The organism is Streptomyces sp. NBC_01224, assembly GCF_036002945.1.
Lineage (GTDB): Bacteria > Actinomycetota > Actinomycetes > Streptomycetales > Streptomycetaceae > Streptomyces.
The window spans coordinates 4,071,799-4,183,017 of the sequence record NZ_CP108529.1 but is presented as its reverse complement, the minus strand read 5'-3'; the positions used below and the strand labels follow the sequence as shown (position 1 = coordinate 4,183,017).

Below are 111,219 nucleotides of genomic sequence, written 5' to 3'. Positions count from 1 at the left end.
GCTGCCCCTGCCGATGTCCCCGTCATCCACGCCATGGTCCGTGAGCTGGCCGACTACGAGAAGGCCCTGCACGAGGCGAACGCCACCGAGGAGCAGCTGCACGAGGCACTGTTCGGCGAGCGGCCCGCCGCGTACGCGCACATCGCCGAGTCGGACGACGACGGCGAGGTCGTCGGCTTCGCGCTGTGGTTCCTGAACTTCTCCACGTGGCGCGGGGTGCACGGCATCTACCTGGAGGACCTCTACGTACGTCCGGAGCGGCGCGGCGGCGGGCACGGGAAGGCGCTGCTGACGGAGCTGGCGCGGATCTGTGTGGAGCGCGGCTACGAGCGCCTGGAGTGGTCGGTGCTGAACTGGAACACCCCGTCCATCGCGTTCTACGAGTCGCTGGGCGCGCGGCCGCAGGACGAGTGGACGGTGTACCGGCTGACGGACGGGGCGTTGTCGAAGCTCGGGGAACAGCTCGGCGGCGAGTAACGACCTCGCCCACGATTGGCAGTGGGAGAAGGAGTAGCGTCCGAGGCCTTCGAATCCAAGGCGGAGGAGGGAGTCGACGCGGAGCGTCGGCGCCTGACGACAACGCCGGAGGCGGAGGCCCCAGACACCGCGATGCCGCTGACAATCGCGGGCGAGGTCGTAAGTCCTCGCCGGGTTAAGGAATCAGGACGACCTTGCCCATCGTGCCCCGGGTCTCCAGGGCGCGGTGGGCGGCGGCCGCTTCGGCGAGCGGGAAGCGCTGGACCGTGGGGCGGAGCCGGCCGGAGGCCGCCTCGGAGAGCGATCGGGTTTCGAGGGCGCGCAGGCCGCCCGCCTTCGCCATCATGGCGGGGCCGAGCACGCTCCCGGAGGTGATGCCGCGTTCGGCGAGTTCTTTGTCGGTGAAGGTGAGCGGTGCTCCGTCGTGGAGTCCGGCCCCGGACCAGCCGAACACGATGTGCTGTCCGCCCTTGCCGAGGAGGTCGACGGCGGCGCGGCCGGTGGTGCCCCCGACGGAGTCGTAGACGACGGTGGCGCGACGGCCGGTTTTGTCGAGGTGGGTGCGGACCTGCCGGGGCCAGTCGGGGAGCGTGTAGTCGACGGCGAGGTCGGCGCCGTTCGCCCGGACGGCGGCGACCTTGGCGGGGCCGCCGGCGAGGCCGATGACGGTGGCCCCGGCGTTCTTGGCGTACTGCACGATCAGGGTGCCGATGCCGCCCGCGGCTGCCGGGACGATGACGGTCGAGCCGGGGCCGAGGTCGGTGAACTGCAGGATGCCGAGTGCGGTGCGGCCGGTGCCGATCATGGCGACGGCTTCGGCTTCGTCGAGGCCGTCCGGGACGGTGTGCAGCTTCTCGGCGTCGACGACGGTGAGTTCGGCGTAGCCGCCCGGGACCATGCCGATATGGGCGACGACGCGCTTGCCGAGCCAGCCGGGGTCGGTGCCCTCGCCGAGCGACTCGACCCGGCCCGCGACCTCGCGGCCCGGGATGGTCGGCAGCTCGGCGGGGGCCGGGAACGGGCCCGTCATGCCTTCGCGCAGGGCCGTGTCGAGAAGGTGCACGCCCGCCGCGGCGACGGCGATACGGACCTGGCCGGGGCCGGGTACGGGGTCGGCGGTCTGCTCGTAGGTGAGGTTCTCGGCCGGGCCGAAGGTGTGGAGGCGGATGGCGTGCACGGTGGACTCCCCGGTGGTGTCGGTCGCTGTGGGCCTGTGGGCTTGTGGGGCCCGTGGCCCTGTGCAGCCACCCTCCGACCTCAAGTCTGCTTGAGGTCAAGCCCTGCCGTGGAGGTGCGGGCGGTGGTCCGGCTCTCGGAAGCCTTGAGGGCGAGCAGTGCCGCCTCGATTCCGCTGTTGAACGACACCTCGCTGAGCAGTCCGGGCGCGGCGACCTGGTCACCCGCGAGGTAGATGCCGTTGCCGCGGTCGATGGCGGGCCGGTCGCGCCAGGTGGTGCCGGGCCGGTCGACCGCGCCGGTGCGGCCGGAGGCGAGGGCCTCGCGCCGCCATACGGTGCGCTCGCGCCAGTTCGGGTAGCCGAGGTCGAGCAGCTCCTCGGCGCGGGCGATGCCGATGGCCCGGGACTCGCCGGGAGCGAGGGGGAACTGCCCCTGGACGAGCTGCTGTCCGGCGGGCGCGAGGGTGCGGTCCTGGGCACTGAAGCGTTCGATCCAGCCGGGGGCGTCGAGGTCGGAAACGGCGAAGGCGTCGCCGCGCCGGGTGCGCAGGGCCAGGTCGATGAGCGCGGTCCTGCCGCTGCCCCAGGTCAGTGAGGGGTCGCGGAGCAGGGAGCGGGCCGCGTCGAGGGAGGTGGCGACGATCACCTGACCCTGTCGGGTCAGGGTGTCGAGGGTGTCGGCGTCCACGCGCGCCGCCGTCTCGATCCGGACGCTGAGGTTCCAGGCGCGGGCCGCCATCCGGTCGATGACCTGTGCCCAGCCGCCGACGGGGTAGCGGGCCTCGGGCGGCAGCGCGGCGGCGCGGCGCAGCCGTTCCTGGACGAACGCGGCGGAGAGCGCACCGGGGTCGTGGTGGTAGAGCGCGACGGCGGCGTAGTGCGCGGCAGCGCGGGCGCCCGCCTCGCCGACCTGTCCGGTGGCCCAGGTGCGGAAGTCGGTGTCGACGGGGGCCTGTTCGGCGCGACGGCGGCTGAGGCGGAGGAGGGCGAGGGGCGGGGTACGGCGCAGGGTGCCGTCGAGGCGGAAGCGGAGCCGGGCGCCTTCGAGAGGCGGGAGGGTGGCGACGGGGCCCAGGAGGTTGCGCCGGTCGAGCCAGGTCCAGTGCGGTCCGCGGCGGTAGAGGGCGTGGGGTCCTTCGTTGGTGCGGTACGGGCCTTCGGCGGTCCTGGCCCGTCCGCCGAGGGTGTGGTGGGCCTCGTGGACGGTCACCAGGGCGCCGGACTCGGCGGCGGTGATCGCTGCGGTGAACCCGGCGAGGCCGCCGCCGATGATGTGGATGCGCTGCATGGTCCCGGTCTCCTTCGCTGAAGGGCGCTGTTGTGTACGGGACGGTTCGCGGCACCCGTTCGTGACATCGGCGAGGGGCGTTGTCAGTGGGGTGGGTCACGATGGGGGCATGGCGCGCAGCAGCAGGAAGACGGACACGATCGCAGCGGCACGGCGGCCGGAGGTGCGGCTGCCGCCGCTCGTTCCGTACGACGGGGGAGGGCTGGAGCCGGACGGGGACTACGACGGTGTGCGGTTCGACGGTACGGATCTTGCGGACGAGTCGGGTCCGGGGGCCCGTTTCATGGACTGTGCGCTGGACGGCTGCGCGCTGGACCGTACGGAGCTGGGCAGGGCCCGTTTCATCGACTCGGTGCTGACGGGCGTACGGGGTGTGGGCACCGATCTCGCGGGGGCGTCGCTGCGCGATGTGGAGGTGGTGGACGCACGGCTGGGCGGGGTGCAGCTGCACGGCGCGGTGCTGGAGCGGGTGCTGGTGCGCGGCGGGAAGATCGACTACCTGAATCTGCGGAAGGCGCGGCTGAAGGACGTGGTGTTCGAGGGCTGTGTGCTGTCCGAGCCGGATTTCGGGGATGCGCAGCTGGTGCGGGTGGAGTTCCGCGACTGTGTGCTGAAGCGGGCCGACTTCAGTTCCGTACGGATGGAGTCGGTGGATCTGCGGACGGTCGCGGAGCTGGACATCGCCCGCGGGGTGGAGCGGCTGGCGGGTGCGGTGATCAGCCCGTCACAGCTGATGGAGCTGGCCCCGGCGTTCGCGGCGCAGATCGGGGTGCGGGTGGAGACGTAGCCCGCCGGGGCCGGGTCAGATACGGGGGAAGCGGGCCTGCAGGTCCCAGATCACCGGGTTGTCGGCGAGCCCTTCGTGCATGTCGGCGAGGTCGGCGATCAGGTCGTGCAGGAAGTCGCGGGCCTCTCGGCGCAGCAGCGAGTGGCTGAAGGTGAGCGGGGGTTCGTCGCCGGGCATCCAGTCGGCCTCGACGTCGACCCAGCCGAAGCGGCGCTCGAAGAGCATCCGGTCGGACGACTCGGTGAAGTCCAGCTCCGCGAACTGACGCCGGTGCGAGCGGTTGCCGCGCGGGTCCTGGTCTATCTGCTCGACGATGTCGCACAGCGCCCACGCGAAGTCGAGCACCGGCACCCATCCCCAGGCTGTGGACACTTCGCGGTCCGCCTTGGTGTCCGCGAGGTAGACGTCCCCGGAGAACAGATCGTGCCGCAGCGCGTGCACGTCCGCGCGGCGGTAGTCGGTCTGCGGGGGATCGGGGAAGCGTCGGGAGAGGGAGTAGCCGATGTCGAGCACAGTTCGATGGTGTCATGCCCGGTGACGGGGGCCGACACGATCGGGTGGGGCCTGCGCCGCGGGGCCCCACGAGTCCGGCAGGACACGGATTAGCTAGGGCAGCAGCCGCTGCTCCTTCGCCACGGCTACGGCGCCCGCGCGGGTGTCGACGCCGAGTTTGTCGTAGATGCGTCCCAGGTGGGTCTTGACCGTGGCTTCGCTGATGAACAGGGCGCGGGCGATGTCCCGGTTGCCCAGGCCCTGGGAGAGCTGGGCCAGGATGTCGAGTTCGCGGTCGGTGAGGGTGGGCCCGGGCTTGCGCATCCGGGCCATGACACGGCTGGCCACGGGCGGGGAGAGCGTGGTGCGGCCCTGGGCGCCCGCGCGGATCGCGGCGAAGAGCTCCTCCGGGCGTTCGGCCTTCAGCAGGTAGCCGGTGGCGCCCGCCTCGATGGCGCGGGTGATGTCGGCGTCCGTGTCGTACGTGGTGAGGACCAGTACGTGGACGCCGGTGGCGGCGATGCGGCGGGTGGCCTCGACGCCGTCGATGCCCTCACCGAGCTGGAGGTCCATCAGGACGACGTCCGGGGTGAGCTTGGCTGCCAGGGCGACGGCCTCCTCGCCGCTGCCGGCCTCGCCGACGACCTCGATGTCCGGTTCGCTGCCGAGGAGGGCGAGCAGCCCTGCGCGTACGACGGCATGGTCGTCGCAGAGCAGGATGCGTACGGGCGGCGCGGTCATGCGGGGGCCTCCGGGGCGGTTGTCGGTGCGGGTGCGGGCGTGAGGGGGACGGCGGCGGACAGGACCGTACCCTCGCCCGGTGCAGACTCGATCGTCAGCGTGCCGCCGAGCTGGTGCAGCCTGGCGCGCATCGCGGGCAGCCCGTGGCCGCGTACGCCGCCGCTGGGTCCGGTGCGCTCGGCGGGTGCGAAGCCGTGCCCGTTGTCGGCGATGTCCAGGACGATCCGGTCGTCGAGATGGGTCAGCGTCAGCGCCGCCTCCGTCGCGTGTGCGTGTTCCTTCACATTGGCCAGTGCGCCCTGCGCGATGCGCAGGAGCGCCGACTGCACCCGGTCGGGCAGCGCGGTGTGCTGCTCTCCCTCCACATGGCAGCGGACGGTGAGCCGCCCCTGCGCCTGCGCCGTCTCGCGCGCGGCCAGTGCGTGCAGAGCCGCCTCCAGGCCGCCGCCCTCCGCGAGATCGGCCGGGGCCAGGTCGTGGACGAAGCGGCGGGCCTCGGCCAGATTGCGTTCTGCGATGCCCGTTGCCGTACGGACGTGGCGGCGGGCCGTCGCCGGGTCGGCGTCCCACGTGCGGTCGGCGGCCTGGAGCAGCATCTGCTGGCTGGACAGGCCCTGCGCGAGAGTGTCGTGGATCTCCATCGAGAGCCGCTGGCGTTCGGCAAGGGTTCCTTCGCGGCGCTCGGTTGCGGCCAGTTCGCGACGGGTGCGCAGCAGGTCGTCGATCAGTTCGCCCTGCCGCTCGGACAGTTCGCGCTGACGCACGGCCTGACGCTGCGTATGGACGAAGACCGCCGTCGCGACCGCCGCCACCGCGGGCGGGGCGAGCACCAGGTTCGGGTCGAAACCGTCGGCCAGCCGCAGCTGCGCGGCGACGACGAACACGGTGAGCAGAGCGACGAGCGCGAGTGCGGCGCGTGGCGGAAGGATCCGCAGTCCGGTGTAGAAGAGCGGGACCGCGCACCACGCGAAACTCGGCGCGAGGACGACCAGCACCATCCATACGGCGACCAGCACCCCCAGCCACACCACGCTGCGCGGCGTCGGACGCGAACCGAGCACCGGCCCGAGCACGTACAGCACGGCCAGGGCGACGGAGAGCGCGATGATCCACGGGGTGCGGGCCTCGCCCGGGTGCCGCAGCAGGAAGCGGGCGAGCGAGGCGCCGAGCAGCAGGAAGAACGCGGCGTGCATCAGGAGCGCGAGCCATCGGGCATCCGGGTCGCCGGTCCCGGTTGCGCCGTTCCCGCTCTCGCCAAAAGAGCCGGTCCGCCCTGTCACGGTGCCGTCAGTCCGCCCCGTGACCGTGCCGGGCGCCCGCCGGGTTCGGTGCTCCACCTCGTACCCCTCGCTCCTCACCATCGCTATCGACGCTGCTGACCTGCACAGATACGTCCATGGTCACCCCGGATGACCACCCACGCATCAACCGATCGGCCGATGGGGCCGTCGGCCGTACCGCGCGCGGCGTCGAGCCGGTTCGTCGACCGTACGGCGCCGGACGCGGCCGGAGGATCGATGACAGAGCCGAGCAGGCTCATCCGCTGACCCCGCTGCTGAAGGAGCCCACCATGAAGAAGCTGTCGCTGCGCACTCGCGTCCTGACCGGTGCCGTTGCCGCCGCCGCCCTCGGCGCCGGAACCTTCGGCGCGATGTCCGCCAATGCCTCCACCCCGGCCGCCGCACCCGTCGCCGCGGTCGACGCCGACACCGCGAACCGGAACCTCCAGCAGACCACCCACCTGACCGTGGCCGCCGCCACCAAGGCCGCGCAGGCCGCGCTCGACGCCGCGAAGAAGGAGAACCAGCGCGTCTCCGTCGCCGTCGTCGACCGCAATGGCAACACCGTCGTGACGTTGCGCGGTGACGGCGCAGGACCGCAGGCGTACGAGTCGGCCGTGAAGAAGGCGTACACCGCCGTCTCCTGGAACGCGCCCACCTCCGAGCTGGCCAAGCGCCTGGAGCAGGCCCCGAACCTCAAGGACATCCCCGGCACCCTGTTCCTCGCGGGCGGCGCCCCGGTGCAGGTCAAGGGTGCCCCGGTGGCGGGCATCGGAGTGGCCGGGGCCCCCAGCGGCGACCTCGACGAGAAGTTCGCGAAGGCCGGCGTCGCCACTCTCGCGAAGTAAGACCGACCGGCACATGGGGGGCAGTGCGGGGCTGGGCACGCACTCCCCCAAGGCCTTGAGGGCCAGGGGACCCCCTCCGGAGTTGTCGTCAGCCGACAACTCCCCCATAGCCCTTAAGGCATGGGGCCCCTCCGCGTCGACTCCCTCCTTTGCCTTGGATTCGAAGGCCCCGGACACCGCTCCTTCTCCCACTGCCAATCGTGGGCGAGGTCGTAAGCGGCCACCGTGCCTGCACAAGCGCATTCGGACATTTCGCGCCTAGGATCACTTGTGTGAATCAGCGAACATCTGTACGCCGAACGGCACGCGCTGCCCTCGCCCTGCTGGTTCTGACGACGTCGACAGCCTGCATCGGCGGTGTCGACGGCACCCCCGGCGCCGCCGGTCTGCGCGACCCGTACTTCCCGAAGCTCGGCAACGGCGGCTACGACGTCACGCACTACGACCTCGCCCTTGACGTCGACCCGGCCGCCCGGCATCTGAGCGGCACCGCCACGATCACCGCGCGCGCCACCCAGGACCTCAGCGCCTTCAACCTCGACCTCGCCGGGCTCACCGTGCGGTCCGCGACCGTCGAGGGCCGCCCTGCCGCAGTCAACCGGGCGGGGCACGAGCTGACGCTGCGCCCCGACGCCGAGATCGAGAGCCGGCTCCACAAGGGCAGGACGTTCCGTACGGTCGTCCGCTACTCCGGCTCCCCGCAGACCCTCACCGACCCCGACAAGTCGAAGGAGGGCTGGCTGAGGACCGCGGACGGATCGGTCGCGCTCGGTGAGCCGACCGGTTCCATGGCCTGGTTCCCCGGCAACAACCACCCGAGCGACAAGGCGTCGTACGACATCACCGTGACCGTTCCCAAGGGCCTGACGGCCGTCTCCAACGGAGAGCTGACATCCCGCAGCACCTCGGGTACCACCACCACGTACCACTGGCACACCGCCGAACCGATGGCGAGCTATCTCGCGACGGTCGCCATCGGCCGCTTCGACACGAAGACGTCGACCACTCCGGACGGCATCAAGGTGTTCACCGCCGCGGACACGAAGGTGACGGCGGACAGCGCGCGGATTCTCGCCCGGGTTCCCGAGATCGTGAAATGGGAGGCAGAACGTTTCGGCCCGTACCCCTTCTCCGCCACGGGCGCGATCGTCGAGCGTCCCGGGGACGCCGGATATGCGTTGGAGACCCAGAACCGGCCGTTCTTCCCGGGGCCGCCGGACGCCGGACTGCTCGTCCACGAGATGGCCCACCAGTGGTTCGGGGACTCCGTCACGCCCAAGAGCTGGCGGGACATGTGGCTCAACGAGGGCTTCGCGACCTACGCGGAGTGGCTGTGGGAGGACAACCAGGAGGGCAACCCGGTCCAGAAACGGTTCGACGCCGCCTTCGCCGACGACGACAACTGGGCCTTTCCGCCCGCCGATCCGCCGACCGCCGCGGACATCTCGCAGGCGCCGGTGTACGGGCGCGGGGCGATGGTCATCCACAAGATCCGGCAGGCTGTGGGCGACGACGAGCGTTTCTTCGCGCTCGTCAGGGGCTGGACGCAGGCCCACCGGCACGGCAACGCGTCGACCGCCGACTTCACCGCCTATGTGGAGAAGGCGACCGGTCAGGATCTGACGGCGCTCTGGAACACCTGGCTGTACGGCAGGAGCCGGCCCGCCTCGAAGGGCTGACCGGCTCCCGCGTACAGCAGTGGGGCTACTTCACATTGACGCCGCTCCAGGCGGCGTCGACTGCCGCGAGCTCGGCGCTGTCCGCCCCGTACAGGTCGGTCGCCGCCTTCTCGGTCGCCGTGCGGGCGGCCGCGTAGTCGGTGGTCGACGTCATGTACTCGGAGAGGGCCTTGTACCAGATCTGGACGGCCTTGTCCCGGCCGATGCCGGTGACCGTCGAGCCGTCGATGGTCGGGGAGTCGTAGTCGACGCCGTTGATCGTCTTCGCGCCGCTGCCCTCGGACAGCAGGTAGAAGAAGTGGTTGGCGACGCCGGAGGAGTAGTGCACGTCGAGGTCGCCGACGCTGCTGTCCCAGTAGTCCGCGGAGCCGCCGTCCTTGCTCGGCTTGTCCATGTAGCGCAGCGGCGTGCCGTCGCCGTTGATGTCGATCTTCTCGCCGATGAGGTAGTCGCCGACGTCCGTGCTGTTGTCGGCGGCGAACTCCACCGAGGTGCCGAGGATGTCGCTGGTCGCCTCGTTCAGACCGCCGGACTCCCCGAAGTAGTCGAGGTTGGCGGTGGACGCGGTCAGGCCGTGGCTCATCTCGTGACCCGCGACGTCGAGAGCGGTCAGCGCGCTCTTGTTGTCGGCGCCGTCGCCGTACGTCATGCAGAAGCAGCTGTCGTCCCAGAACGCGTTGACGTACCCGTCGCCGTAGTGGACCCGCGAGTACGCGGCCTTGCCGTCACCGGCGATGCCGTCGCGGCCGAACGCCGACTTGTAGAAGTCCCAGGTCTTCGCAGCACCGTAGGCGGCGTCGACGGCGGCGGTCTGGCGGTCGTCGCCGGTGCCGTCGCCCCAGGTGTCGTCGTCGTCCGTGACGAGGTCACCGGTGCCGCTCTCGCCCTGGTTGAGGTCGTACGTCTTGTGGCCGCCGCGGTCGCCGTCGGTCAGCTCGAAACCGGAGCCGGCCGCGGTGGTCGTCAGGTCGACCTGGCCGCTGTACTGGCTGTTGCCGACGCCGGTCTCGATCGCCTCGTAGCTCTGGAGCTTCTTGCCGGTGGTCGCGTCGGTGATGATGTGCAGCCTGCTCGGCGTGCCGTCCTTCTGCACCCCGGTCTTCACCGTCTCGAAGGCGAGGACGGGCTTGCCGCCGCCCGCCCAGATCACCTTGCGGCCACTCGCCGCGGTCTTGATCTTCGCCGTCGTCGAGGGCACGGATATCCGGGCCCCGGTCGCCTTGGTGACGCTCTTGAGCTTTCCGCTGCGGGTGGTGTGGGTGACGAGATCGCCGCCGATGACCGGGAGGCCGGCGTAGGTGCGCTCGTAGCGGGTGTGGACGGTGCCGTCGGCGTCCTTGACCACATCACGGGTGATCAGCTTCTCCTGGCTGCCGAGCCCGAGGGAGTCGGCGGTCGAAGAGGCGTCGGACTGCGCCGACTTGATGGCGGCGGTGCGCTGCGAGGCGCTGTTCGCGCCGAAGGGGGCGGCGCTGCGAGGGGCGGAGGGACCGTCATTGCCGTTGTCCGGCGCGGCGTTTGCCGCACCGGTCTGGACGCCGACGACGACCATCGCGGCCACGGCGGCCAGGGCTGCGGCGCGACGGGTGTTCATGTGGGGGGTCATGCGTTCTCCGTTGCTCGTTCCGTGGGGGGTTACGAGCCGAGAGCGTGCCACCGAATGACCGGCATTGACGGTGTACTAACAAATGCCTCACATTTTTTTGACCACTTCTTGTCCGAATGGGATGCGCTTGTGTTCGCTATTCGGCGGAGTCCGGCGGTGACGGCGGCCTGGAACTCCGCGCGCCGAAACGCCGCGCACAGCTCTGGCGGTGCGGGGCATGTGTGCGGCGTGTGAAGGGCCGCGAGTCCGGCTCCGACGAGTAGTGGACGTGGAGCCGGCCGACCGTCTTTGACCAGTGGTCGGCCGAGCCGCCGTCCTTGCTCGGCCCGCTCGATGTTCGCTATGCGGTCATCTGTGAGTGTTCGCAGAGTGCTTATGCATAACGGCCCTGGCTCAAGCCCGGCCGGTGCGCACGCAGAAGCCCCCGGCAGTGACGGCCGGGGGCTTCTGCGTGATGAGCTCTTGCGTCAGATGCTGACGCCGAAGTCCTGGGCGATGCCGCGCAGGCCCGAGGCGTAACCCTGGCCGACCGCGCGGAACTTCCACTCCGCGCCGTTGCGGTAGAGCTCGCCGAAGACCATGGCGGTCTCGGTGGCGGCGTCCTCGCTCAGGTCGTAACGGGCGATCTCCGTGCCGCCGGCCTGGTTGAGGATGCGGATGAATGCGTTGCGAACCTGGCCGAAGTTCTGGCTGCGGGTCTCGGCGTCGTAGATCGAGACCGGGAAGACGATCTTGTCGACGTCGGCCGGCAGGCCCGCCAGGTTGACGTTGATCTGCTCGTCGTCGCCCTCGCCCTGGCCCGTGACGTTGTCACCGGTGTGGACGATGGTCTGGTCCGGCGTCGACTTGTTGTTGAAGAAGACGAAGTGGCCGTCGGAGACGACCTTGCCGCCCGGGTTGACCGCGATCGCCGAGGCGTCGAGGTCGAAGTCGGTGCCGGTGGTGGTGCGGACGTCCCAGCCGAGGCCGACCGTGACGGCGGTCAGGCCCGGGGCCTCCTTGGTGAGCGAGACGTTGCCGCCCTTGGACAGGCTTACAGCCATGGGAAGTCCCTTTCATCTTCGATTGCGGGCTTCATGCCATCACGAAGCTACCGTCACAGGTCATAACGCGGGCAAGGGACCGGGAGGTTCCTGCTCCCTTTACTTTCTTTACCGAAGTCCCCCGGTCGGCCCGTACGGTCCGTACGGGCCGACCGGCAAAAGAAGGTGACGAACACCCTGTGGGCCGGGGAACATGGGTGCCATGTCCGGGCCCTATGTCATCCGCGGTTCGGTCTCCCTGCCGGAGGCCGAGCTCATGTGGCGTTTCTCGCGGTCCTCCGGGCCCGGCGGGCAGCACGTCAACACCAGCGACTCCCAGGTGGAGCTCCGCTTCGACCTCGCGGCGACCGAGTCGCTTCCCGAGGTATGGAAGGAGCGGGCGCTCCAGCGTCTGGAGAGCAGGCTCGTGGGCGGGGTGATCGCGGTACGGGCGTCCGAGCACCGCTCCCAGTGGCGCAATCGCGAGACGGCTCTCGTACGGCTCGCGTCCCTGCTGGCCGAGGCCACGGCGCCGCCCCCCAGACCACGCCGGAAGACCAGGATTCCGCGTGGCATCAACGAACGCCGCCTGCGGGAGAAGAAGCAGCGCGGCGACACGAAGCGCGGCCGCTCCGGCCGCGACTGGTAGCCGCGCCCGCGCGATGCCGCCCGCTCACCCCAGCTGCCGGTAGCGCCCCCGGAAGTACGTCAGCGGCGATCCGTCCCCGCTCGGCAGGGCCGCGCTCAGCACCCGGCCGATCACCAGCGTGTGGTCGCCCGCCAGGACCCGCTGCTCGGTGCGGCACTCCAGCGTGGCCAGTGCGCCTCCGACCAGAGGTGCATGGCTGATCTCCCCCCTTGTATAGGGGATGTCCTCGAACAGCAGCCGGTCGCTGATCCGGCCCTTCATCGCGAACCGGCCGGCGATGTGCCGCTGGCTCTCGGCGAGTACGGAGACCGCCCACAGCGGTTGCTCCGACAGCAGGTCGTCCATCCGTGAGTCGTTGCGCAGGCTGACCATGACCAGTGGCGGGTCCAGCGACACCGACATGAAAGCGGTCGCCGTCATCCCGACGTCCTCACCGCGCCCGTTCTCGTCGAGCGGCGGCTCCTCGGCGGTGATCAGCACGACTCCGGCGGCCAACCGGGCGAGGGCGCCTCGGAACTCATCGTTGCTCACCCCCTCAGCATGGGGGATGGGCCGGGAACGCGGGGCGGGGGGCTTTGTCTGCAACACACCGGGCACGCTAGCTGCGCACGGCCCGCCGTCGCATCGGGCCAGGGGACCAGCCTGGTCCTAGGACCCGCGGCGGCGGCCCGGCGCCGCAACGTACGGATTTGCGTTCAAGCAAAGGACGGACCGCAGTCGCACGGGACTCTGGCCTCTTTACCATCTCTTGTGACTTGAGTCACAGAGCGCAATATTTGCTGACCCTGTGTACCGACTGCACAGCTCACTGTGATTCAGTGGCCGTGACACTGAAGCCAGTACGTCGATATGAAACCTGGAGTGCTGTCGAGGTCTCGGGGAGTGCGAGCAATGGAGGCCGAGTCGGAGCCGTATGTCCGTCTTGCGACGATGCGGCAGCTGCATCAGGCCGTGGCCGATCTCAATACGGCGCGGAGCCTGGCCGACACACTGCAGACCGTGGCCGACGGAATCGTCGCCGGTCTCGGCTACGAGCTGGCCTGCGTGAACCTGGTCCGCCCCGACGGCGATCTCGTCGTCGCCGCCTTCGCCGGCAGCAGCGCCGCAGAAGCCCTGATCACCGGCCGCGTCGGCTCGCGCAGCTCCTGGGAGCGCAGGCTTTCGATGGGTGAGGCCTGGGACGAGCTCCGCTTCATACCGCACACCGACGGCTGGGTCCTCCTCGACGACGACGTACCGCAGTGGCACACCGAGGGCCCCGAACCCCGCTTCGAGGACGAGTGGCACCCCGAGGACCGGCTCTACGCTCCCATGTACGCGTCCGGCGGCGGCCTCGATCTCCTGGGCGTCATTTCCGTCGACCGCCCGCGCAACGGCCGCCGCCCCGGTGCCTGGGGCCGTGAGGCGCTCCAGATGTACGCGTCACAGGCCGCCATTGCGATCAGCAACGCCCGGCTGAGAGCGAACATGCAGCGCGCCCTGGTCCGTCTGGAGCGTGAACAGCAGGCGCTGCGGGCCAGTGAGGAATCCTTCCGGCAGGCCTTCGAGTACGCGCCCAGCGGCATGGCCATCGCCGAGATGGGCGGCGACCAGCACGGCCGGCTGCTGCGGACCAACGACGCCCTGTGCCGGCTGCTCGGCCGCCCCGCGTCCGTCCTGCGCCGCTACTCCTTCGCCGACCTCGTCCATCCCGAGGACATCGGCACCCTGCTGCGCACCTCCGCCGAGGGCGGCCGCGCCGAGCTGCGGCTCGGGCGGCGGGACGGCACCTACCTCTGGGTCTCGCTGCGCAACTCCGTCGTCGCCGACACCACGGACGGCCCGCGCTTCCTGCTCACCCATGTCGAGGACATAGAGGAGCGCAAGCGCCACGAGCTGCATCTCGCGCACCGCGCCTCGCACGATGCGCTCACCGGTCTGCCCAACAGCGCCGAGCTGCGCTCCCGGCTCGGCTCCCGGCTCTGCGAGCGCCCGCACTCGGTGGCCACCACCGCGGTGGAGGCGCTGGACGCGGCCTACGGCGACGTCGAGGATCCGGACGCGCGGACGCACGGCTACGACGTGGACTCGGTGCCCGGCGGCCCGTACGACCACCATGTGCATTCCGTCGCACCCGACACCGAGAACGACGACGGGGCGAAGGGCCTCGCAGTCCTCTTCTGTGACCTGGACGGCTTCAAGTCGATCAACGACCGCTTCGGCCACCACACCGGTGACGCGGTACTGATCGAGGTCGCCCGCCGTCTCACCACCTGTGTCCGTGACGGCGACACCGTCGCCCGGCTCGGGGGTGACGAATTCGTCGTTCTCGCCGACGGACTCGGCGCCGCGGACGCCGCGGACCTGGCCGTACGCCTCCGTAACGCCATCATTCCGCCCATTCGGGTCGATGGTCGGGCGGTGCGTGTCGGAGCGAGTTTCGGCATTGGCTGGGCGGCGTGCGGCATGACCGCCGAAGAGGTACTGCGCTCCGCCGACCAGCGGATGTACGTGGAGAAGCGGTCCCGGGCGAAGGTTCACCGCAGGGCCGGCTGACGTTCACGACGGTGCTGTTCCCGCATCCCGTGGCGGTTCCAGGACGTGCGACGGCAATTCTTGGTGCGGTCCGTTCGGGGTAGGCTCGGCCGGTCGGCCACGGCTGGCGAAATTCGGCGACGGCTGGCGACATGGTGAGGAGTGACCCAGGGATGACGGCCGGGAACAACGGCGCAAGCAAGCCCGAGGACGACGATCCGTTCGGCTACCTGTACGAGGACGGACAGGCAGCAGGCGCCCAGCCGCCACGGCAGGGCGGCTACGGCTACCCGGGTCCGGCGGCCCCGCAGCCCGGCGTGCCCCGGACCTCGTACAACCAGGTGCGGACAGTCGGCGAGCGCCAGTACGGGCAGCAGGTGCCGCACCAGCAGCCGTACGGCCAGCCGAACGCGCAGTACGCGGCCCCGGAGACGTACCCCGGCGGCGCCCCCACCGCGCAGGTCGTGCAGCAGGGCGGCCGCGGCCCCGGCAAGGGCGGCCCGAACACCAAGGGCCTGCTGATCGGCGCGGTCGCGGTGGTCCTGGTCGTGCTCATCGGCATCGGCGCCGCGCTGCTCGCGGACAACGGCAAGAAGGACAAGAAGAAGGACGAGGCCACCACCTCCGCCGGTCCCGGCAGCCAGGTCGAGGACTCCCCGAAGCCCCAGCAGTCCGCGAGCTCCGAGGCCCCGGCCGAGCTGCCCAAGCAGGACGCGGCGACGCTGAAGCTCGGCGGCACGGCCCAGCTGGACAACGCGACCAAGGGTGCCAAGAGCGCCAACGGCCAGTACATCAACCTCAACGAGGTCGGCAGGTCGGCGACCTGGTCGGTCGAGGTGCCGAAGGCCGGTCCGTACACGCTGTTCGTGACGTACGGCGTACCGGGCAAGGACGCCAAGACGTCCCTCACGGTCAACTCCGAGGCCCCCCGCGGCATCAACATGGAGAACTACGCGCACGCGCCGGAGGGTGACCTGGAGAAGGGCTGGACGACCACGTTCGCCTGGCTCAACCTCACCGAGGGTGCGAACACCCTGATGATCTCCTGCAACGAGGGCGATCAGTGTGATGCCAACCTGGACCAGCTGTCGCTGAAGGCCGGTCACGTGAAGCGCTGACCCGTACGCGAGCGGTCCGGCCCCCACGCCTTCGGGTGTGGGGGCCGGACCGCTTTTGCGTGCGGGCCGTCAGCCCATCAGGCTCAGGAACCCCGCCACCGTCGCGGCCATCGCCTCGCGCCCCGATGCGATGTACTTGCGCGGGTCCACGCCCGTGGTGTTCTCGGCCAGGTAGGCCCGTACCGCGCCGGTGAACGCCGTGTTCAGCGCCGTGCCCACGTTGATCTTGACCATGCCGGAGGAGGCGACGGCCCGGCGGATCTCGTCGTCCGGGACGCCGCTGGAGCCGTGCAGCACCAGTGGGACCGGGACCGCGTCGCGCAGCCGGCCGATCAGCTCGTGGTCCAGGGCGGCGGTGCGCTCGGTCATGGCGTGGGAGGAGCCGACCGCGACGGCCAGCGCGTCCACCCCGGTGTCGCGGACGTACGCGACGGCCTCGGCCGGGTCGGTACGGACGCCGGGGGCGTGGGCGTCGAGCGGGGCCTCGCCCTCCTTGCCGCCGACCTTGCCGAGCTCGGCCTCGATCCAGATGCCGCGCTCATGCCCCCACGCCACCGCCTCGGCCGTGGCCCGCACGTTCTCCTCGTACGGCAGCTTGGAGGCGTCGAACATCACCGAGCCGAAGCCCTCCGTGTGCGCCTGGTGCAGCAGGTCCACGGACTCGACATGGTCGAGGTGGAGCGCGAGGGGGGCACCGGAGGTGCGGGCGACGGTGGCGGCCGCGGCGGCGATGGCGGAGAGCCGTCCGCCGTGGAACTTCACGGCGTTCTCGGAGATCTGCAGGATGGCGGGCGCTCCGGCCCGCTCCGCTCCGGCCGCGATGGCCTCCGCGTGCTCCAGCGTGATGACATTGAAGGCGGCGATCCCGCGTCCCTCGGCCTGGGCGGCGGAGACGAGTTCACCGGTGCTGACGAGCGGCATGCTGACCTCTTGCTACTTCTTCGAACCAGCTGAACGCGGGTCCGGGACGGGCGCGGCCTCAGGCCGCCGTTGTGTGTTCCTCGATGCCGACGCGCGGCAGCAGCTCCTCGTACGCCGCGCGGTCGAACTCACCGGCCGTCGGGGAGAGCACGGTCGCCGTCGACAGTGCCACCGCCCGCCGCAGCCGGTCCGGCCAGCTCAGGCCCTCGACGAGGCCGGACAGCAGCCCGGCCACCGCGGAGTCGCCCGCACCGGTCGGATTGCCCAGGACCTTGGCCGGCGGGGACGCCTGCCAGACGCCGTCGGGGGTGACCGCCAGCATGCCGTCCGGGCCCAGTGACGCGACGACCCCGTGGGCGCCGCGGCGGCGGGCGTCGCGGGTGGCGCGCAGCGGTTCGCGGGAGCCGGTGAGCTGGGCGAGCTCGTCGGCGTTGGGCTTGATCAGGTCGGGGCGGGCGGCGATGCCTCGGCGCAGCGGTTCGCCGCTGGTGTCCAGGAGCACGGGGACGCCGGCGGTGCGGGCCAGGCGGACCAGTTCGGCGTAGGCGCCGACGTGAATGCCGGGCGGCAGGCTGCCGCAGAGGGCGACGGCGTCGGCCCCGGTGAGGAGCTCCTCGTACCGGCCGAGGAGGGCGGTCCATTCGTCGGCGGTGACGAGCGGGCCGGGTTCGTTGAGCTGGGTGGTGTCGCCGGTGGCCCGGTCGACGACGGCGATCGTGCGACGGGTGTTCCCGGCGACGGTGACGAGGGCGTCGGTGATCGGCGCGGCGGCGGGTGTGGCACCGTTTTCGGTCTTCGTGTCCGCGTCCTGCGGTGGCAGGCCGGCCAGCAGTTCGCGCAGCACGGCTCCGGTGGAGCCTCCGGCGAAGCCGGTGACTGCCGTTTCGTGGCCGAGGGCGGAGAGCACCCGGGCCACGTTGAGGCCCTTGCCGCCGGGCCGCTCGGACATGTCGCTGACGCGGTGGCTGGCGTGCGGGACGAGCTCCGGGACGCCGTACGTCAGGTCGAGTGCCGTATTCAGTGTGACCGTGAGGATCACCGCGGCCGCTCCCTCGATCCCTGCTCTGGAGCGCGAATCCTTGGACGGAATGCGCTTTCTCTGCCTGTTTCCCAGGCGATCATGTCAAAGAGGCGGCGGTCGGCCCAGACCCCCGGACCAACCGCCGTCTCTTCGTTACGTATTCGACTCGCCGTCAATAACGGGCCAAATCAGCCGATCTGGGGATCGACGATCCATTCGCCCTTGCGCATGACGCCCTTGAGCGTGAAGTCCGCGTCCAGGATCACCAGGTCCGCGTCCTTGCCCGGGTCCAGCGAGCCGACCTTGTCGTACACGCCGAGCAGCCGTGCCGGGTTGGCGGAGATGGACTGCACGACATCGCCGACCGGGATCCTGTCGATGGTCACGGCCCGGTGGAACGCGGTGTCCAGGGTGAGCGTGGAGCCCGCGATCGAGTCGCCCTCGACCAGCCGCGCGACGCCGTCCTTGACCTCGACCGCGAGCGGGCCGAGCTGGTACCGGCCGTCGCCGAAGCCGGCCGCGTCCATGGCGTCGGTGATCAGCGCGACGCGGTGGGCGCCCGCGTGGTGGTAGGCCAGCTCCAGGGCGGCGGGGTGCAGATGCGTACCGTCGTTGATCAGCTCGACGGTGATCCGCTCGTCCTCCAGCAGGGCCGCGATCGGGCCGGGCGCGCGGTGGCCGAGGCCGGGCATTGCGTTGTAGAGGTGGGTGGCGACGGTGGCGCCCGCGTCGATCGCCTCGACGGTCTGCTCGTACGTCGCGTCGGTGTGCCCGATCGCGGCGATCACCCCGTGCTCGGCGAGCAGCCGCACCGACTCGATGCCGCCCGGGAGTTCGGTGGCGAGCGTGAACATCTTCGCGGTGCCGCGCGCCGCGTCCATCAGTTTGCGGACTTCGGCCGGGTCCGGGTGGCGCAGCAGATCCTCGCTGTGCGCGCCCTTGCGGCACGGTGAGATGAACGGCCCTTCGAAGTGGATACCGGCCAGGTCGCCCTGCTCGACCAGCTCGGACAGGACACCGGCCCGCTGGGCGAGGAAGTCCATCTCGCCGGTGACGGTGGAGGCGACCAGCGTGGTGGTGCCGTGCTCGCGGTGGGTGCGGATGCCGGTGAGGACCTCGTCGACGGTGCCGGAGGTGAAGGACGCGCCGCCGCCGCCGTGGTTGTGCATGTCGACGAAGCCCGGGACCACCCAGTGCCCGCTCAGGTCGACGGTCCGGGCGCCCTCCGCCGCACCGCCGACGATCCGGGTGCCCTCGACGATCACCCGGCCGTCCTCGACGGTCCCGGTGGGAAGCACCACCCGGGCACCTGCGAGAACTGTGCTGTCTGCGCGTCCGGCCATCAGGCGGATACCTCCGTGGAGAGAAGATCCCAGGCGAGCAGCCCTGCGCCCAGGCATCCGGCGGTGTCCCCGAGGGCCGCCGGGACGATGTGGGGCAGCTTCTGGAACGTGACACGTTCCTCGACGGCCGCACGGAGTGGTGTGAACAAGGTTTCCCCGGCCTCGGCGAGACCGCCACCGATGATGAGCGTGCTGGGGTCGAGCAGTGTCAGTGCGGTGACCAGCCCGGCGGCGAGCGCGTCGACCGCGTTCCGCCAGACCTCCACGGCCGCCGGGTCGCCCGACTCCACGGCCTTCGCGCAGTCCGCGGCGTCCGCCGTCGGATCGCCGGACGCCGCGGCCCAGGCCCGGGTCACCGCGGAGGCGGACGCCAGGGTCTCCAGACAGCCGCGCTGGCCGCAGCCGCAGTCCGGGCCGTCCGGCCGGACCACGATGTGGCCGATCTCGCCCGCGTACCCGTGCGCGCCGGACTCGATGGTGCCCGTGATGCCGATGGCCCCGGCGATCCCGGTGCCCAGCGGTACGAAGAGGAAGCGGTCGGCGCCCTTGCCCGCGCCGATCCGGCCCTCGGCGAGTCCGCCGGTGCGCACATCGTGGCCGAGCGCGACGGGGACACCGCCGAGCCGTTCGCCGAGCAGTTCCCGCATGGGTACGTCGCGCCAGCCCAGGTTCGAGGCGTAGACCGCGATCCCGTTCTCGGCGTCGACGATGCCGGGCACGGCGACACCGGCCGCGACAGCGCTTTCGCCGAGGTGCTCCTCGCCGTACGCCCTCAGGTCCGCGGCGAAGGTGAGGATCGACTCCACTACGGCGTCGGGACCGCGTTCTCTGCCGGTCGCCCGCCGCGCCTCGTGCAGCAGGGCGCCGTCGGCCCCGACCAGTGCGGCCTTCATTCCGGTGCCGCCCACATCGAGGGCGATGACGTGTTTCACGGGAAACAGTTTCGCCCGACGGACCCCAAAAGGTCTAGTCCACTATCGCGGTTTGTTGCGCCTCCATACAAAATCGCGCCCACGACCCCGCAGCAGTGGACTCGGACAGCGGGCTCAGGACGAAAGGATCACGCTGCGCGAGAGATTGCGCGGGTGGTCCGGGTCGTAACCCTTCGACTCCGCGAGCTCGACTGCCAGCCGCTGCGCCCGGATCAGATCCGCCATCGGGTCCGCGGTGGCATGCGCGACCAGCGTGCCGCCCACCTGTGCCACATCGCCGGCGAGCCCCTCCGGCAGCGGACCGAACACCCACGCCACGCGGTGCGGTCCGGTGATCGAGATCGGGCCGTGCCGGTACTCCATCGCCGGGTACGACTCCGTCCAAGCGCCCGCCGCCTCACGCATCTTCAGCCCGGCCTCCTGGGCCAGGCCGTACGTCCAGCCGCGCCCCAGGAACGTCCACTGCTCGGCCGAGACCACCGCCTCGTCCAGCGGCTCCGTCACCGCGAGCTCCGCGTCGACCGCTGCGGCGGCGACCGTCTTCACCCCGGCCGGAAGCGGACCCGACGCCTCCAGACCGGCCCGCAGAAAGGCGAGTGCGGTGGTGGCGAAGCGGGTCTGGACGACCGACTCCTCGTCCGCCCAGTCCAGTACGGCCACCGCGTCGGCGGCGTCCATGACCGGCGTCTTCGGGTCGGCGGTCAGCGCGACGGTGGTGACCTTGCCGCGCAGCTCGCCGAGGAGCTCCAGCACCTCGGTCGTCGTACCGGAGCGGGTGATCGCCACGACCCGGTCGTAGGGACGCCCGGCCGGGAACTCGGACGAGGGATACGCGTCCGTCTCACCCTGACCGGCCGCCTCGCGCAGCGCCGCGTACGCGATAGCCATGAACCAGGAGGTGCCGCACCCGGTGACGGCGACCCGCTCACCCGGCCGCGGCAGCCCGTCGAACACTGCCCCCGCCTCTGCGGCACGCCGCCAGCAGTCGGGCTGGGTGGCAATTTCTGATGCGGTACGGGACATGGCTGGACGGCTCCTTGCGGCGTGGAACGGTGACGATGCGGGCGGTGCGGCACAGCGGCGGAGCAAAGGCCTGGACCATGAAGAGCCTTGCGCCGAAACCTACTTAGCAGTCGGCGCAGGTCAAGGGCAATGCCCTCAGGCGCCAACCGGACACGGTTCCGGGTGCGTCGCCAAAGCGATACACCGGTGGTGTAGACCTTCGACGATCGCTCGGGGAAGGATCGCAGCTCATCCGGAGGCCCCCACGAGGACGTGGCCGGCGCGGATGACGCAAATGGACGAGGACTGACTGGGCTGTGCAGCGGCGCTGCTTGGGACTGACGGCGGCCGGGAAGTTCCTGGCCGCGCTGCCGAACTCGGAGTCCTACCCGTTCGGCAAGACGTCCTGGGCGCGGGCCGGCGAGTCGATCAAGGAGAACATCGGCAACGCGGTCGCGCCGAACGGGAGCCCCGAGAGCGTGCCGGGGAAGATCGCACAGGACGCGAGGGCGGCGGAGGACGCGGAGTAACGGGCGGCGGCTCTCCGTCCGGGCGATATGTTGGCTGATATGACCGCCCCCCCGAATGGCCCCGACGACACGGACGGCCCCGTCGGCCTCTCCGCCAGGGACCGTGCCGTGCTCGCCGTCGAACGGCAGTCGTGGGCCGGGCCCGGGGCGAAGGAGCGCGCGATCCGCGAACAGCTCGGCATCTCGCCCACGCGCTACTACCAGCTGCTGAACGCGCTTCTCGACGACCGCCGCGCGCTGGAGGAGGACCCGGTGACGGTGAACCGCCTGCGCCGGGTCCGCGACGCGAAGCGAGGGCGTCGCTGAACCGGCACCCTCTCAGCGGGAGACGGTGATCATGACGGGTTCCGCGGTGCCGGTGACGCGCAGTGCCTCGACGAAGACCTCCGTGAGCCAGGCCGCCGCGTCCAGGGACCACACGGGCACCCGGCAGCGGAAGGCCAGGGCCCGGCGCATCCCTTCGGTCTGCATTTCGCCGGTCAGCGGCAGGGCCAGGCCCGGGAGGTCCACATCGGTGGTCGCCGGCTCGACGGTCACGCTTCCGTAGGTGCACGCCAGCGCCTCGTCGCGAACGCGCCCGGCACGGCCGGCCAGCTCCGCCTCGCGACCGGACACGGTCACGGTGATCTCCTTGACCGCTCCCGGATCGGCCAGCTCGTACCAACCGGCGGAGTACAGGAGGGCGGCGGCGGGGTCCGGCGCCAGGTGCACCGGTGCGACGGTGTGTATGCCGGTGACGCGGACGTCGCCCACCTGCCGCAGCACGTCGCCAAGGACCGTCGCCACGGGCAGGACGGGCAGTCGTTGCCGGTTCAGGCGGGAGGCCACGTCCACCTGGAGCCAGCCGATCTCCCGTACGCGCCCGTCCTGCCTCCAGTCCTCCCCCGCGTCGTTCGATGTTTCACGCTCGCGCGGCAGTCATTCGCTACGTGTCCGTCACACCGCAGACGCCGCCCATATGCCGCTTCGCCCATGGCTGTGCCCGGCGGTACGCCTATAGGCTCGGCCCCATGGGCAGCAATCCGCACGTACCCGCGCCGAGCGAGATCCCGTCCGAGCTCCCGACCCCCACCACCCCGCCCGGCCGAGAAGCCCTGGCCGCGATCCTCGCGCGCCCGGACCGTGCTGTCGTCGCACTCGATTTCGACGGGACCCTCGCCGACATCGTCCCGGACCCGGAACAGGCCCGCGCCCACCCCGACGCCGTCGACGCGCTCGTCGCGCTCGCCCCGAAAGTGGCCTCCATCGCTGTGATCACCGGCCGCCCGGCCGGCGTCGCGGTCCGCCACGGCGGCTTCGCCGGGGTGCCTGGGCTCGACCACCTCGTGGTCCTCGGCCACTACGGCGCCGAACGCTGGGACGCCGTCTCCGGCACCGTCCATGCCCCCGCCCCGCACCCCGGCGTGGCCGCGGTCCGTGCCGAACTCCCGGGCGTGCTCGACCGGTTCGGTTCATGGCACGGCACCTGGATCGAGGAGAAGGGCCAGGCGCTCGCCGTCCACACCCGCCGCGCCGTCGACCCGCAGGCCGCGTTCGAGGCCCTGCGCGGCCCCCTCGGCGAGCTCGCCGCCCGGCACGGGCTGATCGTCGAACCGGGCCGCCTGGTCCTGGAATTGCGCCCGCCGGGCACGGACAAGGGCGTGGCGCTCGCGCGGTACGTACGGGAGCTGGACGCCGAGTCCGTTCTGTACGCGGGTGACGACCTGGGTGACCTCGCCGCGTACGCCGCCGTGGAGAAGCTCCGCACCGAGGGCCCCGACGGTATCCCGGGCCTGCTGGTCTGCAGCGGCAGCGCGGAGGTGCCGGAGCTGGCCGAGCGGGCCGATCTGCTGCTGAACGGCCCGGGAGCCGTCGTCGACTTCCTGGCAGCCCTGGCGCGACAGCTCTAGCCCGCTCCGGCTCACTCCCGCCGCAGCGCGTCCAGCTGGTCCAGGAACCATTGCTGCGGCGGCAGCGCCACCGCCGCCGCGGCCAGCCGCTCCGTGCGTGCGGCCCGTTCGTCGTCCGCCATCGTCAGAGCCTCGTGCAGCGCCGCCGCCGTCGCGGACACGTCGTACGGGTTCACCACGACCGCGTCGCTGCCCAGCTCCTCGTACGCCCCCGCCTCCCGCGACAGCACCAGCGCGCAGCCGTGGTCGGAGACGACCGGCACCTCCTTGGCGACCAGGTTCATGCCGTCGCGGATCGGGTTGACGAGCGCCACGTCGGCCAGCCGGTACGCGGCGAGCGAGCGGGCGAAGTCGTCCTTGACGTGGAGCACGACCGGCGTCCAGCCCGCCGTGCCGTACACGGCGTTGATCTCGTCGGCGACCCGCTGCACCTCGGCCGTGTAGTCGCGGTACACCGCCAGGTCCTGCCGCGAGGGGTACGCGAAGGCGACATGGACGACGCGCTCACGCCATTCCGGCCGCTTTTCGAGGAGCTCGCGGTACGCGAGCAGGCCACGCACGATGTTCTTGGACAGTTCCGTTCGGTCCACTCGTACGATCGTCCTCCGGCCGGGGCCGACCTGCTTGCGCAGCGCCGCCATCCGCTCGTCGACGTCCGCCTCGTGCGCGCGTCCGCGCAGGAAGCCCGCGTCCGCACCGAGACCGTGCACCCCGATCCTGGTCCGGCCGGTGCCGCCCAGGATCTCCGTACAGCAGCCGATGAACGCGTCCGCCCAGCGCCGGGTCAGGAAGGCCGCCCGGTCCGCGCCCAGGATGCCGTGCAGCAGCTGCTCGGCGATGTCGTCGGGGAGCAGGCGGAAGTAGTCGACGGGGGCCCACGGGGTGTGCGAGAAGTGGCCGATCCGCAGGTCGGGGCGGAGCTCGCGGAGCATGCCGGGCACCAGCGCCAGGTGGTAGTCCTGCACCAGCACCGACGCACCCCTGCCCGCCTCCTCGGCGAGCGCCTCGGCGAAGGCCCGGTTGTATGTCTCGAACGACGCCCACTGCCGGCGGAACTCCGCGTCGAAGACCGGCTCCAGCGGCGTCTGATACAGCATGTGGTGGACGAACCAGAGCACCGAGTTCGCAATGCCGTTGTACGCGTCCGCGTGGACGGCCGCGTCGATGTCGAGCATCCGTACGCCCTGCTCACCGACCCCGCGCCGGACCGCCTCCCGGTCCCCGTCACCGAGCGCGGCGCACACCCACAGTTTGTCCTTGACGGCGCTCAGCCCGGAGACGAGCCCGCCGCCGCCGCGCTTCGCGTCGAGTGATCCGTCCGTGGCGAGGGTGTACGACACCGGGCCGCGGTTGGACGCAACGAGGACCTGGGCAGCGGACTGGGCTTCGTACGCGGAGACCATGTTGCGGAATCTAGCCAGATCGCGAACCGCCCAAACGTGCGAAGTCAGGCCGCGCGGCGCGAAACGTACTCCTCGATCTCGCGCATCGGGGGCCGCTCCTCGGTGTCCACCGCATGGGTGCGCGGTACGAAGCCGTCCTCGCCGCGCTCGAACTGGGTGAGCGAAGGCCGTACCAAGTGGCTGCGGGACAGGCGTAGTTGAGCGGTCCGGTAGATCGTCGCGGCCATCCGGCCGAGCGCCTGCCCGTCCTGGTGGCGGTGTTTGCGCACCCCCACGTCGACCTGGGCCAGCGCGTCCAGACCCACCGTGTGCAGCGCATCGACCAGGAGGCCCAGTTCCACTCCGTAGCCGACGGGGAAGGGCAGCCGTTCGAGGAGGGAGCGGCGTACGGCGTACTCCCCGCCCAGCGGCTGGACGAAACCGGCCAGTTGCGGCCAGTGCAGATTGAGCAGCGGACGGGCCACCAGCTCGGTGACGCGACCACCCTGACCTGCGGTGTCACCGAAGGGACGGTCGTACATCGCCTTCACGAACTGTACGTTCGGGTCGGTCAGCAGCGGGCCGACGATGCCGGAGACGAAGTCCGCCGAGAAGTCCTTCAGATCGGCGTCGATGAAGCAGACGATGTCACCGCCGGTCACCAGGAGCGACCGCCACAGCACCTCGCCCTTGCCGGGCACGGCGGGTATCCGGGGGAGGATCTCGTCCCGGTGCACCACCCGGGCGCCGGCCTCCCGGGCCACCTTCGCGGTGGCGTCCGTGGAACCGGAATCGATCACCACGAGTTCGTCGACCAGCTGGACCTTCTCCATCAGCTCGCGCCGGATCGTCGCGACGATCCGGCCGACCGTCGCCTCCTCGTTCAGCGCGGGCAGTACGACGCTCACGCTTCCGCGGTGCGGGTCCCTGGCCTTGGCGGCCAGGAGACGGTCCAGCGGGCGGTCGGCGGCCGACCAGGAACGCCTGGCCAGCCAGCGTTCGACCTCTTCCAGCACGGTCGATACTCCCTGTATGTGATCCATCTCGCGGTTCGGACGACTATCTCAACTGTCCGGTGCTTCGGTTACAGTCTTGAACAACGCGGATGGCCGTCGCATGTCGGGGTCAGTCCGCCAATAAATGCCTGGATCGGTGATCCAGTGCCACAGCGCTCATCCAGAGGGACTGAGGGAACGGCCCGTTGAAGTCCCGGCAACCCTCCTGCCGACCGCGAGGTCACGGTGGGGAAGGTGCCAATTCCGTCTTGTGGCGAAACGCGTCGCAAGGAAGATGAGGAGAAAGGGCCTCCGCCATCATGGCCGTGCAGACTGTTGCAGTAAGCACCAATTCTTCCGCCGAAGCTGTCGACCTCGGACCCGCCGCGGCGCTTTCCTGCCGCGAGTGCGGCGAGCGTTTCGAGCTCGGCCCCATTTTCGCCTGCGCGTCCTGTTTCGGGCCGCTCGAAGTGGCGTACGACCTGCCGAGCGGCTCCCCCGACGAGCTGAAGAAGCGCATCGAGGCCGGACCCAACAACATCTGGCGTTACGCGCCGCTGCTGCCGGTCCCCGCCGATGTCGCGGACAAGCCCAACATCAACCCCGGTTTCACCAAGCTGGTCAAGGCCGACAACCTCGCCCGCGAGCTGGGCGTCACCGGCGGTCTGTACGTCAAGGACGACTCCGGCAACCCGACGCACTCCTTCAAGGACCGCGTCGTCGCCATCGCCGTCGAGGCCGCCCGCGCCTTCGGTTTCACCACCCTCTCCTGCTCCTCCACCGGCAACCTCGCCGGTGCGGTGGGTGCCGCCGCAGCCCGCGCCGGCTTCCGCTCCTGCGTGTTCATCCCGCACGACCTGGAGCAGGGCAAGGTCGTCATGGCCGCGGTGTACGGCGGTGAGCTGGTCGGCATCGAGGGCAACTACGACGACGTCAACCGCTTCTGCTCGGAACTCATCGGCGACCCGCTCGGCGAGGGCTGGGGCTTCGTCAATGTCAACCTGCGCCCGTACTACGGCGAGGGCTCCAAGACCCTGGCGTACGAGATCTGCGAGCAGCTCGGCTGGCAGCTGCCCGACCAGATCGTCATCCCGATCGCATCCGGATCGCAGCTCACGAAGATCGACAAGGGTCTGCAGGAGCTGATCAAGCTCGGTCTCGTCGAGGACAAGCCGTACAAGATCTTCGGCGCCCAGGCCGAGGGTTGCTCCCCGGTCTCCACCGCCTTCAAGGCCGGTCACGACGTCGTGCGGCCCCAGAAGCCGAACACCATCGCCAAGTCCCTGGCGATCGGCAACCCGGCCGACGGCCCGTACGTCCTGGACATCGCCCGCCGCACCGGCGGCGCGGTCGAGGACGTCGACGACGAGCAGGTCGTCGATGCGATCAAGCTGCTGGCGCGCACCGAGGGCATCTTCGCGGAGACGGCGGGCGGGGTGACGGTCGGCGTGACGAAGAAGCTCATCGAGGCCGGTCTGCTCGACCCGACGCTGACCACCGTCGTCCTCAACACCGGTGACGGCCTCAAGACCCTGGACGCGGTGGCCGCCACCTCGCAGGCGACCGCGACGATCCGCCCGAGCCTGGACGCGTTCCGCGCGGCCGGCCTCGCCGTCGGCTGACCACCCGAGACCGAAGAAAGGCACCCCTCATGAGCGTCAAGGTCCGCATCCCCACCATCCTCCGCACCTACACGGGCGGCCGGGCCGAGGTCCCGGCCGAGGGCTCGACCCTCTCCCAGGTCATCGAGTCCCTGGAGCAGAACCACCCGGGCATCGCCGCCCGCGTCCTGGACGACCAGGGCAAGCTGCGCCGCTTCGTGAACGTGTACGTCAACGACGACGACGTGCGTTTCGAGGGCGGCCTGGAGACGGCGACGCCGGACGGCGCGGGCATCTCGATCATCCCGGCAGTCGCAGGCGGGTGCTGACCGTCCGTCCGACTTCACCGCGTTATCGGTATTGCCCCCTCCGCGAGAGAAGCGGAGGGGGCAATTCTGCATGGTTGAGCGCGGTACAGTGTGGGAAGTCCCCCCAGCTGCCCGTGCCGCCCGCATATGAGAATGCGCCCGGCCGCGACAAGAAGCAGCCAAAGTGTTCGATCTCCTTGCGCCATAAGTCACCTTTGCCCGGCCCGACTTGCCCTGGAATCTCATGAATTCCTCATATTCGGGCGTTCGGTGCTGCCCAGAATTCTCGTCCGATTGACCTGTTGCAGAGGGCAGTTGGGCAGATACATTCGGCCGCGGTCGACGCGTTCCGGCGCACGCACCCTCTCCTGTCGGGGGGTGAGTTCTGACCCGGGTCCGCGAAGTGCGGTCCTGTGCAAGGGCCAGTAATAGGGGAGTTAGGCATGGCTCAGGGCACCGTCAAGTGGTTCAACGCGGAGAAGGGGTACGGCTTCATCGCGGTCGACGGTGGTGCGGATGTTTTCGTCCACTACAGCGCGATCCAGATGGACGGGTACCGCACCCTCGAAGAGGGTCAGCGAGTTGAATTCGAGATCTCGCAGGGCCAGAAGGGGCCGCAGGCGGACATGGTCAAGCTCGCCGTCGGCTGAGCTCGACGCGGTCGGCCAACGACACTACTCACGCACGGAGGGCCCGTACCCCTGGGGTACGGGCCCTCCGTGCGTCCGGGTCCGCGGCCATCCGTGAGTGGTTGTCGTTGTCCACATCCCGAGGCGGACGCTTGCACTCCAGGGGGTCGAGTGCTAATCATTGGCGTTAGCACTCTCCAGGTGAGAGTGACAGAACTTGGACCGGGCCGGTGAGGCCCGCAGGTCCGGTGGGGCAAGGAACCACCGGTCAGGCAGGCCGTCCGTCGCGGGCGCCACTCGGTCCGGAGCAATCCACCCCTGTCCGGGAGGACCACTTCACATGGCCAAGATCATCGCGTTCGACGAGGAGGCCCGGCGCGGTCTCGAGCGCGGCATGAACCAGCTCGCCGACGCCGTCAAGGTCACCCTTGGCCCCAAGGGTCGCAACGTCGTCCTTGAGAAGAAGTGGGGCGCCCCCACGATCACCAACGATGGTGTTTCCATCGCCAAGGAGATCGAGCTGGAGGACCCGTACGAGAAGATCGGTGCGGAGCTGGTCAAGGAGGTCGCCAAGAAGACGGACGACGTCGCCGGCGACGGTACGACCACCGCCACCGTTCTCGCCCAGGCTCTCGTCCGCGAGGGCCTTCGCAACGTCGCCGCGGGTGCCAACCCGATGGCCCTCAAGCGGGGCATCGAGAAGGCCGTCGAGGCCGTCTCCGCCGCCCTCCTGGAGCAGGCCAAGGACGTGGAGACCAAGGAGCAGATCGCTTCGACCGCCTCCATCTCCGCCGCCGACACCCAGATCGGCGAGCTCATCGCCGAGGCCATGGACAAGGTCGGCAAGGAAGGCGTCATCACCGTCGAGGAGTCCCAGACCTTCGGTCTGGAGCTGGAGCTCACCGAGGGTATGCGCTTCGACAAGGGCTACATCTCGGCGTACTTCGCCACCGACATGGAGCGCATGGAGTCGTCCCTCGACGACCCGTACATCCTGATCGTGAACTCCAAGGTCAGCAACGTGAAGGACCTCCTTCCGCTGCTGGAGAAGGTCATGCAGTCCGGCAAGCCGCTGCTGATCATCGCCGAGGACGTCGAGGGCGAGGCCCTGTCGACCCTGGTCGTCAACAAGATCCGTGGCACCTTCAAGTCCGTCGCCGTCAAGGCCCCGGGCTTCGGTGACCGTCGCAAGGCCATGCTCGGCGACATCGCCATCCTCACCGGTGGCACCGTCATCTCCGAGGAGGTCGGCCTCAAGCTGGAGAACGCCGGTCTCGACCTGCTCGGCCGCGCCCGCAAGGTCGTCATCACCAAGGACGAGACCACGATCGTCGACGGTGCCGGTGACAGCGACCAGGTTCAGGGTCGCGTCAACCAGATCCGTGCCGAGATCGAGAACTCCGACTCGGACTACGACCGCGAGAAGCTCCAGGAGCGCCTCGCGAAGCTGGCCGGCGGCGTGGCCGTCATCAAGGCCGGTGCCGCGACCGAGGTCGAGCTCAAGGAGCGCAAGCACCGCATCGAGGACGCGGTGCGCAACGCCAAGGCCGCCGTCGAGGAGGGCATCGTCGCCGGTGGTGGCGTGGCTCTGCTCCAGGCCTCGGCCGTCTTCGAGAAGCTGGACCTCTCGGGTGACGAGGCGACCGGCGCCAACGCCGTCAAGCTGGCGCTGGAGGCCCCGCTCAAGCAGATCGCCGTCAACGGTGGTCTCGAGGGTGGCGTCGTCGTCGAGAAGGTGCGCAACCTGCCGATCGGTCACGGTCTGAACGCCGCGACCGGCGAGTACGTCGACATGATCGCCGAGGGCATTCTCGACCCGGCGAAGGTCACGCGCTCCGCCCTGCAGAACGCCGCGTCCATCGCCGCGCTGTTCCTCACCACCGAGGCCGTCATCGCCGACAAGCCGGAGAAGGCCGGCGCGGCCGCTCCGGGCGGCATGCCGGGCGGTGACATGGACTTCTGATCCTGACGGATCGGTAGTTCCTGTACAGCTTTACCGCATCGGCCCCCGGGACCAGCAGGTCCCGGGGGCCGATGTCGTTTCTTTACGGGGGGCGGTGGACGCGCTCACGATGCCCGCCGGAGCACCGTGAGCGCGCGATACCCAGCACGATGGAACTGCGGGAACTGCGGGAACTGCGGAACTACGGAAGCCGGTCGAGGAGCCAGGTACAGAGCTCCTCCGTCACGAGGGTGTGCCCCTCGTTGCGGGACGAGAGTTTGAACTCGTCGAGCCCGCCGGCATTCGGCGGGAGCGCGGAGATGTCCTTGTACAGCTCCGCGTCCGTGTCCGGATCGCCGACGTCGACCGCGCTGACGGCGGGCACGAAGCAGTGCGAGCGGATACGTACGTCGGTCTTGAACCCGAGGAGGGGGTTGAGGGCGTTGAGCCCGTCGGCGAGGATGCCGAACCCTTCCAGCGAGCCGCCGGGTGCGCCGTCGATCGACGGGAGTCCGGACGTGTGCACCTGGTTGGTCTTCAGCGTCACCACCCGCAGCTTCGCGACGAGTTCGTTGTCACCGGGGGACTGCGTGTAGAGCTTGGTGCCCACGACCGACAGGCCCTTGCCCTCCAGGGCCAGTTCGCCGGCCTGCACATCGGTGCCGGTGCCGTTGGCCACGCCGTTGGAGACACCGATCAGCCGCGGCCGCCGCGGCCATTCGCCGATGGCCTCCATCTCCGCGAGGAACGTGGCGCGCTCGTCGCTCTGGTCCGGCGTCCCGTCCCACTTCTCGATGTGCCGCCACAGCAGCTGACGGGCGGCCGGGCTGTTGATCTGGTCGGAGAACCGGCTGTCGAGATCCTTGATGTAGTGCGCGAACGCCTGCAGCGCGATCGGGATCCAGGCGCCGCGGTGCGGGCTGTCGTACGAGAAGTAGAGAGAGGTCTGGTGGTCGATGCTCTGGCTCTCCATCTTGGCCAGCGCGTGCCGGGTGACGAGGCCGCCCATGCTGAACCCGCCGACGGCCAGCGGCGCGTTGCCCTGCCGCTCCGCGATGGCGTGCAGGATCGCGGCCTGCGCGGTCCGGGAGTTGTCCAGAATCGATGCACTGCGCTCGTGGAAGCCGAGAATGATGACGTCGTGTCCGCGACGGCGCAGTTCGCTGATGAGCGCGTAGTCGCCGAACTCCATGATTTCCCAGGAGAAGTCCAGGCTGCTCGGCCCGGTGTTGAATCCGTCGGCGAAGATCACGGGCCGCGTGAGACCCGAGTGTCCCTCGCCGTAGTAGACCCAGGCGGTGCCGCCCGGCAGGTCCCACACGGTGTTGGGCGGCAGTGGGAGGGCGCCGTGCTTCTCGGCGTCCAGGCGGGGTCCGGGGGCGAGGGTGATGGGGGGCTTGCTGTGGAGCTCCGAGACGATTTGCTCGTGGGTCGGTTCGGACATGGTTCGTTCCCCTTTGGGCCGGTTCGTTACAACGGGTGCCAAGGTGAACACACGGAGTAGCGACCAGGAAGGGGAAGTGGATCAAACCACTCCCAGGTGGGAGCCGGTTTCGGACATCCGGCGGTCACGGCAGGCGGGAGCGGATCGGCCGGCCGATCCGCTCGGCTCGTGGGGTCATCGCTGCCCGGACCTCATTCATGCGGCTGAGTACGCCCATGGCCGGGACGGTTCCGGCAGGTCTGGTGGGGGCGTCGACGGGGTTGCCCCGGCATGGTCCGCACCGGCCACCGGTCAGGGCCTCCGCGCTGCCGGGTGCGCGGCACTCGCTGCATTCGAGGGCGCGCAACACCGTCCGCTGTTGTGCCGGAGTGACCCGTTCGGGTGGCATCTTGTCGGTCAGCCGCCTGCGGACGAGGGCCGCCGCGTGGTGGACGGGGGCGGGCAGGCCGTCGGTGAGGGCGTGCAGGAGCTCCGCCTCTGTGGCGCCGCGCTCGAACCAGTCGGTGACCTGCGGTTCCAGCGCCGCACAGTCCGCCGCCGAGAGGGTGAGTGAGGGGGCGGTACGGCCCAGCGCGGCCAGCAGCACGAACGCCCGGGAACGGGTGGGGTGTTGGTGCCGCTCCTCCGGCGGTACGTCACCCCGGGTGAACGCCGCCCACCAGTCGTCGTCCCGCGCCGTGCGGGAGAAGAACGTCCGCGTCACCCAGAGCAGGATCTCGTCATTGGCCACGCACTCGCTGCCACGCCGCAGATGCCCGGCGTCCTGGAGCCGGTTGAGGGCGGTCCGCAGTGCGCACTGCCCGTACGGGAGGACCTTGGCCAGCGTCTTCACGGAGATGTCGGCGCCGTCGGGCAGCCGGTCGATGTAGGCCGCGATGGATGCCTCGCGAGGCGGCAGATGCGCGAAATCGCGGTCGGTGCGGAGGTGTTGGGCGGGTGCGGAACGCTTGCCGTAACCCGGATTGGCCATGGGATGCGGGGGCGTGGGCAGGGGTACGTGCGGGGCGCGCGGGGCGGTACTAGGCTGGCTGACAGCCATCAGATCGGGCCTAACGATCGAAGTGGTCAGACCCCTGTTTCGGTGTTCCCGCACCGGCAGGGGTCGTTCGTTATTCGGAACGCTAGAGCGTCGCCACCATCCGTGGCAAGCCGGTCACGAAAAGTCAACTTGCCGGGCAGGGAGGGTGGGTGGGGAGTGGCCCACCTCCCGTTCCTCGGAAAGAGCGCTCGGACTTCGCGGCTTGAGCTCCGGGGGATTTCGCCTGATGGGGGCGCGCGGGGGCGGTGAGAGTGCGCCGTACGTGATCCGGGCGCGCCGCCGCTGTTGGGGTGGAAAACCGGGCCGAAGGCATGGGGAGCGCGCCAACGGCGGCACATGTTTGTGATCTTGATGTGGCGGGCCGCTCTTGGCTCGTTCTCCCTCAGTCTTTCTTTCTCGTACGAGGAGTCCCGTGCGTATCCGTTCGATCCTGTCTCTCGCCGCAGCCGCCGTCGCTGTGGCGGCACTGGCCACCCCCGCCCAGGCCGCCGACGCCGCCGACGGCGCGTACTTCATCCGTGACGTGCGCACCGGCGCGTGTCTGGCGGGTGGCGAAGGCCCGCTGGGCGGCCACATCGAGCCCTGCAACCCCGGCACCGTGTGGGAGGTCCGCAACCAGGGTGACGGTCTGGCCCAGATCGTCGAGGCGCGCGGGGGGAACCGCTGCCTGGCGCTCTCGCCGATCCGGATCTACCCGCCGGCCGTGTGGGTGGACGAGTGCGGCAGGCAGCCCGACCGGTGGACGATCCAGGGCGAGGCCTCGCAGGAGCCGGTCGCCATCGCCCTCGGCCGGGGCGAACTGGGCAATCTGACCACGGAGGGCCACCGCGCGGTCCTCAGCCCCGACGGCGGGCCCCAGTGGATCATGCAGCGGCTCGGCTAGGCCCGACCTGTTCGACCGATCATGCAGCCGCCCCGTGCCGGGATCGTTCTTCCCGGCACGGGGCGGTTTCTCCGTGGGGGCTCAGTCGCGGCGGGGTCCGATGACCGACTTCCCGTCGTGCACGGTGATCGCCTGGGCCGGGCAGATGTTGGCGGCGTCCAGGACCCGTTCGTCCGGTTCGATGCCGTCGGGGATCGCCCGGGCGTGCTCCCCGTCCAGCGCGAACACCTCGGGGACGCTCCCGGCGCACATGCCCGACGCCTGGCAGAGCTGTGGATCGACGCGTACGTTCCAGGTCATGGTGGTCGGGAGTGCGGCGGGAGCGCGGAATGCGCGCTAGGCACCCCGTGCCGGGCGTGCGGCGAGCGCCGCGCACAGGGCCGCGAGAGGGAGTTCCACGGCCGCGGCCATGACGACGGCGGTGGCCAGTTCCGGGCCGGGGGCGGCAGTGGCGAGATCGATGCAGGCGTCGGCGAGGAGGAGCACCGCCGCGGCGGCCGCGGGTGCGCGGTGATGAGTACCGGCGTGCAGCAGGCGGCTGCCGGCGCTGAGTAGCGCGGCGGCCTCCAGGGTGTCGAGGGTGACCCATGCGGCGGCCTCGGCGGGCGGCAGGGTGCCGGCGAGGTAGCCGAGCCAGGGCAGCAGGGCGAGGCCCGCGCCCGTCAGTATGAGGCTCTGCCAGCGGCGGCTGCGACTTAGGCGCACGGAACCGCAGGCGGCGCCGAATGAGTGGCAAGTGCCCATTGGGGAAGGGGAGTTGAAGGCGATGAGGGTCACGGCGGAGATCTCCTCCGGTGTCACGAACCCGGCCGTCGGGCTCGTGATCAACCATCCGATTTCCATCGGCGGGAGTCAGTAACGCCGCTGTCCGTCTTGGGGTGGCACTAGCTATACCCCGGCTGCGGACGGCAGTTGCATGGCAGGCTACGGCGCCCGCCACCTACGGTTGGACCATGGAAATCCCGCCCCGGACGCGGCGTGCGCTCAACCGCCTGACCCGCGATACGTCCTTCCTCGCCCTAGGGGCGCCGCTACACCTCCTCATGGGGTTCCTGCTGCTCATGATCTTTGGCCTCGGGTGGGAGGTCATCGCGGGGCGGGACAGCAGCGCGCCGACGGTCCTGGGGTTCATGTTGGTGCTGACGGTGTTCTCCGTGCCGGCGCTGACCGCGGCCCAGCGCTGGCGTTTCCGGCGGCTGCTCGGGATCGACATCCCCCGCCCGGGGTGGCGGCGGCCGTGGCGCCAGCTCGGCCACCACTGCCTGGTCGGGGCGCTGTTCGGCTGGCTCGAAGTGTTGGTGGTGGGGCTGCTGGTGGCCGGGGTGACCGCGTCGCTGGCCTTTGTGTGGGTCTACGCGCTGCCCTGGCAGTGGCGGATGGAGCATCTCGGCTACTCCACACAGGCGGGGTACGTCTCCGGGGCAGGGCTGGTCGTGCTGGCCACCGTCCCGGGCGTGGCCGCCGCCCTCGTACGCCTTGAGAGTCATGTGGTGCCCGCCCTGCTCGGCCGCAGCAGGGAAGAGGACCTGGCGCGGCGGGTCGAGGATCTCACCGAGAGCCGGGCCGGGGCGGTGGACGCCGCGGATGCCGAACGGCGGCGTATCGAACGGGATCTGCACGACGGCGCCCAGCAGCGACTGGTGTCGCTGGCGCTGAACCTAGGCCTGGCCAAGGCCACGTTGGCCGATCTGCCGCCGGAGGCGCGGGAGGTGATCGACACGGCGCACCGGGAGGCTAAGGAGGCGATCGAGGAGCTGAGCAGTCTTGTGCGTGGGCTGCACCCGGCGGTCCTGGACGAACTTGGCCTGGATGCGGCGCTGTCGGGACTCGCGGCCCGCGCCCCGCTGCCCGTACGGCTGTGTGTGGATCTGCCGGAACGACTGGCGCCGGCGATCGAGGCGGTCGCGTACTTCGTGGTCTCCGAGGCGCTGACGAATGTCGCCAAGCACGCACGGGAGTCGACCCGGGCGGATGTGACGGTCACCCGGCTGGGCGAGATAATGCGGGTGGTGATCGCCGACGACGGTCTGGGCGGCGCTGATCCCTCCAAGGGGAGCGGCCTTACCGGGCTTGCCCAGCGCGTGCGGTCCGTGGACGGAACATTCCGGATGAGCAGCCCCGTGGGGGGACCGACCATGATGCACGTGGAGCTGCCGTGCCCGAGATGAGGAGTGCCGCGCCTGGCATGAGACAAGAGGAGCCCGATGTGAGGTGTGAGATGCCCGATGTGCGGCGTGCCGTGATCGCCGAGGACTCCGTGCTGCTGCGGATCGGACTGGTCAAGGTGGTGGAGATGGCCGGCTTTGAGGTAGCGGCCGAGGTGGGCGACGCAGATGGGCTGCTGGCCGCAGTCGAGAAGCATCGGCCCGACCTGGCGGTGGTGGACGTCCGGATGCCGCCCGACTTCACGGACGAGGGGGTGCGTGCCGCGCTGTCGATCCGCCGGAGCCGGCCGTCGACCGCGGTGCTGATGCTCTCCCAGTACGTCGAGGAGCGCTACGCGGCCGACCTGCTCGCCACCAACATCAGCGGGGTGGGCTATCTGCTCAAACAACGGGTCGCGGATGTCGAGGAGTTCATCGAGGCGCTGCAACGGGTGGCGGACGGCGGTACCGCGCTCGACCCGCAGGTCGTCGCCCAGCTATTGGTACGGCGGCCGAGCGATCCGCTGGAACGGCTGACGGCCCGCGAACGGGAGGTTCTGGCCGTGATGGCCGAGGGCCGCTCCAATGCGGGCATCGCCGCCCAGCTCGTGGTCAGCGAGAGCGCGGTCGCCAAGCACATCAACAACATCCTCGCCAAACTCAACTTCCCCAAGGCGGACGCCGACCACCGCCGGGTACTGGCGGTGCTGCATTTCTTGGGAGTGGGTGCCTAGCTAAGACCGACCTGTGCGGCCGCTCAGGCAGCCGCCCTTGCCGGGATCGCCCAGCCCGGCAAGGGGCGGTTCTGTCGGTCGTGGGCCGGTGAGGCCTCAGTCGCGGCGGGGTCCGATGACCGACTTCCCGTCGTGCACGGTGATCGCCTGGGCCGGGCAGATGTTGGCGGCGTCCAGGACCCGTTCGTCCGGTTCGATGCCGTCGGGGATCGCCCGGGCGTGCTCCCCGTCCAGCGCGAACACCTCGGGGACGCTCCCGGCGCACATGCCCGATGCCTGGCAGAGCTGGGGGTCGACGCGTACGTTCCAGGTCATGGCGGTCACCACCCGACCGGCATGACACGCGGGCCGCGTACCAGCATCTCGGACTTCCACGTCACATCGCCGGCCAGTTGCAGCCCCGGGAAGCGGGTGATGAGCGCGATCAGTGCCTCCTGAAGTTCCAGCCGGGCCAGTGGGGCGCCCAGGCAGTGGTGGACGCCGTGGCCGAATCCGAGGTGCTGGTTGCCCTCGCGGGCGATGTCGAGCACGCCCGGGGCGGCGAACCGCAGCGCGTCGCGGTTGGCGGCGCCCATGGCGACCAGGACCGGACTGCCCGCCCGGACGAGGGTGCCGCCGACCTCGATGTCCTCGGTGGCGTACCGGGGTTGGCCGGCGCCGCTCCCCAACGGTACGAATCGCAGTAGTTCCTCCACCGCGTTCGGGATGAGTTCGGGCTCGGCCCTGAGCCTGGCCAGCTGATCCGGGTGGTCCAGCAGCGTGAGGACGAAGTTGGGGATCTGGGACGCGGTGGTCTCGTGTCCTGCCACCAGGATGCCCACACACAGATCGACGAGTTCGAGTTCGGAGAGCCGGTCGCCGCCGTCGCGGGCCTCGATGAGTGCCGTCATCAGGTCGTCCTGCGGCGACTTCCGGTGCTGGTCGATCAACTCGGCCATGTAGGCGCGCAGTTCATCGCGGCTGGCGTCGAACTCCGCGGCCGTGAGGGAGCTGGTCGACAGAGCGGCGTCGCTCCACACCCGAAATCGTGGACGGTCCTCAGTGGGTACGCCCAGCATTCGGCAGATCACTGCGACCGGCAGCGGCAGCGCGAACAGGTCGACCAGGTCCGCGGGCGGTCCGGCCGCCTCCATGTCGTCGAGGAGGCCGGCGGTCAGCTCCCGGACCTGGGGCCGCAATTTCTCGATCTGGCGGACGGTAAAAGCCTTGGCGACCAGGGAGCGCAGCCGAGTGTGGTCGGGCGGATCCATGCTGAGGATGCCGCTGTCGCGCCGGCCCTCGGACTGCCGGGGCTCGTCGTGCGAGGCGCCCGCGGCCCGGCTGAAGCGCGGGTCGCCCAGGACGAGCCGGGCGTCGGCGTAGCGGGTGACGAGCCAGGCCGGTTCGCCGTATTCCATCTGGACCCGTAAGAGGCCCGGCCGGTCGCGTACGCGCTCGTACTCGTCGGCGAGCTGGAGCCCGTCGGGGGTGTTGAAGGGGTAGGCGAGGGGGGTGATGTCTGCTGTCGTCACTGCGGCCTCCGATATGTAAGCAGCTGCTTACAACGTTAGGAGTGTGTCTTCCGGGCGGTCAACGATGCTTTACGGCCGATATCCTGACGCGCCGTCCGAGAGGAAATGCGCCATGGAGTCCGCCCCGCCACCGTCGTCCGGAGAGCGCCGTCGCGACGCCGCGGCCACGCGTCGCCGACTGCTGGAAGCGGCTCGTGACCTGTTCGCGGAACGTGGCTACGAAGGGACGACGGTCCGCAGCATCGCGGAGCGGGCCGGGGCCAACCAGGCACTCCTGTTCCGGTACTTCGGGTCCAAACAGGGGCTGCTCGCGGAGGTTCTCGCGCAGGGCGGACTTGAGCAGTTGCGCGCGACACCACCCGAAGAGCTCTTCGAGACCGCCCTGCGCTCGATGCTGACCCGCAGCGCGGTCGGCGGCGCGGGGGATCGCTCCCTGGAGGTCTATCTGCGTTCCATCGGGCGGGGCGACGAGGCGGCCGGAACCCTGCGGGAGCTGGGCGAGGAGTATCAGAGTGCGCTGGCCGGGCTCTCCGGCACCGAGGACGGTGCCCTGCGTGCGGATCTGGCCATGGCGTGGCTTCTGGGCATCGGCCTGATGCGGACGGTCGTCGCGCGCGAGCCGCTGGCCGGGGCCGATCCGGACGACGTGTGCCATCTCGTACTGGGCACGCTCAGGCACCTCTGGTCGGCTCCGGCGGAGTAGCGCAGACACGTCCGGCCCTGGGGCCGCGGGCCCGGACGTGTGCTGTGCGCGGTTACCGGTGACGGCTCTCGAAGGTGGCGAAGGCCGTCTCCTGACGCCACTCGGTCGCCGCCTTCGGGTTGTCGGCGAGGTAGCGGGCGCAGCGCGCGCTCGGGTGGTCGGTGCCCGGCCGTTCGCTGCGGCAGGCGGCGACCAGGCGGTAGCCGGAGGGGGCGGAGCCGGTGGCCCACAGGCTGCGGCCGTCGCGGAACGCGTACTCCAGCGAGGCGCGGGCCAGGTCCTTCAGCTCGGTGTAGCCGAGGCCGTACGTCTTGGCGGCGTACTGGTACTCGTGGCTGATGTCGATCCGCGAGACCCCCGGGTCGTCGGTGGACAGGACCACCGGGACGCCGTAGCGGCGGTACGCGTTGAACGGGTGGTCGTCGCCCGCGATGCCGAGGATCTGCTTGTTGCTGCTGAACGGCACCTCGACCGCCACCTTGCGCTGCGCCATCGTCCGGGCGAGCTGCCGCCAGTCGTCCTCGTGGACCAGATCCACGCCGTGTCCGATGCGTTCGGCTCCGGCGACGAGTACGGCCTCGCGGATGTGGAACGTCAGGTTCTCGGGCTTGACCAGGCCGGGGGCCAGCTCACCGGCGTGCAGGGTGAGGTGGGCGCCCGGGTACTGGCCGCGCAGATAGTTCAGCATCCGCATCTGGAGGCTGTAGTTGAGCAGCGCGCTCTCCCCGTCCTCGGGCTGTACGAGGTTGACCGCGACGAACCTCGGGTCGCGCTCCGCCAGCCGCATGCCGACCGCCATCTGCGTGAACACCCGCGCCGGGGTGCTGCCCCGGGACACCTGGGAGATCCACCTGACGGGGAGCCGACAGCCCGGGTCGGGGTGCGCGGTGTCGCAGTGCGCGGCCACCCGGAACTGGGCATTGGCGTCGTCGGCCTCCTTGACCGCATCGTCCACGACCCGGTCGAGCTGCCCGCCGGCCAGAAGTTTGCGGTGGAAGGCGGCCAGGTCGGCGTCGTAACCCACGGCGTCGGCGAGCTTCCTGGCGCTGTCCGACGCCGGGGTGACCATGGTCTCCAGATAGAACTGGTTCTGCTCGACCACGGTGTCGGCCACATTGGCGAGCAGCTTGCCGCGGTCCCAGGTCGCCAGGCTGAACTTGCCGAAGGTGTCGAAGAAGTGGTCGTGCCCGGACTGATCGGACGGGAAGTCCTGCATGGACCAGGCCCGGACGATCTGCTGCCGGAAGACGGCGTCCGTCTGTGCGTCGACGGCGGGCCGCTTGCCCGGTCCGCACGGTGGCGCGACAGCCGTCATCGTCGCGTCGATGCACAGCCCCTTCTCGCCCGCGAGCTTGATCAGGAACTCGGTCTTTGCCGCGCCCGACAGGTGGTTGTGGAGGTCGCCCCCCTTGGGCAGCGCCTTGAAGAAGGCCTTCAGCCTCTCGGGCCTGTTACGCAACGAGTCGAGGTACGCAGCGGTCCTGCGCTCGGCCTGGGTCACCGCGCGGGGTGACGCGTCATCGACCGGTGCCGCCGTCGCCGGGATCGAGGGGAGCAGGGACAGCACGGCGAGTGCGCCGAGTCCGGCCGGGAGCAGGGACTTGGGACGGTGGGCCGTCCGGATTGTTGAGATCACGGCCGAATGATCGCGTTCGGCGAGGTCATTTCTCACCCAAACCGCGTCTTTGGCCGGAAACGTCCACCCGATCGAGTGGGTGAGCGGGCGCTGCCCTCCGGCTCCTCCGGGGGGTATCCCCCCGGAAGACTTGGAGGCTTTTCCCAGCGCGCGGCAGTGCAATCGGAGGCGATGATCCTTCTCAAGTCGCAATACGTAAGTTGAGAGGTAACAGCATGGCTAGGCACCGGAAGCGGATCAGCCGGCGGGCACTGTTGGCGACGGCGGCGGCCGCGACGGGAGCGGTCCTCGCTCCCGTGGCGGTCCAGGCCGCCTCGGCCGACACGGCCGGCAGGGAGCAGAACCCGGTCCGCGCACTGGAGCAGGCGGCCCACCCGCTGCGTTCGACCGAGCCCGGGGGGAGCACGGCCGACCTGCGAGCCCTGGGCTCGATGATCGGCGACGCCAAGGTGGTCGGCCTCGGCGAGGCCACCCACGGCTCCCACGAGTTCTTCACCATGAAGGAGCGGGTCTTCCGCCACCTCGTCGAGAAGAAGGGCTTCACCACCTTCGCCCTGGAGCTGAGCTGGTCCGCGGGACTTCAGATCGACGATTACCTCCAGACCGGCAAGGGCGATGCCCGCAAGATCGCCAAGGAGACGCTCACCAACTCGCCCTGGGATCGCGAGGAGTTCGTCAGCCTCATCGAGTGGATGCGGGACTACAACCGCCACCACCCCGGCCACACCGTCCATTTCATGGGCGACGACATCGGTGCCCCCTCACTGAGTGACGAGTTCTTCGGCCGGGTGACCGGCTACGTGCAGAAGAACAACCCGGAGGCGCTGCCGCGGCTCAACGAGCTCTACACCGGCCTGCGCCCGATCGACGACGTCTTCGCCTACCTGGGCAAGCCGCTCGCGGAACGGCAGCAGCTCGCCGGCAAGGCACAGCAGGCCCTGGAGCTGGTCAGCGGTCTGAAGGGCTCCGGCGGTGAAGCGTTCGACTGGGCCGAGCAGAACGCCCGGTCCGTCGCCCAGACCGCCGAGTTCCTCACCCTGAACCCCGACGACCCGGAGTCGAACGCCGCCTCCCAGCGCTTCCGCGACGAGGTGATGGCCCAGAACGTCTCCTGGTGGCAGCAGCGCACCGGCCAGAAGGTGCTGCTGTCCGCGCACAACGACCATGTCGCCTACGTCGCCAGCGATCCCGAGACGTACTCCAAGACGCAAGGGTCGTTCCTGCGCGACACGATGGGCAAGGACTACCTCCCCATCGGCTTCACCTTCAACCAGGGCTCTTTCCTGTCGAAGGACGCCGCGCTGGGCGGCGAGTGGAAGAAGTTCACCGTTCCCGCCGCCGAGTCCGACCGGAACGAGGCCACCCTCGACAAGGTCCGCTACCGGGACTTCTACCTCGACGTCCGCACAGCCCCGGCCGCCGCGCGCGACTGGCTGAACGCCGCCCGGCCCACGCTCAATGTCGGAACGCTGTTCCCCGAGGAGCCGCGCGACACCGCGCTCGCCAAGGCCTACGACGTCCTCATCCACCTCCATGAAGTCAGGGAGGCCGACAAGCTGAAGCCGTGACGGCTTGGTTCCGGCTCCGGCGCGAGCCGTCCGACGCCACCTGACCTGCGGGGAGGCCGGCCGTGCGGCCGGCCTCCCCGCAGCGGCATGACAACTCCCTGTGACACACGTGCGGTTGTTGGTTCTGCGCCTCTTCCAGGCTAGCGACGTGTTGGACACGCTGGGTATGCATTGTCATTACTCAGCGTGGAAAGGGATGGATCATGACGACGATGGAACGGCGCAGGACGGCAGAGGGCAGAGTGCGGGCGGCGGAGGACGCTGTGGCGCGGCTGAGGGAGGGATTCTCCGGGGTCGGGATCACGCTGCCCTCGCTGCGGATCGACCCCGTGTCGTGTGCGGGGAACGAACCGGCGTCGCCGCTGGTGGACCTCGGCCGGTGCAATCTCGACACGGCGCTGCGGCTGAGCGCGGTCCTGGAGGCGCAGGGGCTGGCCGGTCATGACGGGTGAGGGGCTTGAGCCGTGTACGCCGGAGCCCGGGTCGTTCGCCGTGGACACACGGGACGGGCGGGTGGGGCGCGTGATGGGGTTCGTCGGGCCGTACGTGCAGCTGCGGGCGCCGGGCGGCGGGGCCGAGTGGGACTGCCCGCCGGAGTCGGTGCAGCCGGCACCGCTCGGGGAAGTGCTGCGGGCCCGGGTCAGGGAGGTCAACCGGGAGGGGCGGCTGCCGTGATGGTGTCAGGGTGCCGGGTCTGATGCGGCGGCGGACGTGAGGAAGGGCGACGCCCTGGGTGGGTGCCGCCCTTCGATCGGGCCGATCGGTCCGGTCGATTCGCCTTACGGGGCGGGGGCTTCGCGTACGAGCTCTGACGTCCAGGGGCAGAAGATGAGGCCGGGCAGGAAGGGGCCACCGGCCTCGCCGGGTGAACACGCGACGGGCCGCACGGTCAGTTCGGGGCAGGGCCGCGTCGCCGCACCAGGGGCAGGTACACCTCGTCGACGATCTCGACGAGGACGTCGTCGGGTGCCGTAGGGGCTCCGCGCACGACGAATTCATTGCGCAGCAGGACGATGGCCACGGTGGCGACCCGCGGATGGAGTGCTTCGGGGGAAGCCTCGCCGCGTGCGACCGCGCGCCCCAGGACGGTCAGCCAGGGGGCGGCTGCGGCGTCGCTGGACTGTTCTTGCAGCTGTGCCAGGAGTTCCGACGTACCGCCGGCCGCGGAGAGCAGTTCGCGCAGGATTGCTCCGAGGGGGGAACTCCAGTGACGGTTGGCCCCGCGTAGCAGTTCAAGGACGTCGCTGCGCAGATCGCCGGTGTCGGGCGGTTGGACTGTCGTGGCCAGTTGCCGGTAGGCGGCGATGCCGAGCGCGAGGCGGTTCGGCCAACGGCGGTAGATGGCGTTTTTGTTGGTGCCCGCGCGGGCGGCGACCTTGTCCATGGTCAACCCGGCGAATCCGGACTGGGTGAGTTCGTCCACTGCTGCGCGCAGGATCGCTTCCTCCAGGACGGCTCCGCGTCGCCGCGTCTGCCCGGCGCTCGGCTGTCTCATCGGATTCTCCGCCATGGCCCCTTCTCGCAAGCGGTACCGCTCGTACCTTCCCATTGTGGTTGCCATCCCTGGGGAGCGGCAATTAGGGTACGGTGAGTACCGTAAATTCTTCCGACAGGAGAGGATGCGACGCATGCGGGCCAGAGGCATCAGCTACGACACCGGCTTCGTCAAGAACGGAGTGGTCTCCCGAAAGCTCTTCGACCCGGAGGTGGTCAGGCGCGAGCTGCGCATCATCCGTGATGACCTGCACTGCAACGCGGTCCGCGTCATGGGCGGTGATCCGGAACGGGTGGAGCTCGCGGCGGGGTACGCGGCCGATCTCGGCCTTGAGGTCTGGTTCTCCCCGTACCCGCTCGAATTGACCGCCGACGAGATGCTGTCGCTGTTCGCCGACTGCGCCGAGCGCGCGGAGCGGCTGAGGCGGCGGGGAGCGGAGGTCGTGTTCGTCGCCGGCGCCGAGCTGAGCCTGATGAACAAGGGGTTCCTGCCCGGCGACAGCATCGACGACCGGGTCGCGCTGCTGAGCCGGCCGGATCGCGTGCGCGAGCACATCGGCCAGGTCAGTGCACGTGTCAACGACTTCCTCGACAAGGCCGTGACACTCGTCCGCGAGCGCTTCGGCGGCAAGGTGACCTACGCGTCCGTACCGCTCGAACGTGTCGACTGGGCCCCCTTCGACATCATGTCCGTGGATCTCTACCGGTCGGCCGAGACCGCCGACCGGTTCGCCGAAGGCGTCCACCACCTCGTCGAGCAGGGAAAACCGGTCGCGATCACCGAGTTCGGCGCGGCCGGTTACCGGGGTGCGGGTGACCGGGGAGCTCACGGTCTGGAGATCGTCGAGTACGACAAGGACGCCGGTCCACTCCGGCTGAACGGCGAGTACGCCCGCGACGAGGCCGGTCAGGCCGCGTATGTGCGGGAACTGCTGGAGGCCTTCGACGCCGGAGGCATCGACAGCACCTTTGTCTTCACCTTTGCGCTGTACGACCACGTGCACCGCCCCGACGGCGACCCCCGCGAAGACCTGGACCTGGCCAGCTACGGCATCGTCAAGGTCTTCGAGGACCGCCTCGGAACCGCCTACCCCGGCCTGCCATGGGAACCCAAGGCCGCGTTCACCGCCGTCGCCGACCACTATCGGCAGCACTGAGACCGCGGAGGCGGTCGTGAGTGGGTAACGGCAGACCGCCGCGATGAGGGAGGCGCGGCTCCCGCGCTGAGCGCAGTCAGGAAATTTTCAGGGAGACCCTGCCAGCGTGCCGTTCCATGACAACCGACATGACCGACACGTATGCGTCCGGTACGCACTCCCGGGCGCGACAGATGCTGAACAAGGTCCCGGAAGTGACCATCTACTTCTGGGTGATCAAGGTGCTGTGCACCACCGTGGGTGAGACCGCGGCCGATCTGCTCAACGACAACCTGGGCATGGGGCTGACCAACACCTCGTACCTGATGAGTGCGCTGCTGGTCGTCACCCTGGTCTTCCAGTTCCGGGCGCGTAGGTATGTACCCGGCCTGTACTGGCTTTCCGTGGTCCTGATCAGCGTGGTCGGCACGCTGATCAGCGACAACCTGACCGACAACCTCGGCGTTCCGCTCCAGACCACGACCGTGGTGTTCGCGGTGGCGCTCGCCGTCACGTTCTTCGCCTGGTACGCGAGTGAGCGGACGCTGTCCATCCACTCGATCCGGACGACGCGCCGCGAGGCGTTCTACTGGCTGGCGATCCTGTTCACCTTCGCTCTGGGCACCTCCGCGGGCGACCTCACGGCGGAGAAGCTGGACCTGGGGTACTGGCTCTCCGCGCTCGTGTTCGCCGCGCTGATCGCGGCGGTGGCCCTCGCACACCGCACGCTGGACTTCAACGCGGTGTGGTCGTTCTGGATCGCGTACGTCCTGACCAGGCCGCTCGGCGCCTCGCTGGGCGACTACCTGTCGCAGCCCACCGCGGACGGCGGGCTGGGACTGGGCACGGTCGGCACCAGCATCCTGTTCCTCGTCGTCATCCTCGCCCTTGTCGTCTTCCTGACCCGGACGCGGCGCGATGCGACGCAGGACAGCACCGTCGAGCCGGCCCGCGCGCCGGAGGTCAGCCCGCAGGAAAGGTGACGACGAAGCGCGCTCCGGGCGCCGCGGCGTCCAGCGCGATGTCCCCGCCCGCTGCCCTGGCCAGCCGGCGGGCCAGGGCCAGACCGAGTCCCGCGCCGTCGTGTCCGTCCTCGGGGCGGGCGCGACGGCCGGGTTCGAAGAGTGAGGCGACGAAGTCCTCCGGCACGCCGGGTCCGTCGTCGGAGACGTACACCGTGACCTCGCCCGCGCTCGCCTCGCAGGTGAGAGTGACCGAGTGGGCTGCGTAGCGGCGGGCGTTGTCCAGGAGCGGCGTCAGGATGCGCTCGGCGACGTCCTCCGAGACGCCGATGCTCACGTCGGGTGTGCCACCGGGGGCGCTGCTGCCCGCGGCTACGGTCACCGGCGGGGCATCGGGGAACAGGGCCGCGTTGCGTTCCGCCAGGCGGTGCGCGATGCCGGAGAAGCGGGAGCGGCCGGGGGTCTGCGCATTGCGGGTACGGACCTCGGAGAGCAGCGAGTCGCAGATCTGCTGCATGGTCGCGGCGGCGACCGCGATGGCCTCCAAGGAGGTTTCCTGCTGCTCCGTGCTGCGCGGGCGTCCCGTCAGCCACTCGGTTTCGGCGGTGATGCGGGCGAGCGGTGTGCGCAGTTCGTGGGAGAGCTCGGCGGCCTGCTGCTGCTCGTGGCGCAGGACGGCGGCCAGCCGGTCCAGCAGCGCGTCCAGGCTGGTGGCGAACGCGGCGAGCTCGGCGGGTCTGCCCTGCGCACCGAACCGCTCGGGAGCACCCGCGGCGCTCCACCGCGTGGCCTGCTCGCTCATCGCGGCGACCGGGCGCAGGGCCCGTCGTACGACGAGGCGGGTCAGGAGATAGATGGTGGCCAGCAGAAGCACCGCCAGCGCGATCGAACCGATCAGAGCGGTGTCCGCCGTGCTGCGGTACGGGTCGAGGCTGACGGAGCTGACGACGGTGCCGGCCTGCGTGGGTGTGTGGCCCTGCCGGGCGGGGGCGTCGACGGGGAAGGCGTACAGCCGCCACGACCCGGGGCCCTCGGTGTCGGCGAACGTCTCGCGCCGGCCGGCGAGGTGGGCCGCCTGAGCCTCCAGGCCGGCGGGTGCGGTGGGGGGCTTCTCGATCACCGTGCCGCCCTGGAAGATCCAGACCCCGACGTCCAGGGCCCGGTCCTCGGTCGGCTCCCGCACGACCAGCCGGCCGTCCGGTCGTACGTCCACCGTCGCCGCCACGGCCTCGGCGCGGGTGCGCAGGACGTCGTCGGCCTGCCCGTGGAGCCGTTTGTCGAGGGCGATGTTGAAGACGGTGGTCAGGACGCCGATCCACAGCGCGCTGGTGGCGAGGGCCATCAGGGCGAGGCGGCCGCGGAGGGTTCGGGGGGTGAAGTGGCGGTTCATCGGTTCATCGGTTCATCGAGGCCTCTGGTCGGACGCGGCGGATGTGTTGCCGTTCTGGTCCTCAGTCGAAGCGGTAGCCGATGCCGCGGACGGTGCTGATGCTCTGCGGGCTGTCCGCCTCGCGGAGCTTGCGGCGCAGGCGGGCGAGGTACTGGTCCAGGGTGTTGTCGCTGACCTGCGCCCCCTCCGGCCAGCCCGCCCGAAGCAGGGCCCGGCGGCGCACCACGCTCCCGGGGTCCGCCATCAGGCAGGCCAGCAGGCGGAACTCGGTCGGGGTCAGGGCCACGGGGCGGCCGTGGACCGTCAGCTCGTGCTTTATCGGGTTCAGCCGCATGGCACCCGCGCTGTCGGCGAGGGTGCTGCCGTGGTGACCGGACCGGTTCAGGACCGCGCGGACGCGGGCCGCGAGCTCGCTGAGGTGGAAGGGCTTGACCAGGTAGTCGTCGCCGCCGGAGGCGAAACCGGAGAGCCGGTCGGTGAGATTGCCGTGGGCGGTCAGGAAGATCACCGGAACGCCGACCCCGGCCCCGCGCATCGCCTGGCACACATCACGCCCGTCGGAGTCCGGCAGCCCCACATCGAGCACGACCGCATGCACCGACTCGTCGACGGTCTTCAGGGCGGTGGCGCCGTCGACGGCGGTCACGACGTCGAAGTCCTCGTCGCGCAGGCCACGGGCCAGGACATCGCGCAGGCCGTGGTCGTCCTCGACGACAAGAATGCGTGCAGCGGTCACCGGGCCAGTATTACCCGACCCGTACCGGGCACCCCAGCGCGTTCAGGTTCTGTTCAGGTGGCGTGCGGCACTATCGGGGCGTGGCCGGGGCGGAGCAGCATGTGCGGACGGACCGGCGCCGTCCGGTCGCGGTGGCGTGACGGAGTGGCGCGCATCGTGGTCATCGAGGACGACCCGGCGATCGGCAGCCGGCTGGTCGCGACCCTGCGGGTGCTGGGCCACGACAGCCAGTGGTGCCCCGACGGGGCGAGCGCCCTGGCCGGCATCGAGCAGCAGCCCGCCGATCTCCTTCTCGTCGATCTCGGGCTGCCGGACATCGACGGTTTCGATCTCTGCCGCAGACTCCGGGAGCGGGCGTCGGACGCGGTGCTGGTCGTGCTGACCGCCCGTACCGGGGAAATGGACGTGATCCAGGCCCTGGAGTGCGGCGCCGACGACTACCTGACCAAGCCGTTCCGGCTCGCCGAACTCCAGGCACGGGTCGCCGCACATCTGCGGCGGGCGGCGCCCCACGCGAACGGCGGTGTGCCTGCGCTCCGTGTCGGAGCGCTGGTGATCGACCGGTCGGCACGGCGCTGCACCACCCCGACCGGTGAGGTGGAGCTCAGGCCTCGCGAATTCGACCTGCTGGTGCGGCTCGCGGCCCACCCGGGGCAGGCCGTGAGCAGGGAGGACCTGATGAGCGACGTGTGGGACGAGAACTGGTTCGGCCCCACCAAGACCCTCGATGTCCATGTGGCCGCCCTCCGTCGCAAGCTCGGTGACCTGGTGCGCATCACGACGCTGCGGCAATTCGGGTACCGGCTGGAGGACCCCACCGGCAGGCCCGGGACCTGAGTCCGGCTGTGAGAAAGGTCATGCCGTGCGTCGTCGCATTCTGAGAGCGACCGTTCTTGCCGTGGCGTGCGCGGTGCTGCTCTTCGCGCTGCCGCTCGGTTTCGCGGCGCTGCGGCTGTACCAGCAGGACGAGGAGCAGGAGGCGCAGTCGCTGGGCGAACGGGTCGCGCTCAGCCTGCCCGAGCGGACGGGTACGGGCGATCCGATCGAGCTGCCGCCGGCCGAGTCCGGTACGGACATCGCGGTGTACGGGCCCGGCGCACGCCGCATCCTCGGAACGGGTCCGGACGCGGGCGATGCCCCGGTACAGGATGCGGAGGCGGGCCGAGTCGTCACCCGGCAGATCGGCGACAGCCTGGTCGCGGCCGTTCCCGTGGGTGGCTCGGAGCAGGTGCGGGCGGTCGTGCGGGTGGCTTCACCGGCTTCCCAGCCCTTGCAGCGGGCCGCGCTGACCTGGGCCGGAATGCTGGTGCTCGCGGCGGTCGCGGTGGGCGTGGGCGCCCTGCTCGCCGTACGGTCCAGCAGGCGTCTGGCCCGCCCGCTGGAGGAGCTGGCCGGGGTCGCCCGGGACATGGAGGGCGGCGATCTGACGGCCCGGGCGGAGTCGTCCGGGCTTCCGGAGCCGGACGAGGTCGGCCAGGCACTGGCGCGGGCCGCCGCCCGCATCGATGAACTCCTGCGTCGGGAGCGGGCGTTCAGCGCGGACGCCTCGCACCAGCTGCGTACGGCACTGACCGGTGTACGAATGGAGCTGGAGATGTCCCTCGCGGCCGGTCCGGGGGTCGATCCACGCGCGGCCACCCGATCGGCACTCGCGCAGCTCGAACGCATGGAGACCACCCTGGACGACCTCCTCGCCCTGGCCAGGGACGTACCCGACCGGGCGCCGCTCGACCTCGCGGCCCTGTTCCCCGGGGCCGAGGAGGACTGGCACGGCCCGCTCGCCGCACAGGGGCGACGACTGGAGATCAGGGTCGACGACGAGCTGCCGCAGGCGCTCGGCTCGCAGCGGGCCGCCCGGCAGATCCTCGACGTGCTGCTCTCCAACGCGGCGACGCACGGCCGGGGAACGGTGACCGTGCATGCGAAGGAGACCGCCGGAGTCGTCGCCGTCGATGTCGAGGACGAAGGAGACGGCATCCCGGAAACACCTACGGGCGGTGTCTTCGAGCGGCGGGGCGGTGAGTCGGCGCGCCGGGGCGGTGGGGTTGCCGGCAGCCATGGGATCGGGCTCGCGCTGGCTCGTTCGCTGGCCGAGGCCGAGGGCGGGAGGCTCTTCGTCTCCCGGCCCCGGCCCCGGCCCCGGTTCACCTGGCTCCTGGCGGCGCCGGTGGAGGGCCAGGAACCCTCACAGCTCCCGTAGTTCGGTCAGCGGAGGTCTGCGTGCGTGCCGCGCCGCCGCCCAGGCCGCCGCCGCCAGCGTGGCCGCGGTGACTCCGGCCAGCGCGACGAGATACGCCCATTCCACCGCGACCTGGTCCGGGGGCGGGTCGAAGACCCCGGAGAGCACCTTCACCAGCATCTGCGACAGGGCCCATCCCACGACCGCACCGGCCGCGCCACCCGCCACCGCGACCAGCGCCGCCTCGCTCCACACGAACCCGGACAGTTGCCGGCCCCTGGCCCCCAGCACCGAGGCCAGCGCCAGCGTGCGACGCCGTTCGGCCAGGCCCAGGGCCAGGACGAGACCGCCCGCCGCCGCACCGATCACCAGGGCGAAGCCCAGCTCGACCCGGGTGAGTCCGGCGAGATCGACCGCGGTCAGGCTGGAGCCGACGACGGCCTGCGACGACGGCAGATCCGTGACATGGGCGCTCGGGCCCAACGCCTTCTTCGCCAGGTCCGCCACCTGACGCTGGCCGGTGCCCCCGGTGTCGGCGAGCAGTGTCCCGGCGGCGCCGCTGCCCGTCGTACGCGCGATGTACGAGGCGTTGGCGATCAGGAAGCTGTCCTTCGGGGCGGTCGGGAACTCCTTGACGACACCCTGGAAGTGGAAGGCGATCGTACGCAGTTGGCCGGTCCGCGCGTCGGTCAGGCGCAGCCGGACCTGATCACCGGGGTGCAGCTGGAAGTCGTGCGCGGTCTCCGCGCTGACCAGCAGCCCGTCCTGGCGCCGGCCCAGGCTGTCCATCAGGGACTGTGCGGTGCCGCCGGAGAAGTAGGCGTTCTGGAGCCGCCCGGCCGACACGATGCTCGCGGGCCGTACGCCGTACAGATCCTGCAAGTCGGCGCCCACATAGGCGAACCGGTGCTGGAGCGGTTCCACATGCCGTACCCCCGGCACCGCCGCCAGCTTCGCGGTGTCCGCCGCGGAAAGGGCCGGCTGGGTGACCGTGACATCGGCTCCGTTGGTCAACACCGCGTCCACCGCGGCCTGTTGGCGGTACGTGGAGTTGAAGACGCTGGTCGACACGGCGAACGCGCAGGCCAGTGCCAGCAGCACCACCGAGCGGACCACGGTGCCGCGCTGCCGGGACAGGCCGGCCGCGACCGTGCTGGACAGGACCCCGGCCGCCGGGCGGAACAGCCGGGCGAGGACCGGCCTGCCACGGCGCAGCAGCAGATCCACCAGCAGCCACGCCACCACCGCGCCGCCCGCCCACAGCAGCGCGGGACCGGCGAACGCCCAGTAGTCGACCGACAGGGTCGGGGTGCCTTCGGGCGCCAGGACCAGGGCGTAGTTGGTGCCGCTCGTGGCGCGGAAGACGGCCAGCGAACCAGCGAGCAGGCCGAGACCCAGCACCCACCACGCGGCGCGCGGCACCGTGGGCCGCTCCACCGCGGTGCGCCCCGAGACGATCGTGGCCCGACGGGCGTCGTACCGGGCGGGCGCCAGTACGGTCGCCGCCGCGACGAGGGCGCCGACGCCGCACGCGCTCAGCATCCAGGACAGCGGAATGCCCGTGCCGTGGAAGGCCCAGCGGTCCACCAGCGTGGCCAGCCCCAGGCCACCGGCCGCGCCGAGCACGGCGACCACGGCCGCCTCCACGCCCGCCAGGCCCATCAGCCGCCCGACGGTCGCACCGCGCGTCCGCAGCAACGCCTGCTCCTTGCGGCGACGGCCCGCACCGGCCTGGGCGACCGCCCAGGTCAGGGCCGCGGCCAGCACGGCCCCGGGTACGCCGAGGAAGAGGAAGAGCAGCTGTGCGTACAGGGCGTCGGACCGGGCGGCGTCCAGGACCGAACCGAGATTGTCGCCGACCAGGCCGGTACCGGCGAGCCGTACCTCGGCGTGGTGTGCGTTGCCGGTGGCCGTGGCGTACGCGGCGGCCGGGTCGGACGGCAGGGAGTGGGTGCGCAGGGTGTGGATCTGTGACTGCACCAGGTCGGGGCGGGCCGAGGCGAGCGGACCGAAGACGGAGTCCCAGGTCTGCCGGGGCATGAGGACGACATTGTCCGGCGGCGCGGAGGGCTGCGACTGGGGCGGGGCGCCCACCTTCTGGAACAACGAGTCCGCGAACGGCAGATCGACCACACCGGCTACCTTCACCGGCACGGGCGGCAGCCCGCCCGCCCGCTTGATGGTGATGGTGTCACCGGGGGCCGCGTGCAGATTGGCGGCGGTCTGCTGGGCGAGGAGCACACCCTGCTCCCGGCCGGCCAGCAGCCGGATCTCGCCGGGGAACGTGGCGGCGTAACCGGGAGGCAGACCGAGGACCGAACCCGCGCCGGTGTTCTGTGTCGTTCCGCCGGTGTGCGCGCCCAGGCCGCTGGTCTGCGCGTAGCCGACCGGCAGGGCCGCCCGGGTGCCGGGCAGGCCACGTACGGTGGACAGCACGTTGTGCGCGTCCGCGCCCGTGGCCACCTGCACTTGCCAGTCCACGGACACCGAACGCACCGACTGCGACGTCATGGTGGCGCGGGTCGTGGACAGGAACCCGCCGAGCGCCGCGAGCAGGGCGACGGCGACCATCACACCGAGCGCCGTCCCGATCAGGCGTCCGCCGCGCAGCCGCAACAGGCCCGACAGCCAGATTCTGATCATCGCAACTCACTTTCCCGGTCGGGGGTTTCGGGCTGTACGAGACGGCCGTCGGCCATGTACCAGCGTTCGTCGAGTGCGCCCGCCACCCGGGCGTCATGGGTGGTGATCAGGACGGCCGCGTCGAGCGAGTCGGCGGCCGACAGCAGCACCTCCAGCACGTGCCGGGCGGTCTCGCGGTCGAGCTGGCCGGTCGGCTCGTCGGCCAGGATCAGCCGCGGCCGGCGGGCCAGCATCCGGGCCACCGCGACGCGTTGCGCCTGACCCGCGGACATCTCGTCCGGGAGTTTGGCGGCCAGCGTGCCGAGCTCCAGCTCGGCCAGGGCGGCGGACGCCCGGTCGGCGGCCTCATCCGCCGTGAGGCCGTCGATGAGCAGGGGCAGGGAGACGTTCTCCAGGGCGGTGAGCGGCGGCAGCAGGCTGGGCCCCTGGAAGACGACCCCGATGTCCCGGGCCTGCAGGATGTCCGCGCCGCCTTCGGGGTCCGTGGTCAGCCCGGGGTGGTCGACCGTACCGGCCGTGGGCCGGTCGAGGGCCGCCATCAGATGCAGCAGGGTCGACTTGCCGGAGCCGGAGGGGCCGACCACGGCGATCCGCGCACCGGCGGGGACTTCACAGTTCGCCCCGTGCACGGCGACGACCGCGTTCGGCCCCGAGCCGTACGTACGTGCCGCGTCCACGCAGACGACGAGCGGTTTCCCGGTGGCGGGACCGACGCCGGTCATCGGACCCACCTCCCGTCACGCAGCCGGAGCACCCGGTCCGCGACGGCGGCCACCGCCCGTGAGTGGGTGACCAGCACCATCGCCGTTCCCGCACGCGCGCGTTCGCGCAGCAGCGCGAGAACGCGGCGCTCCGTCTCTCCGTCGACCTCGCCGGTCAACTCGTCGGCCAGCAGAACGGCCGGGTTGTTGGCCAGCGCGACGGCCAGCCCGGCGCGGGCGGCCTCCCCGCCCGAAAGCTGCCGGGGCAGCGCACCCGCACGAGGGGCGATTCCGACGTCCCGGAGCAGCTCGCGCACGCCGGAGCGGTCCGCACTGCCCGAAAGTCCCCGCACCAGCCGGATGTTGTCGCGGACCGTGAGGTGTTCCAGCAGATTGCCGGACTGGAACAGCACCCCGATGTACCGGGCACGGAGTCGGCTGCGCAGGTGTTCCTGCTGGTGGGAGAGGCGTTCACCGGCGACGTGGACGGTGCCGCCGTCGGGCTCGTCGAGCCCGGCGAGACAGCTCAGCAGTGTGGTCTTCCCGGAACCGGAAGGGCCGGTCACCGCGACGATCTCGCCCTTCTCGACCTGGAGCCCCACGCCCTGGAGCGCGAACGTCTCCTCCTCGCCCGCGCGGAAGAACCGGTACAAGGAGTCGGCGGTGAGTCGAGGCGCGGTCATCACGCCCACCGGAAGGAGTCCGTCACGATGTGCCACGGATCGACGTTGTCGGCGCCCACCGCACCGGACAGGGTCAGCACGACCTGGTTGCCGTTCTTCCAGAACGTGTACCGCTGCACGTCCTGGCGCACGCTCTTGCCGGTCACCTGATCGGGCGCCGAGTCGGCCCGGTAGATGGCCAGTACGGCGGTGCCGCCGGAGCGCTTCACGGTGCTGACCTTCCCCACCGTGACGTTCTTGGTACTGCGCCGAACGGACGGCAGATCGACCGAGCGGACCGACTGGACCGTGGGGGCCTTGTTGACCGAACTTTGTTCGATCCGGACGCTGTTGAACTTGTCGCTGAACACCGTGGCCCTGCCCACCTGCTGGCGGGCCCACCCCTCGGGAACCTTCACCGTGTAGCCGCCGCCCGGCGGCGACCATGCGACGTACACCTGGTTGTCGGGGATGTCACCGGCCGGATTCACCTCCTTCGGAGGCACGACCGTGGTGGAGGACGACGAGTGCGAGGAGCCGGACGAACCGGAGGAGGAACAGGCCGCGGCCCCGGTGATGACCACAAGGCCGGTCACCACGGCTGACAAGGTACGACGCATGGGGAACACCTCTGCGTGAGCGAAGGAGCCGACCGGAATGCCGCCTCCGCTCCGACGCTAGAAACCCACCGGCCAGCGCCGTGGGCGTCGAGGGTTAGCGGGGGGTTAACGCCGGGAGGGTGTCCGGGAGCGCGATGGCCACCCTGTTCACCGAACCGAACGAGAACGGGACGTACAAGCACTCCGACCCGGTGCCGTTCGGGAAGCCGCTCACGCTGCCGGAGCCCTTCGGTACGACCCTCCTCACGGAGGAATTCCAGGTCTGAGCGGGCATGGAAGCAAGGAGAGGGGCGGCACCCGGCCATCGGGTACCGCCCCTCATCCGTATCCGCATGCAGGGATCAGACCCCGACCGGTTCCTTTGCCGGGCTGTCGGCCCCCTTCGTCGGGGACGCCGGGCCGCCCGTTGCCGCGACCGTGGATTCGGCCGGTTCCTGGGAGACGTTGAACTCCGTCAGCAGGTCCTTGCTGAAGCCGAAGAAGTACGTCGCGAGGAACCCGGCGAGGTAGCCGACCAGCAGGCCGCCCGCATAGATCGCGATCGTGGTGCCCAGGCCGTGGTTGCCGTCGAGGAGGGGGAACAGGGCCCAGCCGGACGGGCCGATGGCCGTGGAGCCGACCTTGTCGCCGAGCTGGTTGAACAGGCCGATGAAGCCGCCACCGAACGCACCACCCACGCACGCCGTGATGAACGGGCGGCCGAGCGGGAGGCTGACACCGTAGATCAGCGGTTCGCCGACGCCCAGCAGACCGGCCGGGAGCGCGGACTTGATGGTGCGGCGGATCGACTCGTTGCGGGGGAGACGGAAGTAGACCGCCGCGGCCGCGCCGACCTGGCCGGCGCCCGCCATCGCGAGGATCGGGAGCAGGACCGTGTAGCCCTGCTGCTCGATCAGGGTGGTGTGGATCGGGATGAGTGCCTGGTGCAGGCCCAGCATCACCAGGGGCAGGAAGAGACCGCCGAGCACGAAGCCCGCGGCCGCGCCGCCGTTGGAGAGCAGCCAGTCGGCGAACGTACCGATGGCGGTGGAGATCTCACCGGCCACGTACATCAGGCCGAAGATCGTCACCAGGCCGGAGACCAGGACCGTGAGGGTCGGGGTGAGCAGTACGTCCAGTGCCTCGGGCACCCAGCGGCGGCACCACTTCTCCACGTACACCGCGAGCACTGCCGCACCCAGTGCGCCCAGCACACCGCCCTGGCCGGGGGAGAGCTTCTGGCCGAACGCCTCGATGTTCGCGACGCCCGGGAAGACGATGATCGCGGCGACCGCACCGCCCAGGATCGGCGTACCGCCGAACTCCTTCGCCGTGTTGAAGCCGACGAACACGGCGATCAGCGCCATGAATCCGGACGCCATCGCGGCCAGGGCGGGCGTGACCGAGGTCAGCCAGCCCAGGTTCACCAGCAGGCCGTTGAGACCGGCGATGATGCCGCAGCCGATGAGTGCAGGGATCAGCGGGACGAAGATGTTCGCGATCCTGCGCAGGAACAGCTTGAACGGGGTGGCGTTCTGCGCCTTTCGCGCTGCCTTTATCGCTGCACCCTGGGCGGCCAGTTCGTCCGCGGAGGCGGTGGTGGGGGCGGTGGCGGCTGCGGCCGGTTCAGGGGCTGCTGCCCTGCCCTCCTCCACCAGCTGCTCGAACTCCGGGGTGACCCGGGCGACGGTGCCCGGGCCGAGGACGATCTGGTACGTGTCGTCCTCGACCACACCCATGACGGCGGGTACCGCCTTCAGGGCCTCGTCGTCGACGAGCGAGCGGTCGTGCAGGCCCAGCCGGAGCCGGGTCATGCAGTGGGCGATGGAGCTGACGTTCGTGGCGCCACCGACGAGCGGAAGGATCGCGGCGGCGGTGGCGCGGTTCTTGTCTTCTGTTGCCATGGTGCGTGGTGCCTTGCTGTGCGGGGGTGCGGGGGTGGAGCCGGTGGGTCAGGTGGTGCGGGGGGCGGCGGCGAGGGCGGCGCGGAGGTGGCCGTCGGACGCGGTCAGCAGGGTGGCGGCGGTGGGGCCGTCGACCTGGCCGAGGATGGTGAGAATGGCGTTCTTCACCTCGCCGTCGGTCGCGGCGAGGGCGGCCTCGATCTCCTCGTCGGACGCTCCGGTGGCGAGCGAGACGATCCGGCGGGAGCGGGCGCGCAGCTTCTCGTTGGAGGCGCGGACGTCGACCATGAGGTTTCCGTACGTCTTGCCGAGCCTGATCATCGTGATCGTCGAGAGCATGTTGAGGACGAGCTTCTGGGCCGTACCCGCCTTGAGCCGGGTGGAGCCGGTCAGCAGCTCCGGACCGACGACGATCTCGATGCCGTGCTCGGCCGCGGCGCCCAGTGCGGAGTCCGCGTTGCAGGACAGCCCGATGGTCAGCGCGCCCTTGCCACGGGCGTGTTCGACGGCGCCGATCGCGTACGGCGTACGGCCGGAAGCGGAGATGCCGACCACGGTGTCGTCGGCGGTGAGGTCCAGGGCGTCGAGGTCGGCGGCGGCCAGCTCCTTGCTGTCCTCGGCGCCTTCGACGGCTTTGATCATGGCGGACGGGCCGCCCGCGATCAGGCCGATGACCTCGGAGGGGTCGGTGTTGAAGGTGGGCGGGCACTCGCTGGCGTCCAGCACGCCGAGCCGGCCGGCGGTGCCCGCGCCGGCGTAGATCAGCCGGCCGCCGCGGGCCATGCGCTCCGCGGTGCCGTCGATCGCGGCGGCGATCTCGGGCAGCCGGGCGCCGACGGCGGCCGGGACGGACCGGTCCTCGCCGTTCATGATCCGGGCTATCTCAAGCGTGTCCAGGCGGTCGATCTCGGCGAGCTCGGGCCGGAACGCCTCGGTGGTGAGCGTTTCGAGCTGGGCTCGCAGTTCCCCGTATCCGTCGGGGGTGGTGGTGTCGGCGTCGGTGGTGGGGGTCATGGAGAGCGGCTCTGCTTTCTCGATCTCGTACGGTTCAGCGGGTGCGGGCGGTGAGGGCCCGTTCGGCTCGGGTCGGGGTCAGCGCGGACGTGGGGTGTGGCGGTGGGCCAGCGCCTCGTAGGAGGCGGCGAGCGCCGGTGCGGCCGTTTCGTACGTGCGCTGCGCGACGCCTATGAACAGGCAGTCGACGACGAGCAGCTGGCTCGTACGGCTCGACATCGCGGCGGGCCGCAACTCGCTCTCCCGGGCGGTGGACGTGGTCAGCACGTGGTCGGCGTACTGCGTCACCGGGCCGTCGGGGCGGCCGGTGATCGCGATCGTCGTCGCACCGCGGTCGAAGGCGACCCGCAGCGGCTCGATGACATCGACGGTGGAGCCGGAGTGCGTGATCGCGATGGCCACGTCGCCGGAGCGGAGCTGCACGGCGTTGGTCACCGCGAGGTGCGGGTCCGTGTGGGAGTGCGCGATCAGGCCGATACGGGCCAGCTTCTGCGCCAGGTCCTGGCCGACGAGGGACGAGGCGCCCACACCGTAGATGTCGATGCGCCGGGCGGTGGCGGCGGCGGCGACCGCGGCACCGAGCTGGACGGTGTCGAGCCCCGCGGCCGTGTCGGCGAGGGTCTGCTGCTCGTCGTAGGCCAGCTTGGCGACCACATCGGCGATCGGGTCGTCGACCGCTATGTCGGCGGTGACGGAGGGAGCCCGGCCCGACTGCTGGTGCGCGGCGAGCCCGGCGAGGGCCAGGCGCAGATCGCGATAGCCGGGGTAGCCGAGGAGGCGGGCCGTGCGGACCACGGTCGCCTCGCTGGTGCCGGTGAGCTCGGCGAGACCGGTGACCGTGAGGGCGGCGCAGCCCGCGGGGTCACCGGCGACGGCCTCGGCGACGCGCTGCATGGAGCGGGTCATGGACGGCGCGAGCGTGCGCACCTTGGCCGCGAGAGCCGCCGGGGCGGGCGGTGAATCAGCGCTGAAACTTTCCTTCAGGTCATTGGTCACCTTTGAAAGATATTTTCAACCCGGTTGCCCGTCAACCCCCCTTTGGTCCCTACCTCTGACGCCACTTCCGAGGCCGCTTCCACGGCACTGCCGACAGTGCGGAAACTGCAGGGGCGGGCGCGCGAAGCGGGTTCGCGGGCGGGGTGACAATGGGCCCATGGAGATGAATCCCTTGGAACAGGCGTTGCACACGGCCCGCGCGCTGGTCATGGCCGATCTCGCCGCAGGTGACGTCGCCGAGGCCGGGATCGTCTCGCTGGTCGAGGACGCGGTGACCCACCGCCGGTGGTGGGTCGAACAGTGGCCCGACGGCGCCTCGTTCGTCGTCGGCCTCGTCGCGCAGGACGTGCAGGACGCCTTGCTCGAACGGTACGGGCGGTGGCCGCTCTGCCCGGTCTGCGACGCGGGCGACCCGCACGCCCTGGACGTCGAACCGGAGCTGGGCCCGGACCCGCACTGGGTGTGCACCAAGGCGGCTGTGGCCGTCGCACCGGTCGGCTCGCTGAGCGGGATACTCCGGCGGTGACGATCTACATCGACCCGCCGGACTGGCCCGGGCACGGGCGGCTCTGGTCGCATCTGGTCAGCGATGTGTCCTTCGACGAGCTGCACGCCTTCGCGGCCTCCATCGGCTGCCCGCCCCGTGCGTTCGAGCGGGACCACTACGACGTACCGGAATCGCGGTACGAGGACGCGGTACGGGCCGGGGCGAAGCAGATCGGCTCGAAGGAGCTCGTCCGCCGGATCACGGAGGCCGGTCTGCGGCGGCCCAAGGGACGCCCGGCACCCGTCGGCTGACGGCCGCGGGTCAGGCTGCGGGGGTGCCCGCCTCCGACGACGCCTTTCCGGACACTCCCGACGACGCAGCGGCGGGCGATCCGGTCACCCGTCGGGACCTGCCCCCGCCCTGCAGCCGCAGCGAGAACACCACGGCCACCAGCGCCAGTACCGTCATCGCGGCCCCCGCCCACGCGGTCGCGGCGAAACCGAAGTCCGCGTCGATCACCGTGCCGCCCAGCCAGGGGCCGCCCGTGTTGCCCAGGTTGAACGCGGCCGTCGTCGTGGCACCGGCCAGCGTCGGAGCGGCGCCCGCGACATTGAACATCCGGGCGTTCAGCGCCGGGGCCGTGTAGAACGCCGACAGTCCGAGCAGGAATGAGAGCCCGACCGCGGCGACCTGGTTCGAGGCGAACAGCGCCAGCGCGACCAGGAAGACCGTCGAGGCCGCGATCCCGCTCATCAGCACCCCGAAGAGATGCGCGTCCGCGACCCGGCCGCCGATTGTCGTGCCGACCAGCGCACCGATCCCGAACAGCGCGAGCACCGTCGGCACCCAGCCGGAGTCCAGCCCGGCGACATCCGTCAGCAGCGGGGCCAGATAGCTGAACGCGCAGAAGACACCGCCCGCCGCGAGCGCCGTGATCACGATCGACAGCCACACCTGCCGGTCCCGGTAGATGCTCATCTCCTGCTTGAGCCGCGGCTTCTGCTCCGGCAGCGGAATGCGCGGAATCAGCGTCGACACCCCGACCAGTGCCACGGCGGACGCCGCACCCACTGCCCAGAACGCCGACCGCCAGCCGAGGTTCTCACCGAGAAAGGCCCCCAGGGGCACGCCGAGCACATTGGCGATCGACAGACCGCCGATCATCACGGCCATCGCACGGGCCCGCGCGTTCACCGGCACCATCGCGATGGCGACCGCCGCTCCTACCGCCCAGAATCCGGCGCAGGCGAAGGCGCTCACGACACGGGACGCGAAAAGCACCTCGTACGTCGGAGCCAGCGCACCCGCGACCTGACCGAGGCCGAAGACCGAGATCAGGGCGATCAGTGTGGTGCGGCGCGGCAGCCGGAGCGTGGCCACGGCGAGCAGCGGGGCGCCGATCACCATGCCGATCGCGAAGGCGGATATGAGAAGTCCGGCGCGGGGGATGGACACGTTCATGTCGTCGGCGATGGGCGGCAACAGCCCGGAGAGCATGAACTCGCTGGTTCCCAGGGCAAAGACCGAGAGACCCAAAATGTACACGGCGAGGGGCATGCGTGAGCGGCGAGCGGCAGAGTCGGGCATGACAGCTGCCAACAGCGGTCGAGCCCGTTGCATTCCCGCCGCCGCCGACGCACCGCGTACTCAGTGGCTGAGCAGCTCCAGCTCCGTCGTCACGTTCTGCCGGGCCCGCGGTTCCCACCGGGCCATCCCATGCGGTGTGCGGAACAGCCGTGGCAGCCCGAGCAACTGACGCAGCACCGCCGCCCGCCCTTCCCGGAACGCGTCGTCGGGCACGAAGCCGTACTCCTCCCGCACCTGCGCCGCGTAGGCCGCGTACTCCTTCGGGGGCGCCGCCAGGATGGCCAGATCCGCATCGCACAGCACCTCGCCGTTGGTGTCGCCGTCAGCCGGATCGTGGGTGACGGTGAGGCGGACGAGCCGGGAGACCTCGGCCGTGATGTCGGCCGGTACGCCGGCCTCCGGCAGGGCGCGTTCGGCGAGGGCCGCGCTGCGTTCCTCGTTCTCGGACCGGTCGGGCCGGTAGACCGCATCGTGGAACCAGGCGGCGAGGCGTACGGCATCCGCATCGGCCGCGTACCCGGCGAGCGTGTCGATGCGGTCGAGCACCGCGACCAGGTGCGCGGTGGTGTGGTACCGCCGCTGGGGCTCGGCCCAGCGTGCCAGCAGATTGTCGGCGTACGGCAACGGATCGGGCCCGGCCGCCCCGCCTCGGGCACCGACGAGGGCCTCCTGCCAGCGCTCACGGAGGGAGGCGTCGGCACTGCCTGCCTCATGGACGCTGCTTCCGTGCGAGCTGTCGGTCATGGGACGACCCTAGCCCGGGGTCAGGTTGCGTACCCAGGGGCCGGCATGGCTGATCAGGCCGGTCCTCCGCGCTCCTCGCCGAGGGCGCTGCGCGGTTCAACCGCCCGCTGGGTCGAAGAGACCGGGGATCTCGGCAGGGTGATGCGCGAGGAGGTCTCGCAGGTGCTCGGGGGCGATGACAGGGTGGTTCACTTCTGGACGGTCGGTAAGAGCCAGGCCGGGGCGGCTGAGCCGGTATCCGCCTTGGTCATCCCGATAGTAGGAGTAGGGCAGGCCTGCCTCGTGAAGCAGATTTGTGAGCTCCCACTCCGTCTCTCCGGAAGCGGTTACATCAATTCCTCGCGACCGGAGTTCAGGGATGACCGAGTGATAGGAATCCGGCGAAATCGGATTTCCCGTTACGTTTATCCGCTTGAGAGGCTCCACCCTCAGTGCGGGGGTCAGATCACTGAGAAAGTTGAAGCTGAGGTCCAGCGTGTACAGAGGGAATTCTGTCACGCCGTTCAGGCTGCGAAGTGTACTGTCTTCGACGGTGAGCGACACGATGGAGGAGAGCGCAGTCAGCGACTCCAGCTTCACGGGATCGCAACCGATCAGCAGAAGGATTCTCAGGTTCGGACATCGCAGCAAGCCGCTCAGATCGCGCGCGTGGGAAATGTGAAGGTTGGTCACTGTGTCAAGTTCGGCGTCGGTCCACGGAAGGGATCGGCCGACTCTTTTCGTGATTGCCTTCTCCACGGCCGGGTCGATTTCGAACGATTCGGCTGCGTTTCCGAAGGATGCCATTACTTCAGTTTTCCTCTCGCTGTATCGAAATCCGCCTGTATTTCCGTGAAGTTGGCCCGCTGCTCGGCGGCAAGTTCCTCCACGGTGAGTTCCTTGAGGGCTCCATTCGGCGCGTTGTAAAGCGCCCCTATCTTTGCTGCCCGAATCTCGGAGGAGAGTTCTCGTATCTGACCGTCCCAGATGAGTCCTTCCGGCCCGCCGAGCTTGGCGGTGAGGGCGTCGACGAACTCCCCTGCGGTCTTCCTCCGGTATTTATCGAAGACCGCGCGCAGGGCGTTGTGGAAGGCGTCCGTTCCTTTTGTCATCGTCGATTTGTGGCGGGTATCGCCACGCTCGTCCTCGTAGGCCCGGTAGAAGGACCCGACGTGACCTCCGGGGGATACGGCCATCCCTTGCTCGTCGACGATCTGCCATATGACCCTGTTGGTGTCGGATCGCAATTCATTATGCAGTGTCACCCAATTCAGAGCCTGTGTGAGATCCGGCTTCTGATGCATCGCCGCCTGCAGGACATCGCCGATGTAGTTGGTCGGGATCCACTCATGCTTCCCGGTGTTCACCGCGCGGAAACGCCCCTTGAGCCATTCCTTCGAGCCTGAATCGCTGCCCCATATTGTCTGGAATTTTGCCCATGTTATGGTGCCAACTTTCCCCGCGGTCACAAGTTGGCGGAGGAAAGCGATGATCTTGTACTGCTCGCCACCGAGGCCAACCTTGTCCACGGCGTCCACCAGTTCCGGGTCCGGGTCCTTGCTCCCCTCGGGGAACGGTTGAAATTCACCGTACGTACCCTGTGCCGGTAGGAAATTCATCTTTTCCAGGCGGGTGGCGGCCTCGCTCTCGGCCGGTACTTTCTTGAGGCCCTCTTCGCGGACGGTTTCCTTCGCGCTTGCTCCGAGAATCTCGACCAGTCGAGCACGAGTCTTGCTACCGGATGCGAATACGTGCTGCTTGTAGACCCAATCAACCGACGCGTCTCTGTTGTTCCCGTCGAAGTGGTCCGCGTAAACAGAATTCGCTGTCGTCGATTCTTTGAGGTACTTTTCCCCTTCTTTCTTTAAAGTGCCCCCCTTGAATATGCCTTCCTGCCAGATGCCGGTACTCTTCAGCTGTCTTGTCCACCAGTGCGAATGGATCGCTTCGATGCGGCCTTCCCCGTAGACCGGGAGTCGATCCGCAACTTCCTTCCTTCGCCTCTTCTCCTTCTCTCCCTCGCTTTCGTTGCTGTTCCCCGATTCGTTCCCGGCCGGTTCTGTGGTATTCCTGCCGGCATCTGTGGTCCGTTCGCCTTCGGGGTTCACTCTGGCTCGGACCGACCATTTTTCGCCGTTCGGGACCGGAATGAGAGTCTTCAGTCCGAACCTCACGCGAATGCCGGCAAGGAGGGGCCTGAGGACATGACTCCCCACTTTGCGCCCGCGGTATCTGGTCAGGGCGGCCACCGCGGCGGCCAGACCCTGGTCGAGCCGCTTGCGCTTCCCCTCCGGGCTGTCGTCCCGGCCGAACCGGCCCTTGAGTTTGTTCCAGAGGGCTTTGCCCTTCTTGGCGATGAAGCCCACGATTTTGTCGATGGCGCGGTTGACGGGTTTGGCGATGGCGTGGAAGACGGATTTGACTTTGTTGGCGAGGTTGCCGATGCCGAGGAGTGAGGCGAGGAAGCCGATGAGGAGGGGGACGCTGGCGGCGAGGGCTGCTTCGACCATCTTGGGGACGCCTGCGGTGCCGCCGTTGGCGATGGCGATGACGGCGTCGAGGACGGCGTTGACGAATTCAACGATTTGGGCGCCCTGGTTCACGATGAACGTGACGATGTCGATGATTCCCTTGACCGCGCGGATGAAGGCGGAGGCGGGGTTGAGGAGGGAGATGATCCAGGTGATGCCGGCGATGATGACGGTGGGGATCAGGTAGCTGGTGAGTTTTTCGAGGATGGTGGCTTTGAGGTCGCCGGCCTCGGCGGTGATTTCCTTGACGGCGCCTGCGGGGCCTTCGCGGGCGAGGGTCTGGGCGACGGGGACGGATTGTTCGACGGCGGTCATGGCTTGGTCGGGGATGCCCTTGCGGGTGATGCGGGCGCGGATGTTGGTCCAGGTCAGGCCGAGGAGGGAGGCGATGAGCTGGATGATGCCCTTGAGGTCGAACTTCTGGGGGAGTTCGAGGCCGGCCTTGACGGCGGTGCCGAGCAGCCAGGAGACGACGCCGGTCTTGAGGTGTTCGGCGACGTTGGTGATGAAGAGGTTGAGGCCGGCGCCGACGGCTCGTACGAGGTTGCCGAGGAAGCCGATGGGGTCCTTGATGATCTTCATGATGGCGGAGGCGGCCTTGGCGAGGATGCCGAGGAGGAGGTTCTTGAGTTCGTTGATCGTCTTGATGGCGCCGACGATGGCGTCCTTCGCCTTGTCGATCAGGCCCTTGTTGGCTTCCTGGAGCTTCTTGATCTCCTCGTCGATCTTGTTGAGGGCTGCGGTGTACTTCGTCGCGAGGTCCTGGACGAGCTGTTCGGACTTCTCGTTGACGGTGGCTTCGAGGTCGTCGAACTTTCCTGCGAAGTCCTTGGCCGCGTCCTGGCCGAACTGGCGCAGGTCGGCGGGGAGTCTGTCGACTTCGGCCTTGAGTTCGGTGCGCCCCTTGGCGATGCGGGCCTTCGCGCGGCCGAGTTCGGCGCCGATGATGTCGGCGACGGACGAGATGACGGTCTGCATCTTCGTGACGTAGAGCTTGCGGGCTTCCTGGAAGAGGTCGTTGGCCTCCTTCGGCATGCCCATGAGCTTGTCCTTGGCCCACTTCGCCGGCCCGAACATGCCTGAGTACCGCTTGTCCTTGTACTTCTTCATGCGCCGTTTGTGGTCGGCGGTGAACGCGTCCCGTGCCGCTTTCTCACCCGTCGTGAACGCGGTGTCGACCTTCTTGTCCAGGCCGGAGAGGGTTTCCTCGACGTCCTTCTTCGTGCCGTCGTAGACCTTCTGGAGCTTCGCGGTGACCTCGGCGCGTTTCTTCTCGTCCTTCGACTTCGTCTCGCCCTTGCCGCCGTCGACCTGTTTCCCGGCCGAGGCGCGGGTCGCGGTCAGGGCGGTCATGGCCTGCGCTCCGGAGGCCGCTGCTCCGGCCTTCGCGGTGGTGAGTTGCTGGGCCTCGGCCGATCTGCCCTTGGCGGGGGCCTTCGCCGAGTCCGTCTCGGCGGTCTTCTTCGCGGAGAGGGCCTGGTCGAATTCCGGTTCGTTGCCCTTGGCGAGCTGGTCCTCGGTGACCTCGGCGTCGGCCATTGCCTGGTCGTTCTGGGCGGGGCCCTGGGAGAAGTCCGTGACGGAGGCGGGTTGTGGGGCGGGGATGGCGTCCGTGGCGGAGGGGGCGCCGGGGTTGGGTGGGGGTTGGTCCGGGGTCATCGGGGTGACCGGCTTGTCCTTGGCCGCCGACGTGTCCGGTGGGGCCTTTGTCGTGGTGTCGATGTCCTTGGCGGAGGACTCCTTGCCGTCGGAGACCTTGCCGTCGACCTCGTCCTTGATCTTGTCGGCCTTGCCGGACTTGGAGAACTTGTCGGCGTCGTCGAGGTTCTTCGGGGCCTGTGCGTCGATTGCCTTGTTCACCGCGTCGATGAATGCCTGCTTGTTGAACTCGCCCGGCTTCGCGGCGTTCATCTTCTCCGCGTTCGCCGCCTTGCCCTGCGCCTCCTTGTCGTCGGGTGGCGCGATGGCCGCGTCCTGTGCCGACTTCGACTCGGCGGCGGCGGGGGCATGGACCGCGATCCTCGTCCGCTTCGCCGTCACGTCCGCCTTGACCTTGCGGAAGCCGGGAGCCTGGGCGGGGGAGGGTTTCACGGGGGCTGTGTAGCGCTGCGCGACCAGGCGCGACACCGCCGCGTTGCCTGCCGCGCGTTGCAGGCGTTGCAGGCTGCGGGGGTCGGGGGCGGGGCGGTCACCCGGCGGGCGGTGGGGCGGGGGTGTCTGCGAACGGGACACTTCGGGCGTGACTGTCGCATCGTCGGCACGGGGGATACCTCCACGGCCGGACACGGAGGCCTTGTCAGGAGAGTCCTTCACCGCGTCGTGCCCTAGTACCCGAGGTACGAGCAGACGTCATCGATCTGGCCGAGTGTCCCCACCATGCGACAAGTCTGGAGGCGGGAACGACCGGAAGCGTGGGCACCGGTGTGGATGCCCGGGCAATGAAGACTGCCCGATGGGGCAGACGTCCGGACCGGGGCGGCCTGCCGAGCCGCCCCGGTCGTTGTACGGGCGACGGCGCGCCGGACCGGTCAGTGGCCGGGCGGGGTGTCCAGTGCCAGTGCGGCGAAGGTGGCCAGCCAGTGGTCCGTGTTGAAGTCGCCGGAGGAGATCGCGGGCAGGCCGACCGCGAGATGGGCCTCGGCCGACGCGGTCAGAGCGGTGCGGGCGGGACCCTCGTCGCATCCGACGACCGGGGGCTATCCGGTCGTCGGTGTCGTGCACGAAACCGCACTCGCGGGCGCGGCACAGGCGGTGCCGGGAACGCGGGTGCGGTTCGTGAGGGCGGGCTGAGGACCGGTCCCGAAAGCCGCCGCGTCCTACGCCCCCGCCCTGAACCCCCGCAGCCGCAGCGAGTTGCCGACCACGAAGACCGACGAGAACGCCATTGCCGCGCCCGCGATCATCGGGTTGAGCAGCCCGGCCGCGGCGAGCGGCAGTGCGGCCACGTTGTAGGCGAAGGCCCAGAACAGGTTCGTACGGATGGTGCCCAGCGTCTTGCGGGAGAGCCGGATGGCGTCCGCCGCGGCCCGCAGGTCACCGCGCACCAGCGTCAGGTCACCGGCCTCGATCGCGGCGTCCGTGCCCGTACCCATCGCCAGGCCCAGGTCGGCCTGGGCGAGGGCGGCCGCGTCGTTGACACCGTCACCGACCATGGCGACCGAACGGCCCTCGGCCTGGAGGTCCTTGACGACGTCGACCTTGTCCTCCGGCATGACCTCCGCGTACACCTTCTCGATCCCGACCTCGGCCGCGACCGCCTCGGCCACCGCGCGGTTGTCGCCGGTGAGCAGGATCGGGGTCAGACCGAGGGCACGCAGCCGCTCGACGGCTTCCGCGCTGGTGTCCTTCACCGCGTCGGCGACTTCGAGGACGGCCCGTGCCTCGCCGTCCCAGGCGACCGCGATGGCCGTCCGTCCGGCGGCCTCCGCCGCGGCCTTCTGCCGGGCCAGCTCCACCGGCAGGTGGATCTCCCACTCGGCGAGCAGCTGCTCACGGCCGACGAGGACGGCGTGGCCCTCGACGACGCCCTGGACGCCGAGGCCTGCGACGTTGGCGAAGTCCTCGGGGGTGGGGAGGGCGGCACCGGTGCGCTCGGCGGCACCGGCGGCGACGGCCTGGGCTATGGGGTGCTCGGAGGAGTGCTCCAGGGCGCCCGCGAGCCGCAGCACATCGCTCTCGTCCGTACCGTCCGCCGTGTGCACGTCCAGCAGGGTCATCCGGCCGGTGGTGACCGTGCCGGTCTTGTCGAGGACGATCGTGTCGACGCGGCGCGTGGTCTCCAGGACCTCGGGGCCCTTGATCAGGATGCCGAGCTGGGCGCCGCGTCCCGTACCGACCATGAGGGCGGTGGGAGTGGCGAGGCCCAGGGCGCAGGGGCAGGCGATGATCAGTACGGCGACGGCGGCGGTGAACGCGGCGGTCAGGCCCGCGCCGTTGCCGAGCCAGAAGCCGAGCGTGCCGAGCGCGAGGGCGATGACGACGGGGACGAAGACGGCGGAGATCCGGTCCGCGAGGCGCTGGGCGGCCGCCTTGCCGTTCTGCGCGTCCTCGACGAGCTTCGCCATCCGGGCCAGCTGGGTGTCGGCGCCGATGCGGGTGGCCTCGACGACGAGTCGGCCGCCCGCGTTGAGCGTGGCCCCGGTGACCGAGTCGCCGACGCCGACCTCCACGGGTACGGATTCGCCGGTGAGCATCGACGCGTCCACGGCCGATGCACCTTCCACGACAGTGCCGTCGGTGGCGATCTTCTCGCCGGGGCGGACCAGGAACCGGTCTCCGACCTGGAGGTCGGCGGTCGGCACGGTCACCTCATGGCCGCCGCGCAGCACGGTCACCTCCTTGGCCCCGAGTTCGAGCAGCGCCTTGAGGGCCGCGCCCGCCTTCCGCTTGGAGCGGGCCTCGAAGTAGCGCCCGGCCAGGATGAAGGCCGTGACTCCGGCTGCGGCCTCCAGATAGATGTTCCCGGCGCCGTCGCTGCGGCCGATGGTCAGCTCGAACGGGTGGGTCATGCCGACCATGCCCGCCGTGCCGAAGAACAGCGCCCACACCGACCACAGGAACGCGGCCGAGGTGCCGACCGAGATCAGGGTGTCCATCGTCGCCGCGCCGTGCTTGGCGTTGGTCCAGGCGGCGCGGTGGAAGGGCCAGGCGGCGTATGTGACGACGGGGGCCGTCAGGGTCAGCGAGAGCCACTGCCAGTAGTCGAACTGGAGCGCCGGGACCATCGACATGGCGATCACCGGCACGGCGAGCACGACGGCGGTGAGCAGCCGCTGCCGCAGGGGCCGCAGCTCGTCGGCCTCCGCGGCCCCGGGGACGTCGTCCTCGGTACGCACCGGGGGAGCGGGCTCGTGCGCGGTGTAGCCGGTCTTCTCGACGGTGGCTATCAGGTCCTGTACGGAGATGTCCTCGCCCCGGTAGCTGACCTTGGCCTTTTCGGTGGCGTAATTGACGGTGGCCTCGACGCCGTCCATCCGGTTGAGCTTCTTCTCGATACGGGCCGCGCAGGAGGCGCAGGTCATGCCGCCGATCGCGAGCTCGACCTCTGCGTTGGTGCCGACGGCTGTTCCGGTGCCGGTTGTGGCGGTGTGCGCGGACACGATGTCCTCCCTGACGGAGACGTTGATACCCCTAGGGGGTATGCATTGCTGATTCAGGTATACCCCCCACCCCTATAAAGCGCAAGGGGTGATCCACCGCCGGAGCCCGGAGTGTGCGCGCCCGATCGCCTGATGTGCGTCCGACCTCACGTATCTTCACGTCACATTGAGGCTGCGCCCTCGGCCGACCGCCCCGTAGGCTGGCCATTGGACTAGACCTATTTATCTATTGCTGCTTCCTGGAGGATTGGGATCACATGAGCAACCGTGCAGTCCTGGAGGTGATCGCTCTCGACGCGGAGGACGCGGTCGCTGCCCAAGCGGGTGGTGCAGACCGGCTTGAGCTGGTCACCGACATGGCGGCGGACGGCTTGACCCCGTCCTGTGCGACCTTCGCGGAGATCCGGGCGGCGGTGGACATTCCGCTGCGGGTGATGCTCAGGCTGGCGGACGGCTTCGCGGCCGGCGACATCGATGTGCTCGTGGCCAGGGCGCACGAGCTGCGGGCGGAGGGCGCCGAGGAATTCGTCCTGGGCTTCCTGGACGCCGAAGGCCACCCGGACCTGGTCGCCGTCGAGCGCCTCGTCGCCGAGCTGGACGGCTGCCGCTGGACCTTCCACCGCGCGATCGACCGGGCCGCCGACCGGGACGCCCTGCGCAAGCAGCTGGCGAACATGCCGGGCCTGGACACGTACCTCACCGCGGGTTCGCCCAAGGGCGTCGACGACGGCATCCCGACGCTGCTGGTCGAGGCGGCGCGCAAGGGCGAGCCCGGCTACGAGCCGCAGATCCTGGTGGGCGGCGGGCTCCGCCTGGAGCACCTGCCGGAGCTGCTGTCCGCGGGCATCGACGCCGTACACATCGGCGGCGCCGCGCGCCCGCACGGCTGGTCGGGTCCGGTGGACGCGGCGGCGGTACGGGAGTGGCGGGCGGTGCTCGACGCGTAGCGGGGCGGGGCGGTGCGGGTCGCCCCGCGGCGGGCTTGTTCCCCGACCCGCCCCTTCCCGTAACCGGGGCTCCGCCCCGGACCCCGCCCCTCAAACGCCGGAGGGGCTGGAACGCGCCGTGTTACACCAGGTGAGTCGGCAGTTCCGCCGCATGCACCACCGTCAGCCCCGACACCGCACGCGTCAGCGCCACGTACAGCCGGCGCAGCCCCGTGCGCTCGTCCGGCTCGCCGTCCACCACCGCGGCCGGCTCGTCCAGTACCACGTAGTCGTACTCCAGGCCCTTCGCCAGCGACGCCGGGACCAGGGTCAGCCGGGACTCGGCGGTCGTCTCCTCACCGGGGGAGAGATACGCGTGACCCGCCGCGGCCAGCGCATCGGCCAGCGCCGGAATCCGCGCATCGGCCGCGATCAGCCCGATCGACCCCTCCTGCCTCAACGACTCCTCGCACGCCGCCAGCACCGCCGCGTCCAGCTCCGCCGGATCGCCCACCTCCCGTACCTCCAGCGAACCCGGCGACTCACGCACCGACTCCACCGCCGCAAGGCCGGGCGAGATCACCGGCAGCAGCCGTGAGGCGTACGCGATCACCTCGCGCGGCACACGGAAGCCCGCCGTCAGTTCCTCCACCACCGCGTCCGACTTGCCCAGGTGGTGCAGCGCCTGCGCCCAGCTCTCCGTCGACCACGGCGTCGTGCCCTGCGCGAGGTCACCGAGAACCGTCGCCGAACCCGTCGTGCAGCGGCGGCCCACCGCCCGGTACTGCATGGGGGACAGGTCCTGCGCCTCGTCGAGCACGACATGGCCGAGCGAGTGCGTACGCGCCACCAGGTCGTTCGCCTCGTCGATCAGCACCGCGTCCGCCGCCGACCACTTCGCCGACTTCACGCTCCGGGCCGGTTTCGTCCACAGGATCGTCTTCTGCTCGTCCTCGGTGAGCAGCCCCTCCGCGTGCGCGGCCAGGAACTCCGGGTCGCAGAGCAGCCGCAGCACCAGCTTGGCCGGGTCGACGGCGGGCCAGATCGCCTTCACGGCCGCCTTGACCGCGGGAGTACGGGCCACCGCGTTCTGCACCCGGTCGTCGGGCGCCTCGCCGGCCTCCTCCATCCGGACCAGGACGGAGTGCGCGATGCGCTGCGGAAGCGCCTCATGGGCGGCCCCGTACCGCATGTCGCGGGCCAGAAGTTCGGTGACGATCTCCTCCAGCTCGTACGCCGGCACCCGCCAGCGGCGCGAACCGCGCACCACCATCACCGGCTCCGTCGGCAGCGTCACATGGGAACGGATCGCCCGCCGCAGCACCTCCGCCATCCTGGCGTCGCCCTTGACGACGGCGGCTGCCGCCGAGTCCGTGCCGCGCACCTCGATGTCCGTTGTCACCAGATCGTCGACGGTCGCCTGCTTCACCTCCAGCTCACCGAGGGCCGGGAGCACCTGCTCGATGTAGTGGAGGAAGGAACGGTTCGGCCCGATGACCAGCGTGCCGGTACGGGCCAGGCGCTCCCGGTGGGCGTAGAGGAGGTACGCGACACGGTGCAGGCCAACGGCCGTCTTACCGGTGCCGGGCCCTCCCTGCACGCAGACCGTCCCGCCGAGACCGCTACGGACGATCTCGTCCTGCTCCGGCTGGATCGTCGCGACGATGTCACGCATCGGACCGACACGCGGCCGCTCGATCTCCGCCTGGAGGAGCTTGCTGGTCTGCGCGGCCTCGGTGGGGTCGCTGAGGTGCTCGTCCTCGTACGCGGTCAGCTCACCGCCGGTGTAGCCGAAGCGGCGGCGCTGGCCGACGTCCTGGGGATCCTTCTTGGAGGCCCGGTAGAACGGCTGCGAGACGGGGGCACGCCAGTCGATGACCATCGGGTCGCCGCCGGCGTCATGGACGTGACGGCGCCCGATGTAGAACTGCTCTCCCTCGGCGCCCTCGGCCTGCTCGGCACCGACCCGGTGCAGATAGTCCAGGCGGCCGAAGAAGAGCGGGGTGTGGGCGAGATCGGCGAGGGACTTGATGCGCTCGTCGATCTGGGCCTGCAGGACGGCCGCGTTGACCCAGTTCGCGGTGACATCGCGGATGTCGAGGGCCTGGGCGTCCTCGCGCATGGCGCGCAACGCGGAGCGGGACGCGGCGAGATGGGCGCGTTCACGAGCCAGGGGATCGGTGGTGGTGTCGCTTTCGTGTTCGTGCGCGGGCACGGTGTTGCCTCCGGCTTTTCAACGCAGGACGGCGGACCGCACCTCGCCCCCGGCTATGGCTCGGGGGTGACGCGGTCCGCTCGGGGATCGATCACGGGGTACGCACGCAGGTGTACGTACGGCTGTCGGCCGGTTTCCGTCCGGTCGGCGGCGCTCCCCCGGCTGCCGGCGATGGCCGGTACCACGGTGCGGGAGGCGGGCAGACCGGCGATTGTATCGACCGTCCTCGTCACGGTCCAACGGTTTTGACGCCGGGTCCGTCCCGTAGGGGACGCCGTGCGACCGGAGACCTACGCGCACCGCTTCAGGGTTCCGTCCGCGGGTCGATGCCCTCAGTGGCCGGGCGCAGGACCATGGAGTACATGAGCACCGTCTCTCTGAACCCTCGCAGGACCGGCCCCGCGCACGGCGCGACCGCGGCCACCGGTCACCCGTACACCCACCGCGTCGGCGACGCCCTGCGTGCCGTCAAGGTCTACGCCCGCGCCGCGTTCGGCGTGGTCGTCCTCGGCGAGTACGCGGAAGAGGCGGGTGTCCACCGAGGCGTTCACCGCCGCGAGCCCGAGCGATTTTGTACGTGACACCTCTGGGCCTGTTCGTCACGTGGGTTCTGCCATGGCGCTTGCGCTGGACCGCGGCCCGCCGACGGGCCGCGGCCTTCGCGCTGCTGCCGCACGCGGTGATCGCGGCGGACCTGCTGCCGCTGCCGATCACCGGCGCGCACGGGTCGGTCACCGACCTCAGTTGTCGGTCAGCAGCTCGTCCGCGTCCACGATCCGGTAGGCGTACCCCTGCTCGGCCAGGAACCGCTGGCGGTGCGCCGCGAAGTCCTGGTCGATCGTGTCGCGGGCGACCACCGAGTAGAACCGCGCCTCGTGCCCGTCGGCCTTCGGTCGCAGTACCCGGCCGAGCCGCTGCGCCTCCTCCTGCCGCGAGCCGAACGTCCCCGACACCTGGATGGCGACGGTCGCCTCCGGCAGGTCGATGGAGAAGTTCGCGACCTTCGACACCACGAGGACGCTGAGCTCGCCCTCGCGGAACGCGTCGAAGAGCTTCTCGCGCTGGGCGTTGCTCGTCTCGCCCTTGATCACCGGGGCGTTCAGATGCTCACCCAGCTCGTCGAGCTGGTCGATGTACTGCCCGATGACAAGGGTCTGCTCGCCCCGGTGCTTGCGTACCAGCGCCTCCGTCACCTTCCGCTTCGTCGCGGTCGTCGCACAGAACCGGTACTTCTCCTCGGTCTCGGCGGTCGCGTACGCGAGCCGCTCCGAGTCCGTCAGATTGACCCGCACCTCGACACAGTCGGCGGGCGCGATGTAGCCCTGCGCCTCGATCTCCTTCCACGGGGCGTCGAACCGCTTGGGTCCGATCAGGGAGAAGACGTCCGACTCGCGGCCGTCCTCACGCACCAGCGTCGCGGTGAGGCCGAGGCGGCGCCGGGCCTGCAGGTCGGCGGTGAACTTGAAGACGGGCGCGGGCAGCAGATGCACCTCGTCGTAGATCACCAGACCCCAGTCGCGGGAGTCGAACAGCTCCAGGTGCGGGTAGATGCCCTTGCGGCGGGTCGTCAGCACCTGGTAGGTGGCGATGGTGACCGGCCGGATCTCCTTGCGCGTACCGCTGTACTCACCGATCTCGTCCTCGGTCAGCGAGGTCCGCTTCACCAGCTCGTGCTTCCACTGCCGGGCCGAGACGGTGTTCGTCACCAGGATCAGCGTGGTCGCCTTGGCCTGGGCCATCGCACCGGCCCCGACCAGTGTCTTCCCCGCACCGCAGGGCAGCACGACGACACCCGAGCCGCCGTGCCAGAACCCCTCGACAGCCTGCTTCTGGTACGGCCGCAGCGCCCAGCCGTCCTCAGCCAGCTCGATGGGGTGCGCCTCGCCGTCGACGTACCCGGCGAGGTCCTCGGCCGGCCAGCCCAGCTTCAGCAGTGTCTGCTTGATCTGCCCCCGCTCCGAGGGGTGCACGGCCACCGTGTCCGGGTCGATCCGTGCCCCGACCAGCGGCTGGACCTTCCTCGACCGGAGGATCTCCTCCAGCACGGGCCGGTCGGTCGAGGTCAGCACGAGACCGTGCACCGGGTGCTTGGAGAGCGTGAGGCGGCCGTACCTGGCCATCGTCTCGGCGATGTCGACGAGCAGCGCGTGCGGAACGGGATAGCGCGAGTACTGCACGAGCGCGTCGACGACCTGCTCGGCGTCGTGCCCGGCGGCGCGCGCGTTCCACAGCCCGAGCGGGGTCAGCCGGTAGGTGTGGATGTGCTCGGGCGCCCGCTCCAGCTCGGCGAAGGGCGCGATCGCCCGACGGCAGGCGTCGGCCTGATCGTGGTCGACTTCCAGGAGCAGTGTCTTGTCGCTCTGGACGATGAGGGGTCCGGTCACGCGCGTCGGCCCTTTCTGCTGCGGGAACGGCCGGGAACGGCCAAACGTCCAGTGTGCCCCATCCGGGGGCCATGGGGCGGTGTGCTGCTCCGCACAGGGACGTACGGTCCAGGAATGACCGATGCTGCTGCCGGGGCGAGGACCCCGGAACGATCAGGCCGGCCGGACGACCGCATACCGTCCGTCCTGCGCTTCTCGACGGAGCTCGTGGCCTGGGTGGCCACGCCGTGGCTGCTGGCCGGGCACTCCTGGCTGCTGGCCGGGCTGTCCCTGGTGGTGCTGATCGGGGTGCCGGCGGTGTTCGCGACGCCGGGGGACAAGAAGGGTGTGATCGTCGCGGTGCCGGGCTGGGCGACGATTGCGATGGTGCTGATGGAGCTCGGGGCGGCTGTGGTGTCTTCGTGGCTGCTGTGGCCCGTGTGGGTGGCGGTGTGCGCGACGGTGCTGGCGGGGGCCGCCGTGGTGACGGAGCAGCCGCGGTGGCGGTGGCTGCTGTCGCCGCCGGACCGGGCTTGAGCGGGTGAAGCCTCAGGGCGTGGCGTCGTCGGCCAGTTCGGCGACGCCGGTGATCCGGTGCAGCGGGTACGTGCGGACTTCGTCCGCCGTGTGGTCGTACGCCGTGACGAACCCGCCCTCGACCCGGACCGGGGCGATGACGCGCTGGCTGGCCGCGCCGTCCGCGTTGACGTAGCCGATCCAGAGCGCCGACCCGGTCATCGCGGCGGCCTGGACGGTGGCAAGGGTCTCGGCGGAGGTCGTACGGGGCAGGGAGCCGGACGGGGCCGCGGGCGCGTCGGCCGGGTCCTTGCGGACCACCGTGGCGGCCGTGTCCCCGGCGCGGATCGCCCTCACCGCCGCGCCGAGCAGCGTGGCGTCCGGGACCGGGGGGCCCTCGGGCACGGGGACCGGGGCCGTGCGGGGCGGGGTGCGGCGGGCGCCCGCGCGGGTGATCAGGACGTCGCCCTCGGCGGACTCGGCGGCCGGCGCGTACCCCATCTCGCGCAGCCCGTCGAGCAGGGAGGCGGGGTCGATCTGGGCGGCCAGGGCCGTCGGTGCGAGGCGGCGCAGGCGCAGGGTGGCCGAGCGCCTGTCGGCGAGGATCTCGTTCAGCACGGCCTCGTCGTCGCAGCGTACGTACGAGGAGGCGGCGCCGATCCGCAGGTGGCCGTGGCGGCGGGCGACGTCGTCGATGAGGTAGCTGAGCGGCTGCGGCACCGGCGTACGGCTGTGGGCGGCGAGGAACGCGTGCAGATCGGCCGCGGACTGTCCGGCGTCCAGGGCGCGGCGTACGGACCCGGGGGTGAACCGGTAGACCGTCGCGCCGCCCTTCGACTCGATGTCCGCGAGGGCGGAGAGCATGTCCGCCAGGGGGCGCTCCAGCGGGCCGGGGGCGACGGCCGTCAGGTCGGCCTGGAGCAGGACGTGGTCCAGCGGCTCCGGGATGAGGGGCGCGAGCAGCGCGGCGGCCTCGGCCGGCCCGGAGCCGAGCAGGGCGCGGGTGTGCGCGGCGAGCGCGCCGCGGCCGGTGATGCCGAGGAGCTCGGATTCGTTGAGTGTCCACAGGGCGATCCGGGACCGCAGGTCGGTGGTGTCCCCGGCGGAGGCGGAGGCGCCGCGCAGGGGCCGTTCCCAGCGCAGCCGGGCGAGCACTGTCTCCGGGTCGGGGGCGGTGCCCGGTTGCAGGGCGGCGAGGAGGGCCAGGACCCGGTGGCGTACCTCGGGGGCGGCGGAACGGTCGAGGTCGGGGCCGAGGGCGGACAGGGCCCGGCCCTTGGCGTCCTGGCCGCCGACCAGGCCCGGGGTGCGGGTGGCGGCGAGCCAGGTGGTGGCGAGGTGCACCCAGCGGTCCTGGGCGGGGAGTTCGGCCCAGTCGTCGTACGCGGGCGTCGGCGCGTACCGTTCGTCGGCCTCTCCGTCGGATGCCAGCAGCCCGGCCGCGTAGGTGAGTTCGACCCAGAACGCGGCGACGGGCTCGGAGACGTCGAGAGCGGTGGCGGTCTTCTTCAGTTCGCGGACACTGAGCCCGCCGGAGCGCAGTATCGCGGGGCCGCCGCCGTTCCAGTTCTTCAGCAGCTCCTCGACGGTGTTCACCGCCAGGAACGCCTGGCCGGCCGCCGCGCTGTCCACAGCCTGGGGATCACGGTTCGCGACCGCCTCCACGGCGGGCGGCTGCGGTTCCGGTACGCGGTGGGCGCGCCCGGCCCGCAGATGCAGGGCGGCCTCGCGGGGCAGCACCACGGTGCGGGTCGACACGGGCAGCAGCAGCCCCCGATCGCGCAGCCATTTCACCGGCGGGGTGGGGTTCGGGGTCACTTCCCCGTACGGCGGCCCCCACACCAGCCGGTCCAGTACGGACAGGGCCTCGGCGGGAGCGGTGTCCAGCAGCTCGCCCATCCTGGCCCGGTCGGTGAAGAGCGCGGACAGGGATGCCACGGCGGAGACCGGGTCATGGGTGGCGGGCAGTCCGGCGGTCGCCAGGATGTCCTGGAGGCGGCCCGGCGACATTCCGGCGGTCGCCTCCGCGACGGTGGGGCCGAGGCCGGTGGGGGACGGGTGCTGCGGGGACGGCGCGAGGAGTTCGCGCGCGGTGCGCACCAGCCGCAGCCGGTCGTCCTCGCCCCAGACGAGGGCCTGTTGGCGCAGGGTGGTCAGGGCGGCGGGCAGCGCGTCCCCGATCGCCGCGTCCGCGTCGTCGCGGTGCTCGCCGTCGTCCCGGCCGTCGCCGGTGAGGAGGCCGAGCAGCGTCTCGTACGAGGCGGGGTCGGGGGCCACGGCGAGTGCCTCGGCGGTCTGCAGAGCGAACCGGTCGAGGTGTTCCAGGGCGCGTACGACGGAGGCGCGCGTGCCGGCTCTCGTCGCGAGCTGAGTGATGTCGTTGGGTACGGGGGTGAGGAGATCGGGGCGGGCACGCAGCAGCCCCGCCAACGACTCGTCGTCCCGGGCGCGGAGAGCTTCTGCGAGCGTCCGCGGTGGTGTGGTCATCCCCATCCGTCCCACGGTAGTCGCTCCGGACAGGCCCGAGGGCGCTACCGTCGGTGCAGGCGCCAGAGGGGAACCATCGCGTGGGGATCGAGAGCGACCAGCTCGTCTACGACTATCTGAGCCGGGTCGGGGACCTGGCACAGCAGCAACAGCTGTCCTCGGGCACCCGGATGAGGCTCGTTTCGACCCTCCGGGGCGAGATCGGCCGGCAGCGTGGAACGCAGTCCGCGGACACCCCGGCGGCGGTCCGCCGCATCATCGGGAGGCTCGGCACACCGGACGAACTGGTCGCGGCTGCGGCCGCGTCGGCGGACGGGACGGTGGAGCTGCCCCAGCGGCCGGAACCTGCCGCGGGGGAGGGGCGCGGCATCCCCCGTCCGCGCAAGGGGATGCTCCGGAAAGACAGTTCCGCCAAGGGCGCGTCGCAGGCGCCGGACGGGGAATCGGAGTACGACGGCGATCCCGCGGACTCCGCGGCTCCGGAAGCGGCGGCCGGCCGGGTGCCTTCGCCGCCGCACATGGCCGGTACGGACGAACTGGGGCCGTCCGGGAGCGAGCCCGACTGGTGGCGGATCGAGCCGGAGCCGTTCGGTGACGGGGTCGATGTGCCGGGGTTCGTCGGCGGTGTCGAGATCCCGGACATGATGAAGCCGCCGCCGGCCCGGGACGCCGTTCCGCGCCCGCGCACGGGCGACTCGGCGGACGACGGTCCGGCCGAGGGCGTCGGCACCGACGAGGCCGCGCCGCGACGCCGACGGCTCCCGGGCCTCCGCCGCCGAGCCCCGCGCGAGTCAGGGGCCCGGGGTTTCTCCCACCCCTTTTTGCTGCTTGCCGCCGGGCTGCTGGTCGTGGGCGCCGTGATGGGCTCCTGGCTGGCCCTGGCGGGTGGCTGGCTGCTCGCGTACAGCTCGCGCAAGTTGTCCCGCGCGGAGGCGAAATGGGCCGCGATGGGGCTGCCTGGCGTGGTCGTGGCGGGCGCACTCGTCTGGCTCTGGGGCCGGACGGAGGGCCGCTGGGGCGAGCCGATCCCGCAGGACGGGATGGCGGAGGCGCTGAGCGGGGTGTGGCCGGTGGTGGTGCGCACGGCCGCGGTGGCGTCGGCGGTCTTCCTGGTGTGGCGGGCGCGGAAGCGGGCGGGGTAGGCGGGGGTGTACGGGGCGTGGAGATCGGCTCCCACGGAGCGCCGCGCACAGAACCCTTCATTTCCTACTCGTTTGATAAGATTGGCTCATGTCCGAGACGACGTACGGCATCGGCGAGGGGCCCGCGACGCGGGTCAGCCTCTCTCTGCCCGAAGGGACCGCCGAAGCGATTCGTGCCCGGGCCGGCAAGCGGGAGTTCTCCGCGTTCATCGCCGCGGCCGTCGAGCGGGAGCTCCGGGGGCAGGTACTGGACGAGTACCTGGCGGACTACGAGAGTCGTAAGGGCCCGGTCTCCGAGGAGGCGCGACAGCGTGCACGGCAGGTCTTCGACGAAGTTTTCGACGAGGAGGGCCAGTGGCCCGCCGCAAGCTGATCCACGAAGGGACACTCGTCCTCGACAGCGAGGGGCTCTCCAAGCTGCTCGGTGATGACGAGGCGGTGGTGGCCCTGGTCGCGGAGGCGCGGTCCAGGGGGATGGAGGTGGTCATCTCCGCGCTCACCATCATCGAAGCCGTGCACGCCCGCACCAACAAGGCCCGGCTGGCCTGGGTGCTGTCCGGTCTGCGCACCGTCCCGGTGGGCGACGAAGAGGCGAAGGCGGCCTCGACGCTATTGATGGCGGCAGGACTGCACGGCCATAAGTACGCCATCGACGCCGCCGTGGCCGAGGCGGCTCTGCGGCAGCGACGCCCCGTCGTCATGCTGACGTCCGACGTTGAGGACATGAACAAACTGTGCGGCGATCGGGTGCGCCTCGTCGTGGTGTGAGCGGCCCTCGGCGCCGCCACGTCCCGGCGACCGGTCGCTGCAAGTCCCCGAGGAACCGGCGCGCGAGAGGGTGCTCAAGGACCTCGGGGACGATCTCCGGTCGCGATTGCGGAGTCTCGTGCGAGTGAAGCGGCAGAAGCTGGTCGACATGTTCTTGTCATGGGGCGACAGGTACGCGGTTTCGTTCACGGATCTGGAGCACCGACGCCGTGCCGCCGCAGCACGGTTTGAGGTCACGCTGCGGGGACTCGGCTACCGCTGAGCGATTCTCATTGTGGGCCCCGCTCCCTACTTCGTCAGATCCGTCTGGAACTCGTCGAGGATCTTGTCCGCGGCCGTGTACCCGATGCCCGCGATCCACAGGCGGTCGTCGACCTTGAAGACCTTTCCGCCCTTGGACGCCGTCAGCCCCTTCCACAGGCCGCTGTTCATCGTCCTGGTCGCCCCCGCCTTCTCCGGGTCGCCGTACGTCGACGTGAAGATGACATCCGCGTCCGCGAGGTCGATCTTCTCGGGGGACACGTCGTACGAGAAGCCGTCCTTGGCCTTGTCGGTGATCGAGGGGCGGCCCATGCCGAGGTCGGCGAGGATCGAGCCGATGTAGTTCTGCTTGCCGTAGATGCGGATGTCGGCGCCCTCGACGAAGCGGACGAAGTTGACGTCCGTGGCGGCCGCCTTCTCCTTGCCGCCGATCGCCTCGGTCACGTCCGCGACATGGGCGTCGTACTCGGCCACGACCTTCTTCGCCTCGGCCTGCTTGCCGAGCGCCTCCGCGTGCGTCTGGAAGTTCTCCTTCCAGGCGGTCCCGGTGGACTCCGTCATCACGGTGGGGGCGATCGCACTGAGCTGTTCGTAACGGTCACCGTCACGGACCTTGCTGGTGAGGATCAGGTCCGGCTTCAGCGAGGCGACGGTCTCCAGGTTGGGGTTGGCGATCTCGCCGACCTCCTTGATGTCCTTCGTCCGGCTCTCGGGCAGGTAGGCGGGGAAGCCGTCGTCCGTCGCCGAGTGCGTCGCGCCGACCGGCTGCACGCCGAGGGTGAGTGCGGAGTCCAGCTCACCGGTGTCGAGGACCACGACGCGCTGCGGGTTCACGGGGACCTCGACGTCCCCCATGGCCGTCTTCATGGTGTGGGTCCTGGCGGTGCCGGAGGCGCTGTCGTTGCCGCTGTCGGAGTCCGAGGAGCCGCAGGCGGAGAGCGCGAGGGCGCCGGCCAGGGTGAGAGCGCCGAGGGTGACGCCGCGGCGGCGGGTGAAGGTGGTCATGGAGGGCCCTTCGTCGGGGTCGGGGTGGTTGGTCACGGGTGTCTGCGGTCGGCCGCTGCGGGTCACCGGGTCGCCAGGGGCGATGGGGTCCTGGGCCCCGTGGGGGCTCCACCGTTCGAACGCGGCGCAGGAGCCGGGAGTCCGGGGAACGAGCGTGGCCCGCAGTGCCGGGCAACCGTCCTGGCGGGCGCCCACCCGGGCCTGCCGGAAACCGGAGCGCGGGTCACGGCGCCGGCGTGGCCTGCCAAGGAGCCCCCGGCACCACGAGCGGCGAACCCGTCACCGGGCACGGGACGATCACCGCGTCCAGGCCGAAGACCTCGCGCACGAGACCGGCGGTGACGATGTCGTTCGGGTGGCCCTCGGCGACGATCCGGCCCGCCTTCATGGCGACCAGGTGGTCCGCGTACCGGGCGGCCTGGTTGAGGTCGTGGAGCACGGTGACGACGGTCCGGCCGCGAGCGCGGTCCGTCGCCGGTGCGGTGAGCCGGCGCACCAGGTCCAGGACCTCCACCTGGTGTGCGATGTCGAGGTACGTGGTCGGCTCGTCGAGCAGCAGCAGATCGGTCTCCTGGGCGAGCGCCATCGCGATCCAGACCCGCTGGCGCTGCCCGCCGGACAGCTCGTCCACCGGCCGGTTGCCGAGTGCGGTGATGTCCGTACGCTCCATCGCGTCCGTCACCGCCCGCTCGTCCTCCTCCGACCACTGCTGCCACCAGTGCTGATGCGGCTGCCGGCCGCGGGCGACGAGGTCGGAGACGGTGATCGCCTCGGGGGCCACCGGGGTCTGCGGCAGCAGCCCGATCGACTGGGCGATCTTCCGCGTGGGGATCTTCGACAGCTCGGTGCCGTCGAGGAGCACGGCGCCGCCGCGCGGCTTGAGGAGCCGGCCGAGGGCGCGCAGCGTGGTCGACTTGCCGCAGGCGTTCGGGCCGACGATGACGGTGACCTGTCCGTCGGGAACGGCGAGGTCCAGCTCGTGGACGACGGTGCGTTCCTCGTATGCGAGTGTCAGCTCCCGCACCGTGAGCCGGCTGGTCGCGGTCGCCGTGGTGTCGGACGTACGGGTCGAGCTCATGCAGTGCCTCCACTACGGCCGCGACCGCCGCCGTGGCCGCGGATGATCAGCCAGATCAGATACGGGGCGCCGACCGCCGCCGTCAGAACGCCCACCGGCAGCTCGGTGGGCGAGAAGAGCCTGCGCGCCAGCAGATCCGCGAAGACGACGATCACCGCACCGAGCAGCGCCGAGCAGAACAGCGGAATCTGCGCGGTACGGGTCATCCGGCGGGCGATCTGCGGGGCGAGCAGCGCCACGAAGTCGACCGGACCGGCCGTCCCGGTAGCCACGGATGCCAGGATCACGCCGAGTGCGACGAGCCCCAGCCGTACCCGTCCCAGACGCACCCCGAGGGCCGTCGCGGTGTCGTCGTCCATCGAGACGGTGCGCTGGGCGCGGGCGGCCCACAGGACGGCCGGCAGCAGGATCAGCAGCGTCCAGCCGATCGGCGCGGCCTCGGACCAGCCGCGGCCGTTGAGCGAGCCGGTCATCCAGATCTGCGCCTGCTGGGCGACCAGATAGTCGCCCTTCGTCAGGAACAGTGTGGTGACCGACCGCAGCGCGATGGCGAAGCCGATGCCGATGAGGACGAAGCGGGTGGCGTGCAGCCCGCCGCGCCAGGCGAAGACGTACACGAGCGCCGCCGCGGCCACCCCGCCGATGACGGACAGATACGGCAGCACGGTGTACGAGGTGACGCCGAAGGTCATCGCGCCGACCGTGAGCGCGCTCGCCCCCTGGCTGATGCCGATGATGTCGGGGCTGGCCAGCGGATTGCGGGCGACGGTCTGGATCAGCGCACCGGCGATCCCGAACGCCGCACCGACCAGCAGCCCCACGACCATCCGCGGCAGCCGCAGCGTGCCGACGACCAGCTCGTCGGGGGACGGCCGGCCCAGGATCACCTTCATGACCTCGCCGGGCGCGACGAAGCTCTCGCCGACGCAGAGGTACGCGACACAGATGGCGGCCAGCAGGACGACGAGGACGGCGGCGACGACGGCCGCCCGCCGGTGCAGCAGGAACCGGCCCCGCGCCCCGATCCGTACGACGTGGTAACCGGCGGGCCGTACCCGGACAGTGGTGTCGCTCATGCGGGCACCGCCTTCCGGCGTACCAGAGCGACCAGGAAGGGAACGCCGATCAGCGCCGTCATCACGCCCGCCGGGACCTCGCTCGGCGGGAAGAGGATGCGGCCGATGACATCGGAGACGAGCAGCATGACGGGTCCGATCAGTGCCGCCATCGGCAGCACCCAGCGGTGGTCGCTGCCGACGATCGCGCGGGCGATGTGCGGGACGGCGAGTCCGATGAACGCGATCGGGCCGGCCGCCGCGACGCCGACACCGGTCAGCACGGTGGCCCCGATGCCGCCGACGATCCGTACCGTCGCGACCTTCTGCCCGAGCCCCTTCGCCACGTCCTCGCCGAGCGCCAGCGCATCGAGCCCGCGGGCGACGGACAGCACGAGCACGGTCCCGACCAGCATGAACGGCCAGATCTGCTGGGCCACATCGGCCTCGCGCCCGGCGATGGAGCCGACCTGCCAGAAGCGGAACTCGTCCAGCGCGGACGCCTTGGTCGTCAGCACCCCCATCGTCACCGACACCAGCAGCGCGTTGATCGCGGCGCCGCCGAGAGCGAGCTTCACGGGGGTGGCGCCCCCGCGTCCGCTGGAGGCGATGGCGTACACGGCGACGGAGGCGATCGCCGCCCCCGCGAACGCGAACCACACGTATCCCGTCAGGGTGTGGATCCCGGCGTACGCGATGGCCAGCACCACGCCCACCGAGGCGCCCTGGCTGATGCCGAGGATGCCGGGGTCGGCGATGGGGTTACGGGTGATGCCCTGGAGCACCGTGCCCGCGAGGGCCAGCGCCGCGCCGACCATCAGCCCGATCAGGGTGCGCGGCACCCGCATGTTCCGGATGACTTCGGCGGCGTCGGAGTGCCCGCCGTGCAGCAGGGCGTCGATCACCTCGGACGGGGGTATGGAGCGGGCCCCTACGGCGAGGCTGAGAAGCACCGACACCAGCAGCGCCGCGACGGCCGCCGCCGTCGCGAGTGCGCGTCTGGAGCGGCGTGGTGCGGCGGCTGACATCGGACCCAATCGAAAGCGAAGCAAAGTTAGGCTTGGCTAAGTCTAAGCACCGCCGTTCCGGGGCCCGAGGCCCGTACCGGGACCGCCGCCATGCGCGGCCCCGTGACAATGGATTCCATGCCTTCCCACCCACTGACGGTCGGTTTCGACCTCGACATGACGCTCATCGACTCCCGGCCCGGTATCAAGGCCGCCTACCTGGCGCTTTCTGCCGAGACCGGGACGCCGATCGACACGGATCTGGTAGTGAGCAGGCTCGGCCCGCCGGTCGACGACGAACTGCGGAACTGGTTTCCGGCCGATGCGGTGGCCGCCACCGCCGACCGCTACCGGGAGATCTATCCCACACACGCCATCGTCCCGAGCCTCGCGCTGCCGGGTGCCCGGGAGTCGGTCGCGGCGATCCGCGAGCGGGGCGGCCGGGCGATAGTCGTCACCGCCAAGCACCTGCCGAACGCCGAGCTGCACCTGGCGCACCTCGGGATCGAGGCGGATGCGGTGATCGGCGGTCTGTGGGCGGAGGCCAAGGGGGAGGCGCTGCGCGAGCACGGGGCGGATGTGTACGTGGGCGACCACACCGGCGACGTACGGGGCGCCCGCACGGCCGGGGCGCTCTCCGTGGCGGTCACCACGGGCCCGTGCGACGCGGAGGAGCTCCGGGCGGCGGGGGCGGACGTCGTCCTGTCGTCGCTGACGGACTTCCCGTCCTGGCTGGACGGGTACGCGGCGTAGGCGCCTTCGGCGCAGGAGGGATCACGGAGCGCCGTACGGCGGAGCGTTCTCCGTCTTCGCCGCGCATTCCACCCAGAGCAGCTTCCCGCCCTGCCCCGGCAGCCCGGTCGCCATGGGGTGGGCGCCCCAGCTCTCCGCGTAGAGGGTGACGAGGTAGAGCCCCCGTCCGCGTTCGGCGAGTTCCTCCGGGGCTTCGGCGGTCCATCGGAAGGGGGCGGGGATGTGCGGGTTGGTGTCCCAGACGCTCAGCCGGATACGGCTGCGCCCGGCGTCGCGCAGGCGCAGAGAGTACGCGCCCGAGGAGTGCAGGTAGGCGTTGGTGACCAACTCGCTCGCCAACAGTTCGGCGATGTCGGCGAGTTCGCGCATGCCGTGCACGCGCAGGATGGTGCGGAGGGTGGCGCGGGCCACGCCGGGGGCGCGGGGATCCTGCGGGAGTTGGAGGGTGTATGTCCAGGGCGGCGATACCGTGGCACTGACCATGGAAGTCTCCGTTCACGGAGGGAAGTTGAAGGATGCACTTCGAGTTGCCCGGTGACGAGGCCGCTCCGTCGAGCGGGGTACTTCCGGGCGCGTGGCCTGGATCCAATCTAGCGACATGAAACATAAAATATTTGCGAGATCGGCAATCGATTGAGATGTGCACTCGTGTGGGTGACGTTGCCAACACATTCCTGATTAAGGAGAGTTGACGCATGGCGTCCAGAAGCACCCCCGGCGTGCGACGCCTGCGCCTTGGGGCCGAGTTGCGTCGGTTGCGAGAGCGCGCTGGGCTCACGGCCACTGAGGGCGCCCGGCTGCTCGGCATCAGCCAGGCCCAGCTCAGCAACATCGAGGCGAGCCGTTTCGGTGTGAGCGCGGAACGGCTGCGGGCAATGGCTCGCAACTATCGCTGCTCGGATGCCGCGTATATCGCTGGGCTGCTCGACCTCGCCGGGGAACGCTCATCGGGCTGGTGGGAGACGTTCCGCGAGGTACTGCCCTCCCCTTTGCTGGACATCGCGGAACTGGAGCACCACGCGACCGGGCTGCGGTCCGCCAACACGTCCCATGTCCCGGGTCTCCTCCAGACCACGGACCATGCCCGCGAGATCTTCCGGCAGGTGGTGCCGGAGTTCTCTCGTTCGGACATCGAGCACCGCGTGAGTCACCGACTTCAACGCCAGGCCCTCCTCGACCGACCAAGCCCGCCGACGTACCGGGCAGTCATTCATGAAGCTGCTCTCCGCGTGCCGGTTGGCGGCCCCGTCGTCGCCAGGAACCAGCTTCGACATCTGCTTGAGCAGAGCGAGCGGGACCACATCACGGTCCAGGTAATCCCGTTCGCCATCGGCGCCTATCCCGGATCCGGGCAGACCATCCTGTACGTGCACGGCTCGGTGCCACGCCTCGACACGGTCTCGCTGGACCAGTCACACGGCCCTGTCCTGGTGGATGCCGAGGCGGAGTTGGAGGCCTACCGTCTCCTGCTGGCACGCATCGAGGCCGTGGCGCTGGCGCCGGACAAGTCCCGGGACTTTATCCACAGTCTGATTGCCGACCAGTGAAGGAACTGGATATGCACCAGCACTCATGGCAGAGATCCTCGTACTGCGGGCAGGGCGAATCCTGCCTACACGTCGCCGCGAGCAACAGCACAGTCAGCCTCACCGAAAGCAGCGACCCCACCGGAGCGATACTCCGCACCACACCCGCCGCCCTGGCCGCTCTCCTGCGCACCCTCAAGGAGAACCGCGCCCATGGCTGACATCCCCGCCAACCTCACCTGGATCCGCGCTGCCCCCGAGGGCGAGGAAGGCCCCGGCCCCTGGATCGAGTTGGCGTACGGGCCGGACGATCTGGTCCATCTACGGGAGACCGGCGACCCCGAGAACGTCGTGACGACGACCACGACGAAATGGGACGCCTTCACCAAGGGCGTCGTGGCCGGCGAGTTCGACCACTTCGCCGAACTCGCCGGCGAGGACCCGGGCCCGGTCACCCCGTCCTGACTCCCGCGTGCGCACGGCAGACATCCGCGATGGCCACCGCCGCAGGTGCACTCGCGGGATCTCTGCGTGGCCGTGCCGCCCTTGGCCGCCGTAGGAGCGGCGGGTTGGCGGAGCGATGAGACCCCGCACACGCGCGAGCACGCCAGAGGCGCTTCGTCGGCGCATCAACCTCCACGCCCGCCTCAGGCTTGTCTCGCTGAGCACGCCAAGTCATCAGCCCGTGCACCAGTAGAGCCACAAAGGCGACCCCCGCTGCAATGCGGATCGCGTTCCAGGTGATCTCGACAACCAGGCCCTGCGAGGGAGCCTCCGCTTTCAACCGCGCAGAGGTCTCGTAGAAGGCAGTCAACGGGATGAGCAGCCGGAATGGGAGACCGCGGATGCGCCCCGATCTGCTGGAGGCGTCCGGGCACCGCTGATGTGGTCGTTGATCTGCCGCACGGTCGGCCTCACAGCGTGTCAGGCCTCAGCTGGGCGGGCGCAGAAGGCTGGTGTGCGCCTCGATGGCGTCGTTGATCTCGGGCCAGAGTTCGCGGGGGCGGTCGTGACCCATACCGGGGATCAACAAGAGCTTCGCTCCGGGCACGAGATCTGCGGTGCGTTCCCCACCACTGGGGTCGACCAGCGTGTCATCCAGGCCATGGATCACCAGAGTCGGGACCCGAAGCTTCCGGAGCGCATCCGCGCGTGAACCACCGAGGACCATCGCTCCGAGCTGACGTCCGACTCCGGCCGGGTGGTACGCGCGGTCGTAACTGTTGGCAGCCAGCTCACGAAGGGCTGCGGGGTCGCCATAGCGCTTGGAGGCCCATGCCAGGTCTCTCTCCGCCGCTGCGATGTATCCCTCGCGGTCCGCCGGCTTCGGACTGGAGACCACTGCCTGGGCTTCGGGACTGGACCGGCCGTATTCGGGTTCGCCGGTCGAGGACATCATCGACGTCAGGGTCAGCACCCGCCTCGGCCGGGTGACGGCCATGGTCTGGGCGATCATTCCGCCCATCGAGGATCCGACCACGTGAGCTCGTTCGATTCCGAGCGCCGTGAGCAGGTCGAGGCCGTCGTCGGCCATGTCCTGAAGCGTGTAGGGAACCATCGCGAGGGCGGAGGGAATGTCTCCCGAGCTCACAGCGGCGATGAGCCGGCCTGTGTCGACGGGGTGATCATCGAACTTGGTGGACAGCCCGCAGTCACGGTTGTCGTACCGGATCACATAGCGGCCACGATGGGCGAGTGCACGGCAGAAATCCTCGTGCCAGGCGATCATCTGAGCGCTGAAACCCATCACGAGCAGGACAGGTGCGTCAGAAGGGTCACCGAAGGTCTCGTACGCGATGGACACTCCGGGCGAGACTTCAACAATCGGCATGCTCGGAGTTTCCCAGCATCCACTGTCGGAGCGCACCCAGAATATCGGCGGCGCTTGACCTTCACGTCCTCCACGCAGGTCGCCGAGACCCTGCTCAACACCCCGCGGTCCTGGTCGAGCCGCAGTCGGCCACAGCGTCGGGGCCAGGGTGAGGCCGACAGGTACGCCCGTCCGGAGTCGGGGCGGGCCGGAGCGACCGTCGGGCGCGGCAGTCCTATCGCTTCGGCGCCCCCGCCCGCACGGAGCGCACCACGCCCGCCGCGGCGATCAGGAACCCCACCCCCATCAGCATGCACAGCGACCACGCGATGGACGGAAGCGGATGGGTTCCGAGGAACAGCGGGGCCACCGTGGCCAGCGTGGCCAGTGCTCCGATGAAGAAGACGATCGCGCCGATCCGGACGAGCCGGTCACCTGCGCCAGAAGGAGTAGTGCTCACCCCGCCAGAGTAGTTCCCGACGACGGCGAACCGTCCCACGGCGAGCCACGCGCCACGCAAGCACCGTTTCTGGACAGAGTCCGGATGACCAGGCTTGACGAGGGGTACTTCACCTGGGGAGGCTTCTGCCAGCAGGGGAGCACCACCACTGGATAGCCTGACCTGCTGAGGCTTGTTCCGGCATACGGGTTGAGATGGGGTGCGTGCTTTGCCGACTGGCAAGGTCAAATGGTTCAACAGCGAGAAGGGCTTCGGCTTTCTCTCCCGCGACGACGGCGGTGACGTCTTCGTACACTCCTCGGTGCTTCCTGACGGCGTCGACGCACTCAAGCCCGGCCAGCGCGTCGAATTCGGCGTCGTCGCAGGTCAGCGCGGAGACCAGGCGCTCTCGGTGGCGATCCTGGACCCGACCCCGTCCGTCGCGGCCGCACAGCGCCGCAAGCCGGACGAGCTCGCGTCCATCGTGCAGGACCTGACCACCCTGCTGGAGAACATCACGCCGATGCTGGAGCGCGGCCGTTACCCCGACAAGGCGGCCGGCAAGAAGATCGGCGGCCTGCTGCGCGCGGTCGCCGATCAGCTCGACGTCTGACTCCGGCCTTCCGGCCGATCTCAGGCGAACGACAGCGCATCCGGGCCGAGGGGCGGTACCAGCCCCTCGGCCGCGGCGCGGGTCAGCAGTCCGCGGATCGCCGCGTAGCCGTCCTCGCCGAGGTCGGCGGTGAACTCGTTGACGTACAGCCCGATGTGCTGGTCCGCCACGGCCGGGTCCATCTCCTGCGCGTGCTCCAGCACGTAGGGCCGTGACGCCGCAGGGTCGTCCCAGGCCATCCGTACCGAGGTGCGCACCGACTCGGCGAGCAGCTTCAGCGTGTCCGCGCCCAGCGACCGCTTGGCGATGATCGCGCCGAGCGGGATCGGCAGCCCGGTCGTCTCCTCCCAGTGCCGGCCCATGTCCGCGAGGTTGTGCAGTCCGTAGTTCTGGTACGTGAAACGGGCCTCGTGGATGACGAGACCGGCGTCCACCTTCCCGTCACGCACGGCGGGCATGATCTCGTCGAACGGCATGACGACGATGTCGCCGACCCCGCCCGGCACCACTTCCGCCGCCCAGAGCCGGAACAGCAGATAAGCCGTGGAGCGCTCACTCGGCACGGCGACGGTCTTTCCCGTCAGATCCGTGCCCGCCTCCTTCGTGAGGACGAGCGGTCCGCAGCCCCGCCCCAGCGCTCCGCCGCACGGCAGCAGCGCGTACTCGTCGAGCACCCAGGGCAGCACCGCGTACGACACCTTGAGTACGTCGAGCTCACCGCGCTCGGCCATTTTGTTGGTGATGTCGATGTCGGCGAAGGTGACATCGAGGGCGGGCGCGCCGGGGACCCTTCCGTGCGCCCAGGCGTCGAAGACGAAGGTGTCGTTCGGGCACGGGGAGAAAGCGATGTGCAACGGATTCGACGGGTTACGAGTCGTTTCGTTCATGGTGGGTCCAACCTTCCAGTGCGGGGACGATCTTCCCGAATGCCCCGGTGAGTGCGGCCAGCGCGTCGCCGATGCGCCAGGCGTCCCGGTTGCGCGGGCCGACGGCGTTGGAGACCGCCCTCAGTTCCAGCACCGGTACGCCCGTCCGTTCGGCGGCCTCGGCGACACCGAAGCCCTCCATGGCCTCGGCGGCAGCCCGAGGGTGCGCGGACAGCAGGGCGGCGGCGCGCTCGGCGCTGCCGGTCACGGTCGAGACGGTGAGGATCTCGCCGGTGAGCGCGCCGGTGGCGGCGGCCACGTCGCGTACCTGCGCGGGCGGTGGCGTGAACCGGTCGCGGCCGAAGCCCAGACCGGTGACGGGCACGAAGCCCTCGGGGGTCTCGGCGCCCAGATCGGCGGCGACGATGCCGCTCGCGACGACGAGCGAGCCGACCGGGGCGAGGGACGCGAATCCGCCGCCGATCCCGGCCGAGACGACGAGGTCGTACGGCCCGGAGGCAAGGCCGAAAGCCGTCGAGGCGGCTGCGGCGGCCGGTCCGGCGCCGCCCGCCAGGACATCGACGACGACGGCGCCGCCGATGCCGGCCACGCGGTGGAGCCGAGCGCCCGGCACCTTGTGCACGGCCACCTCGGACACGTCCCCGAACGCACGCGTGACCGCGTCCCGTTCTGCTGGGACAGCGGTCACGACGAGCACACGCACGGGGCGAATCCTCCGAGGTCAGGAGGGGGAGGAACGGGGGTCAGGAGGTCTTCTTCAGCTCGAAGTGCCAGATGCCGGTGAGCTTCTTGCCCTTGGTCTCCACGATGCTGATCTGTGTCTTGTTGCTCGTGGTCTCGCCGGTCTGGCTGGAGAAGAAGGCGCTGCCCGGGATGGACCGGTAGGTCTTCTTGTACGGCTCCTGCTCGGCCTGCTGACCGTTGATGAACAGCGTCCAGCCGTTGTCCGCGATCTCCGGGTCGACGCCGAAGCGGACCTTGTCGTCCATCGCGACCTCGACGGACTTCTCCGCCTTCTTGTTGAGGCAGCTCTGGATTTCGGACTCCTTGAGGGCCTTGCCGTCGTTGTAGCAGGACGCCTCGGTGCTCACCGTGTCGCCGCCGACCGTTACGGTCGCGAGCGGCGTCGGCTTGTCGCAGGCGGAGAGGACAAGGAGTCCCGCGGACACGGCACCAAGAGCGACGCCGATTCGACGGCCCTTACCGGAGAAGAACGCAACGGTCATGGGCCGAAGGCTATCGGTCGCTCCGGCTCACGCCACGCGGGGGTGCGGCGAGCCGCGTCGCGCGGCGCTCAGCAGCCCCCGTACGGACGTGGCGGCGCCCAGGGTGAGGATGCCCGCGGCGACCGACATGCCCAGTACGCCGTTGAGGGGGAGGGCGATGCCGATGCCGCCGCCGATCACCCACGCCATCTGGAGCACGGTCTCGGACCGGGCGAACGCGGATGTCCGTACCTCCTCGGGCACGTCGCGCTGGATCATCGCGTCCAGCGAGAGCTTCGACAGGGCCTGGGTGAAGCCCGCCGTCGCGCTGAGCGCGGCGACCATGACGGTGCTGAAGAAGAGCGCGGCGAGCACGGCGACGCCCAGGGCCAGGGCCAGCACCGAGGCGACGATCACTTCGGGGCCGCGGGCCCGGAGCCAGGAGCCGACCGCCGTACCGAGCGCGTTGCCGACACCGGCCGCCACACCGACGATGCCGAGCGAGACGGCGGCGCTCTGCCCGGCGAGCGGGTGCTCGCGCAGCAGGAACGCCAGGAAGAAGATCAGGAAGCCGGAGAGCGCGCGGTGCGCGGTGTTGGCCTGGAGCCCGTTGAGCACGGACGGCCCCACGGACCGCAGCCCGGGCCGTTTCTCGCCCCGCTTCTCCCTGCCCCTCGCCCTTCCGTTGACCTTCCCGTTCCGCTTCACCTCGGGCCGGGGGGCCGTCACGCCGTATGGCGGCACCAGCTGGGCCTTCCGCTCACCCTTCGAGGAGTCGACCTTGTGCGGCAGCGTGAAGGCGAGGACGGTCCCCCCGATGAAGATCACGCACGCGCCGTACAGCGGCCAGGCGGACCCGATGGTGTGCAGCCCCGCCCCGATCGGGGCGGCGATCCCGGTCGCCAGGAGCCCGGCCAGGGTGACCCGGGAGTTCGCCTTCACCAGGGAGAAGCGGGGTGGCAGCAGACGCGGCACGACAGCGCTGCGTACGACTCCGTACGCCTTCGAGCAGACCAGGACGCCCAGCGCGGCCGGATACAGCTCCAGGCCGCCGGTGGCGACCGCGCCCGCCATGGTGAGCGCGAGCACCGCACGGGCCAGCATCGCACCGGCCATCGCGGCGCGGCGGCCGTGCGGAAGATGGTCCAGGAGCGGGCCGATCACGGGCGCGAGGAGGGTGAAGGGCGCCATGGTGACGGCGAGGTAGAGGGCGACGCGGCCGCGGGCCTCGTCCGTCGGTACGGAGAAGAACACCGTCGAGGCGAGCGCGATCGTGATCATCACATCGCCCGCGCCGTTCACGGCGTGCAGTTCGATCAGCTTGCCGAGCCCGGACTCCCCGGCGCCGTGGGCGTGCGTCGCCTTCCGGATTCCTCTCGCGGTGCCGGTGAACGGGGTGTGGAGGGCATGACCGATCGTCCGGCCCGTCCTGCGGAGCGGGCCGGAATCCTTGTGCGACCTGGTGGAAGTCACCTCGTCATAGTGCCCCAGTCACTGCGGTGACGAACCGGGATCGGCGCGGGGCACGGTGCACTCCGCCCTGTCGGGTCAGTGCTCCGCCCGGTCCGGGCACGGCCTGCCCGGACCGGGCCGGCCGGCAATTGTGACGGTTCCGAGGCGGACTTTGCACGGGACACGGCACCGGATACGGCCTTGATTGGGACGGGCAGGTGGGCGGGGGGCGGCGGAGAGGGTAGCGTGCGTAGCGCGCCACCGGCGGTTGTTCTCGGCCGCGCGCCTATCGGCGATCCCGCAGAATGGATAGCAGAAGGTGCGCCCGAGGCAGGCACAACGGGTGTGGACGTCGACGCGGCCCTCAGGTCCGCTCCGCCCACATCCGTCATGGCCGAATCGATGGATGTGCTGGCGCGCTCGTGAGACTGGCGTAGGAGAGAAGCGAGACCTGTGAGTGCTGCGACGACGCGAAGCCGTACGGCCCGTACCCCTGTTCCCGACCGTCTGTGCGCCGAGGCGGTAGACCTCGCCCGCGCGGCGGCCGAGGAAGCAGCCGCGCCGGGGGTCGTCGGTGAGCATGTGGCCGTGGTCTCCGAGGGGGACCGGATCGTCACGCACTTCTTCGAGTGCGAGGAGCCGGGCTACCGGGGCTGGCGCTGGGCGGTGACCGTCGCCCGGGCGTCCCGCGCGAAGAACGTCACCCTCGACGAGACGGTACTGCTGCCCGGCGGCGACGCGCTCCTCGCTCCGGAGTGGGTGCCGTGGAGCGAGCGGCTGCGTCCCGGGGACATGGGGCCCGGCGATCTGCTGCCCACCGAGGCGGACGACATCCGCCTGGAGCCCGGCTACACCGGCGAGGACGAGCCGCCGCCGAACTCCGCGGTCTCCGAGATGTCCCAGGAGATGGCCGACCTCGTCGACGCGGAGGACGCGGAGCTGACGACGCGCCCCGCGACGACGAGCCGGGGCTCGATCGCGGCGGTCGCGGAGGAGCTCGGTATGCGGCGGGCGCGGGTGCTGTCGCGCTACGGGCTGCATACGGCGGCCGACCGGTGGGACGAGGCGTTCGGCGCGAAGACGCCGATGGCTCAGGCGGCTCCGGCGTCCTGTGTCACCTGCGCGTTCCTGGTGCCGCTGGCGGGTTCGCTGAAGCAGGCGTTCGGGGTGTGCGCGAACGAGTTCGGTCCGGCGGACGGGCATGTGGTGTCGCTGTCGTACGGGTGCGGTGGGCATTCGGAGGCGGCGGTGATGCCGAAGCCGCCGAAGCCGGCGCCGCATGCGCTGGACACGATGCAGGTGGACGAGTATCCGTTGCGTCCGGCGCGGGACTCGGGCTCGGTCCCGGCGGAACCGGACGGCCCGACGGAGGACCTCGGCCACTCCTGAGCGGGGCCGGGGTTCCACCGGCACGCCCGGCCATCGAACCTGCGGGCCCGCCCCGCGAACCGGTTCCGTCCTCAATCGCCGGACGGGCTTGAGACGCGCCTGCGGGTCCGCCCGCCGAACCGCTTTGCCCTCAATCGCCGGACGGGCTCGATTTCGCACGCCCCAGCCCGTCCGGCGTTCGAGGACGGAACCGCAGCGGTGGTGCGCGGTGCGGCAGAATCCGGCCTTGCCGTGGGCAACCCCGCAGACACGACGCCCCGTCCGGCGAGAGGACCCGGTACCTTCAGGCGCACACTGGCGGCACGGGCAACGCGTAACCGGAAAGAGCGGAGTCAGAGCGTGAGCATGAATGCGACCGAGGGGGCCGACCCGTTCGGGACCGCACGGCTGCGACGCGGCGTGCTCGACTCCTGGGGCGCCGGCCCTGCCAGATTCCGCGAGGACGCCAACGCCGAGGAGGATCTCGCGCTCGGCGGCTACCGCGACCGCCTCGTCGTCGAGCTGGCCCAGAACGCCGCCGACGCCGCCGCCCGCGCACAGGTCCCCGGCCGGCTCCGCCTCACCCTGCACCCGGCGACCGCGGACGCCCCCGCCGCACTCGCCGCCGCCAACACCGGCGCCCCGCTCGACGCCACCGGCGTGGAGTCGCTCTCCACCCTGCGTGCCTCCGCCAAGCGCGAGGGCCACGAGGGGGCCGTCGGCAGGTTCGGCGTCGGGTTCGCCGCCGTGCTCGCGGTGAGCGACGAGCCCGCCGTCGTCGGCCGGCACGGCGGTGTCCGCTGGTCCCTCGCCGAGGCCCGCGACCTCGCCGCAAGGGCGGCCTTCGCCAGCCCGGGCCTCGGCGACGAGCTCCGCCGTCGCGACGGCCACGTACCCCTGCTGCGACTCCCGCTGCCCGCCGAGGGCACCGCACCCGACGGGTACGACACCGTCGTCGTCCTCCCACTGCGCGACGGCGGTGCGGAGGACCTCGTGGTCCGGCTGCTCGACGCGGTCGACGACGCGCTCCTGCTCACCCTGCGCGGCCTCGACGAGATCGTGATCGAAACCCCGGACACCGTACGGACGTTGCGCCGGTCGCAGCACGGCCCGTACACCCACGTCGAGGACTCCGCGCACGGTACGCACCGCTGGCGCACCGTCACCCGGCACGGCCCCGTCGAGCCCGCTCTGCTGGCCGACCGGCCCCGCGAGGAACGGCTGCGCCCGCACTGGTCGGTCACCTGGGCGGTGCCGGTGGACACGGAGGGCGCTCCCGCACGCCCCCGCACCGTCCCCGTCGTCCACGCTCCGACCCCCACCGACGAACCCCTCGGTATCCCCGCGCTGCTCATCGCGTCGCTGCCGCTCGACACCACCCGCCGCCACTTCGCACCGGGACCGCTCACCGACTTCCTGGTGCAGCGCGCGGCCGATGCGTACGCCGAGCTGCTCGCCGACTGGCAGCCGGTGTCCATCGACACCATCGACCTCGTCCCCGGACCGCTCGGCAAGGGCGAACTGGACGGCGCCCTGCGCGGCGCGATCCTGGAGCGGCTGCCGCGCGTCGCGTTCCTGGAGCCTGCCGCCCCGCGCGACGCCACCACCGAAACGGACCGGTGGGACACCTGGGACGCGCAGGCGGACGGCATCCGCGAGACGGCCACCACCGCGCTGCGCCCCATCGAGGCCGAGGTGCTGGAAGGCGTGGGCGCCGAGACCGTACGGGTGCTCGCCGAGGTCTTGCCGTGCCTGCTGCCCGCCGGACTGGAGCGCCGCAGCGAACTGCGCACCCTCGGCATCGCCCGCGTCCCGCTGACCGAGGCGATCGACCGTCTCGCCGGTCTGGAGCGCGACCCCGGCTGGTGGCGGCGGTTGTACGACAGCCTGTCCGGCATCGACCCGGACCGTCTCTCCGGCCTGCCCGTCCCGCTCGCCGGTACAGCGGAAGCACAGGACGCCGAGACCCCGACCGCCCCCCGCACCGCCATCGGCCCCCGCCAGGTCCTTCTCCCGTTCCCCGACGCGCTCACCGGCCCCGTCCTGGGCCGCCTCGCCCGGCTCGGGCTGAAGGTCGCGCACCCGGACGCCGCGCATCCGCTGCTGGAGAAGCTGGGCGCCCTGCCCGCCACGCCCCGCGCCGTGCTGACGACCCCGCAGGTGCGGGCAGCCGTCGCCGGATCGCTGGACGCGGGCGAGATCTGGGACGAGGACGCGCTGGACGCCGAAGAGCTCGCAGAGACCGTCCTCACCCTTGTGCGGGACGCGGAACTGGCACCGGGTGACGAGCCCTGGCTCGGCGCGCTCGCCCTTCCCGACGAGGACGGTGAACCCGCGCCCGCCGGTGAACTCGTGCTGCCCGGAAGTCCGTTCGCGGCCATCATGCGGGAGGGTGAACTGGCGCTCTGCGACCAGGAAGTGACCGACCGTTGGGGCGATCAGCCGCTCACGGCCTGTGGGGTGCTCGCCACCTTCGCCCTCGTACGGGCCACCGATGTCGTCCTGGATCCGGACGAACTGGAGCCCCGCGAAGGCGACTTCGCCGAGCCCGACGACGCCGGGCTGCTCGACGCCGTGGACGTGTGGTGCGAGGACATCCTCGATCAGCTGCCCGACACACCCGTGCCACCGGTCGCCACCGAACTCGTCGCCGTTCGCGACCTCGACCTCGTCGACGACGACGCCTGGCCGCAGGCGCTCGCCCTGCTCGCCCAGCCGCCGTTGCGCGACGCGCTGACCCAGCCGGTGCGGGTGCTGCTGCCCGACGGTACGACGCAGTCCGTCCGCCCCTACACGGCCTGGTGGCTGCGCGACCACCCCGTGCTCGACGGCCGCCGCCCGGCCGGTCTGCGGTCTGCGGGCGGCGACCCGCGGCTGGCCGGACTGTACGACTCCGCCGACGCGACCGGCTTCGACGACGCCCAGGTGCTGCGTGCCCTCGGCGTACGGACGTCCGTGACCGCCCTCCTCGACGAGCCGGGCGGCGCCGCCGAACTCCTCGGCCGGCTCGCGGACGGGAACCGTGTGGTCGGCCCCGTACAACTGCACTCCCTGTACACGGCCCTGGCCGACCTCGACCCCGAACAGGTCACGCTGCCCGACGAATTGCGGGCCGTGGTCGACGGCGAGGTCCGGGTGGTCGACGCGGCGGACGCCGTGATCGCGGACGCCCCGGATCTGCTGCCGCTCGCCGGAGGACTCCCGCTGCTCCCGGTCACCCCGACACGCGCCGCCGATCTGGCCGAGCTGTTCCAGGTGCGCAGGCTCGGCGAGAGCGTCGAGGCGGAGGTGACGACGGAGGGCGAGGAGCACCAAGTGCCGGATTCGGTACGGGTCCTGCTCGGCGCCGGAACCCCGGACGCGTACATCGAGCACGGCGAACTGCGCGCGGGCGGCGTCGAACTGGACTGGCGCCACACCCTCGACGGGACCGTGCACGCCGCCACGCTGGAAGGCGTCGCTGCGGGCCTGGCCTGGGCGGCGGGGCAGTGGCCGCGCCGCTTCGAGGTCGCGGCACTGCTGGAGGACCCGTCCCGTACGGAGGAACTGGCCCGGGACCGCTGGTTCGACTGACCGGCCGGAGCGGGTCCGAAGCGCATCCGTGCCGGAACGCGGGGCGAATGCGCAAGAAATCCCCAACAGGCGCACAACCGTTCACATGTCCCGATGGTCTCTCCTGTGAAGCCATCAGGCTTCACAGACGATCTTGGGCCTGTGGGCGGACGACCTCCGCGGGCCCCCTTCTCCTGTTGGGGAATGAACATGCGCATTCGTGCCACCGTGGCCGCCGTAACCGGCGCCCTGGCTCTCTCCGCCCTTGTCATTCCGTCGGCGGCTCAGGCCGACGACGCGCACCGCTCGACCGTCGGCGACGTCGCGCGTGCCGCTCAGTCCACCACCGCTGCCGGCTCCGGCGCCAAGTCCGGTGCGCGCTCCCTCGCGGCCGAGAGCGCCCCCGGTCAGCTCGACCTCACCTTCTCCAAGTTCACGGTGAACGGCGGCAAGCCGATCGCCGTGGGCACCACCGCCACGAAGACCGTGCCGACCACGTTCACCGTGACGCACGCCGCCGATGTGAACATCTTCGCCTCGGACTTCGCGCTCGATGTCTCGCTCTACCGCGGCTCGTTCAACGATCCGACGAACGAGCTCTACGGCGATGCCGACCCCACCTGCAAGACCGTCTCCTCCACGGTCGCCACCTGCAAGGGCCAGATCGCCATCTCGCCGCAGTACGACCTGATCGGCAACGCCGACGCCACGACGTGGAAGGCGATGGGCTTCGCCGTCGACTTCAACGGCCAGGACCCGATGAACCCCGACGTCAGCAAGATCGGCTTCGCGCTGCAGGACGGCCTGGGCACCACCCGTGTGCAGCGGCTGTCGAAGCTGACGGTCGACGCCGCTCCGGAGCCCGTGAAGAAGGGCAAGACGATCACGGTCACCGGCAAGCTGTCGCGTGCGAGCTTCGACGACCTGAAGTACCACGGCTACGCCACGCAGCCGGTGAAGCTCCAGTTCCGCAAGAAGGGCAGCTCCACGTACACCACGGTCAAGACGATCAAGACGAACAGCACGGGCAACCTGAAGACGACCGTCAAGGCGTCGGTCGACGGTTACTGGCGTTACAGCTTCGGCGGTACGTCCACCACCCCGGCCGTCTCGGCCGCGGGTGACTTCGTCGACGTGAAGTAATTTCCGTCGCGCCACATGCACCACCGCGGGCCGTGCCGGGGACGGTTTCCGTCCCCGGGCACGTCCCTCCGCGTGGGTCGCCGCGTTTCTCACTGCGGGACGACACACAAGAACTCCACTTTGCGTACAACCCTTCACATGCGTAAGAGGTCTGGTCTTTCGAGTCAGCAGACTCTCAGACCCAACGAGCCCCGCCCGGGTCGCACCACGTACCCGCGGGGCCCCTTTCTCCACTGGGGAAACATATGCGCATTCGTGCCACTGTTGCTGCCGTCTCCGGCGCCCTGGCCCTGTCCGCTCTTGCCGTTCCGGCCGCCCAGGCGGGCGACCACTCTGCTGCGAACCTGCACAAGCCGACGTCGGGTGCCGAGGTCTTCGGCACCGCCGCCAAGGGATCGTCGAAGGCCGCCGCGGCCACCCGCGCGGCCACGGCGGAACCCGTCATCTCCAAGGTCGTCGTCAACGGCGGCAAGGACATCGTCCTGGGCACCACCGCCTCGAAGACGATCTCCGTCTCGGTCACCGCGTCGCACGCGTCCGGTGTCGTCGACGCCTACGCCGACCTGTGGCACGGCACGGACCCGTCCTCCCAGAACACCATCGACGGGGCCATCCTGCCGAACGAGGACGCGGCGAAGTGCACCAAGGTCAACGCGACGACCTCGACCTGCAAGCTGACCTTCACGGTCTACCCGCGCTACGACCTGTACAAGAACTCCCTGGCCGGCACCTGGCACGTCTCCGCGGCTGCGCAGGCCGGTAACGAGACCGACATCGCCTACACCGACTTCTACAGCACCGCCCGCGTGCAGCGGCTGTCGAAGCTGACGGTGAACGCGGCTCCGGAGCCCGTGAAGAAGGGCAAGACGATCACGGTCACCGGGAAGCTCTCGCGGGCCAACTGGGAGACCTTCAAGTACCAGGGCTACACCGGCCAGCCGGTGAAGCTCCAGTTCCGCAAGAAGACGAGCTCCACGTACACCACGGTCAAGACGATCAAGACGAACAGCACGGGCAACCTGAAGACCACGGTCAAGGCGTCGGTCGACGGTTACTGGCGCTACAGCTTCGCCGGTACGTCCACCACCCCGGCCGTCACGACCGCGGGCGACTTCGTCGACGTGAAGTAGTTCTTCCGTACGCAACAGACACCACCGCGCACCACTCCGGGCCGTGTCCGGGGACGTCTCCCGTCCTCCCGGGCACGGCCCGTTCAGCAGACTGGAGAGGCTCATGCGTATCCGTGCCACAGTGGCCGCTGCTTCCGGTGCTCTCGTTCTGTCCGCGCTGACCGCGCCGGCCGCTCACGCGGGCGAGGCCGTGAAGCCCGCCTCCCCGCTCCCCGTCATTTCGAAGGTCTCCGTCAACGGCGGCAAGGACACCGTCCTGGGGACGACGGCCCCGAAGACGATCACCCTCTCGGTCACCGCCTCGCACGCCTCCGGCATCGTCGACGGCTGGGTGCTCCTGTGGCACGGGACCGACTCGGACGAGGGCATGGACGGCGCGCTGGTGCCCGCAGGGGGTGCGACCTGCAGGAATGCGAGCGTCGCCACCACCGTCACCTGCTCGCTCACCCTCACGATCGACCCGAGGACCGATCTGCCGAAGAACAAGCTCGCGGGCTCCTGGCACGTTCTCGCGGGTGTGGCCGCCAAGGACGGAAGCAGCACGTCCTACGACTCCTACACCACCGCCCGTGTGCAGCGGCTGTCGAAGCTGACGGTGAACGCGGCTCCGGAGCCCGTGAAGAAGGGCAGGACGATCACGGTCACCGGGAAGCTGTCGCGGGCGAACTGGGAGGACCACGCGTACCACGGCTACACCGGGCAGCCGGTGAAGCTCCAGTTCCGCAAGAAGAGCAGCTCCACGTACACCACGGTCAGGACGGTCAGGACGAACAGCACGGGCAACCTGAAGACCACGGTCAAGGCGTCGGTCGACGGTTACTGGCGCTACAGCTTCGCCGGTACGTCCACCACCCCGGCCGTCACGACCGCGGGCGACTTCGTCGACGTGAAGTAGCCCGCGTGCGGCGCAGCGCAGGAACTACGCCGGGAAGCGGCGACCGACCAGCCGCCAGGCGAATTCCAGGCCGGCCGCCGCCACCACCGCGATTCCCACCGCGGTCCACGGCATCGCCGCTCCCACCAGCTTCAGCGCGAAGAAGTTCTGCAGCCACGGCACCACCAGCACGATCAGGAACGCCAGCCCCATCGCCGCCACCAGGCAGATCCGCCACCAGGTGTACGGACGGGCGATGATCGCCAGGACCCACATCGAAATCAGGAACAGCGTGAGCGTGGCCACGCTGGTCTCCGCGTCCAGCGCACCCGTACCGGAGTAGTAGTGCCGGGCGACCATGTACGTCACGAAGGTGGCGACGGCCGCGATGATGCCCGACGGGATCGCGTACCGCATGACGCGGCGCACGAAGTGCGGATGGGCCCGTTCCTTGTTGGGGGCGAGGGCCAGGAAGAACGCCGGGACGCCGATCGTCAGGGTCGACAGCAGTGTCAGATGGCGCGGCAGGAACGGGTAGTCGACCTGGAAGCAGACCACCAGGACCGCCAGCAGCACCGAGTAGACGGTCTTGGTCAGGAACAGGGTGGCGACCCGGGTGATGTTGCCGATCACCCGACGGCCCTCGGCGACGACGGACGGCAGCGTCGCGAAGCTGTTGTCGAGCAGCACGATCTGGGCGACGGCCCGGGTCGCCTCGGAGCCCGAACCCATGGAGACGCCGATGTCGGCGTCCTTCAGCGCCAGCACGTCGTTGACGCCGTCGCCGGTCATCGCGACGGTGTGACCGCGGGACTGGAGTGCGCCGACCATGTCCCGCTTCTGCTGCGGGGTGACCCGGCCGAAGACCGCGTTCTCCTCCATGGCCGTGGCCATTTCGTCCGGGTCGGTGGGCAGCCTGCGCGCGTCCAGGGTGTTCTCGGCGCCCGGCAGGCCGAGCTTTCCGGCGACCGCGCCGACGGAGACCGCGTTGTCACCGGAGATGACCTTCGCGGCGACCCGCTGGTCGGCGAAGTAGGCCAGCGTCTCCCCGGCGTCCGCCCGCAGCCGCTGTTCCAGGACGACCAGTGCGCTCGGTACGGCTCCGACGGCGATGTCCGGCCCTTCGAGCTCGCCCTGCGCGCGGGCCAGCAGCAGCACCCGCAGCCCCTGTTCATTGAGCTGCTCGATCTCGGCGAGCGCCGGGTCCTGCTCGGGCAGCAGCACATCGGGCGCGCCCAGGAGCCAGGCCGACGCCCGGCCGCCGCCCTCGTCGAACGCGGCGCCGCTGTACTTGCGGGCCGAGGAGAACGGCAGTGACTGCGTGCAACGCCACACCTCCCCGTCGGGGTAGGCGTCGACGATGGCCTGCAGGCTGGCGTTGGGCCGGGGGTCGGACGCGCCGAGGGCACCCAGCACGCGCTGTATGTACGTGTCGTCCGCACCGGCCAGCGCCCTGACCTCGGTGACGTCCATGCCGCCCTCGGTGAGGGTGCCGGTCTTGTCCAGGCAGACGACGTCGACGCGGGCCAGCCCCTCGATGGCGGGGAGCTCCTGCACCAGGCACTGTTTGCGGCCGAGCCGTACGACACCGATCGCGAAGGCGACCGAGGTGAGCAGCACCAGGCCTTCCGGGATCATCGGGACGATGCCGCCGACGGTCCGGGCGACCGACCCCTTGATGTCGTTGTTGTTGACGACGAGCTGGCTGATGACCAGGCCGATCGCGGTCGGCACCATCATCCAGGTGACGTACTTGAGGATGGTGGAGATGCCGGTGCGCAGCTCGGACTGGACGAGGGTGAAGCGGGACGCCTCCTCGGCGAGCTGTGCGGCGTAGGCCTCGCGGCCGACCTTGGTGGCGGCGAACGAGCCGCCGCCCGCGACGACGAAGCTGCCGGACATCACGAGGTCGCCGGGCTGCTTCAGCACCGGGTCGGCCTCGCCGGTGAGCAGCGATTCGTCGATCTCCAGGCTGTCGGCCTCGGCGACCGTGCCGTCCACGACGACCTTGTCGCCGGGGCCCAGCTCGACGAGATCGCCGAGGACGATCTCGGAGGTGGAGATCTCGGCCGAGACCCCGTCGCGCCGCACCGTGGGTTTGGCCTCGCCGATGACCGCGAGGCTGTCGAGGGTCTTCTTGGCCCGCCACTCCTGGACGATGCCGATGCCGGTGTTGGCGATGATCACGAAGCCGAAGAGGCTGTCCTGGATCGGCGCGACGAACAGCATGATCAGCCAGAGCACGCCGATGATCAGGTTGAACCGGGTGAAGACGTTCGCGCGGACGATCTCGCGGACGGAACGGGACGAGCGGACGGGTACGTCGTTGACCTCGCCGCGGGCGATCCGCTCGGCCACCTCGGCCGCGGTCAGCCCGCGGGTGCTCACGGCCGGGGCCGGCAGTTTCATCGGGTGGACCGGGTCGAGCTCGGACCCGGCGTCGATCATGGCCGGTCCGGGGAGGCCGGAAATGCCGGATGCCCCGGGGGTCTGCTCGCCGAAGGAGTGGGGTGCCCGCTGCGTCATGGTTCCGACGGTACGGGTGGATCGCCCGATTCGGCCAACGGGGGTCCGAAGATCAGACCGGAGGAGGAGGGGGATGGTCCTGCGGTGGTACAGAGGCCCTGATGCCGGGCGGCGTCGGACGGTGCCGGGCGGCGGCACCCGAGGCGTCGGACGGTTTCACTCCGTGGCGCCCGACGTGCCCTCCGTGTCCGTCCCGGCGCTCGGCGCGGAGGCCCCGGAAGCCGCAGCCGCCCGCTTGATCGCCGCGTCGCGCCCCCGTACGTACCAGATACCGATCAGGCCGAGCCCCGCACCGGCCAGACAGGTCCACACCCACCACAGGTGCCCGTGGTCGTCGAACCAGCCGTAGAACGGCAGCTGGACCAGGAAGAGGACGAACCAGAGGATCGTGCCGCCGGTGATGGTGGCGACGACGGGCCCCTCCAGGGGCTCGGGTGCCTCGTGCTTCGGTGTCCACTTCGCCATGACCTCAGTGTATGGGCCCACCTGCGGCCCCCTCCCGTACCCCGTAAAGACGGCATGCGTAAAGGCCGGCAGGTCAGTCCGCTCAAGGGTCTACGCGCGGAGATAGCGATCTTCGCCTTATGTATTCATACTGAATCTGCTTACGGCTGACTCGAATTATTCGTGTAAAAGTCCAAAGCTGACCACTTTTAACCCCCCCTCTACGTACGACTGAGGTCATACATGTCCCCCTCGGCCACCGCTTCGGTCGACTCCAAGCAGTCTCCGGCTCCTCAGCCGCACAACGGCCTGGATCGTTTCTTCAAGATCTCCGAGCGGGGGTCGTCGGTTGCCCGCGAGATTCGCGGCGGATTCGCCACGTTCTTCGCAATGGCGTACATCATCGTGCTGAACCCGATCATTCTCGGTAGCGCGAAGGACATGTACGGGCACCAGCTCAACGGGGGGCAGCTGGTCACCGCCACCGTGCTGACCGCCGCGTTCTCCACGCTCCTGATGGGCGTCATCGGCAATGTGCCGATCGCGCTGGCCGCCGGCCTCGGCGTCAACACCGTCGTGGCCCTCCAGCTCGCCCCCAGGATGAGCTGGCCGGACGCGATGGGCATGGTCGTCCTCGCGGGCATCGTGGTCATGCTGCTGGTCGCGACCGGGCTTCGCGAACGCGTGATGCACGCCGTACCGAAGTCGCTCCGCAAGGGCATCGCGATCGGTATCGGTCTTTTCATCCTGCTGATCGGCCTGGTCGACTCGGGCTTCGTCTCCCGTATCCCGGACGCCGCGCACACCACCGTGCCGCTCCAGCTCGGCAGCGACGGTCACCTCAACGGCTGGCCGGTTCTGGTCTTCATCCTCGGCGCGCTGCTCACCCTCGCGCTGATCGTCCGCAAGGTGCCGGGCGCGATCCTGATCTCCATCGTCGCGATGACGGTCGTCGCGATGATCATCGACGCGGTCGCCGGCCTGCCGGGCGAGGCATGGGGTCTGACCGTCCCGCAGTGGCCGGGCAACCCGGTCGCCACCCCGGACTTCGGGCTGATCGGCAAGGTCAGTCTGTTCGGCGGCTTCAGCAAGGTCGGTGTGCTCACCGGCATTCTGTTCGTCTTCACCGTGCTGCTGTCCTGCTTCTTCGACGCGATGGGCACCATCCTCGGTGTCGGCGACGAGGCGAAGCTGACGGACAAGGACGGCAACTTCCCCGGCATCAACAAGGTGCTGTTCGTCGACGGCATCGCGGTCGCCGCGGGCGGCGCGAGCTCCGCCTCGGCGGGCACCTGCTTCGTGGAGTCCACGGCGGGTGTCGGTGAAGGCGCCCGCACCGGCTTCGCCAGCATCGTGACGGGTCTGCTGTTCACGGTGGCGCTGTTCCTGACGCCGCTGGCGACCATGGTCCCGTCGCAGGCGGCCACCCCGGCGCTGCTGGCGGTCGGCTTCCTGATCATCTCGGGTTCGGTGCGGGACATCGACTGGAGCGACTACACGCTCGCCATCCCGGCCTTCCTGGCCATGCTGATGATGCCGTTCACGTACTCGATCACCAACGGCATCGGCATCGGCTTCATCGCCTTCTCCGTGCTGCGGGTCGTGGCCGGGCGCTGGCGCGAGGTGCCGGCGGCCATGTACGTGGTGTCGGCGGTCTTCGTCTTCTACTACGCGATGCCGGCCCTCGGCCTCACGTGACCTCTTCCGCCCTGATCCCTGCGGTCCCTTCCGAACCGTAGAACCTCTCCGTCTCGTCGACGGCCGCCTTGAAGCGCTCGTCGAAGTCATCGCGAATGAGCGTCCGGACGACATAGTCCTGGACGCTCATTCCGCGTTTGGCGGCATGCTGCCTGAGCCGGTCGAGCAGCTCACCGTCTATCCGCAGGCTGAGCACAGTCGATCCCATGGCATGCAGGGTTACGGCCCACGAGGTCGTTCGGCGTCACTTTCCGGATCCGACTCACTCGTTCGGGTGATCGATTGGGTGATGTGGCTCTCGCGCGTGTAACACGAATGGTCTTTAGGGTAGGTAATGAGTTACGCTAATAAACATGCCTGACCTGATCCACGACGGCGACAGTGCGGCCGCCGTGAGCTCCCTTCGCTCCGCCGTGATGCTGCTCGGCCGACGCCTGAAGCACCAGCGTGTCGACGAGTCGCTGAGCCCCACCGAGATGTCGGTGCTCGGCACGCTCGCCCGCTGCGGTTCGGCCACGCCCGGTGAGCTGGCCCGCAAGGAGCATGTGCAGCCTCCGTCGATGACTCGCATCGTCGCGCTGCTGGAAGCCAAGGGACTGGTCAGACTGGAGCCGCACCCCGATGACCGTCGCCAGAAGATGGTCAGCCAGACCGAACAGGCGGAAGCCATGCTCGAAGAGAGCCGCTCCAAGCGGAACGCCTGGCTGACCACCCTCGCCGAGGGCCTGGACGAGGACGAGTGGGAGACGCTGCGCAAGGCGGCGCCCGTGCTGGAGAAGCTCGCCCACCTGTAGCGGGGCCGGCCGCGCCGGACCACAGCCGGCGCACCGCCGGCACCGCCGCATCCCGTCAGTCAGCGAAATGTATACGCCCGAGGAGGCGAACCCTTTTGAGTACGGGATCCGGAGCAGACTCCGCCCCCGCACCGACTTCCACCCACGAGAGCAAGCCCGGCGGGACCTTCTCGTCGCTGAAGATCCGTAACTACCGCCTGTTCGCCACGGGCGCCGTGATCTCCAACACCGGTACCTGGATGTCCCGCATCACGCAGGACTGGCTCGTCCTGAGCCTCACCGGGTCCGCTGCCGCCGTCGGCATCACCACGGCCCTCCAGTTTCTTCCGATGCTTCTCTTCGGCCTGTACGGCGGCGTCATCGCCGACCGTCTCCCGAAGCGGAAGCTTCTTCTCGTCAGCCAGGCGGCTCTCGGCCTGTGCGGGATCGCCCTCGCGGTGCTCACGCTCTCCGGTGTCGTCCAGGTGTGGCACGTCTACCTCATCGCGTTCCTGCTCGGCATGGTGACGGTCGTCGACAACCCGGCCCGCCAGTCGTTCGTCTCCGAGATGGTGGGCCCCGCCCAGCTGCGGAACGCGGTCAGTCTCAACTCGGCGAACTTCCAGTCCGCCCGGCTCATCGGCCCCGCCGTCGCAGGTGTCCTGATCACCACGGTCGGCAGCGGCTGGGCCTTCATGTTCAACGGTCTGTCCTTCGCGGCCCCACTGGTCGGCCTGATGCTGATGCGTACGAGTGAGCTGCACAAGGCCACCGTCGTGCCGCGCGCCAAGGGGCAGCTGCGGGAGGGCCTGCGCTATGTCTCCGGCCGCCCCGAGCTGATCTGGCCGATCGTCCTGGTCGGCTTCGTCGGCACGTTCGGGTTCAACTTCCCGATCTGGCTCACGGCCTTCGCGGACGAGATCTTCCACGGCGGCGCCGGGATGTACTCGTTCTTCAACATCCTCATGGCGGCCGGCTCCCTCGCCGGCGCCCTGCTCGCCGCCCGTCGCCGCTCCTCAAGGCTGCGGATGCTGGTGGCCGCGGGCACGGCGTTCGGTCTGCTGGAGATCGTCGCGGCGCTGTCGCCGTCCGTCTGGCTCTTCGCGATCCTGCTGGTCCCGATCGGCATGATCGGTCTGACGACCAACATCAGCGCGAACACGAGCGTCCAGATGGCCGCCGACCCGGCGATGCGCGGCCGGGTCATGAGCCTGTACATGATGGTCTTCGCCGGTGGTACGCCGGTGGGCGCCCCGATCGTCGGCTGGGTCAGCGACGCCTACGGGGTCCGTACGGGCATGGTGGTCGGCGGTGCGTTCTCACTGGTGGCCGCACTGGGCGTCGGTTTCATGCTGGCTCGCGTGGGCGGCCTCCGCCTCAAGGTCGACCTCCGGCCGGGCCGCCCGCACGTGCGGTTCGTCCCGCGCGAAGAGCTGGCTACGGCGGCCTGAGGGCCATGTCCGCAGGGCATGGAAGGCGGCGCGGCCCCGACCGGGGAATCCGGTCGGGGCCGCGGCATGTACCGGATGGGTCAGTCGCGGGGGAACTCGCGGGTGTGCAGGACGAGGCCCACCGGGGTGTCGGTGAGGTCGATATCCGTGCCGAACAGCACGGTCAGCTTGGATCCGTACACACCGTTCGCGGCGCTCCGGAAGACGTGACACTCGCCGCTGTACGGGTCGGCGATCAGATAGACCGGAACGCCTGCCGCGGCGTACGCGTCCTTCTTCGGCCCGTAGTCGTTCACCGCGGTGCCTTTCGAGATCACCTCGGCCACGAACTCCACACCCTCGAACAGCCAGTTTCCCTTGCTGTCCTTCGGGGCGTCCTCCCTCAGCGCCAGCACGTCCGCCGCGAACCCGTTGAGATGCCCGGGGAAGTCGACGCGCACATCGGACTTCAGACGCCGGCGCGAATACGTGCCACGAAGCTGCTCGAAGATGTCGGCGATGATGTCCCAGTGGGTGTCCCGCTGCGGCGACATGAAGATGTTTCCCCCGACGATCTCGGTCTTGATTCCCTCGGGGACGGGCATCTTCTCGAGCCACTCGAACATTGAGTCCAGAGTCCGCTCGTCGCTCTCTTCGGCCATCTCGATCCTGTCGGTCTCTACGACGGTCACCGTGGCGCTCCTCCCCGCTGCCGCACGCGCGGGCAGCCGCGTAGTACAACGATACGCACGGAGACGAAGACACGCCGTTACGGTGCGACACTCTGCCCATGAGCCGTCTCAGACTCTTTGTCGCCGTGTCGCCGCCCGACCGCGCAATCCAGGAACTGCGCCGTGCCGTCGACCCGCTGCGCGCGCTCCCCGGTGCCGGGAAACTGCGCTGGACCGGTACGCCCAGCTGGCACTTCACGCTCGCGTTCCTCGGGTCCGTGGACGAGGAGGTGCTGCCCGAGCTGCGTGCGCGCCTCGAACGGGCGGCTCGCCGTACCGAGCCCTTCCCGTTGCACATCCACGGCGCCGGCCGGTTCGGCGGGCGGGCGCTGTGGGCGGGGGCCGCGGGTGGGATCGACACGTTGCGGTTCCTCGCCGAACGCGCGGATGCCGCCGCCCGTCGCGCCGGCATCCCGATGGAGGAGCACCGCCGCTACAGCGCGCACCTCACCCTCGCCCGCAGCCGTACCGAGGCCGACCTGCGCCCCTTCGTCGAGGCTCTCGGGGGCTTCGAGGGCACCCCGTGGGAGGTCGGTGAGCTCGCCCTCGTACGCAGCAATCTGCCGGTCGCCGGGGTGCGGGGCGAGCAGCCGCGGTACGAGGTGATCGCATCCTGGTCGCTGGGTCACTGAGACGGGCGGTTACGCTCGAAGGGTGGACCCGAAGACCAGAAACCGCATCATGGCCGCCGTACTCGTGCTGATGTTCGTCGTCGTCGCCGTGGCAGCCGCCGTCGGAGCGTGACGTCAGCGGCCGTGCCCCGGGCGGCCGATCCGGACGACGATCGCCGGCCGGGTGAAGAAGCCCATGACCGCGGCAAGGGCTCCGGCGACCACCAGGAGCGGTGCGAACCGGCCCATGCGCGCGAGCCCGGACCCGTCGCGTCCGACGCGCACCCCGCCGTCTCAGGCGTTGACGGCCAGCGCCGTCTCCTTGGCGAACGCCTCCGGGTTGTCCAGCATGATGTTGTGCCCGCACTCCGGGACCGCCACGACCCGTACCCCGTTCTCGATCAGCGATTCCTCGCCGGGCAGCGGCCCGTTGTCCCGGGGGCGCAGATACGTACGCGGAATCTTCAGGTCCAGCAGTAGCTCGCGCATCGTCGGCGTCGTTCCGCGGGCGAGATGCACCGCGGTGCGGTGCAGTGCCTCGGGACCCGCGAGGCGCATGGTCGCCCACCAGTGGGGCCCCACCCGGTCGCGCACTTCCTCCAGGCCGCCGGCCAGGAACTCCTCCTCCGTGTACCGGGCGAGGCCGCTGCTGCCCGGCCGGGCCGGGTCGGGGACGACCGGGTCCAGATTGGCGTCGACCAGCACCAGCCGGGCCACCAGCTGCGGGTGGCGTGCCGCGAGCACGATGGCCACCGCGCCGCCCATGCTGTGCGCGACCACGTCGCAGTCGTACGCGTCGGCCGCCTTCAGCGCCGCCGCCACCGCGTCGGCGTGCTCTTCCAGGGTGTAGCCGAAGTCCGTGGGGCGGTCGCTGATTCCGAAGCCGAGCAGGTCCATGAGCAGCGACCGGCTGTCGGCCAGCAGGGGATGCACGGCGCTCGCGGTGAAGTACGGGCCGGACGAGGCTCCGAGCCCGTGCAGATAGACCCGGGTACGGGACGTGCCGGGGCGGCCGGGGAGCTCCACCCACCGGATGCGCGCACCTTCGGCCGTCACCTGAGCGTTCTGCATGTTTCCTCCTCCTTGTCCCACAACCGATAACCTCGGCGAGACTATACATCGGCGTCGATGTATAACGCCATGGGGGAGGATGCTTGCATGCTGGAACTGGCCATCCTGGGATTTCTGTACGAACAGCCGCTGCACGGCTACGAGCTGAAGCGTCGGGTCGCCCACCTCACCGGACACGTCCGCCCCATCGCGGACGGCACGCTGTACCCGGCGATCAAGCGCCTGGAGCGAGCCGGATGGCTGGAGCGCCGGACGGAGCCAGGCAGCAGGGCTGCCCCCCGCCACACGCTGACCCTGACCGAGCAGGGGCGCGAGGAGCTGCGGCGCCGATTGCGGGAGGCCGACGAGACGGACATCAGTGACGAGAACCGCTGGTTCACCGTCCTCGCCTTCCTGCGCCATCTGGCGTCCCCGGCCGAGCAGGCGGAGGTGCTGCGGCGCCGGCTCGCGTTCCTGGAGGAGCCGAGCAGCTTCTTCTACGAGGGCGAGCAGCCGCTCGGCGCCGAGACGTTCGAGGACCCGTTCCGGCAGGGTCTGCTGAGGATCGCCCGCGCGACCAGCCAGGCGGAGCTGGGCTGGCTCGGGGAGACGCTCAAGGAACTCGACGCCTCGCTCTGACGCGGACACACAACGGGCCGCCGTCGCCCTCGCCCCCGAACGGGGACGGGGCAGCGGCGGCCCGTACGTATCGGACGGACAGTCCGTCAGACCGTCCTCACCAGGCGAACGCCTCCGGCGACGGCCCCGGACCCGGGAAGATCTCGTCCAGCGACGCCAGCACCTCCGCGGAGAGTTCCAGCTCAAGCGCCCGCAGCGCCGAGTCCAGCTGCTCCTGGTTGCGCGGTCCGACGATCGGCCCCGTCACCCCCGGCTGCGCGAGCAGCCACGCCAGGCCGACCTCGCCCGGTTCCAGGCCGTACTTGTCGAGCAGGTCCTCGTACGCCTGGATCTTCTCGCGCTGCGCCGAGTTCTGCAGCGCGTCCGCGCTGCGGCCGGAGGCCGAACGCCCTGCCGTGCCCTCGCGCTCCTTCTTCAGCACGCCACCCAGCAGTCCGCCGTGCAGCGGAGACCACGGAATGACGCCGAGGCCGTACTCCTGGGCGGCCGGGATGACCTCCATCTCGGCGCGGCGCTCCATGAGGTTGTAGATGCACTGCTCGCTGACCAGGCCCAACGAGCCGCGCCGGGCGGCCAGTTCATTGGCCTGGGCGATCTTGTAACCGGCGAAGTTCGACGAACCCGCGTAGAGGATCTTGCCCTGCTGGACCAGGACGTCGATCGCCTGCCAGATCTCCTCGAAGGGGGTGTTCCGGTCGACGTGGTGGAACTGGTAGAGGTCGATGTAGTCCGTCTGGAGCCGCTTCAGCGACGCGTCGACCGAGCGCCGGATGTTCACGGCGGAGAGCTTGTCGTGGTTGGGCCAGGCCTCGCCGTCGGCGGCCATGTTCCCGTACATCTTGGTGGCCAGGACCACCTTGTCGCGGCGTTCGCCGCCCTTGGCGAACCAGGTGCCGATGATCTCCTCGGTGCGGCCCTTGTTCTCGCCCCAGCCGTATACGTTCGCGGTGTCGAAGAAATTCAGGCCGGTGTCCAGCGCCGCGTCCATGATGGTGTGGCTGTCGACCTCATTGGTCTGCGGGCCGAAGTTCATGGTGCCGAGGACGAGACGGCTGACTTTGAG

Annotated in this window: 108 protein-coding genes, 3 pseudogenes and 1 riboswitch (2 of these 112 cut by a window edge); of the genes and pseudogenes, 52 read left to right on the top strand and 59 right to left on the bottom strand. The window is 70.2% G+C overall.

All coding sequences use genetic code 11. The features are described 5' to 3' along the window. Positions 1-477 carry the 3' portion of a GNAT family N-acetyltransferase gene (locus tag OG609_RS18395; RefSeq protein WP_327273829.1) on the top strand. 12 nt of this gene lie to the left of the window's left edge, so only the last 477 of its 489 coding nucleotides appear in the window; its start codon lies off the left edge, out of view; the stop codon is at positions 475-477. Between the two features lie 175 nt (positions 478-652). Here the strand turns inward: OG609_RS18395 and OG609_RS18390 are convergent, their stop codons facing one another. Continuing rightward, a complete protein-coding gene (locus tag OG609_RS18390; protein WP_327273828.1) occupies positions 653-1,654 on the bottom strand; it encodes a zinc-binding dehydrogenase in 1,002 nt (333 codons plus the stop codon). Between the two features lie 80 nt (positions 1,655-1,734). Further along, a complete protein-coding gene (locus OG609_RS18385; protein ID WP_327273827.1) occupies positions 1,735-2,943 on the bottom strand; it encodes an NAD(P)-binding protein in 1,209 nt (402 codons plus the stop codon). Positions 2,944-3,052: 109 nt separating this feature from the next. Here OG609_RS18385 and OG609_RS18380 point away from each other — a divergent pair, with 109 nt between their 5' ends. Next, the gene (locus tag OG609_RS18380; RefSeq protein WP_327273826.1) at positions 3,053-3,730 is read left to right on the top strand and encodes a pentapeptide repeat-containing protein; all 678 of its coding nucleotides are present in this window, start codon (positions 3,053-3,055) and stop codon (positions 3,728-3,730) included. Positions 3,731-3,745: 15 nt separating this feature from the next. On the opposite strand, the gene OG609_RS18375 is transcribed toward OG609_RS18380, so the two are convergent. From OG609_RS18375 to OG609_RS18365, 3 genes are all read right to left on the bottom strand, one after another. After that, on the bottom strand, positions 3,746-4,243 hold the full coding sequence (locus OG609_RS18375) for a hypothetical protein (RefSeq protein WP_114245809.1): 498 nt from the start codon (positions 4,241-4,243) through the stop codon (positions 3,746-3,748). A 93-nt stretch (positions 4,244-4,336) separates the two neighbouring features. Then, complete coding sequence (locus OG609_RS18370; RefSeq protein ID WP_327273825.1) at positions 4,337-4,963, bottom strand: response regulator transcription factor; 627 nt, start codon at positions 4,961-4,963, stop codon at positions 4,337-4,339. Next, positions 4,960-6,243 (bottom strand): sensor histidine kinase, encoded by a 1,284-nt coding sequence (locus OG609_RS18365; RefSeq protein WP_327278101.1) that lies wholly within the window; start codon positions 6,241-6,243, stop codon positions 4,960-4,962. Before OG609_RS18365 ends, OG609_RS18370 begins: the two co-directional genes overlap by 4 nt. A gap of 290 nt (positions 6,244-6,533) precedes the next feature. Here OG609_RS18365 and OG609_RS18360 point away from each other — a divergent pair, with 290 nt between their 5' ends. Further along, positions 6,534-7,091 (top strand): GlcG/HbpS family heme-binding protein, encoded by a 558-nt coding sequence (locus tag OG609_RS18360; protein WP_327273824.1) that lies wholly within the window; start codon positions 6,534-6,536, stop codon positions 7,089-7,091. A 272-nt stretch (positions 7,092-7,363) separates the two neighbouring features. Then, positions 7,364-8,770, top strand: a complete 1,407-nt coding sequence (locus OG609_RS18355) for a M1 family metallopeptidase (RefSeq protein ID WP_327273823.1) — start codon at positions 7,364-7,366, stop codon at positions 8,768-8,770. 25 nt (positions 8,771-8,795) lie between these two features. Here the strand turns inward: OG609_RS18355 and OG609_RS18350 are convergent, their stop codons facing one another. Both OG609_RS18350 and OG609_RS18345 read right to left on the bottom strand, forming a co-directional pair. After that, entirely contained in the window at positions 8,796-10,376 is a 1,581-nt protein-coding gene (locus OG609_RS18350) for a M4 family metallopeptidase (protein WP_327273822.1), read from the bottom strand. Positions 10,377-10,843: 467 nt separating this feature from the next. Continuing rightward, positions 10,844-11,419 (bottom strand): TerD family protein, encoded by a 576-nt coding sequence (locus OG609_RS18345; RefSeq protein ID WP_327273821.1) that lies wholly within the window; start codon positions 11,417-11,419, stop codon positions 10,844-10,846. A gap of 193 nt (positions 11,420-11,612) precedes the next feature. Between OG609_RS18345 and arfB the strand changes: the two genes are divergently transcribed. Next, entirely contained in the window at positions 11,613-12,047 is a 435-nt protein-coding gene (gene arfB, locus OG609_RS18340) for an alternative ribosome rescue aminoacyl-tRNA hydrolase ArfB (RefSeq protein ID WP_327273820.1), read from the top strand. Positions 12,048-12,071: 24 nt separating this feature from the next. Here the strand turns inward: arfB and OG609_RS18335 are convergent, their stop codons facing one another. Next, positions 12,072-12,578: a flavin reductase family protein gene (locus tag OG609_RS18335; RefSeq protein WP_327273819.1), complete on the bottom strand. Its 507-nt coding sequence runs from the start codon at positions 12,576-12,578 to the stop codon at positions 12,072-12,074. 360 nt (positions 12,579-12,938) lie between these two features. Here OG609_RS18335 and cdgB point away from each other — a divergent pair, with 360 nt between their 5' ends. Further along, a complete protein-coding gene (gene cdgB / locus OG609_RS18330) occupies positions 12,939-14,582 on the top strand; it encodes a diguanylate cyclase CdgB (protein WP_327273818.1) in 1,644 nt (547 codons plus the stop codon). A 152-nt stretch (positions 14,583-14,734) separates the two neighbouring features. Beyond that, a complete protein-coding gene (locus OG609_RS18325; RefSeq protein WP_327273817.1) occupies positions 14,735-15,679 on the top strand; it encodes a carbohydrate-binding protein in 945 nt (314 codons plus the stop codon). Between the two features lie 69 nt (positions 15,680-15,748). On the opposite strand, the gene OG609_RS18320 is transcribed toward OG609_RS18325, so the two are convergent. The 5 genes from OG609_RS18320 to OG609_RS18300 all read right to left on the bottom strand — a co-directional run bounded on the left by OG609_RS18320 (position 15,749) and on the right by OG609_RS18300 (position 20,919). Next, on the bottom strand, positions 15,749-16,600 hold the full coding sequence (locus OG609_RS18320; RefSeq protein ID WP_327273816.1) for a class II fructose-bisphosphate aldolase: 852 nt from the start codon (positions 16,598-16,600) through the stop codon (positions 15,749-15,751). A gap of 58 nt (positions 16,601-16,658) precedes the next feature. Continuing rightward, positions 16,659-17,639 carry a 1-phosphofructokinase family hexose kinase gene (locus OG609_RS18315; protein WP_327273815.1) on the bottom strand — a complete coding sequence of 327 codons (981 nt, stop codon included), beginning with the start codon at positions 17,637-17,639 and terminating at the stop codon, positions 16,659-16,661. A gap of 170 nt (positions 17,640-17,809) precedes the next feature. Continuing rightward, entirely contained in the window at positions 17,810-18,964 is a 1,155-nt protein-coding gene (gene nagA, locus OG609_RS18310) for an N-acetylglucosamine-6-phosphate deacetylase (RefSeq protein WP_327273814.1), read from the bottom strand. Continuing rightward, positions 18,964-19,896 (bottom strand): ROK family protein, encoded by a 933-nt coding sequence (locus tag OG609_RS18305; protein ID WP_327273813.1) that lies wholly within the window; start codon positions 19,894-19,896, stop codon positions 18,964-18,966. The genes nagA and OG609_RS18305 overlap by 1 nt, the downstream gene beginning before the upstream one ends. A 114-nt stretch (positions 19,897-20,010) precedes the next feature. After that, entirely contained in the window at positions 20,011-20,919 is a 909-nt protein-coding gene (locus OG609_RS18300; RefSeq protein WP_327273812.1) for an SIS domain-containing protein, read from the bottom strand. Positions 20,920-21,215: 296 nt separating this feature from the next. Here OG609_RS18300 and OG609_RS18295 point away from each other — a divergent pair, with 296 nt between their 5' ends. Together OG609_RS18295 and OG609_RS18290 are read left to right on the top strand one after the other, a co-directional pair. Beyond that, the gene (locus OG609_RS18295; protein WP_442817976.1) at positions 21,216-21,428 is read left to right on the top strand and encodes a hypothetical protein; all 213 of its coding nucleotides are present in this window, start codon (positions 21,216-21,218) and stop codon (positions 21,426-21,428) included. A gap of 39 nt (positions 21,429-21,467) precedes the next feature. Next, positions 21,468-21,734, top strand: coding sequence for a DUF3263 domain-containing protein (locus OG609_RS18290; protein WP_327273811.1), 267 nt, complete (start codon positions 21,468-21,470; stop codon positions 21,732-21,734). A gap of 12 nt (positions 21,735-21,746) precedes the next feature. Here the strand turns inward: OG609_RS18290 and OG609_RS18285 are convergent, their stop codons facing one another. Next, on the bottom strand, positions 21,747-22,256 hold the full coding sequence (locus OG609_RS18285; RefSeq protein ID WP_327273810.1) for a hypothetical protein: 510 nt from the start codon (positions 22,254-22,256) through the stop codon (positions 21,747-21,749). 182 nt (positions 22,257-22,438) lie between these two features. Here OG609_RS18285 and otsB point away from each other — a divergent pair, with 182 nt between their 5' ends. After that, positions 22,439-23,317 (top strand): trehalose-phosphatase, encoded by an 879-nt coding sequence (otsB, locus tag OG609_RS18280; protein ID WP_327273809.1) that lies wholly within the window; start codon positions 22,439-22,441, stop codon positions 23,315-23,317. A gap of 11 nt (positions 23,318-23,328) precedes the next feature. Here the strand turns inward: otsB and OG609_RS18275 are convergent, their stop codons facing one another. Together OG609_RS18275 and OG609_RS18270 are read right to left on the bottom strand one after the other, a co-directional pair. After that, on the bottom strand, positions 23,329-24,720 hold the full coding sequence (locus OG609_RS18275; RefSeq protein ID WP_327273808.1) for an alpha,alpha-trehalose-phosphate synthase (UDP-forming): 1,392 nt from the start codon (positions 24,718-24,720) through the stop codon (positions 23,329-23,331). A gap of 44 nt (positions 24,721-24,764) precedes the next feature. Next, complete coding sequence (locus tag OG609_RS18270; RefSeq protein WP_327273807.1) at positions 24,765-25,715, bottom strand: glucosyl-3-phosphoglycerate synthase; 951 nt, start codon at positions 25,713-25,715, stop codon at positions 24,765-24,767. Positions 25,716-25,868: 153 nt separating this feature from the next. Continuing rightward, positions 25,869-25,996, top strand: a riboswitch (SAM riboswitch). 18 nt (positions 25,997-26,014) lie between these two features. Between OG609_RS18270 and thrC the strand changes: the two genes are divergently transcribed. The 4 genes from thrC to groL all read left to right on the top strand — a co-directional run bounded on the left by thrC (position 26,015) and on the right by groL (position 30,195). Continuing rightward, positions 26,015-27,316, top strand: coding sequence for a threonine synthase (gene thrC, locus OG609_RS18265; RefSeq protein WP_327273806.1), 1,302 nt, complete (start codon positions 26,015-26,017; stop codon positions 27,314-27,316). Between the two features lie 29 nt (positions 27,317-27,345). Then, positions 27,346-27,624, top strand: a complete 279-nt coding sequence (locus tag OG609_RS18260; RefSeq protein WP_266913776.1) for a MoaD/ThiS family protein — start codon at positions 27,346-27,348, stop codon at positions 27,622-27,624. 422 nt (positions 27,625-28,046) lie between these two features. After that, entirely contained in the window at positions 28,047-28,253 is a 207-nt protein-coding gene (locus OG609_RS18255) for a cold-shock protein (RefSeq protein WP_003967346.1), read from the top strand. 319 nt (positions 28,254-28,572) lie between these two features. Next, entirely contained in the window at positions 28,573-30,195 is a 1,623-nt protein-coding gene (groL, locus tag OG609_RS18250) for a chaperonin GroEL (RefSeq protein WP_327273805.1), read from the top strand. A gap of 181 nt (positions 30,196-30,376) precedes the next feature. On the opposite strand, the gene OG609_RS18245 is transcribed toward groL, so the two are convergent. Together OG609_RS18245 and OG609_RS18240 are read right to left on the bottom strand one after the other, a co-directional pair. Next, a complete protein-coding gene (locus OG609_RS18245; RefSeq protein WP_327273804.1) occupies positions 30,377-31,618 on the bottom strand; it encodes an esterase/lipase family protein in 1,242 nt (413 codons plus the stop codon). A gap of 124 nt (positions 31,619-31,742) precedes the next feature. Further along, complete coding sequence (locus OG609_RS18240) at positions 31,743-32,657, bottom strand: hypothetical protein (RefSeq protein WP_442817975.1); 915 nt, start codon at positions 32,655-32,657, stop codon at positions 31,743-31,745. Positions 32,658-33,069: 412 nt separating this feature from the next. Here OG609_RS18240 and OG609_RS18235 point away from each other — a divergent pair, with 412 nt between their 5' ends. Further along, positions 33,070-33,540 carry a hypothetical protein gene (locus OG609_RS18235; protein ID WP_327273803.1) on the top strand — a complete coding sequence of 157 codons (471 nt, stop codon included), beginning with the start codon at positions 33,070-33,072 and terminating at the stop codon, positions 33,538-33,540. 81 nt (positions 33,541-33,621) lie between these two features. Here OG609_RS18235 and OG609_RS18230 read toward each other — a convergent pair whose 3' ends face one another. Together OG609_RS18230 and OG609_RS18225 are read right to left on the bottom strand one after the other, a co-directional pair. Next, a complete protein-coding gene (locus OG609_RS18230) occupies positions 33,622-33,840 on the bottom strand; it encodes a ferredoxin (RefSeq protein ID WP_327273800.1) in 219 nt (72 codons plus the stop codon). 36 nt (positions 33,841-33,876) lie between these two features. After that, positions 33,877-34,245: a hypothetical protein gene (locus OG609_RS18225; RefSeq protein WP_327273802.1), complete on the bottom strand. Its 369-nt coding sequence runs from the start codon at positions 34,243-34,245 to the stop codon at positions 33,877-33,879. 248 nt (positions 34,246-34,493) lie between these two features. Between OG609_RS18225 and OG609_RS18220 the strand changes: the two genes are divergently transcribed. Both OG609_RS18220 and OG609_RS18215 read left to right on the top strand, forming a co-directional pair. Further along, complete coding sequence (locus OG609_RS18220; protein ID WP_327273801.1) at positions 34,494-35,708, top strand: sensor histidine kinase; 1,215 nt, start codon at positions 34,494-34,496, stop codon at positions 35,706-35,708. Positions 35,709-35,758: 50 nt separating this feature from the next. Continuing rightward, positions 35,759-36,418 (top strand): response regulator transcription factor, encoded by a 660-nt coding sequence (locus OG609_RS18215; RefSeq protein WP_327278099.1) that lies wholly within the window; start codon positions 35,759-35,761, stop codon positions 36,416-36,418. A gap of 96 nt (positions 36,419-36,514) precedes the next feature. Here the strand turns inward: OG609_RS18215 and OG609_RS18210 are convergent, their stop codons facing one another. Together OG609_RS18210 and OG609_RS18205 are read right to left on the bottom strand one after the other, a co-directional pair. Further along, positions 36,515-36,733 carry a ferredoxin gene (locus tag OG609_RS18210; RefSeq protein ID WP_327273800.1) on the bottom strand — a complete coding sequence of 73 codons (219 nt, stop codon included), beginning with the start codon at positions 36,731-36,733 and terminating at the stop codon, positions 36,515-36,517. A 5-nt stretch (positions 36,734-36,738) separates the two neighbouring features. After that, entirely contained in the window at positions 36,739-37,929 is a 1,191-nt protein-coding gene (locus OG609_RS18205; protein ID WP_327273799.1) for a cytochrome P450, read from the bottom strand. A 112-nt stretch (positions 37,930-38,041) separates the two neighbouring features. Here OG609_RS18205 and OG609_RS18200 point away from each other — a divergent pair, with 112 nt between their 5' ends. Next, positions 38,042-38,632: a TetR/AcrR family transcriptional regulator gene (locus tag OG609_RS18200; RefSeq protein WP_327273798.1), complete on the top strand. Its 591-nt coding sequence runs from the start codon at positions 38,042-38,044 to the stop codon at positions 38,630-38,632. A 52-nt stretch (positions 38,633-38,684) separates the two neighbouring features. On the opposite strand, the gene OG609_RS18195 is transcribed toward OG609_RS18200, so the two are convergent. Then, positions 38,685-40,268 (bottom strand): adenosine deaminase family protein, encoded by a 1,584-nt coding sequence (locus OG609_RS18195; protein WP_327273797.1) that lies wholly within the window; start codon positions 40,266-40,268, stop codon positions 38,685-38,687. A 215-nt stretch (positions 40,269-40,483) separates the two neighbouring features. Between OG609_RS18195 and OG609_RS18190 the strand changes: the two genes are divergently transcribed. From OG609_RS18190 to OG609_RS18180, 3 genes are all read left to right on the top strand, one after another. Then, the gene (locus OG609_RS18190; protein ID WP_327273796.1) at positions 40,484-41,836 is read left to right on the top strand and encodes an erythromycin esterase family protein; all 1,353 of its coding nucleotides are present in this window, start codon (positions 40,484-40,486) and stop codon (positions 41,834-41,836) included. A gap of 203 nt (positions 41,837-42,039) precedes the next feature. Continuing rightward, positions 42,040-42,288 (top strand): hypothetical protein, encoded by a 249-nt coding sequence (locus OG609_RS18185; protein ID WP_442817974.1) that lies wholly within the window; start codon positions 42,040-42,042, stop codon positions 42,286-42,288. After that, on the top strand, positions 42,278-42,511 hold the full coding sequence (locus tag OG609_RS18180; RefSeq protein WP_327273795.1) for a hypothetical protein: 234 nt from the start codon (positions 42,278-42,280) through the stop codon (positions 42,509-42,511). The genes OG609_RS18185 and OG609_RS18180 overlap by 11 nt, the downstream gene beginning before the upstream one ends. Before the next feature lie 214 nt (positions 42,512-42,725). Here the strand turns inward: OG609_RS18180 and OG609_RS18175 are convergent, their stop codons facing one another. Next, positions 42,726-43,331: a TetR/AcrR family transcriptional regulator gene (locus OG609_RS18175; protein ID WP_327273794.1), complete on the bottom strand. Its 606-nt coding sequence runs from the start codon at positions 43,329-43,331 to the stop codon at positions 42,726-42,728. 133 nt (positions 43,332-43,464) lie between these two features. On the opposite strand from OG609_RS18175, the gene OG609_RS18170 reads away from it, so the two are divergent. Both OG609_RS18170 and OG609_RS18165 read left to right on the top strand, forming a co-directional pair. Beyond that, on the top strand, positions 43,465-44,487 hold the full coding sequence (locus tag OG609_RS18170; RefSeq protein ID WP_327273793.1) for a hypothetical protein: 1,023 nt from the start codon (positions 43,465-43,467) through the stop codon (positions 44,485-44,487). 116 nt (positions 44,488-44,603) lie between these two features. Next, positions 44,604-45,449, top strand: a complete 846-nt coding sequence (locus OG609_RS18165) for a COG4705 family protein (protein WP_327273791.1) — start codon at positions 44,604-44,606, stop codon at positions 45,447-45,449. Here OG609_RS18165 and OG609_RS18160 read toward each other — a convergent pair. Together OG609_RS18160 and OG609_RS18155 are read right to left on the bottom strand one after the other, a co-directional pair. Continuing rightward, positions 45,430-46,818 carry an ATP-binding protein gene (locus OG609_RS18160; RefSeq protein WP_327273790.1) on the bottom strand — a complete coding sequence of 463 codons (1,389 nt, stop codon included), beginning with the start codon at positions 46,816-46,818 and terminating at the stop codon, positions 45,430-45,432. The two genes, OG609_RS18165 and OG609_RS18160, sit on opposite strands and share 20 nt — an antisense overlap. A gap of 61 nt (positions 46,819-46,879) precedes the next feature. Continuing rightward, positions 46,880-47,554 (bottom strand): response regulator transcription factor, encoded by a 675-nt coding sequence (locus OG609_RS18155; protein WP_327273789.1) that lies wholly within the window; start codon positions 47,552-47,554, stop codon positions 46,880-46,882. 144 nt (positions 47,555-47,698) lie between these two features. Here OG609_RS18155 and OG609_RS18150 point away from each other — a divergent pair, with 144 nt between their 5' ends. Together OG609_RS18150 and OG609_RS18145 are read left to right on the top strand one after the other, a co-directional pair. Next, entirely contained in the window at positions 47,699-48,391 is a 693-nt protein-coding gene (locus OG609_RS18150) for a response regulator transcription factor (protein WP_327273788.1), read from the top strand. 25 nt (positions 48,392-48,416) lie between these two features. Then, positions 48,417-49,754, top strand: a complete 1,338-nt coding sequence (locus tag OG609_RS18145) for a HAMP domain-containing sensor histidine kinase (RefSeq protein ID WP_327273787.1) — start codon at positions 48,417-48,419, stop codon at positions 49,752-49,754. Here the strand turns inward: OG609_RS18145 and OG609_RS18140 are convergent. Genes OG609_RS18140 through OG609_RS18125 form a run of 4 tightly spaced genes read right to left on the bottom strand, consistent with a single transcriptional unit; the run spans position 49,740 to position 54,359 of the window. Beyond that, the gene (locus OG609_RS18140) at positions 49,740-52,376 is read right to left on the bottom strand and encodes an ABC transporter permease (protein WP_327273786.1); all 2,637 of its coding nucleotides are present in this window, start codon (positions 52,374-52,376) and stop codon (positions 49,740-49,742) included. The two genes, OG609_RS18145 and OG609_RS18140, sit on opposite strands and share 15 nt — an antisense overlap. Next, positions 52,373-53,098, bottom strand: coding sequence for an ABC transporter ATP-binding protein (locus tag OG609_RS18135; protein WP_327273785.1), 726 nt, complete (start codon positions 53,096-53,098; stop codon positions 52,373-52,375). The genes OG609_RS18140 and OG609_RS18135 overlap by 4 nt, the downstream gene beginning before the upstream one ends. Next, positions 53,095-53,760 (bottom strand): ABC transporter ATP-binding protein, encoded by a 666-nt coding sequence (locus OG609_RS18130; RefSeq protein ID WP_327273784.1) that lies wholly within the window; start codon positions 53,758-53,760, stop codon positions 53,095-53,097. Before OG609_RS18130 ends, OG609_RS18135 begins: the two co-directional genes overlap by 4 nt. Beyond that, the gene (locus OG609_RS18125) at positions 53,760-54,359 is read right to left on the bottom strand and encodes a hypothetical protein (protein ID WP_327273783.1); all 600 of its coding nucleotides are present in this window, start codon (positions 54,357-54,359) and stop codon (positions 53,760-53,762) included. Before OG609_RS18125 ends, OG609_RS18130 begins: the two co-directional genes overlap by 1 nt. A 134-nt stretch (positions 54,360-54,493) precedes the next feature. Between OG609_RS18125 and OG609_RS18120 the strand changes: the two are divergent. Beyond that, positions 54,494-54,625, top strand: a pseudogene (locus tag OG609_RS18120) (Uma2 family endonuclease); the annotation flags it as partial. Positions 54,626-54,700: 75 nt separating this feature from the next. Here OG609_RS18120 and OG609_RS18115 read toward each other — a convergent pair. The 3 genes from OG609_RS18115 to OG609_RS18105 form a co-directional block, all read right to left on the bottom strand. Beyond that, positions 54,701-56,242 carry a PTS transporter subunit EIIC gene (locus tag OG609_RS18115; protein ID WP_327273782.1) on the bottom strand — a complete coding sequence of 514 codons (1,542 nt, stop codon included), beginning with the start codon at positions 56,240-56,242 and terminating at the stop codon, positions 54,701-54,703. 48 nt (positions 56,243-56,290) lie between these two features. Further along, complete coding sequence (murQ, locus tag OG609_RS18110) at positions 56,291-57,256, bottom strand: N-acetylmuramic acid 6-phosphate etherase (RefSeq protein ID WP_327273781.1); 966 nt, start codon at positions 57,254-57,256, stop codon at positions 56,291-56,293. A 78-nt stretch (positions 57,257-57,334) separates the two neighbouring features. Beyond that, positions 57,335-58,252 carry a MurR/RpiR family transcriptional regulator gene (locus OG609_RS18105; RefSeq protein ID WP_114245853.1) on the bottom strand — a complete coding sequence of 306 codons (918 nt, stop codon included), beginning with the start codon at positions 58,250-58,252 and terminating at the stop codon, positions 57,335-57,337. A gap of 157 nt (positions 58,253-58,409) precedes the next feature. On the opposite strand from OG609_RS18105, the gene OG609_RS18100 reads away from it, so the two are divergent. Both OG609_RS18100 and OG609_RS18095 read left to right on the top strand, forming a co-directional pair. After that, on the top strand, positions 58,410-58,778 hold the full coding sequence (locus OG609_RS18100; RefSeq protein WP_093895806.1) for a hypothetical protein: 369 nt from the start codon (positions 58,410-58,412) through the stop codon (positions 58,776-58,778). Continuing rightward, complete coding sequence (locus OG609_RS18095) at positions 58,775-59,050, top strand: DUF4031 domain-containing protein (protein WP_327273780.1); 276 nt, start codon at positions 58,775-58,777, stop codon at positions 59,048-59,050. Before OG609_RS18100 ends, OG609_RS18095 begins: the two co-directional genes overlap by 4 nt. Positions 59,051-59,060: 10 nt before the next feature. Here OG609_RS18095 and OG609_RS18090 read toward each other — a convergent pair whose 3' ends face one another. The 4 genes from OG609_RS18090 to OG609_RS18075 all read right to left on the bottom strand — a co-directional run bounded on the left by OG609_RS18090 (position 59,061) and on the right by OG609_RS18075 (position 65,119). Beyond that, positions 59,061-60,296 (bottom strand): Cmx/CmrA family chloramphenicol efflux MFS transporter, encoded by a 1,236-nt coding sequence (locus OG609_RS18090; protein ID WP_327278097.1) that lies wholly within the window; start codon positions 60,294-60,296, stop codon positions 59,061-59,063. Positions 60,297-60,386: 90 nt separating this feature from the next. Beyond that, complete coding sequence (locus OG609_RS18085) at positions 60,387-61,070, bottom strand: HD domain-containing protein (RefSeq protein WP_327273779.1); 684 nt, start codon at positions 61,068-61,070, stop codon at positions 60,387-60,389. 96 nt (positions 61,071-61,166) lie between these two features. Next, on the bottom strand, positions 61,167-61,856 hold the full coding sequence (locus tag OG609_RS18080; RefSeq protein WP_327273778.1) for a hypothetical protein: 690 nt from the start codon (positions 61,854-61,856) through the stop codon (positions 61,167-61,169). Next, a complete protein-coding gene (locus OG609_RS18075; protein ID WP_327273777.1) occupies positions 61,856-65,119 on the bottom strand; it encodes a phage tail protein in 3,264 nt (1,087 codons plus the stop codon). Before OG609_RS18075 ends, OG609_RS18080 begins: the two co-directional genes overlap by 1 nt. Before the next feature lie 139 nt (positions 65,120-65,258). Between OG609_RS18075 and OG609_RS18070 the strand changes: the two genes are divergently transcribed. Beyond that, positions 65,259-65,684: a hypothetical protein gene (locus tag OG609_RS18070; RefSeq protein ID WP_327273776.1), complete on the top strand. Its 426-nt coding sequence runs from the start codon at positions 65,259-65,261 to the stop codon at positions 65,682-65,684. Between the two features lie 424 nt (positions 65,685-66,108). Here OG609_RS18070 and OG609_RS18065 read toward each other — a convergent pair. Next, positions 66,109-66,255: pseudogene (locus OG609_RS18065) on the bottom strand (DUF2891 family protein); the annotation flags it as partial. On the opposite strand from OG609_RS18065, the pseudogene OG609_RS18060 reads away from it, so the two are divergent. Continuing rightward, a pseudogene (locus tag OG609_RS18060) lies at positions 66,254-66,370 on the top strand (allophanate hydrolase subunit 2 family protein); the annotation flags it as partial. The pseudogenes OG609_RS18065 and OG609_RS18060 sit on opposite strands and share 2 nt — an antisense overlap. 26 nt (positions 66,371-66,396) lie before the next feature. Here the strand turns inward: OG609_RS18060 and OG609_RS18055 are convergent. After that, positions 66,397-68,679, bottom strand: coding sequence for a heavy metal translocating P-type ATPase (locus OG609_RS18055; protein ID WP_327273775.1), 2,283 nt, complete (start codon positions 68,677-68,679; stop codon positions 66,397-66,399). A gap of 257 nt (positions 68,680-68,936) precedes the next feature. Between OG609_RS18055 and OG609_RS18050 the strand changes: the two genes are divergently transcribed. Continuing rightward, complete coding sequence (locus OG609_RS18050) at positions 68,937-69,626, top strand: copper homeostasis protein CutC (RefSeq protein WP_327273774.1); 690 nt, start codon at positions 68,937-68,939, stop codon at positions 69,624-69,626. A gap of 121 nt (positions 69,627-69,747) precedes the next feature. On the opposite strand, the gene OG609_RS18045 is transcribed toward OG609_RS18050, so the two are convergent. After that, on the bottom strand, positions 69,748-71,820 hold the full coding sequence (locus OG609_RS18045) for a HelD family protein (protein WP_327273773.1): 2,073 nt from the start codon (positions 71,818-71,820) through the stop codon (positions 69,748-69,750). Positions 71,821-72,182: 362 nt separating this feature from the next. Here OG609_RS18045 and OG609_RS18040 point away from each other — a divergent pair, with 362 nt between their 5' ends. Further along, positions 72,183-72,401: a hypothetical protein gene (locus OG609_RS18040; protein WP_327273772.1), complete on the top strand. Its 219-nt coding sequence runs from the start codon at positions 72,183-72,185 to the stop codon at positions 72,399-72,401. 159 nt (positions 72,402-72,560) lie between these two features. Here OG609_RS18040 and OG609_RS18035 read toward each other — a convergent pair whose 3' ends face one another. After that, on the bottom strand, positions 72,561-74,204 hold the full coding sequence (locus tag OG609_RS18035; RefSeq protein WP_327273771.1) for a DNA repair helicase XPB: 1,644 nt from the start codon (positions 74,202-74,204) through the stop codon (positions 72,561-72,563). A gap of 114 nt (positions 74,205-74,318) precedes the next feature. On the opposite strand from OG609_RS18035, the gene OG609_RS18030 reads away from it, so the two are divergent. Continuing rightward, positions 74,319-74,720, top strand: a complete 402-nt coding sequence (locus OG609_RS18030; RefSeq protein WP_327273770.1) for a hypothetical protein — start codon at positions 74,319-74,321, stop codon at positions 74,718-74,720. 12 nt (positions 74,721-74,732) lie between these two features. On the opposite strand, the gene OG609_RS18025 is transcribed toward OG609_RS18030, so the two are convergent. Beyond that, entirely contained in the window at positions 74,733-77,192 is a 2,460-nt protein-coding gene (locus tag OG609_RS18025) for a helicase C-terminal domain-containing protein (protein ID WP_327273769.1), read from the bottom strand. Between the two features lie 74 nt (positions 77,193-77,266). On the opposite strand from OG609_RS18025, the gene OG609_RS18020 reads away from it, so the two are divergent. The 4 genes from OG609_RS18020 (at position 77,267) to OG609_RS18005 (ending at position 79,358) form a co-directional block, all read left to right on the top strand. Further along, positions 77,267-78,328 (top strand): hypothetical protein, encoded by a 1,062-nt coding sequence (locus tag OG609_RS18020; protein WP_327273768.1) that lies wholly within the window; start codon positions 77,267-77,269, stop codon positions 78,326-78,328. Between the two features lie 88 nt (positions 78,329-78,416). Beyond that, positions 78,417-78,701, top strand: coding sequence for a hypothetical protein (locus tag OG609_RS18015; RefSeq protein ID WP_327273767.1), 285 nt, complete (start codon positions 78,417-78,419; stop codon positions 78,699-78,701). Then, positions 78,683-79,096, top strand: a complete 414-nt coding sequence (locus OG609_RS18010) for a DNA-binding protein (RefSeq protein WP_327273766.1) — start codon at positions 78,683-78,685, stop codon at positions 79,094-79,096. The genes OG609_RS18015 and OG609_RS18010 overlap by 19 nt, the downstream gene beginning before the upstream one ends. Positions 79,097-79,220: 124 nt before the next feature. Next, a complete protein-coding gene (locus OG609_RS18005) occupies positions 79,221-79,358 on the top strand; it encodes a hypothetical protein (RefSeq protein WP_327273765.1) in 138 nt (45 codons plus the stop codon). Positions 79,359-79,384: 26 nt separating this feature from the next. Here the strand turns inward: OG609_RS18005 and OG609_RS18000 are convergent, their stop codons facing one another. The 4 genes from OG609_RS18000 to OG609_RS17985 form a co-directional block, all read right to left on the bottom strand. Continuing rightward, complete coding sequence (locus tag OG609_RS18000; RefSeq protein ID WP_327273764.1) at positions 79,385-80,362, bottom strand: ABC transporter substrate-binding protein; 978 nt, start codon at positions 80,360-80,362, stop codon at positions 79,385-79,387. A 223-nt stretch (positions 80,363-80,585) separates the two neighbouring features. After that, positions 80,586-81,440, bottom strand: coding sequence for an ABC transporter ATP-binding protein (locus OG609_RS17995; RefSeq protein WP_327273763.1), 855 nt, complete (start codon positions 81,438-81,440; stop codon positions 80,586-80,588). After that, positions 81,437-82,516 carry a FecCD family ABC transporter permease gene (locus tag OG609_RS17990; RefSeq protein ID WP_327273762.1) on the bottom strand — a complete coding sequence of 360 codons (1,080 nt, stop codon included), beginning with the start codon at positions 82,514-82,516 and terminating at the stop codon, positions 81,437-81,439. The genes OG609_RS17995 and OG609_RS17990 overlap by 4 nt, the downstream gene beginning before the upstream one ends. Next, positions 82,513-83,523, bottom strand: a complete 1,011-nt coding sequence (locus OG609_RS17985) for a FecCD family ABC transporter permease (protein ID WP_327273761.1) — start codon at positions 83,521-83,523, stop codon at positions 82,513-82,515. Before OG609_RS17985 ends, OG609_RS17990 begins: the two co-directional genes overlap by 4 nt. A 108-nt stretch (positions 83,524-83,631) precedes the next feature. Here OG609_RS17985 and OG609_RS17980 point away from each other — a divergent pair, with 108 nt between their 5' ends. Further along, complete coding sequence (locus tag OG609_RS17980) at positions 83,632-84,255, top strand: HAD family hydrolase (RefSeq protein ID WP_327278096.1); 624 nt, start codon at positions 83,632-83,634, stop codon at positions 84,253-84,255. A 21-nt stretch (positions 84,256-84,276) separates the two neighbouring features. Here OG609_RS17980 and OG609_RS17975 read toward each other — a convergent pair whose 3' ends face one another. Beyond that, complete coding sequence (locus OG609_RS17975) at positions 84,277-84,738, bottom strand: ATP-binding protein (RefSeq protein WP_327273760.1); 462 nt, start codon at positions 84,736-84,738, stop codon at positions 84,277-84,279. A gap of 212 nt (positions 84,739-84,950) precedes the next feature. On the opposite strand from OG609_RS17975, the gene OG609_RS17970 reads away from it, so the two are divergent. From OG609_RS17970 to OG609_RS17960, 3 genes are read left to right on the top strand one after another with little or no spacing between them, the layout of a single operon-like run. Continuing rightward, the gene (locus OG609_RS17970) at positions 84,951-85,802 is read left to right on the top strand and encodes a helix-turn-helix domain-containing protein (protein ID WP_327273759.1); all 852 of its coding nucleotides are present in this window, start codon (positions 84,951-84,953) and stop codon (positions 85,800-85,802) included. 11 nt (positions 85,803-85,813) lie between these two features. Beyond that, positions 85,814-86,002 (top strand): DUF397 domain-containing protein, encoded by a 189-nt coding sequence (locus OG609_RS17965; protein WP_327273758.1) that lies wholly within the window; start codon positions 85,814-85,816, stop codon positions 86,000-86,002. Beyond that, positions 85,995-86,246: a DUF397 domain-containing protein gene (locus OG609_RS17960; protein ID WP_327273757.1), complete on the top strand. Its 252-nt coding sequence runs from the start codon at positions 85,995-85,997 to the stop codon at positions 86,244-86,246. The genes OG609_RS17965 and OG609_RS17960 overlap by 8 nt, the downstream gene beginning before the upstream one ends. A 466-nt stretch (positions 86,247-86,712) precedes the next feature. On the opposite strand, the gene OG609_RS17955 is transcribed toward OG609_RS17960, so the two are convergent. Beyond that, positions 86,713-87,612 (bottom strand): alpha/beta fold hydrolase, encoded by a 900-nt coding sequence (locus tag OG609_RS17955; protein WP_327273756.1) that lies wholly within the window; start codon positions 87,610-87,612, stop codon positions 86,713-86,715. Between the two features lie 214 nt (positions 87,613-87,826). Beyond that, on the bottom strand, positions 87,827-88,051 hold the full coding sequence (locus OG609_RS17950) for a hypothetical protein (protein WP_327273755.1): 225 nt from the start codon (positions 88,049-88,051) through the stop codon (positions 87,827-87,829). A 208-nt stretch (positions 88,052-88,259) separates the two neighbouring features. On the opposite strand from OG609_RS17950, the gene OG609_RS17945 reads away from it, so the two are divergent. Then, a complete protein-coding gene (locus OG609_RS17945) occupies positions 88,260-88,643 on the top strand; it encodes a cold-shock protein (protein ID WP_072485776.1) in 384 nt (127 codons plus the stop codon). Positions 88,644-88,663: 20 nt separating this feature from the next. Here OG609_RS17945 and OG609_RS17940 read toward each other — a convergent pair whose 3' ends face one another. The 4 genes from OG609_RS17940 to OG609_RS17925 are packed head-to-tail and all read right to left on the bottom strand — an operon-like array spanning position 88,664 to position 92,208. After that, positions 88,664-89,530, bottom strand: coding sequence for a 1,4-dihydroxy-6-naphthoate synthase (locus tag OG609_RS17940; protein WP_327273754.1), 867 nt, complete (start codon positions 89,528-89,530; stop codon positions 88,664-88,666). Continuing rightward, positions 89,511-90,233 (bottom strand): futalosine hydrolase, encoded by a 723-nt coding sequence (locus tag OG609_RS17935; RefSeq protein ID WP_327273753.1) that lies wholly within the window; start codon positions 90,231-90,233, stop codon positions 89,511-89,513. Before OG609_RS17935 ends, OG609_RS17940 begins: the two co-directional genes overlap by 20 nt. Before the next feature lie 40 nt (positions 90,234-90,273). Then, a complete protein-coding gene (locus tag OG609_RS17930) occupies positions 90,274-90,756 on the bottom strand; it encodes a DUF2771 domain-containing protein (protein WP_327273752.1) in 483 nt (160 codons plus the stop codon). A gap of 27 nt (positions 90,757-90,783) precedes the next feature. Beyond that, positions 90,784-92,208 (bottom strand): MFS transporter, encoded by a 1,425-nt coding sequence (locus OG609_RS17925; RefSeq protein WP_327273751.1) that lies wholly within the window; start codon positions 92,206-92,208, stop codon positions 90,784-90,786. Positions 92,209-92,640: 432 nt separating this feature from the next. On the opposite strand from OG609_RS17925, the gene OG609_RS17920 reads away from it, so the two are divergent. From OG609_RS17920 to OG609_RS17900, 5 genes are all read left to right on the top strand, one after another. Further along, positions 92,641-93,576 (top strand): DUF3027 domain-containing protein, encoded by a 936-nt coding sequence (locus OG609_RS17920; RefSeq protein WP_327273750.1) that lies wholly within the window; start codon positions 92,641-92,643, stop codon positions 93,574-93,576. Positions 93,577-93,921: 345 nt separating this feature from the next. Next, positions 93,922-97,128: a sacsin N-terminal ATP-binding-like domain-containing protein gene (locus tag OG609_RS17915; protein ID WP_327278095.1), complete on the top strand. Its 3,207-nt coding sequence runs from the start codon at positions 93,922-93,924 to the stop codon at positions 97,126-97,128. A 189-nt stretch (positions 97,129-97,317) separates the two neighbouring features. Continuing rightward, complete coding sequence (locus OG609_RS17910) at positions 97,318-98,250, top strand: hypothetical protein (protein WP_327273749.1); 933 nt, start codon at positions 97,318-97,320, stop codon at positions 98,248-98,250. A gap of 245 nt (positions 98,251-98,495) precedes the next feature. Further along, positions 98,496-99,380 carry a DUF5707 domain-containing protein gene (locus OG609_RS17905; RefSeq protein ID WP_327273748.1) on the top strand — a complete coding sequence of 295 codons (885 nt, stop codon included), beginning with the start codon at positions 98,496-98,498 and terminating at the stop codon, positions 99,378-99,380. A 103-nt stretch (positions 99,381-99,483) separates the two neighbouring features. Beyond that, the gene (locus OG609_RS17900; RefSeq protein WP_327273747.1) at positions 99,484-100,275 is read left to right on the top strand and encodes a calcium-binding protein; all 792 of its coding nucleotides are present in this window, start codon (positions 99,484-99,486) and stop codon (positions 100,273-100,275) included. 24 nt (positions 100,276-100,299) lie between these two features. Here OG609_RS17900 and OG609_RS17895 read toward each other — a convergent pair whose 3' ends face one another. After that, positions 100,300-102,780, bottom strand: a complete 2,481-nt coding sequence (locus OG609_RS17895) for an HAD-IC family P-type ATPase (RefSeq protein WP_327273746.1) — start codon at positions 102,778-102,780, stop codon at positions 100,300-100,302. A 156-nt stretch (positions 102,781-102,936) separates the two neighbouring features. Then, positions 102,937-103,245: a DUF2530 domain-containing protein gene (locus OG609_RS17890; RefSeq protein WP_327273745.1), complete on the bottom strand. Its 309-nt coding sequence runs from the start codon at positions 103,243-103,245 to the stop codon at positions 102,937-102,939. Between the two features lie 222 nt (positions 103,246-103,467). Here OG609_RS17890 and OG609_RS17885 point away from each other — a divergent pair, with 222 nt between their 5' ends. Then, positions 103,468-104,922 (top strand): NCS2 family permease, encoded by a 1,455-nt coding sequence (locus tag OG609_RS17885; RefSeq protein WP_327273744.1) that lies wholly within the window; start codon positions 103,468-103,470, stop codon positions 104,920-104,922. On the opposite strand, the gene OG609_RS17880 is transcribed toward OG609_RS17885, so the two are convergent. Continuing rightward, positions 104,915-105,130: a ribbon-helix-helix protein, CopG family gene (locus tag OG609_RS17880; RefSeq protein WP_327273743.1), complete on the bottom strand. Its 216-nt coding sequence runs from the start codon at positions 105,128-105,130 to the stop codon at positions 104,915-104,917. The genes OG609_RS17885 and OG609_RS17880 overlap by 8 nt on opposite strands. A gap of 145 nt (positions 105,131-105,275) precedes the next feature. On the opposite strand from OG609_RS17880, the gene OG609_RS17875 reads away from it, so the two are divergent. Together OG609_RS17875 and OG609_RS17870 are read left to right on the top strand one after the other, a co-directional pair. Further along, positions 105,276-105,716 (top strand): MarR family winged helix-turn-helix transcriptional regulator, encoded by a 441-nt coding sequence (locus OG609_RS17875; RefSeq protein WP_327273742.1) that lies wholly within the window; start codon positions 105,276-105,278, stop codon positions 105,714-105,716. Between the two features lie 95 nt (positions 105,717-105,811). Then, positions 105,812-107,146, top strand: a complete 1,335-nt coding sequence (locus OG609_RS17870) for an MFS transporter (protein ID WP_327273741.1) — start codon at positions 105,812-105,814, stop codon at positions 107,144-107,146. A gap of 80 nt (positions 107,147-107,226) precedes the next feature. Here OG609_RS17870 and OG609_RS17865 read toward each other — a convergent pair whose 3' ends face one another. Next, positions 107,227-107,817, bottom strand: coding sequence for a Uma2 family endonuclease (locus OG609_RS17865; RefSeq protein WP_327273740.1), 591 nt, complete (start codon positions 107,815-107,817; stop codon positions 107,227-107,229). A gap of 98 nt (positions 107,818-107,915) precedes the next feature. Here OG609_RS17865 and thpR point away from each other — a divergent pair, with 98 nt between their 5' ends. Continuing rightward, positions 107,916-108,488, top strand: coding sequence for an RNA 2',3'-cyclic phosphodiesterase (gene thpR, locus OG609_RS17860; protein ID WP_327273739.1), 573 nt, complete (start codon positions 107,916-107,918; stop codon positions 108,486-108,488). A gap of 273 nt (positions 108,489-108,761) precedes the next feature. On the opposite strand, the gene OG609_RS17855 is transcribed toward thpR, so the two are convergent. Then, a complete protein-coding gene (locus tag OG609_RS17855; RefSeq protein WP_327273738.1) occupies positions 108,762-109,538 on the bottom strand; it encodes an alpha/beta fold hydrolase in 777 nt (258 codons plus the stop codon). Between the two features lie 87 nt (positions 109,539-109,625). Here OG609_RS17855 and OG609_RS17850 point away from each other — a divergent pair, with 87 nt between their 5' ends. After that, entirely contained in the window at positions 109,626-110,156 is a 531-nt protein-coding gene (locus tag OG609_RS17850) for a PadR family transcriptional regulator (protein WP_327273737.1), read from the top strand. A 97-nt stretch (positions 110,157-110,253) separates the two neighbouring features. Here OG609_RS17850 and OG609_RS17845 read toward each other — a convergent pair whose 3' ends face one another. After that, positions 110,254-111,219, bottom strand: the 3' portion of a protein-coding gene (locus OG609_RS17845; RefSeq protein ID WP_327273736.1) for an aldo/keto reductase. Its footprint extends 30 nt past the window's final position; 966 of the gene's 996 nt are visible here — the last part of the coding sequence; its start codon lies beyond the right edge, outside the window; it ends in the stop codon at positions 110,254-110,256.

What these genes read in the sequence shown, in the direction of transcription:
- OG609_RS18115 (WP_327273782.1), bottom strand. Translation starts at nt 56,242, where the DNA reads ATGGCAACAGAAGACAAGAACCGCGCCACCGCCGCCGCGATCCTTCCG.
- OG609_RS17880 (WP_327273743.1), bottom strand. Translation starts at nt 105,130, where the DNA reads ATGGGATCGACTGTGCTCAGCCTGCGGATAGACGGTGAGCTGCTCGAC.
- OG609_RS18255 (WP_003967346.1), top strand. Translation starts at nt 28,047, where the DNA reads ATGGCTCAGGGCACCGTCAAGTGGTTCAACGCGGAGAAGGGGTACGGC.
- OG609_RS18075 (WP_327273777.1), bottom strand. Translation starts at nt 65,119, where the DNA reads ATGGCCGACGCCGAGGTCACCGAGGACCAGCTCGCCAAGGGCAACGAA.
- otsB (WP_327273809.1), top strand. Translation starts at nt 22,439, where the DNA reads ATGGGCAGCAATCCGCACGTACCCGCGCCGAGCGAGATCCCGTCCGAG.
- OG609_RS17855 (WP_327273738.1), bottom strand. Translation starts at nt 109,538, where the DNA reads ATGCAGAACGCTCAGGTGACGGCCGAAGGTGCGCGCATCCGGTGGGTG.
- OG609_RS17930 (WP_327273752.1), bottom strand. Translation starts at nt 90,756, where the DNA reads ATGACCGTTGCGTTCTTCTCCGGTAAGGGCCGTCGAATCGGCGTCGCT.
- murQ (WP_327273781.1), bottom strand. Translation starts at nt 57,256, where the DNA reads ATGACCCCCACCACCGACGCCGACACCACCACCCCCGACGGATACGGG.
- OG609_RS17970 (WP_327273759.1), top strand. Translation starts at nt 84,951, where the DNA reads ATGGCGTCCAGAAGCACCCCCGGCGTGCGACGCCTGCGCCTTGGGGCC.
- OG609_RS18300 (WP_327273812.1), bottom strand. Translation starts at nt 20,919, where the DNA reads ATGTCCCGTACCGCATCAGAAATTGCCACCCAGCCCGACTGCTGGCGG.
- OG609_RS18050 (WP_327273774.1), top strand. Translation starts at nt 68,937, where the DNA reads ATGAGCAACCGTGCAGTCCTGGAGGTGATCGCTCTCGACGCGGAGGAC.
- OG609_RS18025 (WP_327273769.1), bottom strand. Translation starts at nt 77,192, where the DNA reads ATGGGGATGACCACACCACCGCGGACGCTCGCAGAAGCTCTCCGCGCC.
- OG609_RS18200 (WP_327273798.1), top strand. Translation starts at nt 38,042, where the DNA reads ATGGAGTCCGCCCCGCCACCGTCGTCCGGAGAGCGCCGTCGCGACGCC.
- OG609_RS17995 (WP_327273763.1), bottom strand. Translation starts at nt 81,440, where the DNA reads ATGAGCTCGACCCGTACGTCCGACACCACGGCGACCGCGACCAGCCGG.
- OG609_RS17955 (WP_327273756.1), bottom strand. Translation starts at nt 87,612, where the DNA reads ATGCCGATTGTTGAAGTCTCGCCCGGAGTGTCCATCGCGTACGAGACC.
- OG609_RS18000 (WP_327273764.1), bottom strand. Translation starts at nt 80,362, where the DNA reads ATGACCACCTTCACCCGCCGCCGCGGCGTCACCCTCGGCGCTCTCACC.
- OG609_RS18260 (WP_266913776.1), top strand. Translation starts at nt 27,346, where the DNA reads ATGAGCGTCAAGGTCCGCATCCCCACCATCCTCCGCACCTACACGGGC.
- OG609_RS18215 (WP_327278099.1), top strand. Translation starts at nt 35,759, where the DNA reads ATGCCCGATGTGCGGCGTGCCGTGATCGCCGAGGACTCCGTGCTGCTG.
- OG609_RS18210 (WP_327273800.1), bottom strand. Translation starts at nt 36,733, where the DNA reads ATGACCTGGAACGTACGCGTCGACCCCCAGCTCTGCCAGGCATCGGGC.
- OG609_RS17895 (WP_327273746.1), bottom strand. Translation starts at nt 102,780, where the DNA reads ATGACGCAGCGGGCACCCCACTCCTTCGGCGAGCAGACCCCCGGGGCA.
- OG609_RS18190 (WP_327273796.1), top strand. Translation starts at nt 40,484, where the DNA reads ATGGCTAGGCACCGGAAGCGGATCAGCCGGCGGGCACTGTTGGCGACG.
- OG609_RS17885 (WP_327273744.1), top strand. Translation starts at nt 103,468, where the DNA reads ATGTCCCCCTCGGCCACCGCTTCGGTCGACTCCAAGCAGTCTCCGGCT.
- thrC (WP_327273806.1), top strand. Translation starts at nt 26,015, where the DNA reads ATGGCCGTGCAGACTGTTGCAGTAAGCACCAATTCTTCCGCCGAAGCT.
- OG609_RS18380 (WP_327273826.1), top strand. Translation starts at nt 3,053, where the DNA reads ATGGCGCGCAGCAGCAGGAAGACGGACACGATCGCAGCGGCACGGCGG.
- OG609_RS18090 (WP_327278097.1), bottom strand. Translation starts at nt 60,296, where the DNA reads ATGCCCCTCGCCGTGTACATTTTGGGTCTCTCGGTCTTTGCCCTGGGA.
- OG609_RS18290 (WP_327273811.1), top strand. Translation starts at nt 21,468, where the DNA reads ATGACCGCCCCCCCGAATGGCCCCGACGACACGGACGGCCCCGTCGGC.
- OG609_RS18220 (WP_327273801.1), top strand. Translation starts at nt 34,494, where the DNA reads ATGGAAATCCCGCCCCGGACGCGGCGTGCGCTCAACCGCCTGACCCGC.
- OG609_RS17965 (WP_327273758.1), top strand. Translation starts at nt 85,814, where the DNA reads ATGCACCAGCACTCATGGCAGAGATCCTCGTACTGCGGGCAGGGCGAA.
- OG609_RS18130 (WP_327273784.1), bottom strand. Translation starts at nt 53,760, where the DNA reads ATGACCGCGCCTCGACTCACCGCCGACTCCTTGTACCGGTTCTTCCGC.
- OG609_RS18170 (WP_327273793.1), top strand. Translation starts at nt 43,465, where the DNA reads ATGCGGGCCAGAGGCATCAGCTACGACACCGGCTTCGTCAAGAACGGA.
- OG609_RS17915 (WP_327278095.1), top strand. Translation starts at nt 93,922, where the DNA reads ATGAATGCGACCGAGGGGGCCGACCCGTTCGGGACCGCACGGCTGCGA.
- OG609_RS18320 (WP_327273816.1), bottom strand. Translation starts at nt 16,600, where the DNA reads ATGCCGCTCGTCAGCACCGGTGAACTCGTCTCCGCCGCCCAGGCCGAG.
- OG609_RS18100 (WP_093895806.1), top strand. Translation starts at nt 58,410, where the DNA reads ATGGAGATGAATCCCTTGGAACAGGCGTTGCACACGGCCCGCGCGCTG.
- OG609_RS17940 (WP_327273754.1), bottom strand. Translation starts at nt 89,530, where the DNA reads ATGAACGAAACGACTCGTAACCCGTCGAATCCGTTGCACATCGCTTTC.
- OG609_RS18165 (WP_327273791.1), top strand. Translation starts at nt 44,604, where the DNA reads ATGACAACCGACATGACCGACACGTATGCGTCCGGTACGCACTCCCGG.
- OG609_RS18275 (WP_327273808.1), bottom strand. Translation starts at nt 24,720, where the DNA reads ATGGTCTCCGCGTACGAAGCCCAGTCCGCTGCCCAGGTCCTCGTTGCG.
- OG609_RS18245 (WP_327273804.1), bottom strand. Translation starts at nt 31,618, where the DNA reads ATGTCCGAACCGACCCACGAGCAAATCGTCTCGGAGCTCCACAGCAAG.
- OG609_RS17985 (WP_327273761.1), bottom strand. Translation starts at nt 83,523, where the DNA reads ATGTCAGCCGCCGCACCACGCCGCTCCAGACGCGCACTCGCGACGGCG.
- OG609_RS17910 (WP_327273749.1), top strand. Translation starts at nt 97,318, where the DNA reads ATGCGCATTCGTGCCACCGTGGCCGCCGTAACCGGCGCCCTGGCTCTC.
- OG609_RS17975 (WP_327273760.1), bottom strand. Translation starts at nt 84,738, where the DNA reads ATGGTCAGTGCCACGGTATCGCCGCCCTGGACATACACCCTCCAACTC.
- OG609_RS18345 (WP_327273821.1), bottom strand. Translation starts at nt 11,419, where the DNA reads ATGGCTGTAAGCCTGTCCAAGGGCGGCAACGTCTCGCTCACCAAGGAG.
- OG609_RS18230 (WP_327273800.1), bottom strand. Translation starts at nt 33,840, where the DNA reads ATGACCTGGAACGTACGCGTCGATCCACAGCTCTGCCAGGCGTCGGGC.
- OG609_RS17980 (WP_327278096.1), top strand. Translation starts at nt 83,632, where the DNA reads ATGGATTCCATGCCTTCCCACCCACTGACGGTCGGTTTCGACCTCGAC.
- OG609_RS18240 (WP_442817975.1), bottom strand. Translation starts at nt 32,657, where the DNA reads ATGGCTGTCAGCCAGCCTAGTACCGCCCCGCGCGCCCCGCACGTACCC.
- OG609_RS17905 (WP_327273748.1), top strand. Translation starts at nt 98,496, where the DNA reads ATGCGCATTCGTGCCACTGTTGCTGCCGTCTCCGGCGCCCTGGCCCTG.
- groL (WP_327273805.1), top strand. Translation starts at nt 28,573, where the DNA reads ATGGCCAAGATCATCGCGTTCGACGAGGAGGCCCGGCGCGGTCTCGAG.
- OG609_RS18175 (WP_327273794.1), bottom strand. Translation starts at nt 43,331, where the DNA reads ATGAGACAGCCGAGCGCCGGGCAGACGCGGCGACGCGGAGCCGTCCTG.
- OG609_RS18040 (WP_327273772.1), top strand. Translation starts at nt 72,183, where the DNA reads ATGAGCACCGTCTCTCTGAACCCTCGCAGGACCGGCCCCGCGCACGGC.
- OG609_RS18350 (WP_327273822.1), bottom strand. Translation starts at nt 10,376, where the DNA reads ATGACCCCCCACATGAACACCCGTCGCGCCGCAGCCCTGGCCGCCGTG.
- OG609_RS18085 (WP_327273779.1), bottom strand. Translation starts at nt 61,070, where the DNA reads ATGACCGACAGCTCGCACGGAAGCAGCGTCCATGAGGCAGGCAGTGCC.
- OG609_RS18360 (WP_327273824.1), top strand. Translation starts at nt 6,534, where the DNA reads ATGAAGAAGCTGTCGCTGCGCACTCGCGTCCTGACCGGTGCCGTTGCC.
- OG609_RS17900 (WP_327273747.1), top strand. Translation starts at nt 99,484, where the DNA reads ATGCGTATCCGTGCCACAGTGGCCGCTGCTTCCGGTGCTCTCGTTCTG.
- OG609_RS18325 (WP_327273817.1), top strand. Translation starts at nt 14,735, where the DNA reads ATGACGGCCGGGAACAACGGCGCAAGCAAGCCCGAGGACGACGATCCG.
- OG609_RS18185 (WP_442817974.1), top strand. Translation starts at nt 42,040, where the DNA reads ATGACGACGATGGAACGGCGCAGGACGGCAGAGGGCAGAGTGCGGGCG.
- OG609_RS17890 (WP_327273745.1), bottom strand. Translation starts at nt 103,245, where the DNA reads ATGGCGAAGTGGACACCGAAGCACGAGGCACCCGAGCCCCTGGAGGGG.
- OG609_RS18385 (WP_327273827.1), bottom strand. Translation starts at nt 2,943, where the DNA reads ATGCAGCGCATCCACATCATCGGCGGCGGCCTCGCCGGGTTCACCGCA.
- OG609_RS18180 (WP_327273795.1), top strand. Translation starts at nt 42,278, where the DNA reads ATGACGGGTGAGGGGCTTGAGCCGTGTACGCCGGAGCCCGGGTCGTTC.
- thpR (WP_327273739.1), top strand. Translation starts at nt 107,916, where the DNA reads ATGAGCCGTCTCAGACTCTTTGTCGCCGTGTCGCCGCCCGACCGCGCA.
- OG609_RS18140 (WP_327273786.1), bottom strand. Translation starts at nt 52,376, where the DNA reads ATGATCAGAATCTGGCTGTCGGGCCTGTTGCGGCTGCGCGGCGGACGC.
- arfB (WP_327273820.1), top strand. Translation starts at nt 11,613, where the DNA reads ATGGGTGCCATGTCCGGGCCCTATGTCATCCGCGGTTCGGTCTCCCTG.
- cdgB (WP_327273818.1), top strand. Translation starts at nt 12,939, where the DNA reads ATGGAGGCCGAGTCGGAGCCGTATGTCCGTCTTGCGACGATGCGGCAG.
- OG609_RS17850 (WP_327273737.1), top strand. Translation starts at nt 109,626, where the DNA reads ATGCTGGAACTGGCCATCCTGGGATTTCTGTACGAACAGCCGCTGCAC.
- OG609_RS18135 (WP_327273785.1), bottom strand. Translation starts at nt 53,098, where the DNA reads ATGACCGGCGTCGGTCCCGCCACCGGGAAACCGCTCGTCGTCTGCGTG.
- OG609_RS18160 (WP_327273790.1), bottom strand. Translation starts at nt 46,818, where the DNA reads ATGAACCGCCACTTCACCCCCCGAACCCTCCGCGGCCGCCTCGCCCTG.
- OG609_RS18015 (WP_327273767.1), top strand. Translation starts at nt 78,417, where the DNA reads ATGTCCGAGACGACGTACGGCATCGGCGAGGGGCCCGCGACGCGGGTC.
- OG609_RS18080 (WP_327273778.1), bottom strand. Translation starts at nt 61,856, where the DNA reads ATGGCATCCTTCGGAAACGCAGCCGAATCGTTCGAAATCGACCCGGCC.
- OG609_RS17990 (WP_327273762.1), bottom strand. Translation starts at nt 82,516, where the DNA reads ATGAGCGACACCACTGTCCGGGTACGGCCCGCCGGTTACCACGTCGTA.
- nagA (WP_327273814.1), bottom strand. Translation starts at nt 18,964, where the DNA reads ATGGCCGGACGCGCAGACAGCACAGTTCTCGCAGGTGCCCGGGTGGTG.
- OG609_RS17960 (WP_327273757.1), top strand. Translation starts at nt 85,995, where the DNA reads ATGGCTGACATCCCCGCCAACCTCACCTGGATCCGCGCTGCCCCCGAG.
- OG609_RS17875 (WP_327273742.1), top strand. Translation starts at nt 105,276, where the DNA reads ATGCCTGACCTGATCCACGACGGCGACAGTGCGGCCGCCGTGAGCTCC.
- OG609_RS18125 (WP_327273783.1), bottom strand. Translation starts at nt 54,359, where the DNA reads ATGCGTCGTACCTTGTCAGCCGTGGTGACCGGCCTTGTGGTCATCACC.
- OG609_RS18370 (WP_327273825.1), bottom strand. Translation starts at nt 4,963, where the DNA reads ATGACCGCGCCGCCCGTACGCATCCTGCTCTGCGACGACCATGCCGTC.
- OG609_RS18030 (WP_327273770.1), top strand. Translation starts at nt 74,319, where the DNA reads ATGACCGATGCTGCTGCCGGGGCGAGGACCCCGGAACGATCAGGCCGG.